A 112,203-nucleotide genomic window follows, 5' to 3' on the forward strand; every position below is an offset into this window, starting at 1 on the left:
CATGCCCCCATAGCGGCCGCCCAGCCCGGCCAGCGGGCCGGAACCCCGCATGCGCATCGCCGTCGTAGCCCCCTGCCCACGCTTGCCCAAGGCGATCGCGCGCGGGTCTATACGCGGCGGGCCGAATCGGCCAAGGCCATGCAGGAACGCCAGCGCCGCAGCGATCAGGATCGTCAGTGTCAGCGCCAGGAACGGCGGCTCGACCAGGAGCTTGGCGAGGTCATATTTCCGCGCCCCGCCGTGCAGCGTCAGGTCGAACATGACCAGACCCTTGCCAGGCCGCAGCCATTGGATCAGGTCGCGCGCCGCGGCCGCCTTGTCGGCATCTCCAAGCGCGGAATTGTTGATTAGGTCGGGGTCGGTCAGAATGAAAAAGGGTTTGTCTTGGAATTCGATGAGGACGGCCTTGCCGCTGCCTGCCGCAATGATCGGGTGATCGTCGGCAACCCATTGCATGTCTTGCGGCGCGGCGACGAGATGGCCCCGGATCTCGAGTTGCTCGACGGTGCTCCTGCCGACACCGAGCTTGGCCTTGGCGATCCGGCCGAGCCAATCGTTGACTACGGTGTCGGGCAAACGCTCGATTTTCATCTTCCATCCCTCATGCTGCTGGAGGGGCAAGGTCTGCCATTTGGGCAGCACGAAGAGAGTCTCGCGGTCATCGCGAAGCTCAAGAATGCGGTCAAGCGCCTCCGGATCGCTGTCGGGCGAGATGGTGACGATCAACAGTATATCTCTGGCAAGATCGTCTTCGGTCCGCGCCATCAAGGGCGCTTCGCCGGTGAGCCGCAGCCATTCCGCCAGGCCGGCGTAGCCGACGCCGCTTTTCGACAGCGGCGTGGCGCCGCCATTGCCGGGTTGCCGGAAATCGGGAGCATAGGTGGACAGCAGGAAGAAACCGGCTGCCGCAAGGAGGCTGGCGAAAATCCCCCAAAACAGTGTCTTTCGATTGAACGGCTCCTGTGCCTCGACCGCCGGTGCACTCACGTCCAGGCATCCCGGAAGGCGAAACGTTCATAGGCGCCGCGCGCCTGCCGCCAGCCTTCCGCGCCGACCGGCCGCCGCGCGAACAGCGCCGCCTCGACGATGCGGGCGATCTCGGTAAACGCGTGGCGCGCCCTTCCCGGCAGGGAAGGGGCATTGGCGATGTCGCGCGCGGTGAGCGACGGGCGCAGGAAGTCCGGCAGCCGGCCGGCAATATCGGCGACGCTGCGCCGAAGCAAAAGGTGAACCGCCTCGTCGTAGTCGCCGCGTGCGGCCAGCGCATCCGCTTGCGACAACAGGATCTGCGCGGTGCCGGCGTCTGGGCGCCAGGTTTCTTCGTCTTCGACTTCGGGCCGCGCGCGCTGCCATGGCAGCCGCCAGGCGATGCCTTTCACCTCGAGGAAGACCAAAAGCAGGATGATTGCGACGCCCGATATCACCGCCCCCCAGAACAGATAGATCATGTAGGGACTGAGCCACGACAAAAAATCCTGCAGCGGCTTCAGCCACTCGGGCGGCTTTGGCGGCACATAGGCCGGCAGGTCGAACTGGATCGACTCATCGGCGATCAGCTGCTTGTGCAGATTGGTCAGCCGTTCGGCTTCCGCTGTGCCTGGCTGTGCCAACGCCACCCTCTCCCCTGCAACCTGTGGTTCCCCAGCCGACACTGGCAATGCGGCAAGACAATTGCAAGTGGACTAGACGTCGACCTCCAATGTTGGCACATTTAATGCGGGGATCACCAGCCGATATGCGGTGATTAAGCGGGGGACGCATCATGGTTTCAACGACATTGGAACGGTCGGACAAGTTTCGCATCGGCAGGGTTTTCAGCAACAGTTTTGCGGTTATCGGCCGCAATCCGGGTCTGTTGGTCGGACTAGCGGCTCTTTTTTCCGCCCTTCCGGCACTGGTGCTTAACCTTTGGAATTACAGCAATTTTGCCAACATCAATATTGCTAGTCCCGAAACTCTGGCTGTTGCCGATCCCTCGGCGATTCTACGCAACTCGTTAATATCGGTGGCTTTTGGCTTGATATATCTTGTGCTGGCTTTGTTGTTTCAATCATCACTGGTGAGGGCGACGATAGAAGACTTGAACGGCAAGCGCCCGGCAATCGGTGACTGCATCCAAATAGCTTTACGCTGCATATTCCCGACGCTTGGGATCGGGCTGGTGGTCTTTTTCGTCATGGTCCTCGGGGTTGTTGCGATTGCCGTCGCAGGGCTGATTATCCCGATCTTCGGGACGATCGTCGCGTTCGTGATGCTGCTTGTTCCCGGCATCATGTGGTTGCTTGGTATATCGGTTTCCGTACCCGTGCTGATCCAGGAGCGCCTTGGCGTGTTTGGCTCGATGTCGCGGAGCCGCGCCCTGACGAAGGGCAGCCGCTGGTCACTATTCGGCCTTTTGCTGATTCTGTTCTTGGTGGCGATTGCCTTCCAAATGGCATTCGCTTTGGTGTTTGGATTGGCTTTCGCCCTTACCGGCAGCCTCTCGACCGTTGGCCTGATTGTGGGCGCGATTGGAAGCGCCGTTGTGTCAACGGTCGTGTCGACGGTAATATCGGTTGCCATCGCCGTTAGCTATGTCGAGCTGAGACAAGTCAAGGAAGGCACCAGCGTCGAAGACTTGGCGGAAATCTTCTCGTAGCGGCAAGGGATTTGCTGCCTTCATCGCGTCAGGATCGGTCTGGACTGGATAGGTAATATCGTGGCGTCAATAACGCTGGAACAGCCCGACAAATTTCGCATCGGCAGGGTTTTCAACGACAGCTTTGCCGTCATCGGACGCAATCCCGTTCTTTGCCTAGGGCTTGCCTTGATTTTCTCCGCCCTGCCGAGATTCGTATTTGCGCTCTGGTTCAGGAAGACCGTTACGAATGTCGAGCATGGCGGCCCGGAATTCTCGGTTCAACGGGTCGCGCTCACGGTGGTTGGCGCGATCGGCTATATTGTCCTCATGTCCTTGCTGGAGGTGGCTTTGACGCGCGCTGCCATCGAGGATTTGAGCGGCAAGCGGCCGTCGATGCGTGATTGCATCGGGACGGCCGTGGCACTCCTGCTGCCGGCAATCGGCATTTCGCTGATTGTCAACATTGGCTTCACAGTCGGCCTCGTGCTGCTCGTCGTTCCGGGATTTTTGTTGTTGGTTCTCTGGGTTGTAGCGATACCGGTTCTGATTCAGGAAAAACTGGGGGTATTCGCGAGTTTGGGCCGCAGCCGCGATCTTTCCAAGGGCAGCCGTTGGTCTCTGCTCAGTCTCTGGTTCCCCCTGTTCGTAGCTTTGGTCGCAACAAATTTCACGTTGGGCCGCGTCCTATCCCACTTAGGCATTCCGCTCGTGTTCTTCCTGGACGCTCTGGCGCGCGCGGTCGAGCAAGTCGTGTTTTCCACTGCCATCGCCGTCAGCTATGTCGAGCTGCGCCAGGTCAAGGAAGGCACGAGCGTCGAAGACTTGGCGGAAATCTTCTCCTGAGGACGGGTGGAGGCTTTTCATCGACGGCTCGGCTCTCGCGTTGCGCTCGAGCAGCCGAGCTTGTTCACAAACCCTGTGTCTGCACCGGCAACGCCGCCGCCAGCCGCTTCGCCCATTCCTCGATGCCGGAGCGGCTCGCCAGCAGGTCCTGCCTGATCTCGATGAGGACGGCCTGAATGCCGCGATCGTCGCCATGGACCGGTATGGCGTAGTCGCCGTCGCGGCTGATCGCATAAGGCTCGTTTGCCGCGGCGTTGAGCGCACCGTCGGCGCGCAGGCCGGCAAGCACTGCCTGGCCGAAATCGACTGCCCGGTCGTAAAGCACGCCGGCGTGCCAGGGCCGCGCAATGCCGAGGAAGACCGGCGTGAAGGAGTGGATCGTCGCGATCCGCGTCGCTCTGCCCTGCTTCGCCCGGTCGTCGAGATGGGCGGCCACGCGGTCATGAAACGGCGCGAACATGATTTCGGCACGCCGGCTTCGTTCCTCCGGATTGAGGCCGACATTGCCGGGGATGCCGGTGTCCTCCGATAGCGCCGGAATGCTGCCGCTGGAACCAAGCGGCCGGTTGAGATCGATCAACAGCCGCGAATAGGAGCTGAGGAAAGCCGGAGCATCGAGCAGTTTCGACAGAGCGCGGGTCACTTCGGCGGCGCCGATATCCCAGGCGATATGGCGCTGCAAATGGCGGCTGTCGAGACCGAGCCGCGCATACTCGGCCGGAATATGATTGGACGCGTGCTCGCATATCAGAACGATATCGGAACGCCCCGTTTCGTTGATTGCGTCGACCGCGGGTGGCCAACCTTCCGGTAGGATGGCGTTGGCAACCGGCTCAGCCATCAATACAGCGTCCGGTAGAGATCGCAGACCGCCACTGGGTCGAGACCGGCGAGGCGCTCGGTCTCATGCCGCTTGAGGCCGACAAAGGTCTCGACGAACACCGGCGCGAACCATCCGGTGACGGTCTTGTCGGCAACGAGCGCGTCGAGTGCCGCAGGCAGCGTTTCCGGCAGCCGCACGAGGCCAAGCTTCTTGCGCTCGGAACCGCTCATCAGCGTCGGGTCGCCCGAGACAAGCGGCGGCGCCGGCAGCTTGGCCTTCAGCCCCTCCAGCCCGGCGCGCACGATCGCTGCCAGCGACAAATAGGGATTGCCGGTGGCGTCGGCCGCCCGGTATTCGATGTTGTACTGCCGCGCCGGATCGCGCCCGCCGATCGTCACCGTCGGGCAGATGCGCAGGCTCGCCTCGCGGTCGCGATCGGCAAGCCAGGTGTAGGACGAGCTCCAGCTATGCGGCTTCAGCCGGTAGTAGGACGACACACTCGCCGCCGTCATGGCGGTGATCGCGGGCAGATGGCGCAGCACGCCGGCACAGAACGAAGCGGCACGGCTGGAAAGGCCGCCAGGCTGGGCCGGATCGTAGGTCGCCGGCTTGCCGGCCTCGTCGACGAAACTGAAATGGATATGGACGCCGTTGCCGACGGCATCGGGAGCGGTTTTGGGCGCGAAGCTCGCCCGCCAGCCGGCACATCGCGCGACTTCGCGCGTGATCTCGCGGATGGCGACGGCGCGATCGGCCGCGGCAAGCGCATCGGCCGGCTCGCACGTCACCTCGAACTGGTCGGTGCCGAATTCGGCGATCACCACTTCGGGCGCGACGCCGGCTTCCGCCAGCGCCGCCATCAGATTGGCGGCAAACGGGTCGGCGCGGCGCAGTGCTGCCAACGACATCGAATGAGCCGGCCCGAAGTCGGCCTCGATATGGAATTCATGCTCGAAGGCGGCGATGACGGAAAGCCCGGCCGCTGCCTTCAAGTCCGCCAGCGCATCCTTGAGCATGGTCCGCGTACAGCCGACCCACGGGCTGCCGTCGAGTTCGACGATGTTGCCGGCGACCATGTCGAAAGGCGTCGCCGATCCGGTCAGCGCCGTGCGGAACCGCGCGTTGAGATCGGGAACGAGCCGCACATCGCCGGACGAGCCCCACGGATTGGGGTCGACGATGGAGTTGAAGGGCGTCAGCGACAGATTGGCCTGGAGCCAGCCGACGCCGGTCGCAGCAATCTTCTGCAGCCTGCTTTCGACGACCGAGCGGCCGCGCGTGATCGCCGAAAGATCGGTCGTGACGACGGCAACGAGCGGTTCGACGGTCGATGTCATGCAGCTTTTCCCAAGGCTTCGAAACGGGCAGTAACAATGGCGGTATCTGCGACCCAGCAATAGCCGCCGAAGGCCTCGAGCGCGCCATCATGGCGCTCCTGCGAGGCGGCGGCGCAGGCGTCGGATACGCAGGTGACGAGGTAGCCGCGATCGGCGGCGTCGCGCACCGCCATGTCGACGCACTGGTCGGTCATGATGCCGGCGACGACCAGATAACGCACGCCGAGGTTTTTCAAGACATAATCGATGTTGGTCGAGTTGAAGACGCCCGACGACGTCTTCGGCAGCATGATCTCGTCGCCGATCGGCGCCAGCGACGGCACCGGCAGGCCCTCCGGCCGGCTCGGCGCGATATGGATCGGCGTCAGCTTGTGGTCGAGCGAGCGGTCGCGGCCGTCTTCGGTCAGGCTTTGGATGATTGTATGGATCACCTCGACGCCGTTGGCCCGCGCCGCCGCCAGCAGGCGCTCCTGGTTGGGGATCGTCTGCGACGCCGTCTGCCGGTAGAAATAGTGATCGGGACCGCGCTCCGGATGCGCTGGATCAGCACCCGGCTCCAGCCAGACGCGCTGCATGTCGACCAGCAGCAGCGCGGTTTCGCCGGCCCGGAACGGCTCGTTTCGTTTTGGCAGTGCTGGCGTCATGCTTGGGGGTCCTGTGTTGCTGACTACAATCCGGCTGATTTAGCTGATTTTGGTCCACGCGTCCTGCGTCGCGGACACACTTATTGGGAGTATTCGAAGTCTCTAATTTAAGATAAGCTTTGTTTTCGGGCGTGGAGACGGGGGTCTCTGTCATGATCGATTCAGATGTGTTCGACTTTGTCGAACGCTGCAGGAAGCACACAGCTACCGGGCCGCTGCTGAGCGACCTTCTTGAAACCGTGCGAAATCTCGGTTTCGAGCACCTTATCCTGAGCGGGGTGCCGCTTGGCGGGCAGAAGCTTGCACCGATGGTCGAACTGAATGGCTGGCCGGCCGGCTGGTTTGAGCGCTATGTCGAGGCCGAGCATGCCGCCGTCGACGGCGTTTGCGTTTACTCGGCAAAGACCTTGAAGCCGTTCCTCTGGTCCGAAGTCCCGGCAAAGTGGTCGGATACAGAGGGCTCACGACGCGTTGCCGGCGAGGCGACTGAGTTCGGCATCTGCAGCGGCTTCGCCGTACCGATGCTCAGCGTTCACCATTGGCAATCCGTGCTTTCGTTTGCGTCTTCCGCGAAGGCCTGCACCCTGTCGCCGCGCCACCAGGTGCAACTGGTGACCATGGCGGTATACGCGGGCATGTCGATCCAGGCCTTGGCCAATGACGATGACGACCATGAAGGCGTGCTGACCGACCGCGAAAAAGAAGTGCTCTTGTGGGCCGCGGCCGGCAAGACCTCGTCGGAAACCTCGCAGATCCTTGGCCTTACCGAGCGCACGGTCAAATGGCACTCGACGCGGGCCCGCGAGGCTTTTGGCGTCGCCACGACCACGCAAGCGGTCGTCGAGGCAGTGCGCCGGCGTCTGATCCATCCCTAATCGCGTCAACTGTCCCATCGGACAGGTGACGTATATTAGCGCGACTGCGAGTATCCCGGCGAGAACGATCGGGGGATCGCGCCATGATAACGGCCCACGTAGTCAATGCGCATAACAAGCATCTCTACGAAAACGAATTCGACGAGTTTCTGCGCCGCCGGCACGATTTCTTCGTGCATCAAAAACGCTGGCGCCCTCCGAGCCCGGATGGTCGCGAACTGGATCAATTCGATACAGACGCGGCGACATACCTGCTGGGCATTGAAGACGATCGCGTAGTGACTTCGGCTCGATTGATCCCAACGAGCGAGCCGCACATGGTCTCGGAGGTCTTTTCTCACATGTGCGAAAAATCGGGCGTCCCCAGGCGTCCCGATTGGGCCGAATGGACCCGCACATTCGTCGTTCCCGATAAACGCACTGCCGGACTAAGGGGCACGCTGACGCAGCTGTGCTGCGCGGTAATGGAATATGCTCTCGACGAGGGCCTCAGCGCCGTCGGCGGCATCCAGGAAACCTACTTCATGCCGCACCACGGCGCGCTCAAATGGCGGGCCGAACCGATGGGCATGGCCAGGGAAGAGAACGGCGAGTGGTACATCGTCGCGTATATCGAGGTGAACGAGGCGGCACTTGCGAGTGTGCGGAAGATACTTGAAATAAATCGTTCTTTGATAGTTAGGCGCGGAATACAATTTCCCTTTGTGTCAAATCGAACGAACAGGACTTCTGATACTACGGAGAAGAGCCACGCTTAACTGAAATCTAATATCTAAATATATATATGCAACATGGAGGAACAAAAATGAGTAACAAATACATCGTGTTATCACTGCTGTCAGCAGTACCGGAAGATATGTTCGGGTGCCACATTATCCCTGAGGGGCAATTGTATCCGATGATTTACCGAATAGCTTACGGTCCGGATATATATTGGAATTGCGCAGAATGGGTCGCGCTGCATTGTAAGCCGATCCAGAAATGGTGGCTGGACGAAAAAGCAGACGCAGAAAAGAGAATGGATACCGCAAGATCAAGAAAAGACTTTGCTGAGTTGCTATTGTCCGAGAATAGAAAAGTTGAACTTGCTCATATTGATGGCGTGCCAGAGTTTAAAGTTGAATGGGAAGGAGGATTCATCAAGTATCCTGTCCTGTATACGCGGACATCAAAAATTACCGCCTATGCAGAATTCTCGGCACCGGACTTAAATAGTATTTGGGGTGACGTTACAAACTGCGCAACCGGTGGCGCCGTGGCGGCCACCCTGGCAGCTATATTTGCCAGCCCGGCAGCGGCACTACCTGCGTTCAAGGCGGCCTTTCTGGCGTGCATCGTTCCGAGGGTTGGTGAAAGGGCCAAAGAAATCAGTGTTGCGCTTAGCACGCATCAAGAATCTGGTGACTGGCATCGAGTATAGACGCTATCGGCATTGGGATCGCACCCGCCGGGAACGACGGGTCTTTCTCGTTTGTTGTCCAAAAGTAATAACGTTTCTCACAAACTTAAGTTCGAAATTGACAGGAAGGGGGTTCTACCCCTGGCCGGAGAGTTAGTCTAGCCGGCACTTCGAAAAAGCACTTTGAAGGCGTGAACGCCTTCGCGCCGGGGTAGTCCCAGAAAATTCGTCTAATGGGAGGAAGGCTATGCAATCGCGCATTTATTCAGTTGACAAAGTGCACGTTGAGGGACTTTTGGTAATACCTGAAAATCCGCCGGCGATAGCCGTATCAGCCAGCGGTTGGGTTCCCACAAGCGGGTGGTCGTTGCCCGACCTTACGCCGTGGATTTACATAGTCCCTCCAAAAGATGGCATCCTCGACCTTGATTTTGTGGCAACGCAGCCCACCGGCCGGGTACTCCAGGTCTTCACGAAAATTAGCGTGACCAAGGCGTTTTCGGTCCCGGCCTGGGTGGTAGGGGTCCGAGTTCACACTTCAACCAACGATGTTCAGGCCACAATCGATGGCTCGAATGGGCCGACAAAAGCATCGATGAGCGCAGATGGTATGCCGTCGCCTTGGCCTTTTCCTTTCTGGGCTCCTTGGGGTCGTGACCGATAGCCTGAGTAAGAACTCAGAATCCTACCACACGCGTTCGCCTATTCCTGAGGCCGCCTGGTGTTGGTTGGGGCATGTGGGGCGCCTCGCTGTCACAGCAAGTGGGGGAGTCGGGTAAGATTGGGGAAGGTCATCTCCCTCTGTGTGGTCGGGACACGGCTCTGCCCCTTCTAAAGGCCACTTTCGAGGTGAGTAATTTCACTCGGGAGAAATCCCAATCGATCGGGAAGAGCCGGCCTCATTTGGGCCAACCTGCACAATCTTGTTGCGAAGAAGGATTTCGAAAGGCGGAACGCGAATTACGGTGACAGTGCACTATTTTCTTTTCACCGCCTGCCTCGTTTTTCGGGTTTCACCGCTTTGCCGATTTGCCCGGCGATGCTCTCGGCCCATGGGTGCATCGAAAACCGCGACATCGGCGATACGGCAATACTCGATGAGCAGTTCTTGGGATTACCGTGACAGTGCACCATTTTCTTTTCGCCGCCTGCCTCGTTTTCCGGTTTCATGGCTTTGCCGATTTGCCCGGCGATGGCCCATGGGTGCCTCGAAAACCGCGACATCGGCGACGCGGCAATACTCGATGAGCAGTTCTTGTGGATCACATAGTCTTGGGACGTGAAAACGCTTTGGCTCACCCGTACGACGCCCGCGATGCGGCAGACCGGGAACGCCGGCAAGGTGCACCATGCGGCGAGGGCGACATGGTAAAAAGTGCACTCACCGTAATTCTGATCTATACTCCGGACACCAGCCCGAACGCCTAGGCGAAGGGCGGATGAAGCGCTTGATAGAGTTCTCTTTTTAGTCATGGGGCGATATTAAGATGTTAGCCTCCGACCTGACGAAATTTATCGAGCAGGATCATCTGGCTCTGGATGCCTTCGTAAAGGGCGATCCTGAGCCCTTAAAAAACCTCTACTCGCGACAGGACGACGTCATTATTGCCAATCCCTTTGGCCCGCCGGCGAAGGGATGGAGAAAGGCCGCTGAGACCATGGAACGGGCCGCCACCAATTACCGGCACGGCAAGGCCATCGGCTTTGAGCGCATCTCGGAGTATGCGACAGCCGACTTGGGATACATCATCGAGGTCGAGCGGTTCCAATCCAAGGTCGGTGGTGGCAACAAACTGGTGCCGATTGCGCTTCGAGTCACCACCATATTCCGGCGCGAGGAAGGCGCGTGGAGGATCGTCCTTCGTCATGCCGATCCGATAACCTCGGCACGCCCGCCGACGTCCATTGTCGGGGAGTAGAAGGGTTGCCGGAGAGGTTTTAGGAACTACGGTGACAGTGCACTAATTTCTTTTCGCCGCCTGCCTCGTTTTCCGGATTTCGCAGCTTTGCCGATTTGCTCGGCGATGCTCTCGGCCCACGGGTGCATCGAAAACCGCGACGTCGGCGACGCGACAATACTGGAGAGGGCGACACGGGAAAAGTGCACTGTCACCGTAATTCGACCACCGTAATTCGACGGAAGTTATTCCTGGAGGAGCGGGTTCGGTAGCTAAGTAATTGAAATTTCTTGGCTGGGGAACCTGGATTCGAACCAGGACTAACGGAGTCAGAGTCCGTGGGTCTACCGTTAACCTATTCCCCAGCAGGCGCGGCCGTTGAAAACCACACGGGCAGGGCGACGATGTCGCCGCGCGTGCCTTGTAGCCGCCGCCGGAAAATAGTCAACCCTGCCGTAGGCATTTCAATCGGCGCGGTTGCTTCAGATTTGCCCTATCGTCACTCCCGCCGGCGTTTGCGCTGCCCCTCACCCTCTCCCCGTTCTTCACGGGGAGAAGGGTCCCGGCAGGGGGTTGAGGGGCGGCGCCTACATTGAGGATTGATCTTCTCACGGTCGTCATCAGGCCTGACGCGATTGCCGAGCTTCAACTCTCGCTGCGGGAGTATTGCGAGTGCTCGAAGAACAGCACCACGCCGAGCGCGATCAGCAGCGGGATGATCAGGTAGAACAGCCGGAACACCAGCAGCGCCGCCAGCACGCCGACCTGGTCCATGTGCGACAAGCCAGCGAGGAACACCACCTCGAAGACCCCGAGCCCGCCCGGCGCATGCGAGATCTGCGCGATCGAGAACGACACCAGGAAAACGCCGAGCACGACGAAATAGCCGGGATTGCCGGTGGCGGGCAGGGCGAAGAAGATGATCGCCGCCGCCGCCAGCAGCTCGATCGGGCCGACCAGCAATTGCCGCGCCACGATCGGCAGCGCCGGGTAATGCAGCTGGAAGCTGCCGATCCTGAGCGGTCTCAGATGCAGCCAGCTGCCGAAGACATAGGCCGCCACCACGAGCAGCATGGCGAACCCTGCTGCTTGCGACAGCCGATGATGCGGTATGCCGGAAAACCGGTCGATCACCTCAGGCTCGAGCAGCAGCACGATGCCTGAGACGAACAGCGTCGACAGCACGAAGGTGATCCAGCAGATCGCCACCAGAATGCCGACATCCTGGCCGGTCAGGCCCCTGGTGCCGTAGGCGCGGTAGCGGATCACCGCACCGGAAAACACCGAGCCGCCGATATTGTGCGACAGCGCGTAGGTGGTGAACGAGCAGAAGGTGACGAACAGCCACGATACTTTCTTGCCGATGTGCAGCAACGCGATGTGGTCGTAGCCGGCGAGCGAGGCATAGGCGATGACCGAGCTCAGCGCCGCCAGCACCCAGCCGCGCGCCGGGATGGCGATTATGCCGGCCCAGACATCGTCAAGCGAGATGCCGCGCAATTCGTGCAGCAGCAGCCACAGCGAGAACACCACCGCGGCGATGCCGATGACGGGCCAGAAATAGCGCCTCCAGTTCATGGCATGACGATCATGCGTTGCAGCCCGTACCGTTTTCCGGTTCGCAGCAGGCAAACCGCCCGCGTTGCCGAATGATTTACCCTCCATTTCAGAAATGCCTCATTGAAGCCGGCTATTCAACCGGGAAGGCGCGTTGTGGCGCTCGCGCCTTCCCTTCTCCCAAGGGGACAAGGGCTCACCGACGTCGCCGCCTTCACGCCGCCGGCAAAATTCGCCGCGAGCGCTCTTGGTGATCCGGCCGTGCGCTGATAGTCTGGCGGCAACTTGAACATGTAAAAGCGCCTGCTGCGTCCGGTCTCCGGTTCGCGCGGCGCCGGAAGGAACGACAGTGGAAGACCACGACGCCGGCGCTGGCGCGCCGGAAGTGGGCGTGTCCAGGGGTTCGCCGACGCCGTCCGGCCAGGCAAGCCCATCCACCGGACGCTACGGCCGTCAGGTGCAACCCTGGTCCGGCAATGGACAGGCTGGCGACACGTCCCACGATCACAAGGGTCAGAACGGCCCGCATCAGAACGGCAAACCCAAGAAACGGCGCAAGCGTCGGCGCGGGCGCAAGGTTTTCGCACGCGACGAGACTCGTCCGCTGGCGGCCGGCGCTTCGGTGCCCGCCGCCAACGAGGCCCCGGCCGCGCGCCCGCCCCAGCCAGCGGCTTACGCGCCTCCGCCCTCAGCTCCGCCAAGGCCGGGGCAAGGTGCCTGCACACCGCCGCCGCTGCAGGAATTGCCGGTGTTTGCCGCGCTCGATCTCGGCACCAACAATTGCCGGCTGCTGGTCGCGGTGCCGACGCGCCATGGCCAGTTCCGCGTCATCGATGCCTTCTCGCGCATCGTCAGGCTGGGCGAGGGCCTTACCGCCAATGGCCGGCTCGGCGACGCCGCAATGGACCGCGCGGTCGAGGCGCTGAAGATCTGCGGTGACAAATTGCGCAACCGCAAGGTCAGGAAAGCCAGGCTGATCGCCACCGAGGCCTGCCGAACCGCCGCCAATGGCGTCGAGTTCCTCGAGCGCGTCGAGCGCGAGGCCGGCCTGAAGCTCGAGATCATCGACCGCCAGACCGAGGCGCGGCTGGCGGTGTCGGGCTGCGGTTCGCTGGTCGAGCGCGACACGCAAGGCGTCGTGCTGTTCGACATCGGCGGCGGCTCGTCCGAAATCGCGCTGATCGACCTCACCGGTCAGCGCTCGCCAAGGCTTGCCAACCATATCGTCTCGTGGACGTCGCTGCCGGTCGGCGTCGTCTCGCTGGCCGAGCGTTTTGGCGGCCGCACGGTGACACGCGAGATCTTTGGCGCCATGGTCGAGGATGTCGCAATGCGGCTGCGCGCCTTCGACGGGCGTGATCGGCTGAGCCACCTCCTGGCCAGCCCGAAATTCCATTTGCTCGGCACATCGGGCACTGTGACGACGCTGGCCGGCGTCCATCTCGATCTCGAACGCTATGACCGCCGCCGCGTCGACGGGCTGTGGATGGATCGCGACAGCGTCGACCGCATGGTCGAAAAACTGGTCGGCTGGGATTTCCAGCAACGCGTCGCCAACCCTTGCATCGGCGCCGACCGCGCCGACCTGGTTCTGGCCGGCTGCGCCATATTGGAGGCGATCCGCGCCGTCTGGCCGTCGGAGCGGCTGCGTGTCGCCGACCGCGGCCTGCGCGAGGGCATATTGAGCGAATTGATGGCCGATGACGGCGTCTGGCGGCGAGGCAGAGCATGATCCCGAAAAGTGGCTGCCGGTTTTCGGACAAGATCATGCTCAAACAAGCAATCAAGCAATGACCAAGAAACCGGAAAGACCGAGCTCCGCCGGCATTCGCGTGCTGAAGACAAAGATCAAGAAGAAAAGCGGCTTGAAGGAATCGTCGCGCCGCTGGTTGCAGCGCCACATCAATGATCCCTATGTCCAGCGCTCGAAGGCCGACGGCTATCGCTCGCGCGCCGCCTACAAGCTGATCGAGATCGACGACAAGCACCATTTGCTCAAGCCTGGCATGAAGGTGATAGACCTTGGCGCGGCACCCGGCGGCTGGTGCCAGGTCGCCGCCGCGCGTACCAAGTCGACCGCGGAACACCCGAACGTCGTCGGCATCGATTACCTCGAGATGGACGCCGTGCCGGGCGCCCCGGTGCTGCTGATGGATTTCCTCGATCCGCAGGCACCCGAAAAGCTGGCCGAGACGCTGGGCGGCCAGCCCGACATCGTGCTCTCCGACATGGCCGCACCGACCACCGGCCACAAACGGACCGACCACATCCGCACCATGCATCTTTGCGAGGTGGCGGCCGATTTCGCGCTGTCGGTATTGAAGCCGGGCGGACATTTCCTCGCCAAGACGTTTCAGGGCGGCGCCGAGAACGAATTGCTGGCGAGACTCAAGCGGAATTTCCGCTCGGTCCACCACGTCAAGCCACCGGCCTCACGCGACGAATCGGTGGAGCTGTATTTGCTGGCGAAGGATTTCAAGGGGTAGCGCCCTTTCCTTCTCCCCTTCTTGTGGGAGAAGGTGGCCTCGCGAAGCGAGGTCGGATGAGGGGTGTTCCAGCTTGGCAACACGCTTGCAGTTATCATCGCCTCATTTCTTCCAACACCCTCAACCGTCTCGGCGCTGCGCGCCGATCCACCTTCTCCCACAAGGGGAGAAGGGAAGGGGTTCTCAACTTCCCGGCGGGCTCACCGGCTCCAGTGTCTTCGGCGGCGTCAACCGGCCATGTCCAGACACGGCATTGCCGGCGTCCGGCGCCAGCCGCATGAACGACAGCGAGGCTGCCGCCGACACCGCCGCTACGATGAAGAAGGCGGTGTGGAAGTCGCTCAGCGTCAGCGGGCCGCCATGGATCTTGGTCGACACTTCGAGGATGCCGCCGGCCAGCGCCACGCCGAGCGCGATCGCCAACTGCTGGAACACGGCCGTGATCGGCGTCGCCTTGCTGGTGTCGGCGGCCGAAATCTCGGCGTAGGCAAGCGCATTGATGCCGGTGAAGAACATCGAGCGGATGAAGCCCCCGGCGAGCAGCATGGCGAGGATCAGCCCGTAGGGCGTGTCGGGTGTGAACAGGCCGTTGATGGCGATGGACGCGGCAGCGATGAGCGAGCCTGAAATCAGCACCCGGCGGAAGCCGGCGACCCTGAAGATCAGCGCGGTGACGAATTTCATGCCTATGGCGCCGATCGCCGAGACGAAGGTGATCATGCCGGACTGGAACGGCGTCAGCCCGAAACCGATCTGGAACATCAGCGGCAACAGGAAAGGTACGGCACCAATGCCGATGCGGAACAGTCCGCCGCCGAGCACCGACGAGCGGAACACCCGATTGCGAAACAGCTCGAGCGCCAGCAGCGGGTTCTTGGCGCGGCGCGCGTGCAGCAGGTAAAGCACCGCCGATGCCAGCCCGACGGCAACGGTGATAAAGCCGGCGACTGGCGGCAGAGCCGGCAGGCTGACCACCGACAGGCCGAACACGATGCCCGATGCCGCCAGCCCGCTCAGCACGAAACCGATGAGATCGAGCGGCGGCGTCTGCGCGGCGTCGGTCTTCGGCAGGAAACGCGTGGCCAGCCAGATGCCGATCAGCCCGATCGGCACATTGATCAGAAAAATCCAGTGCCAGGAAAAATAGGTCGTGATGAAGCCGCCGACCGGCGGGCCGACCAGGGGGCCGACCAGAGCCGGGACAGTCAGCCACGACATGGCGGCGACGAGCTCGCTTTTCGGCGTCGCGCGTACCAGCACCAGGCGTCCGACCGGCGTCATCATGGCGCCGCCAATACCTTGCAGGAAACGTGACACCACGAAAGCCGGCAGCGAATTGGAAATGGCGCACGCGACCGAACCGACGATGAACACGGCGATCGCGGCGCGGAAGACATTCTTGGCGCCGAAGCGGTCGGCCTTCCAGCCGCTGATCGGAATGAAGATCGCGAGCGATACCAGATAGGCGGTCAGCGCCAGCTTGAGCGCGATCGGGCTGGTGTGGATGTCGATGGCGATCGCCGGCAACGATGTCGCAATGACGGTCGAATCCATGTTTTCCATGAATAGAGCGACCGCCAGGATAAGCGGAATGGTGCGGTTCACGATGGATCCGGCCTTGAAATGTGCGTCGCGATTGCTTGCCGGCCCTGGGGGCCAAACCGACAGGTAGGGCGGTTATCATGGTTTGGCCCGGATGTCGTATTAATTTGCTGTCACGTTTGTGCGACCGCAAGTCCCGCAGCCCCTGGGGCAAAATGCAGCTTCGCCACTACACAACCATCGGCTTTTCAACGGCCACGGGACGTGTTACGAGCCAGCGCCAATCCTGAAAGGGAAGAAGACGAGTCGGCGCTGTCCATCCAGGGCGAGCGCCTTTCCTGCATTCCGAGGGCTGGCCATGGCAAAAATCATCGAGACGTCCACCGGCGCATTGGCGCTGACCTTTGACGACGTGCTGCTGCAGCCGGGTCATTCCGAGGTCATGCCCGGCGAGACCGACATCCGCACCCGCATCGCCGGCGACATCGACCTCAACGTGCCGATCCTGTCGGCCGCCATGGACACGGTTACCGAGGCGCGGCTCGCCATCGCCATGGCCCAGGCCGGCGGCATCGGTGTCATCCACCGCAATTTCTCGCCGGCCGAACAGGCCGAGCAGGTGCGGCAGGTGAAGAAATTCGAGTCCGGCATGGTGGTCAACCCTGTCACCATCGGTCCCGAGGCGACGCTTGCCGATGCGCTGGGTCTGATGCGCACCTACAGCATTTCGGGCATTCCGGTGGTCGAGAACGGCGGCACCGGCGGCCACACGGTCGGCCGGCTCGTCGGCATCCTGACCAACCGCGACGTCCGCTTCGCGTCCGATCCGGCGCAAAAGGTCTATGAGCTGATGACCCGCGAGAACCTGATCACGGTCAAGGAGAACGTCGATCAGGACGAGGCCAAGCGGCTACTCCATCAGCACCGCATCGAGAAGCTTGTTGTGGTCGATCGGGACGGCAATTGCGTCGGGCTGATCACGGTCAAGGACATCGAGAAGTCGCAGCTCAACCCGCACGCCACCAAGGATGCGCAGGGGCGCTTGCGCGCAGCCGCCGCCACCAGCGTCGGCGATGACGGTTTCGAACGCGCCGAGCGCCTCATCGACGCCGGCGTCGACCTTCTCGTGATCGACACCGCGCACGGTCATTCGCAGCGCGTTCTGGATGCGGTGACGCGGGCCAAGAAACTGTCCAACTCGGTTCGCATCCTGGCCGGCAACGTCGCCACCGCGGAAGGCACCTTGGCGCTGATCGATGCCGGCGCCGACGCGGTCAAGGTCGGCATCGGACCAGGCTCCATCTGCACCACCCGCATCGTCGCCGGCGTCGGCGTGCCGCAGCTCTCGGCGATCATGTCGGCGGTCGAGACGGCGCAGAAATCCGGCGTTTCGGTCATTGCCGATGGCGGCATCAAATATTCGGGCGATCTCGCCAAGGCACTGGCCGCCGGCGCAAGTGCTGCGATGATCGGCTCGCTGCTGGCCGGCACGGACGAGAGCCCGGGCGAGGTCTATCTGCACCAGGGCCGCTCCTTCAAAGCCTATCGCGGCATGGGCTCGGTCGGCGCGATGGCGCGCGGCTCCGCCGATCGTTATTTCCAGGCCGAGGTGCGCGACACGCTGAAACTGGTCCCGGAAGGCATCGAAGGGCAGGTGCCGTACAAAGGACCTGTGTCTGGCGTGCTGCACCAGCTTGCAGGCGGCCTGAAAGCCGCTATGGGTTATGTCGGTGGCCGCGACCTTGCCGATTTCCGCGAGCGCGCCACTTTTGTGCGGATATCCAATGCCGGACTTCGTGAAAGCCACGCCCATGACGTCACGATTACCCGCGAAAGCCCGAATTATCCTGGCGGAGCCTGACCGTCATGCGTCTTGGCGCAATCTGGCGGCAATGATCCTGCGGCTGTCGCGCCACGCGGCCGCACTCTGTGTCGCCACCGTGGCGGTTTTCATCATCATGACGGCAATGGAGTTCCTCTATTTTCGCCAATTGAGCGGCGGTCTGCCGTCGCTCGACATGCGCTATGCCGGTTTCACCCCGGATGAGGGCATGGCCTGGCTAACAGCCCTCGGCCGGCGCGGCAGCGAAATTATTCTCGTCTGGCATTACCTGACCTTCGACCTGCTGTTCCCGGCGCTGCTGTCGCTGACGATGGTCAGCCTGATCCTGGCCACGGGCCGGCGGCTGAAGAATTTCCGTGCACTGCCTGCGCAAACCCAGTCGATATTCGCGGTTGTGCTGGTGCTGCCCTACCTGCTTACCGACTATGCCCAGAATATCGCCGTGGCTCGTCTTTTGTCCGATTTTCTGTCGGCCAATCCGGATTCGCTATCCTTCGCCTCGGCGCTGATCGTCACCAAATTCGCCCTGCTGGCGATACCAGTGACCGTCACTGCGGCTTTCACTCTGATGGCTCAGAAACGGTCTTGAAGGCTGGGTGACAAAGACAGGGGGCATCTTGAACCAGACCGCGATCTTCTGGCCGATGCTGGCGCAGGTGCTGCTGGTCTATATCGTCTACGTCGTTATGGGCCGGCGCCGCCATGGTGCGGTCAGATCGGGCGAAGCCAAGGCCGGCCAGTTCAAGACGCGCTCGACGGAGCCTGGTTCCAGCGTCACCGTCGCCGACAATCTGAGCAACCAGTTCGAACTGCCGGTGCTTTTCTACGTCTTATGCTTGACGCTGCACGTGACCAATGGCGTCAATTATCTGACCTTGGCACTGATGTGGATCTTTGTCGTCTCCCGCTATCTTCACGCATCGGTCCACTTGACCAGCAATCAGCTGATCCTGCGCAGCAGGGCATTCTACCTGGGCGCGGTGGTTCTTGCACTTGGATGGATATGGCTAGCGCTGCATCTGCTCGGCTTGGTCTGAGCAAGCTCAAGGCTACAAATCGAACACAGCGATCTTGCGCTTGTCGAACCTGATGGCGAGTTCACCGCGCACAAGCTTGAGCGCGGCCTCGCCGAAGACGGCGCGCCGCCAGCCTTGCAATGCCGGCACGTCGGCTTCCTCGCCCTCGGCAGCGATGCGGTCGATGTCGTCACTGGAGGCGAGTACCTTGGATGCGACGCCCTCCTTTTCGGCAACGATCCGCAGCAGCACCTTCAGCAACTCCGCCGCGGCGCTTGACCCCTCCGGCGGCTGGAAGCTCTTCGGCAGCTTCGGCATCTCTTCCCTGGGCAGGGCAAGGGCAGCGTTTACCGCGCCAAGCAGTGCCGTCGCCGTCGACGAGCGCTCCCAGCCCTTCGGCGTGGTACGCAGCTTGCTCAGCGCCGCAGCGTCGCGCGGCGCCTGCTGCGCCACTTCGTAGATCGCATCGTCCTTGAGCACCCGGCCGCGCGGCACGTCGCGCTCGCGCGCTTCGCGTTCGCGCCAGGCGGCCACCGCCTGCACGATCGCCAGTTCCTGCGGCTTGCGCAGCCGCATCTTGAGCCTCTTCCAGGCATCCTCGGGATGCGGATCGTAGGTCTCGCGCGAGGTCAGCACGTCCATCTCCTCGTTCAGCCAGTGGGCGCGGTTTTCCCGCACCAGCTCGGCGCTGAGATGCTTGTAGACCTCGATCAGGTGGGTGACGTCGGCGAGCGCGTAGTCGAGCTGCTTTTCGGACAGCGGACGGTGGCGCCAGTCGGTGAAGCGCGAGGACTTGTCGAGCCGCGCTCCGGTGATGCGCTGCACCAGCTGGTCGTAGGAGACGCTGTCGCCGAAGCCGCAGACCATTGCCGCGACCTGGGTGTCGAACACCGGATGCGGCACCAGATCGCCGAGATGCACGATGATTTCGATGTCCTGGCGCGCCGCATGGAAGACTTTGACGATCGCCTCGTTGGACATCAGCCTGAAGAACGGTTTCAGGTCGATGTCGGGCGACAGCGGATCGATCAGCGCGGTCACCCCGGGCGCTGCCATCTGGATCAGGCACAGGATCGGCCAGAAGGTCGTTTCGCGAATGAATTCGGTATCGACGGTGACGAATTCCGCCTTTTCGAAAGCGGCAATAGCGGTCTCGAGTTCTTTCTGGGTGGTGATGACGTGCATCAAATCGCTTTTGGCAAGGGATAGGGTCTCTTTCAATTTCAGCCGCGCGCGCTTTCGTCAAGCGCAAGCACCTCTATCCAGGCTTTGCGGGTTCATCGGGATCGGCATTCCGCTTCGCCAGCCGGGCAAAAACCGTCGAAGTGCGCAACAGCGCCGTAAAACGGCTGCGATGGGTGGCCGGCACGGCGGAGCGCGCCTGCATCCGGTAAAGGATGACGGCCACGAAGATCGCATAGACGGTGGCGCTGAACACGAACAGCGCGCTCGGCCCGAAAAATTGCATCACCGTCGAGGCTGCGAACGGCCCGCCAATGGCGCCGAAGGAATAAAACAGCATCAAGGCCGCGTTGATCAGCACGAACTCGCCCTTGTCGGCGCGGTCGTTGGAATGCGCCGCTGACAACGAATAGAGCGGCATGGCGAAGCAGCCGAAGATGAAGACGAGCAGGAAGTTGAGAAACGGGCTGCCGCCTGCCACGAATGCCAGCGCCAGTGCCGCCACCATCGCACAGCACGTCGTCATCAGCAGCACCGAGCGCCGGTCCCAGCGGTCGGAGAGATAGCCAAGCGGGTATTGTATGATGGCGCCGCCGAAAATGCCGACGCTGACGAAGGTGACGACGTCGGCGACCGACATGCCGATCTGCTCGGCATAGACCGGCGACAGGGTGCGAAAGGCGCTGTTTGTGACGCCGACGGCGATACAGCCGAAGCAGCCGAGCGGCGAGATCCGCCAGACGCGCGCCAAATCGAGCTTGACGTCTTCCGGCGGCGTCGGATTGGAGCGGTCGCCGAGCGAAACCGGCACCAGCGAAACGGTGATCATCATCGACATGATGGCGAAGATGGCAAAGCCGCCGGCGCCGAAGATCGGGATCAGGAACTGGGCGCCCGTCACCGAGCCGATGTCGACCATCCGGTAGATGGCAAGCACCCGCGCCCGGTCGGTGTTCGTGACGCCGGAATTCAGCCAGGCTTCCATGATGGTGAACAGGCCGGCAAAGCAGAACCCGCCGGCAAAGCGCACGGCGCACCACATCACCGGATCGATGACCAGCACCAGAAGCAGCGTTCCCGCCGAGGCGATCGCCGCGAGTGCCGAAAAGGCGCGCACATGGCCGACGGACTTCATGATGCGGGTCACGGCAAGGCAGCCGAGCAGGAAGCCGGCGAAATAGAACGTGCCCATCAGGCCGATCGAGGAAGCGGGAAAACCTTCCTGCGCACCACGCAGCGCAATCAACGTGCTCTGCAGGCCGTTGCCGCCGAGCAGGATGCCGGCGGCGATCAGGAGGGGGATCAGCGGGCGGATGGAGGACATGAAGGAAAGCCTGTCGTTGATCCTTCTTGAACCATCGGCTTCGCCAATGCCAGCGGCAATTCCCGGTGGCGTTGGGGCCAGCCGGGGGCCTTAATGCATGTCGCGCAAAAGTGCAGCGGTTTTGCGATAACGACATGTATAAAAACAAGGACCTAAAGCGCGTCGCATGAGGCCGATCGAACGCGACACGTTTTAGGTGCATTACCGCGGGAGAACTTGCGCTACCGCGTGGCGCCGGACCCTCCGTGTTGGGAACCAAGGCGTATCTTTGTAGTTCAGTGCTGGTGGGCGAATACGCGTCTTGTGAGCCGCCGGTGCGCGGAGACGGTGTCAGCATCGACGTCGTTTCTGCTGCCCGGCCTGAAGCTCCAAAGGGAGGTCCGCCATCATGAAATTTCATTCCGCATTTGCGGCATTTGCCCTGGCCGCAGTTCTGGCGGCCGGGCCGGCGCGGGCTGTCGACCTCGCCATGGTGTCCGGAGATACCGGCAACGGCCAGAGAATCCTTCGCGAGATCCTCGATCAATACGAGAAGAAGACCGGCAACAAGGTTAGCGTCGTTCCGCTGCCTCCCTCGGCGACGGACCAGTTTGGCCAATACCGGCTCTGGCTTGCCGCCGGAAGCAGCGACGTCGACGTCTATCAGACGGACATCATCTGGGCTCCCCAGCTTGCAAGGCAGTTCATCGACCTGACCGAAGCGACCAAGGATGTCGTTGGCGCCCATTTCCGATCGATCATCAAATCGCAGACCGTGGACGGCAAGCTCGTCGCCTTGCCGATATTCACCGACGCTCCGGCGCTCTACTACCGCAAGGATCTCCTCGACAAATACGGCGCCAGGGTCCCGGCCAGCTGGGCCGAGCTTGCCGACACCGCCAAGTTTGTCATGGATAAGGAGCGCGCGGCCGGCAACAAGGACATGTGGGGTTTCGTTTTCCAGGGCAACGCCTATGAGGGGCTGACCTGCGATGCACTCGAATGGGTGAAGTCGAACGGCGGCGGCCAGATTATCGAGCCGGACGGCACGATCTCCATCAACAATCCGCAAGCAACCGCGGCGCTGGAAATGGCGAGGAGCTGGGTGGGAACCATCTCGCCGCCCGGCGTTCTGGCCTACCAGGAAGAAGAGTCGCGCGGCGTCTGGCAGACCGGCAACGCCGTCTTCATGCGCAACTGGCCCTACGCCTACGCGCTTGGCAACAGCGAAAGCTCCCCCATCAAAGGTAAGTTCGAGGTGACGACGCTGCCGCCGGGGTCGGGTGAGGGCGCGCGCTCGGCAGCAACGCTTGGCGGCTGGAATCTCGCGGTTTCCAAATATTCGAAGAACCCGGATGCAGCGATCGAGCTGGTCAAATGGATCGCCTCGCCTCAGATGCAGAAGTACCGCGCCTTGAAGGGGGCATATCTGCCGACCATCCAGGCACTCTATGACGATGCCGACATCGCCAGCGCCCAGCCGGTGATTCCGCGCTGGAAGGAAGTCGTCCTCAACGCGGTGCCGCGTCCCTCGGCCCAAGCCAAGAGCCGGTACAATGAGGCATCGAGCGAGTTCTGGACCGCCGTCCACAACACTATTTCCGGCGAGGGCACAGCCGCCGACAACCTTGCCGATCTGGAGTTCTCCTTGACCAGGCTCAAGGGCACCGCCTGGTGACCTCGCCGCGCTCAGGCTCGCTGCTGGCGCGTCAGCGTGTGCGCTCGGCATGGCTGCTGCTTGCTCCGATGCTCATCGTGCTCGCCGCCGTTGCCGGCTGGCCGTTGATGCGCACGATCTATTTCGGCTTCACCGATGCCTCGCTCGCGGACCTCGAAGCCCGCCGCTGGGTTGGTTTCGCCAACTATTTCTCCGTCGTGCAAATGCCGAGCGGCCGCGTCGTCTATGACGGGCTGCTCGCCGATCCGGTCTGGTGGCGCGCCGTCTGGAACACGGTGCGCTTCGCAGTGATTTCGGTGACCTGCGAGACGGTGCTCGGCATGATCGTCGCGCTGGTGCTCAACGCCAGGTTTCGCGGCCGCGGCATCGTGCGCGCCGCGATCCTCATCCCTTGGGCGATCCCGACGATCGTCTCGGCGAAAATGTGGCAGTGGATGCTCAACGACCAGTTCGGCATCATCAACGACGTCCTGCTCAAGCTCGGCCTGATCAGCACCAAGATCGCTTGGACGGCCAGCGCCGACACGGCGATGGTCGCCGTCCTTGTTGTCGACATCTGGAAGGCGACCCCCTTCATGGCGCTTCTCATTCTCGCCGGCCTCCAGATGCTTCCACAAGAAATCTACGAGGTCGCCAAGCTCGACGGCGTCGGCGCGTGGAGAATTTTCTGGAAGATCACTTTGCCGCTCATCCGACCGGCGTTGATGGTGGCCATGATCTTTCGCGGTCTCGATGCCCTGCGCATCTTCGATCTGATCTACGTGCTTACGCCAAACAACATACACACCAAGTCGATGTCGGTGTTTGCCCGCGAGAGCCTGTTTGAGTTCGACAAGTTCGCTTCCGGTTCCGCCGCCTCGACGCTTCTCTTCCTTATCCTCGCTCTGCTGACCATGCTCGTTCTTTGGCTCGGCCGGATAAGACTGGACAAGGACTATTGACCATGGGGGACTATTGATCATGGGGGACTACTGACCATGTGGATCGTCAAGCGCACGGCTTTCTACCTCCTCGTCGCCGTTATCGTCGTCGTCGCGGTGTTCCCGTTCTACTACGCCATCATCACCAGCCTGAAATCGGGGACGGCGCTCTTCCAGATCGACTATTGGCCGAAGACGATTACCTTCAGCAACTACAGGACCGTGTTCACCGAGGGGACCTTCCTGCGCAACCTCGTGAACTCGCTTTTCATCTCGAGCGCCGTTGTCGTCATTTCGCTGTTCCTGGGCGTCACCGCTGCCTATGCGCTGGCGCGCATCCGCTTCCGCGGCCGCTCGGCTCTGCTCCTCACTATCCTGTCCGTTTCGATGTTCCCGCAATTGGCGGTGCTGGCCGGTCTTTTCGAGCTGATCCGCACCTTCGGCCTCTACAATTCGCCGTTCGCGCTGATCTTGTCCTACATGATCTTCACCTTGCCGTTCACCGTCTGGGTGCTCACCGCCTTCGTTCGCGACCTGCCGATCGAGTTGGAGGAAGCGGCGATCCTCGATGGCGCCACGCCCTGGATCATCATCAGCCGCGTCTTCCTGCCGCTCATGTGGCCGGCGCTGGCGACCACCGGGCTCCTCGCCTTCATCGGTGCTTGGAACGAGTTCCTGTTCGCCCTGACGTTTACCTCCAGCAACGAGCAGCGAACCGTGCCGGTGGCGATCGCGCTGCTCTCCGGCAGCTCGCAGTTCGAGATCCCGTGGGGCAACATCATGGCCGCATCGGTGATCGTCACCGTGCCGCTCGTCGTCCTCGTTCTCATCTTCCAGCGCAAGATCATTTCCGGCCTCACCGCGGGCGGGGTCAAGGGATGAGGTGGCGTAATTTCGTCTGGCGGCGACAAAGAGGCCCAACGCCGGGTGGGGGCGTGCGTTCTGGCATCAAGGGTCTCCAAATCGTTTGACGAAGAGATCGTCGCAAGAAACACTTTTTGCAGCAATGCGCCAAAGGCTTCAACCCTGAAGGCCGAACCGGAGATGCTACCCAGCCGCCGCTTGCCTTGACAAATGCACCCTCTCATGTGCTTTTCGCGCAAATTTTCAGGCTGGGCCATCATGCCTTGGCCGCAACCCAACATCCGGACTTTAAGAATGACAATGCATCGTTACCGCAGCCATACCTGTGCCCAATTGAGGAAGCTCGACGTCGGCTCGACCGTTCGCTTGTCGGGCTGGGTGCATCGCGTGCGCGACCATGGCGGCCTGCTGTTCATCGATTTGCGCGACCATTACGGCCTGACCCAGATCGTCGCCGATCCGGATTCGCCCGCCTTCAAGATTGCCGAGACCCTGCGCGGCGAATGGGTCGTCCGCGTCGACGGCGAGGTCAAGGCGCGCCTCGCCGACACCGTGAACCCTAATTTGCCAACCGGCGAGATCGAAGTCTTCGCGCGCGAGATCGAGGTACTGTCGGCCGCCAGGGAATTGCCCCTGCCGGTCTTCGGCGAGCCGGATTACCCAGAGGACATCCGCCTCAAATACCGCTTCCTCGACCTGCGCCGCGATACCCTGCACAAGAACATCGTCGCGCGCACCAAAATCATCGCCGAGATGCGCAAGCTGATGGGCGAGGTCGGCTTCACCGAATTCTCGACGCCGATCCTGACCGCCTCGTCGCCGGAAGGGGCGCGCGACTTTCTGGTGCCGTCGCGCATCCACCCCGGCACTTTCTATGCGCTGCCGCAGGCACCGCAGATATATAAGCAGCTGATCATGGTGTCCGGCTTCGACCGCTACTTCCAGATTGCGCCGTGCTTCCGCGACGAGGACCCGCGCGCCGACCGTCTGCCGGGTGAATTCTACCAGCTCGACGTTGAGATGAGCTTCGTCGAGCAGGAGGATGTGTTCACCACCATGGAGCCGGTGATGCGGGGGGTGTTCGAGACCTTTGCCGCCGGCAAGCCGGTGACGGAGAAGTTTCCGCGCATTGCCTATGATGTCGCCATGCGCAAATACGGCACCGACAAGCCGGACCTGCGCAACCCGATCGAGATGCAGGCCGTCTCGGATCATTTTCGCGGCTCTGGCTTCAAGGTATTTGCCAACATCCTTGCCAACGATCCGAAGGCCGAGGTCTGGGCCATTCCGGCCAAGACCGGCGGGTCGCGCGCCTTCTGCGACCGCATGAACTCATGGGCGCAAGGCGAGGGCCAGCCCGGCCTCGGCTACATCTTCTGGCGCAAGGAGGGCGAGAAGCTTGAAGGCGCCGGGCCGCTGGCCAAGAACATCGGCGAGGAGCGCACCGAGGCGATCCGACAACAACTCGGCCTCGCCGATGGCGATGCCGCCTTCTTCGTCGCCGGTGATCCGAAGAAGTTCGTCTCCTTCGCGGGAGCGGCGCGCACCCGCGCCGGCGAGGAGCTCAATCTTGTCGACCGCGACCGCTTCGAATTGTGCTGGATCGTCGACTTCCCGTTCTTCGAATGGAACGAGGAGGAGAAGAAGATCGACTTCGCGCACAATCCTTTCTCGATGCCACAAGGCGGCATCGATGCGCTTAACGGCGAGGATCTGCTCGGCATCAAGGCGTTCCAGTACGACATGGTCTGTAACGGTTTCGAGATCGCCTCCGGCGGCATCCGCAACCATCTGCCCGAAACCATGGTCAAGGCGTTCGAAACCGTCGGGCTGGACCGCGCGACGGTCGAAGAGCGCTTCGGCGGCCTTTATCGCGCCTTCCAGTATGGCGCGCCGCCGCATGGCGGCATGGCGGCCGGCATCGACCGCGTCGTCATGCTTCTGGTCGGCGCCAGGAACCTGCGCGAAGTGACTATGTTCCCGATGAACCAGCAGGCCTACGACCTGTTGATGAGCGCGCCGTCGGAAGCCAGCCCGCAGCAGCTTCGCGAATTGTCGCTGCGGGTGGTGGCGACGAAGAAAGAGGTTTAGAAAACGCTCCGAACCGGTGCTGTTGATTCATAAAAAAGCCCGGCATCGCTGCCGGGCTTTTTGCTTGAAGCCTGTCTCGGTCAGTCTTCGTTTGCCGTAACCGTCACGCCGAGCGTTTTCGGCAGGTCGAGCGGGTTGGACATGGCGCCCGCCATGATCAGCGCGAACGGCACCGCTGCCGGCGGCTCGGCCGAGACCTCGATGCTTTGCGGATCGTCGAGGAACTTGTTGACCGCGGCCGAAACCTGCGCGGTCAGTTCCGGATTGTTGAGCTGCGCCATGCCGAAGGGCACGATCGCCTTGGCCTGGTTGGCGATGTCCTTGCCGGACATGCCTTGCTGCTTGCCGGCATAATCGAGCACCTTTTTGGTCAACGAATCGTCGTCGAAGCGGATCGAGGCGCTGTTGAACGAAAGCTGCTGCAGCAGCCCGAGCATGGCCATGCCTTGCGCCGAATTGTCCGCGCCTTCGGGCTGCGCTGCCATCTTCTTCTGCATCTCCTGCAGTGATTTGATGACGTCCAGCGTGTAGCCGCCGAGATCGAAGGTCATGCCGAGCGTGCCGGCATTGTCGACCGATATTTCGTATTTCGACAAGTCCATCCTGCCGTCGGTAGGCTGCCAGGTGCCTTCCATCTCAAGATTGCCTGTTATGTTCTGGTAGCCGAGTGCGTTGATGACTTCCTTGGATTTCGGATCTTCGACCAGGGTCAGGTCGGCAGCGAATTTTTCCGTAGTGCCGGAAAACGCCATGGCCTTGCCGTCGGCCGGCGGCGTGATTGCGATGGCAAGCCCGTCCATCGAGAAAGCAGTTTTGTCAGCCACTTTGACTGTCATGTTGTCGAGCTCGGCCGATTTGTACATCATCAGCGAGCCCAGCGGACCGGTTGCGCCTTCGGCCGGAACCGTCATGTCATGGATGACGAAGGGGCTGAGATTGAGCGTGACGCCATCTTCGCTGTGTTCGAACGGCGACGTCGATACGGTCGCGATTTGATAGCCGCCACTGGCTTCGGTCACACCTTCGAGCTTGACGTCGCCGATCTTGAGCGCCTCCTTTTCGGCCGCCGGTTTGACCGCTACGCCTTGCAGAACCATGCTGGAGGTGTCGCCGGTTACTCCGGTCCAGGAGAGGTCGACACCCTGCGCGGCGAGGGCAGCCTTCAGCCGGTCGGCGACCGCGGTATCCTGCGCGAACGCCGCATTCAGCGGCAGCGTCAGCAAAAAGGTCGAAAAAGCCAGTCTCTTAATAAGTGTCGAGTGTCTGATCGTCATCGAGAGCTCCCCTGAGAGTGTCCTGAAATTCTTTTCAAATCGTCGCGTCGTCACCATTCGGTGACGAACTGGACCGGAAAAAGGCGGGCCTCGGCACAATGGTCGAAAATCGCGGCCAAAGGCAAACCCGATCCATCAGCCTTGCGATAGAAGCAGGATGTAACGGATTGATGTTGGCCGGCGTCGCGACGCTTCCAATTCCTGTTGCATAATGGATGTCGCGCAACGGTTTTGCGGTAACGACATGCATCAAAACAAGGGCCTAAAGCGTCGCATGGGCCGGTCGAACGCGATGCGCTTTAGGAGCACGCATACCGGTGTGCCTCTTGCCGCGAATCACCCGCTCGGCTAGTGCCAGCCCATGGGAAAAAGGCTTTTGCCGCCTGAAACTGGCGGCGGCGATAATATTGAGCCGGTCGATCTGAAGAAGGCGCTGGAAGAGCGCTATCTCGCCTACGCGCTGTCGACCATCATGCACCGGGCACTGCCGGACGTGCGCGACGGGCTGAAGCCGGTGCATCGTCGCATCATGCATGCCATGCGCTTGTTGCGGCTTAACCCCGACCAGGGCTTTGCCAAATGCGCCCGCATTGTCGGCGAGGTGATGGGCAAATTCCATCCGCATGGCGACCAGTCGATCTACGACGCGTTGGTGCGGTTGGCGCAGGATTTTTCGATGCGCTACCCGCTGGTCGACGGGCAGGGCAATTTCGGCAATATCGACGGCGATAATGCCGCCGCCATGCGCTACACCGAAGCGCGCATGACCGAAGTGTCGACGCTGCTTTTGGAAGGCATCACCGAGGACGCCGTCGATTTCCGCCCGACCTACAACGAGGAAGACGAGGAGCCGGCCGTGCTGCCCGGCGCCTTCCCGAACCTGCTCGCCAACGGCTCGTCCGGCATCGCCGTCGGCATGGCGACCTCGATCCCGCCGCACAATGCGGCCGAGCTCTGCGACGCCGCGCTTCACCTGATTGATCATCCGGATGCGCCCGTCACCAAGCTGATGGATTTCGTGCAAGGTCCGGATTTCCCGACCGGCGGCATCATCGTCGACAGCCGAGCCTCGATCCTCGAAGCCTACGAAACGGGTCGAGGCGGCTTTCGCGTCAGGGCGAAATGGAGCCAGGAGGACCAGGGCAGGGGCACCTGGAACATAGTCGTCACCGAAATCCCCTATGGCGTCCAGAAGGCCAGGCTGATCGAAAAGATCGCCGAGCTCTTGATGGCGCGTAAGCTGCCGCTGCTCGAGGACATCCGCGACGAGAGCGCCGAGGACATCCGCGTCGTGCTGGTGCCGAAGAGCCGCTCGGTCGATCCCGGCATCATGATGGAATCGCTGTTCAAGCTGACCGAGCTCGAAAGCCGCTTTCCGCTCAACATGAACGTGTTGTCGCGCGGCAAGGTGCCGAACGTGCTGTCGCTGAAAGGTGTGCTCAAGGAATGGCTGGAGCACCGCCGCGACGTCCTGATCCGCCGCTCCAAGCACCGCCTCGGCGAGATCGAAAGGCGGCTGGAGATCCTCGCCGGCTATTTGATCGCCTACCTCAACATCGACGAGGTGATCAGGATCATCCGCGAGGAGGACGAGCCCAAGCAGGTGATGATGGCGCGCTGGTCACTGACCGACACCCAGGCTGAAGCTATCCTCAACATGCGGCTGAGGGCGCTGCGCAAGCTCGAGGAATTCGAAATCCGCGAGGAATTCAATGGCCTGACCGGGGAGAAGAAGCAGATCGAGGCACTGCTTGCGTCCGACGCCAAGCAGTGGGCGACGATCAAGTGGGAAGTCGCCAACGTTCGCCAGAAATACGGGCCCGACACCGAGATCGGCAAGCGCCGCACCGAGTTCGCCGACGCACCCGAGCATGACCTGACCGATATCGCCCACGCCATGATCGAGCGCGAGCCGGTCACCGTGGTCGTTTCGGAAAAGGGCTGGCTGAGGGCCATGAAAGGTCATCTGACCGACCATTCGGCCCTGACCTTCAAGGAAGGCGACAGCCTCAAGCTCGCCTTCCACGCCCAGACGACCGACAAGGTGCTGGTCTTCACCACCGGCGGCAAGTTCTACACGATCGGCGCCGACCGGCTGCCGGGTGGGCGTGGCCACGGCGAGCCGATCCGCATCATCGTCGACATGGACAACGACCAGGATATCGTCACCGCTTTCGTCCATGATCCCAAGCGCAAGCTGCTGCTGGTGTCGCATGACGGCAACGGTTTCATCGTGCCGGAAGAAGAAGTCGTCGCCAACACCCGCAAGGGCAAGCAGGTGATGAACGTCAAGGCGCCCGACGAAGCCCAGCGCTGTGTGAGCGTCGCCGGCGACCATCTCGCCATTGTCGGCGAGAACCGCAAGATGCTGGTGTTCCCGCTGGCCGAGATCCCCGAGATGGGACGCGGCAAGGGCGTGCGCCTGCAGAAATACAAGGATGGCGGTGTCCTCGACCTCAAGACCTTCACGCTGGCAAGCGGCCTGTCCTGGCAGGATTCGGCAGACCGCACCTTCACCAAATCGCGTGACGAGCTTGCCGAATGGATCGGCGCCCGCGCCTCGGCCGGCCGCATGGTGCCGAAGGGTTTCCCGAGGACTGGCAAGTTCGGGTGAAGCGGTAATCTCCCCCCTCGAGGGGGAGATGGCCGGCAGGCCAGAGGGGGTCCCCGCGCATGAAGCGCCAGCCTGCTTTGTTCGTGGTAAGGTCGCGTCAGGACGTCCCGACCCCCTCTGTCGCCTTCGGCGACATCTCCCCCTCAAGGGGGGAGATTAGCAGCGCCACCCGAACATTTGGAATGTCGTCACGATTGCTGCACTATATCAGTGCATAAGCGATGCGATGGGCTAGGGAGAATTGGGCGCTTGAAGGAAATCAGGATCCAGAAGCCGGAGCGGCAACAGCGTCTGTTTGGCCTGTCGACGCCGCTCAGGGCCGCTGTCATTCCACCGCTGTCGGCGGCGCGCTGGCTCCTGGTGCTGATCGTCGCCGCCGGCGTATATTTTTTCCACGGCTTCCTGTTCCCGGTCCTTGCCGCCCTGGTTATCGCTTTCGCCAGTTGGCCGCTCTATCGGCGGCTGCTCGCAGGCGTCGGCGGCAACCGCACGATTGCCGCTACGCTTGCGATCCTGTTCATCCTGACCTTCCTGGTGGTGCCGATCGCGCTTGCCGGCACCTACGCCATCAACGAGGTGCGCGAATGGGTCGGCTGGGCTATCGAGACCAACCGCTACGGCGCGCCGACGCCGCACTGGATCGCCACGCTGCCTGTCGTAGGCGAATGGCTCAATGAACAGTGGACGGTCAACGTTGGCCATCCAGGCGGTATCGGCGAACTGATCCAGCTGATCAGCGGCGCCAATATCGGCAGCATCTATCGCGGCGCGCTTGCCGCCGGCGGCAGCGCCTTCGGACTTTTGCTGACGCTGCTGTTCATGATGATCGCATTGTTCTTTGCCTATCGCGACGGCGAGCATTTCGCCGGGCAGGTCGATCGCCTCGGCGAACGCATCCTGCCGGCCCGATGGGAACGGATCTCACGCGTGGTGCCGGCGACGATCTCGTCGACGGTTACCGGTATGACCGTTATCGCCATCGGCGAAGGACTGGTGCTGGGCATCGCTTACTGGTTGGCCGGCGTACCGTCGCCGGTGACGCTCGGCGCGCTGACCGGCATCATGGCGCTTATCCCCGGCGGCGCGCCGCTGTCGTTCACGCTGGTCTCGATCTATCTCGCCGCCAGCGGCTCGCCGATGGCGGGGCTGGCGCTGTTCGTCTGGGGCGCGGTCGAACTCTTCATCGTCGACAAGACATTGCGCCCGAAGCTGGTCGGCGGGCCGATAAAGCTGCCCTTCCTGCCAACCTTTTTCGGCCTGATCGGCGGCGTCAAGACAATGGGTTTTCTCGGCCTGTTCATCGGCCCGGTGCTGATGGCCCTGCTGGTCGCAATCTGGCGCGAATGGCTGCGCGAGGTGGAACTGACCGATGAACTCGCTGCCGCCGAACCGGCGGAGCAGGAAGATGCACCGCCGCAGATTGAAATTGTTGCCGAACGCGCCGCCGCGAAAAAGAATCAGGCCGGGTGACTGACGGCGAACGTGGCGCGGCGCTTGCGCCCGTCGTGCAACTGCCAGAGCGAATGGCCGATCAAGGTCATGATGAGGATCGCGCCGCCGATCAGGCTGTTGCGCGTCGGTGTTTCGGCGAAGATCATCCACACCCAGACCGGCGCCAGCACGGTTTCAAGCAGGTAGAACATCGCCACCTCCGGCCCGGAGATGTATTTCGGGCCGTTGGCGAGGCAGAAGAACGAGATCGGCATGATGACGGCACCGTTGAAGACGATCCACCATGGCGCGTTGACGTGAAAACCCACCTTGGAAACCATCAGGGTGGCGACGGCCAGCGGCAGGACCACTCCGATCAGCGCCGTGAAACCCATATCCTTGCCGCTGGCGCGCGACATGGTGATGGCCGCGGCGATCATGAAAGCCGAGCATAGCGCCATCAGGTCGCCGAAGAGATGTCCGGTTCCAACGGAATCGCCGACAATGATCGTCACGCCGACGATCATAAGTGCCAGCGCTGCAAGCGTCAGGGGCCGTGGCCTCTCCTTCAGGAACAGCCATGACAAAAGGGCCGCGAACATGGTTGTGAACGCCAGGATGAAAACGAGGTTGGCTGTCGAGGTATTGTAGACACCGGTGATGAAGGCGATCGAGCCGAGCCCGTAGAGGCCGGCAACGATGAGCCCTGACCAGCCCGGTACAAGCTGCGGTGCCTTTGCGCTCAGCGATCGCCAGGCGGCCCAGATGATAAGCGTGGCGACGAAGGTCGTGCCGGTGCGCAACAGCAGGATCGTCCACGCCTCGCCGTCGGCGAGCCGGATCAGCGGAATGTCGACGGTCAGCGTCAGCCCGCCGATGGCGGTGATCAGAAGGCCTCTCTGGTGGTCGTTGTGGGAAGACATGCGGCAATTCTCGCGTAGGCTTGGAGGCGCAAAATTGACCCGCCCGGTTTCCCAGCCGATCGGCCGGAAGCCCAGCGGCATCCTCCTCGAAACAATTTAAGAGTGAATACCGAAAGCGAAGATCAGCGCGAAACCGCTTCGTGATTGTAGCGTTCCCAGCCTTTCGGGCCGAGATGCTCCTGCGGCTGGAAGCGCATCTTATAATTCATCTTGCGCGAGCCGTTGACCCAGTAACCCAGGTAGACATGGGGCAGGCCCATCGCCCTGGCGCGGGCGATGTGATCGAGGATCATGAAGGTGCCGAGCGAACGGTCCTCGAAGTCCGGGTTGAAGTAGGAATAGACCATCGACAGGCCATCGGCCATCTTGTCGGTAAGCGCCACGGCGATCAGTTCGCCCTGGCCCTTGCCGGTAATGAAGCTGTCAGGTCCGCGGCGACGGTATTCGATGACCTTGGTGTCGACATGGGTATCCTCGACCATCATGGCGTAGTCGAGCACGGTCATGTCAGACATGCCGCCACGGCGGTGGCGGACGTCGAGATAGCTGCGGAACAGCGAATACTGTTCGGTGGAGGGTTCGGCGTCGTGCATGGCGCCGACCAGATCCGAATTATGCTGTATGACCCGTTTCATGTTGCGGCTGGCGGTGAATTCCTGCGCCAGGATGCGCACCGACACACAGGCGCGGCAGGTCTCGCAGGCCGGCCTGTAGGCGATGTTCTGCGACCGCCTGAAACCGCCCTGCGTCAACAGATCGTTCATCTCGGGGGCCTTGTCGCCGACCAAGTGTGTGAACACCTTGCGCTCGAACTGGCCCTCGAGATAGGGACATGGCGAGGGCGCGGTCAGAAAGAACTGCGGCGACTGGGTCGGGTGCTGCGTCATCGAGCCTTGGAAATACTCCTGCGAATCGCTCTACCTTTGGCGCGGACGCCGAAAAATTCAACAGGATTGTGAAAGCCTGGTTGATTGGACGTCTTCACATTTGTGCGCAAAGGCTGCGGCCGCGCTTCAAAAGTCTGCTCAGCGGCCACTGCGGCTGACAACGGTGCCGAGCAGCAGGTCGTGCAGCGTGCGCTTGCGGTCGGAAAACAGGCTCACCAGCAGGACCAGCGGCGAAAGGATGACATTACCGGCCCAAAACAGCACCGAATGCACGACGGCGGTCAGCCCGTCGATGCGGCTGCCGTCGAGTCGGTCGAGCCGGATGCCCATCATCTTCATGCCGGTGGTGGCCTGGTCTTTACTGCCGAGCGTGTTCCAGATGTAGAGGATGGCGACGGTCGGCACGAGAATGGAAAACAGCATCCAGCCGAGGCCGAGCGTCAACAGCCCGAACAGGAACACCAGGATCGCGAATGGAATGGTGAGCAGCGCGACGATGAAATAGTCGATGACGAAAGCGAGAATGCGCCGCGTGCGCACGCCCTCATAAGAGCGGACATCTTCGAGCCTGCTGGTGATGATTTCGCCGTCGAGAACGCGAGCGTTCATGTCATTTCCTCGTAATCGAACCCGAGTTAAGCACGGGGCCGCTTCTTGGTGAAATGGTGAAGGTTCGCGGCGGAATCAAGATCGAGCCTTTGGCCGCCGTGTAGATGGTGACGGAGTGCCTGGGGCCGTCTGACTTGTTGAATTCATGGCGCGGATAGCGTTAGTTTGCTGCGGCGCAACAAAGCGCGCCGAGCCGAGGGGACGGGGCGACATGGACTACGACATGCTGGTCATCGGCAGCGGCCCATCTGGGCGCCGCGCTGCGGTGCAGTCGGCCAAGCTCGGCAAGTCGGTGCTGGTGGTCGACAGAGGCCGGCGTCTCGGCGGCGTTTCGGTGCATACCGGGACCATACCGTCGAAGACGTTGCGCGAGACGGTGCTCAACCTCTCCGGCTGGCGCGAGCGCGGCTTTTATGGACGCGGCTACCGCGTCAAGCAGGACATTTCGGTCGGCGATCTGGTCGAGCGCCTGCACAAGACGCTCGACCATGAGGTCGAGGTGCTGCAGCACCAGTTCATGCGCAACACGGTCAAGAGTGCGCGCGCCGCGGTAAAATTCCTGGGCCCCAACAAGGTCAGCCTGACCACCGACACCGGCGACTACAGCGAGGTTGGCTTCGCCCATGCGCTGATCGCGGTCGGCACCCGGCCGCACCGGCCGCGCGACGTGCCGTTCGACAAGACACGGATCTTCGACAGCGACGAGATGCTGGAGCTCGATCGGCTACCGCGCACGCTGACGGTGATCGGCGCCGGCGTCATCGGCGTCGAATATGCGACAATCTTTTCGGCACTCGACGTTCCGGTGACACTGGTCGAGCCGCGCAACACGATGTTGGATTTCGTCGACCGCGAGATCGTCGACGACTTCATCCATCAGATGCGCGACCGCGGCATGACCATCCGATTGGGCAGTGCCGTCAAGGAGATCGCCTCGAAACCCGACTATGCTGAGGTGACGCTGGCCGACGGCCGCACCATACGTTCCGAGATCGTGCTTTATGCCGCGGGACGCACCGGCAATGTCGGCAATTTAGGGCTCGACGCCGTCGGCATCGAGGCTGATTCGCGAGGCCGCATCAAGGTCGATCCGCAGACCTTCCAGACCAGCGCGCCCAACATCTATGCCGCCGGCGATGTCATCGGCTTTCCGAGCCTGGCATCGACCTCGATGGAGCAGGGCAGGGTGGCCGCCTGCCATGCCTTCGGCGTGCCCTTGCCGCCCCCGCCCGAAACCTTTCCCTACGGCATCTACGCCGTGCCGGAAATCTCCACCGTCGGGCAATCCGAGGAGCAGGTGCGCGAGAGCGGTGCCGCCTACGAGGTCGGCGTGGCGCGGTTCCGCGAGACATCGCGCGGCCACATCATGGGTGTCAACACCGGTTTCCTGAAGCTTCTGTTCTCGATCGAAACACGCCGTCTGCTCGGCGCCCATATTGTCGGCGAGGGCGCGACCGAACTCATCCACATCGGCCAGGCGGTCATCAATCTCGGCGGCACAGTCGACTTCTTCGTCAACAACACCTTCAACTACCCGACGCTGGCGGAAGCCTACAAGATCGCCGGGCTGGACGCCTGGAACCGCATGGGGCGAGGGTAGCTTCGGGGCTCATCGATCCGACGCTGCAACGGCGACCGCAGGATCCGCCAGCCATTGCCTGACGATGTCGGCGTCCGGATCGCCAATTTCATGGCCGGAGGCGACGGTGTGGGCCTCGACCTTGGCGCCATGCGAGTTCAGTAGAGCGGCCAGCACCGGCGCGAATGGCACGTAGGTCAGGTCGGCGGCGCCGGCGATGATCAGCGCCCGCGCCTTCGACAGGTCGGCCGGCGGCACCTCGTCGAGCACCGGCATCGGACGCAGCAATGCGGCGCGCTCGATGAGGCCCGGATGCAGCAGCATGACGCTTGAAACCAAATTGGCGCCGTTCGAATAACCGAGAAAGGTCGCGCGACGGAGATCGAGGCTGTGGCGCTTCGCGACGCCGGCGACGAAGCCCGCGAATGCCTCCGCCTCCGTGCGGATGCTTGCCTGCTCGAATCGCGTCGGGGTGATTCGCGTGAACCAACGGAACCCGTCCTCCTGAGGAATGCGGCCACGGACCGCAACCAGCACAGCATGCGGCGCGATTTGCCGACCAAGCGGCAGCAAGGTCGTCTCGTCGACACCCGATCCATGCAACAGGAACAGCCAGTCACCGGGTAAGTTGGCGGGTCGAAGGAGCCGGTAGAAAAAGCCTGAATTTTCCTGCAGAATACCGTCTTCGAGGCTCTCCTCGGCCATAGTCACATCCTTTTGATTTCGCGTTACTTTCGTTAATTTGCCGGCTTCAAAACGAAATATTTTCAAGCTCCGCGAAAGTTGATTGAACCGGGCGCATTTCAGTCCGTTTCTTTGCCCATATAATCCCCGCGGGGGGATCGAAGCAGTGTGCGCCGGGTGGTCGCCCGAGTGATCGCATGCCGGGCATAAACAACCAGCTTTAAGGCCTTTTATCGATGACCATGCCAGTTTCGCCGGAACGCGATACGCGTATTGACGTGTTCCGGGCTCTCGCCCTCCTGACCATATTCATCGACCACGTGCCGGGCACCGTTTTCGAAACCCTGACCTACAAGAATTTCGGGTTTTCGGATGCGGCCGAGGCCTTCGTGCTGATCTCCGGCATGTCCGTCGCTCTTGCCTACGGCACCAAATTCCAGCCGGGAAACCGGCTGGTCGCAACGCTGAAGATGTGGCGCCGCGCCGGCGTGCTCTATGTCACCCACATCGTCACGACGATGGTGGTCATGGCTATCTTCTGCGCAGCGGCGGTGTTTGCGAAACGGCCGGACCTTCTGACCCTGATCAACATCGAGCCGCTCGTCAGGAACCCGCCGCAAGTCCTCGTCGGCATCGTCACGCTCGGCCATCAGCTCGGTTACAACAACATACTGCCGGTCTATGCGGCCCTGCTGTTGATGGCGCCGGCCTTCCTGCTGTTCATCAGCTACCGGCCACTGGCGGCGCTCGCCGTATCCGCAGCCCTTTGGCTGATTGCCGGTATCTACCAGATCGCGCCGCCGAACTACCCGGAGCCCGGCTTCTGGTTCCTCAATCCGCTGTCATGGCAATTGCTGTTCAATATCGGCATGGCCAGCGTGTTGCATGTGCGGCGCGGCGGCGCCATCCCGGTCAATCGCTGGCTGGTCGGCGCGGCGGCCGCCTATGTGCTGACGTCGCTCGTCTGGGTGCACAGCCCCTTATGGGGGCATGTTTCATGGCTCGACCTGCCGGTGGTGCTGACCGGTTTCGACAAGACGTTCCTGTCGCTGCCGCGGCTGCTGCACATCCTGGCGATGAGCTATCTGGTCGTCGCCTTGCCTGTCGTCTCGAACCTGTTCCGCACCGGCCGCGACAATCCGCTCGCCATATTGGGCAAACGCTCGCTGCCGGTTTTCATTGCCGGCACGGTGATTGCCATGGCGGCGCAGGTGATGAAGCTGATCAACCCGGGCGGCTTTGCCTATGACAGTCTGCTGCTCGCCGCCGGCATCGCCATGCAGTTCGCGCTCGCCTTCTATCTGGAGTGGCTGTCCGCCATCGGCTGGTCCGGCAAGGGCAAGCCGGTCCGCAACGAGGCGCCGCCTGTCCGTCCATCCTTTGGCATCGGTCCCATGGCGGCCAATAGGTAAGATTTGGAGCCGATCTGCCCCAGTCAGCCTGTACTTGGCGGCGGTCCGGAAGATGCCCTGACGACAAGTTCGACATCGAGCGTTTCTCGCCGCACCGTGCCGTCGAAGTCGAGGATTCTTCGCGCTGCCCGGCGGCCGATCTCGGCGATCGGCTGGGCGATGGTGGTGAGCGGAGGCTCGCAAGTTGCGGCTTCAGGCACGCCGTCGAAGCCGACGACGGAAACATCGCGGGGAACCGCGATGCCCCGTGCGTTGAGCCATTCCAATGCCACCATCGCGATCCGGTCCGACATCGCCAGGATGGCGGTCGGCGGTTCCGCCGAGGCGAAGATGGTTTCGAGACCAGCCCTTGTGCTCGCCTTGTCGTTTTCGGTCTCGTAGACCGGCACCTTGGCGGTGCCGATACCAAACCGGGAAAGCTCTTCGAAATAGCCGAGGAGGCGGTCACGGGTTCCGGTATAGACCGCGGTCCGGACCTGCTCGGGGGAGACAAGACCGGTGCTGTCGTCGGCGAAGGCCAGCGACAGCACGGCGAAGCGGCGATGTCCAAGTTCCGCCAGATGGCGCGCCGCGAGCCGGCCGCCGGCAACATTGTCGATACTGATCGCCGAGACCGTCTCGTCCTGCGAGCCGAGCTCGAGCGCGACGAAGGGGAGCTTTCGTTCGCGCGTCAGCTCAACGAGACGCGGACCGCCCTCGATGCAGAAAAGGATGAAGCCGTCCACGAGGGCGCTCTGGATATTCCAGGCAAGTTTTTCCTCGTTGCCAGCCGACACGAGGGCTATCCCCGCGCCGGTGGCGTCGCAGGCTTCCGAGATGCCGGCCATCATCACGCGGGCAAACGGGTCGTCGAAGAAATAGGACAGCGGCTCGGTTGTGGCGACGCCGATTGCATTGACCTTGCCGGCGCGCAGCAGGCGGCCCTTGGGATCCGGGCCGGCGTAGCCCAGCGCCTCGGCCGCCGCCTTGACCCGCTCGCGGACTTCCTCGCGCACGATTTCGGGACGGCTGAAGACATTGGAGGCAGTGCCGTGCGATACGCCCGCGGCTTTGGCAATGTCCGCCAGCCGGATGGGCCTCCTGCTGCCCTCGGTGGGTGATGTCATTTGTTCGTCTCCAGGACTCCTGTCCGACAGTAGTGCCGATTACCTAACATCTTCCTTGGATCGATTCAAATTTTTGCTTGACATTTATGCTGTGACGCATATTCTTGAATCGATCCAAGAGCGGCTTTACCCGCAGATTGGATCGATACAAGAGGAGAGTGCGATGCACCCCGTCAATTATCTGTTCGAGGACATTTACCGGAACGACTGGAGCATCCGCTCGAGCGCGGAGGCCCGCAAGGGGCGCGACAGGACCGGTCCGTGGATTCGCGACCTGCGTTTCCTCGTAGGACGCAAGCGGAGCTGATCGGCGGCCTATTTTTTGTGCCCGCTGATTGGATCGATTCAAAAAGGAGATTAAGCCATGCACCCGATCAAGCATCTGTTCGAAGACATCTATCGCAATTATTGGGGCATATCGCCGGCCACCGAACGGCCGGAGCGGCGGCGTGTGGTCAAAACGGCCAAACGCGACGGCCAAGTCCGGCCCGAACGTCGCCAAGACTGACAGAACCGGCGAACCTGGCTGCCGCGTCAAGGGCGCGGCCGCACCAGCGCCGAGGCGGCCATCATCAGCCAGCCGCCGATGAGCAACGTGCCGCCGATCGGCGCCGACATCGGGAACAGCCGCGAGCCAAGGAAGTCGCGGGCCAAAAGATCTCCAGAGAACAGCAGAAGCCCGACGAGAAGGATGAGGCTTCCGGTTCGCAGGATGCTATTGCCACCGAGCAGCCCGACGGCAAGGAAGACCGGCGCATGCAAGAGCAGGAAGGATGCGGCCGTACCGACGAAAGCGCCGCCGAGATGTGCCGCCGCCGCCGAAAGCGCCACGCCAGCCGCGCCGCATAGGCCGCCGGCAAAAACCAGAATGCGGCCGTCTGCCGCGTGTTCATCCGTGCTCATGTCCACGCCTCCGTGATTCCTGGCGACCGCCTGAGATAGTGCCGCGAACCGTGTCAGGATTTGCCGGCTTCCGCCAGCATGTCGCGTTCGCGGCGCGACTGGACCAGCCAGTTATAGGCCGCTCCGCCCGCCATCAGAATGGATGTGCCGAGAAACACCGAGCGCATACCGAAATGGCCGCCGGCAAAGCCGCCGAGCAACGGTCCGGCGACCTGCCCGACATATTGCGCCGAGATCGACAAGCCCAGCACGTTGCCGCCGACCCCGTCGGGCACATTGTGGCGGATGACGCTGGTGATGCAGGGCAAAAGACCGCCAAGCGCCAGGCCCATCAGGAAACGCAGGCCGACGAGTTGCCAGCCCTGGGTAACGAAGGCCTGCGGGATCAGCAGCAGCGCCGAGACGGCGAGTGCGGCAACGATGACGTTCCAGTGGCCGATACGGTCGGCGAGCTTGCCGAGCCGCGACGCCGACAGGATGGCGCCGAGCGCTGCCGCGGACATGACGATGCCGGAGACCAGCGTGACCTGGCTCTGATCTTCGATGAGCTGCTGGACATAGACGGTGATGATCGGCTCGATCGACATGGTGGCGAAACTCAACAGCATGCCGGTCGCGAGCATGGTGACGACGGGGCGCTTGTCGGGAATCTGCGACCAGCCGTCTTTCACTTTTTCTTCCGACGCGGCCTTGGCGGCAACCGGGCGAGGGGCCTCCTTGATCAGCAAGGTGGTTGCCAGAAAAGCCAGGAAAATGACGCCGCCGGCGAGCAGGAATGTGGCGCGGATGCCAATCAGCGGCGGCAGCGCGCCGCCAAGCAGCGGACCGACCAGGGCACCGGCCGTGATGCCGGCCGACAGCACGCCCAGCGCCCAGCCGGAGCGATCCTTCGGCGTCTGCATGGCAACCAGGATGGTCGAGCCCGAAGAATAGCCGCCGGCAAAGCCGATCAGCAGGCGCAAGAGCACCAATTGCCAGACGGTCTGCACCATGCCGGTCAGCGACATACACAGCGCCATGCCGAAACTGGCTCGCACCAGCATCAGTTTGCGGCCGTAGCGGTCGCCTAGCCGCCCCCACAGGGGCGCGACCAGCGCGGCAGCAAGGAAGGTGGCGCCGTAGGCGATACCCGACCACTGCACGATCGCCGCATGGCCCTCGGCGCCCAGCTGCTCGACGTAAAGCGGCAGGAAGGGCAACAGCAGCGTCATCGCTACAAGCGTGCTGAACGAGCCGGCAAAACACACGGCGAGATTGCGGCGCCAGTGGACGTTGTGCGTGGCGCGGTTGGCGTCTTGCGGCATGTCTGTCCTGTCCGGTCAGCTTGCATGAAACTTGCTGTGGATACCAATCTGGGATACCAACCTGGTATCTGTCATGAACGCAAGCCCCGTCGCTGTCAATGCGGGCCTCTCAAACATGATCGACAAAGGCCGGCGTGATCGGCCAACGCCGGCCAGTGACCCGATTGCCGGAACGAATGACCTGAACGGAACGCCAATGTCGCAGATGCAGAACGTCGAAAAGCAGCTTCGCGAGATGATCCTCGGGCTCGAGATTGGTCCCGGCGAGCGGCTGACGGAGCGCTGGGTCGAAAGCCGCTTCGGCGCCTCGCGCACGCCGGTCAGGGCTGCGTTGCTGCGGCTCGAGACCGAAGGCCTGATCTGCCGCGACGGCCGCGGCTGGACGGTCTCGCCAATCAATCTTGCCGAGCTGGAGCAGATCGCCGTCTATCGCGAGGCGGTCGAGGTCGCGGCAGTCAGGCTGACTTGCACCTTGCAGGACAGAAGTGCCGTCGAAATCATCGAGGCGATGCTCGATTCTTGCGACGACAAGACGCCGCGCGAGGAATGGCATCGCGTCGGCAGGGATTTTCATATCGAGCTGGCACGCCTGTCAGGCAACGAGTTCCTGTTCAGAGCGGTTCGCGATGCGATGACGCGCCTGTCGCGCGCCCGCTGGCTCGAGGTTCGCGACGAGGCAGCGCTCGGCCGCGCCTGGGCCGAACACCATGCCATTCTGTCGGCGGTGCGGGCCGGCGATGCCGATACCGCCGCCCGCCTGCTTTCGGCCCATATCATCGGCAGCCGCGACCGGCTGGTGACCTCGCTGCGCAACGACCGGCGCGGCCTGCGCGCCCGTGGATTTGCCGTCGTCGCTTGAGTGAGGATCGGCTGCCATTGATCACGAAAAGAGCAGATGAGCGAAGAATGCTACTTTCGGTCTCGCTTCGCAAATGCCGATGGCGTAAGAGCGGCGATGGAAAACAACCGATTTGACACACCCGTGACCGTCAAGGGCGCGGCGGGAAGCAATCAGCTCTTGCGTACGGCCCGCGAGGCTTCCGACTACCTCCTCAACAATTGGCCCGGCAAGCGCAGCCCCAAGCACCGCGAAGCGTTGCAAGCCTGTCATGATGCGCTGGCCGGCGACAAGCCGGCCATGAACGCAAGACGGGCCTTCATTGCCGCCGCTCGTGAAGTGAACGTCTTCGTCAGCGACAAGGCGCCTGCCTGAGGCATAGCGGGATTTGACCGAGGCCCGGCCCGCCTGGCAGCCCGGATATCATCACTCTGCCGTTTCGGTTTTGGTTTGGGACTCGCTCTCGCCCTCGGGCTTCGATCGCTCCTTGGCTGCGACCTTGGCAGCCTGCTTTTCCGCCTTCTTGGCAGCCTTCTGCCGGTCGCGTTCCTTGCGTTCCTGACCGTAGTTCGGTGCTCGTGCCATATCGTTTCCTTTCGTTGTGCTTGGCCTTTGCCTAGGAGCATTGGACCGCAAACACAACACCGCAAGGCACGATCGGGCTCCATATCTCGGCGCAGTCCGGAGAGCCCGGCTTTTCAGGCGCCGTCGCGGTCGAGAACGAGATCGGCCGGCCCGAACCGGTCCTTTGCCGTGAATTGCTGGTGCCAGTAGGGATAGAGCACGGGCGGCCTGCTGACCACATCGAGCCGTGTGCGCTCCTCATCGGCAAGCACAAGGCTTGCAGCGGCGATATTGTCTTTGAAATGGGCTTCGGTTCGTCCGCCGATCACCAGCGAACTGACAGCGGGCCGGCCGAGCAGCCAGGCAAGCGCCACCTGCGCCGCCGACACGCCGTGATTATTGCCGATATCGATCAGCGTGTCGACGATCCGCCACAGCCGGTCCTCGTCGCGGATCGGCGGTTCCGACCAGCCGCTGAGCTGGCGGGCGGTCGGCTGGTCACGGTGGTATTTGCCGGACAGCAACCCGCCGGCAAGCGGGCTCCAGACCAGCACGCCGAGCCCCTGGTCGACCGAGATCGGCAACAATTCATACTCGGCCTCGCGCGCTTCCAACGTGTAATGGATCTGCTGGGTGACGAAGCGCGGCTGGTGATGACGGTCGCTGATCCCCAGCCCCTTCATCACTTGCCAGCCGGAATAATTGGAGCAGCCGACATAACGGACCTTGCCCTGCGCGACCAGCGTGTCGAGCGCGGCGATGGTTTCCTCAAGCGGTGTCAGGCCATCCCACTCGTGCAGGAAATAGATGTCGATGACATCCGTCCTGAGCCGCTTCAGGCTCCTCTCGCATTCGCGGATCAGATGGTAGCGCGACAGGCCTTCATCATTGGGGCCTTTGCCGATCCGCATGCGCGCCTTGGAGGCGATCAGCACGTCGCCCTTGCGCTTGCCGCCGAGCGCCTCGCCGATGATCTCTTCCGACACGCCGTTCGAATAGACGTTGGCGGTGTCGATGACATTGACGCCGGCATCGATGCAAAGGTCGATCATCCGGCGCGCCTCGTCGAGGTCGGTCTTGCCGACCGCCGAAAACGCGCCGCCGCCGCCGAACGTCATGGTGCCCATGGTCAGCGTTGAAACCTTCAGCCCGGAACGGCCGAGAGTGCGGTATTCCATGTCGTATCCTCACAATTTATCGGGAAAGGGCGTTGCAGACGACAGCCCTCAATGAACCAGCTATTTGTAGGATAATTCGTTCCGCTTGTCGCCCGTTCCGCAGGGCAAGCTCGATCACATCTTGCGGATTGAAACGCACAGCCAGCTCAGTAGTGGCTGCAATAAAACCGTCATTGCCGGCCTATGCTAACATCGGTCCAGCGCTTCGATTTCCGGCCGCCGGGCCGGGCGGCAGAGCGCCTGACAGCGGCCGGCAAGGCCTGTAAGCGGAGCAGCGTAAATGACCGAGATAAAACAGAATTCCCCGGCCAGGGACTGGCTGGAAGCGGAACTCGCCGACACGCTGGATGAAGACTATGAGCTGGAAATCTCGGAGCCGGCGCTGTCGATGGAGATCGCCAAGATCTACAAGAATGCACATCCGCCATCGATCGACCGCCTGCAGTATTTTCGCGATCTCATCACGCTGCAATCCGAGTTGATCAAGCTGCAGTCCTGGGTCGCCTATCACAAGAAGAAGCTCGTCGTGGTTTTCGAGGGCCGCGACTGGGCGGGCAAGGGTGGTGTTATCAAGCGCATCACCCAGAGGCTTAATCCGCGCATCTGCCGCGTCGCAGCACTTCCGGCGCCGACCGAGCGCGAGAAGTCGCAATTGTATTTCCAGCGCTACGTTCCGCATCTGCCGGCCGGCGGCGAGATCGTGCTGTTCGACCGCTCCTGGTACAACCGCTCCGGCGTCGAGCGGGTAATGGGCTTTGCCCAGCCGGATCAGGTCGAGGAGTTCTTCCGCGACGTTCCGGATTTCGAACGCATGCTGGTCCGCTCAGGCATTACGCTTGTCAAATACTGGTTTTCGATCACCGACGAGGAGCAGCAGATGCGCTTTTTGATGCGCATCCATGACCCGATGAAGCAATGGAAACTGTCGCCGATGGACCTCCAGTCGCGCGTGCGCTGGGAGCAGTACACCAAGGCCAAGGAAGAAACGTTCGCCCGCACCAATATCCCGGAAGCCCCGTGGTTCATCGTCGAGGGCAACGACAAGAAACGGGCACGGCTGAACTGCATCGACCATCTCCTCAAGCAGATGCCCTATGAGGAGGTGCCGCACGAGGAGATCACACTGCCGGAGCGCGTCTTCAATCCCGAATACGAGCGCCAGGTACTGCCGCGCGAACTGTATGTGCCGGAGAAGTACTGACTAAAGCGGCGAGGAGGGCGCCGCTCCATGGCGGCACCCTGCAACAAGCTAGGTGCGCTCGATGATGACATGCGTGGCCTTCGGCGTCGCGACCTGCTCGCTGCAGCGATAGCCGAGCTTGGGCATGTCGATGCCGGCAAAAAGGCTCTCGCCGGCGCCTAGCAGGACCGGTGAGATCGCCAGATGCATTTCGTCGATGATCTTTTCCTTGAGATATTGCCGGATCGTAGAAACGCCGCCGCCCAGCCGTACATCCTTACCGTCAGCCACTGCCTTCGCCTTCTCCAGCGCTGAGTGGATGCCGTCGGTCACGAAATAGAAGGTCGTGCCGCCCTCCATGACAATAGGATCACGCGCATGGTGCGTGAGCACGAACACCGGCACGTGGTAGGGTGGGTTGTCACCCCACCAGCCTTTCCAGCTGTCATCCGGCCATTCGCCGCGGATCGGCCCAAACATGTTGCGGCCGAGGATCCATGCGCCGACATTTTCGAAGCTGCGTGCCGCGAACGCCTCGTCGGTGTCCGTGGTTCCGCCATCCTTGCCGAGGACCATCTTGCGGAAGGTGCGGGTGCCGAACATCCATTCGTGCAGGGCTTCTCCGCCAACACCCAGCGGGTTCTTCAGGTCTTGGTCGGGACCGGCGCCGAAGCCGTCGATCGACAGGGTGAAGGCGCTGACGCGAAGCTTGGACATGGGAGCCTCCTCGATAACCAATTGTGACATGCAAGCAGTTATCGGGGTAGCTTAACTGATTGCATTTTGCAAGCGGTATTTTGAATCGCCGGCGGGGCAATCGCTTCCAAATCATGTTGGAATAACCAATCTCAATGTCGGCGCCGCCCGTCATCCGCCTGCCGGCAGCTTCTCCCTGTATAGTGACGGGGAGAAGGGGCTGGCCGCAACGTCGATGTTTTTGCAACGCTGGAGATTGGTGAAATCTTTTACGAACGCGTCTTTCTCCCTGCCACTTTACAGGGAGAAATGCCCGGCAGGGCAACGAGGGGCAGCGTAAACTTGAAGCGATGTCCTGCGGCGTTCCATGTCGCGCTTTGGACGAACGAACACTACTCGATGTAGACGCTACAAAGGCGCATCACCCCTTGAGCATCGCCGCCACTTCCGGCGCGAAGTAGGTCAGGATGCCGTCGCAGCCGGCGCGCTTGAAGGCGAGCAGCGATTCCAGCATCGCCTTTTCGCCGTCGATCCAGCCATTGGCGGCGGCGGCCTTGATCATCGAATATTCGCCCGAGACCTGATAGGCAAAGGTCGGCATCTGCAACTCGACTTTCAGCCGGCGGATGATGTCGAGATAGGGCAGGCCGGGCTTGACCATCAGCATGTCGGCGCCCTCGGCCAGATCCTGCTCGGCCTCGCGCACCGCTTCGTCGGAATTGGCGTGATCGATATAATAGGTCTTCTTGTCGCCCTTGAGCAGGCCGGCGGTGCCGACCGCCTCACGGTAGGGGCCGTAAAAAGCGGATGCGAACTTGGTCGCATAGGACATGATCGCCACATCCTGAAATCCATTGGCGTCGAGCGCATCGCGGATGGCACCGATCCGGCCGTCCATCATGTCCGAGGGGGCAATGATGTCGGCCCCCGCCGCCGCCTGGATGACGGCCGCCGCCGTCACTTGCTCCACCGTTTCATCATTGACGATAATGCCCTCGCGCAAGATGCCGTCATGGCCATGCGAGGTGAACGGGTCAAGCGCCGCGTCGGTGATGATGCCGATCTCCGGCACCGCCCGCTTGATGGCGCGGGTGGCGCGGTTGATGATGTTTTCCGGATCGAGGATGTGCGAACCGGTCTGATCGCGCAGGCCGAGCTCCACATTGGGGAAAGTGGCGATCGCCGGAATGCCAAGCTTGGCCGCGCGCTCAGCCTCCTTGACGGCGAGGTCGAGCGACAGGCGGAACACGCCGGGCATGGCGGCGATCGGTTCGCGCACTTGTCTGCCGTCGACGACGAAGATCGGCCAAATCAGATCGTCGACCGAGAGCCGGTTCTCCTGGACAAGGCGGCGCGACCAATCGGCCTTGCGCATGCGCCGCAGACGCCGGCTGCCGGTGATCTCGTCGACGCTGCGCGCGCCGGCAGGCTTTGCAGGGGTGAATTTGTTCATCGCAAAAACTCCGGATCGGGCGGCTTTTACCACGAGCCTCCGCTGCTGACCAATGCGACACGATTGTGCCAGGGTCCTGTCGGGCGCTATTCTGGTTGGCCATTGCCCGACAGGATCTGCGCAGCACCCCGCATGGCGACGCGGAATGCCTCGTCGAAGCTGACGCCGCGCACTTGCCAATTGTAGCTCTTGCCATTCAAGGCAAGCCGCCAGTCGGCTATCCAGCCCAGTTCCTTGTCGCTCCAGACGATACTGCCGGCGAGCGCCTGGTCGGCTCCGGCCTTCCTGGCAAGCTGGTCCAGCGTCGTGATATCGGCATGGCGCAGGGCCTGGTCGTCAAGCTTCGAGGCCGACAGCAGTGACGCTTCGGGAAACACAATCGGCATGACCAGCGGACCGGTGGCATTGACGAAGGATTCGCGCATCGCCGCCCCGCGCTCATCGTCGGCGGTCAGCACGAACTGCCTTGTGCCTTGCTCCGCCGCCAGGAAAATTGCCAGGCGTGGCCGCTCGCCAAGCCATGGTTTGCTGCCAAGCGCGGCAAGCACCGGATCGATAACGTCAGGCCTGTACAGACAAGTGAGATCATGCGGCCGGTCATGGGTGCCTTGTTCGTCATGGATTGGAATGCCTTCGAGACGGTCGCGATAGCGGAATTCGGCAACGAAGCTGCCGGCCTTGTCGCGCAGCGCCGCCATCTCAGTTCTCTTCGGCAGCCGCTGATCGCCGGACACACGAACCAGCACCGCATCGAGGCAGGCCTTGAAGCCGATCTGCCTGTTGACCTCGCCCTGGCCGGTGACGATGGTCTGCGATTGATAGAGCTCGTCGACGGTTTCGGCCGATACGGGAGGAGTGTTCGCAGCGATCAGGCCGACCACCATAACAGCAAGGCGCGGCAACCAAGGCATGGTTCAACCTTCCGGTTCAAAGCGCCAGCATTAGCACTGGGTGACGCCGACGACCATGCAGCGGATTGGCCGCCGCCATTGACGCGGCCATGCGCCACGCTTTAGCACTTCACTCCCGGCGGGCGCGGGGAGGGATTCTCTGGCGATGGATTTTGGCGGAGGCGACGAGATTCGCTTCGAAAGATTGGGCAGGGCTGGCGTCGTCACGCTGACGCGGCCGCAGGCGCTCAATGCCGTAACCCACCGCATGGTCAAGGCGCTGGACAAGGCGCTGCGCAGTTGGGAGCGCGACGACGGCGTCGACGTTGTCGTCGTCAAGGCCGAGGGCAGGGCATTTTCGGCGGGCGGCGACATCCTCCACATCTACGAAGCCGGCCGCGCAGGAAGGCCTCCGGTCGATTTCTTCGCCGATGAATACCGGCTGAACGCCCGCATCGCCCGCTTCAAGAAACCCTATGTCGCGGTGATCGACGGCATCGTCATGGGCGGCGGCGTAGGTATCTCCTTCCATGGTTCGCAGCGAGTGCTGACCGAGAACGCCCAGTTTGCCATGCCCGAGGTCGGCATCGGCTTTTTCCCGGATGTCGGCGCCAGCCATCTGTTGCCGGATCTCGGCGGCAGCTTCGGCATGTATCTGGCGCTGACCGGCAACCGCATCCGCTATGGCGATGCTTTGTGCTCGGGCCTCGCCACCCATACGATCAAGGCGGAGGACCAGGCCGGCTTCCTCGACCGTCTGGCGGAAAGCGGCGACCCGGAATCGGTGCTGCGCGGCTGCTTCGTCCCGGCCAGGCGCGAGACCGACAGGCCGACGCTGGAAGCCATCGCCCGGCATTTCGCGCAGCCGTCGCTGGCCGATATCGTCGCCAGTCTGGAGCGGGCAGCCGCTGCCGACGAGTTCGCGGCAAAGACGCTGGCCACCATCCGCACACGTTCACCGACCAGCCTGCATGTTGCATGGCGCCAGATTAGCGCCGGGCAGACGTTGTCGATGGACGAGTGCATGAAAATGGAGTTCCGTATCCTCAACCGCATGCTTGCCGGGCACGACTTCTATGAAGGTATCCGCGCCGCCATCATCGATAAAGGCTCGACGCCGCAATGGCGGCCGGCAGGTATCGATGACGTCAGCGCCGCCAACGTCGACGCCTATTTCGCATCGCTCGGCGAACGGGAACTGAAGCTGTGAGCGAGGTCGCCTCGAGACGCGTGGTGCTGCAGCCCTCGACGATCGAGGTCATCTTCGCCTGGTTCCAGCGCGTCATCGCCGGCTACTGTCTGCTGTTCGGCATCTTGTACTGGATCCGGCTGATCGGCTTTTACCCCGGCCCGTTGTGGCGCTTCGACCTGATGCCGGTACACTGGCAGGTGGCGGCGGTGGTGCTGGCGGTGTTTTTTCCGTTCGCTGCCGCCGGCCTGTGGATGCTGGCGTCCTGGGGGCCGGTGATCTGGTTCATCTGCGCGGTGACCGAGTGCGTCATGTATGCTGGCTTCCCCGAGTTGTTCGGCCACCGGCCGCTGATCGTCGCCTCGCACCTTGCGGTGGCGCTGCTCTACATAGTGTTCCGCGTGGTGATCTGGATCCAGAAGCGGCAACCCCGGCGATAGCAATTCCGGCCAGGATCGTTGGCTAAATCTTTAGGTTAATTATCCTTGCTCGGGTGACCGTCCGTTAAGCCTCTTTCGAAACCCCTTACCGGTAAGCTCTTGTTAGCCTTGGCGTTTAAGTCGAATTTTATGAGTATTCGATAGTGTCGCGGTCAAGGTGAAGAACAAAAAATCACCGGGCGACAAACGAGAGGCAAAGACAATGATCAATTCGCGTCCGGCGGCGAAGACCGCCAACGTATCCGATGACCGCCGCGAGGCGATCCGTTCGCTGTACATGGAATCGCTGCAGCTGGTCGAGCGGCTGCATCGCCGTCTGCTTGATGTGATCAAGGACGAATTCGACCGCAACGGTCGCTCCGACATCAACGCCATCCAGGCGCTGCTCCTGTTCAACATCGGCAATTCGGAGCTGACCGCCGGCGAACTGCGCTCGCGTGGCTACTATCTCGGCTCGAACGTCTCCTACAATCTGAAGAAGCTGGTCGATCTCGGCTTCATCAACCACCAGCGCTCGCGCATCGACCGCCGTTCGGTGCGGGTTTCGCTGACGCCGAAGGGCAATGAGGTGGCGGAAGTCGTCGCCGGCCTCTACGAGCGCCATGTCGGTTCGATCGAGCAGGTTGGCGGCATCAACACGGAGGAGTTCAAGCAGATGAACCGCGCCCTGCAGCGCCTGGATCGGTTCTGGAACGATACCATCGCCTACCGGATGTAATCGCATCCGCCGCATCTAGATTTGAAGCTGGACTACGGAAGTGCTGCCGCGGAGTGGACCAAAGGCCGGTGCCGAAAAGCACCGGTCTTGCCGTTTCGTCAGGCCGGCCGATCCAAATTCGAGCAACAGCCACGTTGCCGCCATATTCCAATGGAACCGAAGATGCGGGTGATGCTGGGGCCAAAGCCGTGCATTTGTCCTGTGCTCAAGTCACTTCCCATGTGGTTTTACACCGAAGTGATGCGGGCCATGGTTGGCTAATTGTTAAGAAGCCAACTCTAGAGTGCGGGCGAGACCGCCCGGTGGGTTGAATTGTAGCAAGAATGTCTGGAACGTCCATGAGAACCAGCCGCCGTTTCTTCCTTTCAGGAGCCTCTGCGCTCGCAGCCGCAATGGTCGCCGGCCGCGCCAGTGCGCAGGATGTGATCGGGGATATCCTGAAATCCTCGGCGCGCGGCAATTGGGACGACCAATTCGATGCGCGTGCCAGCGAAGGCGGCAAGGTTGCCTCGACGCTGCCGATCTTCAGCCTGCAGACGGTGTCCTTCACCGAGCAGGCGATCATGCAGTATCAGAATATCGTCGCGCAAGGCGGCTGGGAACAGGTTCCAGACACCAAGAAGCTGCAGCTTGGCGTCGAGGATCCCGATGTGGTGCCGCTGCGCAGGCGCTTGATGATATCGGGCGATCTGGCGCAGAGCGCCGGGCTCTCGGAAGCGTTCGATTCTTACGTCGACTCGGCGCTCAAGCGCTTCCAGTTGCGTCACGGCTTGCCGGCCGACGGAACCACGGGCAAATATACTTTCGCGGCAATGAACGTGTCGGCGCCGGTTCGGCTTGGTCAGCTCCAGACCAATCTGCAACGGCTGCGTGAGCGGGCCGGCACGCTTGGCAACCGCTATGTTCTGGTCGACATCCCGGCGGCGCAGATCGAGGCTGTCGAGAACGACCGCGTTGTGCTGCGCCACACCGCAATCGTCGGCAAGATCGATCGCCAGACGCCGATCGTCAATTCCAAGATCAACGAAATCATCGTCAATCCGTACTGGAACGCGCCGGTCTCGATCGTGCGCAAGGATATCATTCCGTTGATGCGGAAGGACCCCAACTATCTCAAGGATAGCCATATCCGCCTGTTTGCGCCGGACGGCAGCGAGGTCGACCCAATGACGGTCGACTGGTCGACCGATGATGCCGCCAAATACCGCTTCCGCCAGGATCCCGGTTCCGGCAACGCGATGGCCTCAGTCAAGATCAATTTTCCCAGCCCGGACGGCGTCTACATGCACGACACGCCGCAGCAGAGCCTGTTCGGCAAGCTGATGCGCTTCGATTCCTCTGGCTGCGTGCGGGTTCAGAACGTGCGCGACCTCGTCACCTGGATTCTGCGCGACACACCGGGCTGGGATCGCCAGCATTTCGAGGCGGCGATCAAGACCGGGGAGAACACGCCGGTGCAGGTCACCAATCCGGTGCCGGTTTATTTTCTCTACGTCTCGGCCTGGTCGACAGGGCCGGGCGTGGTCCAGTTCCGTGACGACATTTACGGCCTCGACGGGGCCAACGAGCTGCAGATCACATCCGCGCTCTAAGCAGCTGAGTTCATTTGCAAAAAGGCCGCCGGAAGGGCGGCCTTTTTCGTTGCCGGGGTCTTTCGCGGCAAGCTTTGCTGGACTGATTGCCGGCAAAGAACGCGTGGCGCTGTAGTCGGAAATCGCATCATGCATGTCGCAATGTTCATTCTGGTCGTGCTCATCTTCGTCGCCGTTTCGGGCGCGCTGGTCCGGCTGGTGCGGGTGCCGCTGCCGGTACTGCAGATCGCCATCGGCGCGGCACTGGCTTGGCCGGTGCGCGGAATGCATGTCGAGATCGATCCCGAGCTGTTCCTGCTGGTGTTCATCCCGCCGCTGCTGTTCAGCGACGCCTATGGTGCGCCCAAGCGCGAACTGATCGCGCTGCGCGGGCCGATCCTCGACCTCGCCATCGGGCTGGTCTTCTTCACCATTGTCGGCTTCGGCTACGCTTTGCACTGGCTTGTCCCGAGCATCCCGCTCGTCGTCGCTTTCGCACTTGCTGCGGTGCTGTCGCCCACCGATGCGGTGGCCGTCTCCTCGATCGTCGACAAGAGCCTGGTCCCGGCCCGGCTGATGCACATCCTGGAGGGCGAGGCGCTGCTCAACGATGCGTCGGGCCTCGTGATGTTCCGCTTTGCGGTGGCAGCTGCCTTGACCGGCAGCTTCTCCTTCGTCGCGGCATCCGTGACTTTCCTCTATGCCGTCGCTGCCGGCATCCTGGCCGGCGTGGCTGCCTTGTTCGTCGCCGCCAAGGTGCTGCAATTGCTGAACCGTATCGGCGGCGTGCCGTCCGAGGCGCAGGTGCTGGTCATGGTCCTGCTGCCGTTCATCGCCTATCTCGGCGCCGAGAATGTCGGCGCCTCGGGCATTCTGGGGGCGGTCACGGCCGGAGTGCTCACCGGCGGCTCCGGGATTTTCCGCTTTCTCGGCGTCTCGGCGCGCATACAGACCGTATCGCTGTGGACGACGCTATCCTTCGTCTTCAACGGCGCGCTGTTCATCCTGCTCGGGTTGCAGCTTCCCGAAATCATCGGCAACGTGCCGCCTGAGCTCGGCAGCCGCTATCCGGTCATCCAGCCAATCGCCACGGTGGTCGCGCTGACACTATGCCTGATCGGGCTGCGCTTCCTGTGGATCTGGGTCGGCGACATCGCGACGCGCGTCTCGGCGCGATTACGCGAGCAGAAGGCCGAGCCGTTCGGGCTGCGCGTCCGGATCGCCGGCTCTGTTGCCGGCGTGCGCGGCGCCATCACGCTGGCCGGCATCCTGTCGCTGCCGCTCACCATGCCGAATGGTTCGCCCTTTCCGGCGCGCGAGGTGGTGATCTTCCTCGCCGCAGGCGTCATCATCTGCTCATTGCTCATAGCCAGCCTTGCCTTGCCCAAGGTGGCACGGGGGCTGGTCGAGCCGGGCGAGGATCCTGGCGCTGCCGAGGAGCGTCTTGCGCGCGTGGGCGCGGCCAACGCCGCCATCGCCCGCATCGAGAGCATGGCCGGCGCGACCGACGGCGATGAAGGGGAAATACCCGGCGCCCGGCTTGCCGCCGCCGACAGCATCGTCGCCGGCTACCGTCGCCGCATCGCTGCCTCCGACGAGGCCGACGAGGCGCGCGCCGAGGCCCGCGAGGCCGGACGGCTGGAGCTCGAATTGAGGCTGGCGGGCATTGAGGCCGAACGCGCAGCGGTTCGCGCAATGTTTCGCAGCGGCCAGATTAACGACCATACGATGCAGGCGCTGTTCACCGAGATCACGCTCACCGAGGCCCTGCTGAAGGGCCGGCAGGCAAGGAAATAGAGGCTGCCAGTCTCTCTGGCGCAATCCGGCCAGCAAATTTCGCGCTGCAAACGTGGCGGGCCGAAAGCAACTGTGTTAATGGCGCGACAGACCCCGAACCTTGAGGATTTCAGCCCATGGCAACAGCAGCGGCAGTGTCGAACAAATTCGAATCCTTTTTCGAAACCACGCTTGCCGATGCCGACCCCGAGATTTTCGGCGCAATCCGCAACGAACTCGGCCGCCAGCGCCACGAGATCGAGCTGATTGCCTCGGAAAATATCGTCTCGCGTGCCGTGCTCGAGGCACAGGGGTCGATCATGACCAACAAATATGCCGAGGGCTATCCGGGCAAGCGCTACTATGGCGGCTGCCAATTCGTCGATGTCGCCGAGGAACTGGCCATCGAACGCGCGAAAAAGCTGTTCGGCTGCAACTTCGCCAACGTCCAGCCGAATTCCGGTAGCCAGATGAACCAGGCGGTGTTCCTGGCGTTGCTGCAGCCCGGCGACACCTTCATGGGCCTCGACCTCAATTCCGGCGGACACCTGACACATGGCTCGCCGGTCAATATGAGCGGCAAATGGTTCAAGGTCGTCTCCTATGGCGTACGCCGGGACGATCATCTGCTCGACATGGATGCGATCGAGAAGACCGCCCATGAGACCAGGCCGAAATTGATCCTGGCCGGCGGCACAGCCTATTCACGTGTCTGGGACTGGAAGCGTTTTCGCGAGATCGCCGATTCGATCGGTGCCTATCTGATGGTCGACATGGCCCACATCGCCGGCCTGGTCGCCGGCGGCATGCATCCGTCGCCGCTGCCGCATGCCCATGTGGTCACCACCACAACGCACAAATCGCTGCGCGGGCCGCGCGGCGGCATGATCCTTTGCAACGACGAGGATATTGCCAAGAAGATGAATTCGGCCGTCTTCCCCGGCCTGCAGGGTGGACCGCTGATGCATGTGATCGCCGCCAAGGCGGTGGCTCTGGGCGAGGCGCTGAAGCCGAGCTTCAAGATCTATGCGGAGAGCGTCGTCGCCAATGCCAAGGCGCTGGCCTCCAGTCTGCAGGAAACCGGTCTCGACATCGTCTCCGGCGGCACCGACAACCATCTGATGTTGGTCGACCTGCGTCCCAAGAACGCAACCGGCAAGCGCGCCGAGGCTGCCCTTGGCCGCGCCAACATCACCTGCAACAAGAACGGCATCCCCTTCGATCCGGAAAAGCCTTTCGTGACATCGGGCGTTCGGCTCGGCACGCCGGCCGGCACCACGCGCGGCTTCGGTCAGGCCGAGTTCCGCGAGATCGGCAAGCTGATCGCCGAAGTGCTGGATGGACTGAAGGTCGCCAATTCCGACGAAGGCAACGCGGCCGTCGAGGCAACCGTGAAGGCCAAGGTGGCGGCATTGACGGATCGTTTTCCGCTTTACCCGTATCTTGGTTGACGCAGGGCGTCAGCCCCCCAACTGTGACGGCGCCGATCAACTGGCCACGGCTGCATCTCGGAGACGTTTGATGATGATGCGAATTTTCCGTTTCACCAGTGTTGGCGCTGCCTTGCTCACCTTAGCGACCTCTCAGCTACTCGGCGCGGCCTTGGCGCAGACCGAGCCGACGCCGGCAGCACCCAAGACAGAGACTTTTGGCAGGTGGTCCACCACGGTGGACGAGGTCAACACCGGTGAGGACGTGCGCAAGACCTGCGCCGCCTCGACGGTCTTTTTCGACGCTAACGGCACCAGTGGCACCCTCACGCTGGCCATCTCGAATGGCGACGTACTGCCACCCGAGGGCTATCCGAGCCTCATCATCGCCGTGAGAAACAGTGACTTGCCCAAGGGGGACAACATCCCGGCGGTGTTCCGCGACGTCAACGACAAGATCAAGGCTGGCTTTCATATTATCGCCGACGGACAGTGGATGATGGACAACAAACCCGAGACCACGGTTGCCATACTGCGTGCCATGCGCCGTACCAGCGCCCTCGATGTCAGCTTCGCCGACAAGCCGGTCGCGACGATATCGATGGACGGCTTCACCAAGGCCTATCGCTATCTCGGCACGTCCTGCGGCTTCCCGACCGGCGACGTCGCTCCCTGATTGGCGTATTGCCGTCCAACTAATTGCCGCTCTCGCAATTTTCCTCGTGCCTCGCTATCTCTGAGACGCGATCGGTCATCGGCCATACTTTGCCATCGTGGCAAAAACCTCTAAGCCGTTCGCACTACGAGAATCGCGAACCGAAGGCTCTCCATGCGCTGTCCCTACTGTCAGTCCGAAGATACGCAGGTGAAGGATTCGCGCCCTGCCGAAGACGGTGCAGCGATCCGCAGGCGGCGCGTCTGCCCGGATTGCGGCGGCCGCTTCACCACTTTCGAGCGCGTCCAATTGCGCGATCTCGTCGTGGTGAAGAAGTCTGGACGCAAGGTGCCGTTCGACCGCGACAAGTTGCTGCGCTCTGTCGAGATCGCGGTACGCAAGCGCAATGTCGACCCGGAACGTATCGATCGGGCGGTGACCGGCATCGTGCGCCAGCTCGAAAGCTCGGGCGAGACCGAGGTGGCCTCGGGGGAAGTCGGCCGGCTGGTCATGGAGGCGCTTAAGTCGCTCGATGATGTCGCCTATGTGCGCTTTGCCTCCGTCTACCGCAATTTCCGCGAGGCCAAGGATTTCCACGACGTGTTGGGCGAACTCAAAGGCGACGAGCTCAAAGCCGACGAGCTCAGGGGCGAAGAGCTGAAGAGCGAAGAGGACGCCAGCTGAGCATGGCAGGGTCCGGACGCCGCACGGCTGAACAAGAGGTCCTCGATCGCCGCTATATGGCGGCAGCCCTCAGGCTGTCGCGCAAGAATGCCGGGCGGACCTCGACCAACCCTTCCGTCGGCACGCTGATCGTGCGCGATGACGGCGACGGGCCGATGATCGTCGGCAGCGGCGTCACCGCCGTCGGCGGCCGGCCGCCTGCCGAGACCGAGGCTTTGGCAGAGGCCGGCGAACTGGCGCGCGGCGCCACCGCCTATGTAACGCTGGAGCCCTGCGCCCATCACGGCCGCACGCCGCCTTGCGCCAATGCGCTGGTCAGTGCCGGCGTGGCGCGTGTGGTCGGCGCTGCCAGCGATCCTGACCCGCGTGTTTCCGGCAAGGGCTATGCAATCTTGCGTGCCGCCGGCGTCGAAGTGGTGGAAAAAGTGTTGGCGGCCGAGGCTGCGGAGCAGATGGCCGGCTATTTAATTCGATCTCTGAAAAAACGCCCGGAAGTGATCCTGAAACTTGCGCTTTCGAGCGACAACAAGATCGGCGTGAAAGGCGAGGGACAGCTCTCCATCACCGGCGATATCGCCCGACGCGAAGTCTATCTGATGCGCGCCGAAGCCGATGGCATATTGATCGGCATCGGCACGGCACTGGAGGACGATCCGGCGCTGACGGTTCGGCTTCCGGGACTGGAGAGCCGTTCGCCGGCGCGCATCGTACTCGACCGTCAGATCAGGCTACCCGAGACTTCGAAACTGGTCGCCGGCGTCGACCGTGTGCCGCTCTATGTCGCTGCCTGCGCCGAGGCCGATCCGCACCGGCGCGCCGCGCTCGAACGTGCCGGCGTTCGCTTCATCGGTACTGAGACCTATGAAGGCGATATCGCGCTGCCGGAACTGTTCGAGGATCTGGCGGCGCTCGGCATGGCAAGCGTCCTGGTCGAGGGCGGCGCGAGGGTGGCCAAGGCGTTCCTCGACGAACAACTGGTCGATCGTATCGTGCTGTTTCAGGGGCCGGACGCGATCGGCGAGGGCGGCATTGTATCGCCGATCGATGCCAACAATATCCCGCCGGGATTTCGCAAATTGCGCAACATGCGTTTCGGCGAAGATACATATGCGGAATGGATAAGAGACATCTAGGACCGACCTGATGTTCACGGGGCCAAACTAATGTTCACTGGAATCGTCACCGATGTCGGCACCGTCGCTGCCGTGAAGCCGCTCAGGGAAGGCGTCGGTTTGCGTATCGACACCGCTTACGATCCGCAGACCATTGCCATCGGTGCCTCGATTTCCTGCGGCGGCGTCTGCCTGACGGTGACGGGATTGCCGGAAGACGGCGCCAACGCACGCTGGTTCGAGGTCGAGGCCTGGGAAGAAGCACTCAGGCTGACGACCGCGATGGGCTGGAAATCCGGCACGCGCATCAACCTGGAGCGGGCGCTGAAGATCGGCGACGAGCTTGGCGGCCATATCGTTTCAGGCCATGTAGACGGCATGGCCGAGATCGTAGGGCGCAAGGAGGAAGGCGACGCCGTTCGCTTCACCCTGGATGCACCGCGAGAGCTGGCCAAATTCATCGCGCCCAAGGGCTCCGTCGCACTCGACGGCACTTCGCTGACCGTCAACAAGGTCGAAGGCAGCCGCTTCGACGTGCTGTTGATCCACCACTCACTGACGGTCACCACCTGGGGCGAACGCCAGGTCGGCGATCGCGTCAATCTCGAGATCGACACCATGGCCCGCTATGCGGCGCGACTGGTGGAGGCGGCTAAAGAGGGGCTTTGAGGCGCTCGTCCATAAAGCCCATTCCCTGGTGCGACCGCCGCCGAGTTGGCCTTGAAAGTTCCTTCCGCAATCTTCCGCTTGCGATCAAACCGGCTTCGGCCTAAGTCACCGGCGATCCCCGGAGACATCTATGGCAGGCACATCCCAACACGGCAAAGCGTTCATCCGTCCGAAGAAGAAGGCCCACGTTCTTGTCATCGAGGCGCGCTTTCACGACGACCTTGCCGACGCGTTGCTCGAAGGCGCGACAAAGGCCCTCGAGGAAGCGGGCGCGACATACGATGTCGTCACCGTTCCGGGCTCGCTCGAAATCCCGGCGGTGATTTCCTTCGCGCTCGACGGTGCCTCCGAAGGCGGGACGAACTATGACGGCTTCGTCGCCCTCGGCACGGTGGTCCGCGGCGACACCTATCATTTCGATATCGTCGCCAATGAATCCAGCCGTGCCCTGATGGACCTGTCCGTGCAGGATGCGGTCTGCATCGGCAACGGCATCCTGACCACCGAAAACGACGAACAGGCCTGGACACGGGCCAGGCGTTCGGAAGGCGACAAGGGCGGCTTTGCGGCGCGTGCGGCGCTGACCATGATCGCTCTAAAGGAACAGCTGGGAGCGCCCTCGTGAGCGAACCCGCTTCGCCCGGCCAGCCCACGGTGCGCCACGCCAACAAGCGCGGTGCTGCCCGTCTGGCCGCCGTGCAGGCGCTCTACCAGATGGATGTCGCCGGCAGCGGCGTCTTCGAGATCACCGCCGAGTACGAGGCGTTCAGGCTCGGCAAGGAAGTCGACGGCGCGCTCTATCGCGAGGCCGACGCGCAATGGTTTCGCGCCATTCTTGCCGGCGTTGTCGAGCACCAGAAGACCATCGATCCAGTCATCCGACAGGCGCTGACCGAGGACTGGCCTCTGTCGAGGCTCGATTCTACATTGCGCGCCATATTGCGCGCCGGCGTCTACGAGCTGATGCAGCGCGAGGACGTGCCGGTGGCGGTTATCGTCTCCGAATATGTCGACATCGCCAAGGCATTTTACGAGGAAGACGAGCCGAAACTGGTCAATGCGGTGCTTGATCGCGTGTCGCGCCGGGTGCGTGGCGAGGGCCGCGGCAAGGACGCCTCATGACTGCTATCGTCGCCGTTGGGGCGGGCAAGGAAGCGCGTCGCACCGCCTTCATCCTCGCAGCCTCGCAGGCGATCATCGGCTCGGCCGCACCCATCGCCATTTCCATGGGCGGATTGGCGGGGCAGTACCTGCTCGATGCTGACAAGTCGCTGGCAACCGCGCCGATCACCGGTTTCAATGTCGGCGTGGCGCTCGGTTCCTTGCCGGCCGCGGCGATCATCCGCCGGCTCGGCCAGCGCGACGGCTTCATGACCGGCACAGCGGTCACGGCGCTTGGCGGGCTGGTCGCCACGCTGGCGCTGTTTCATGCCAGCTTCTGGCTATTCGCTTTCGGCTTGGCCGTGATCGGCATCGGAGGCGCCTTCGTCCAGCAGTTCCGCTTTGCCGCCGCCGACAATGCGCCGCCTGAATTCAAGGCGCGCGCCATCTCCTTCGTGCTGGCCGGCGGCATCGTCACCGCCATCCTTGGACCGCAGATCGTCATCTTCACCGGCGACCTGTTCTCGCCGGTGAAGTTTGCCGGCTCGTTTGCGTCCATCCTGGTGCTGGCGGCGGTCGGCGCCGCCATTCTCTCTTTGTTGCGCATCCCGGCCAAGGCAACCGACAAGGTGGAAATCGCCGACAGCGACGCCCGGCCGCTCTCGGAAATCGTCACCAGGCCGCGCTTCGTCGCAGCGCTGTTTTGCGCCGTCGGCAGCTACGCGCTGATGAGCTTCGTCATGACGGGCGCGCCGCTGGCCATGGTCGGCTGCGGCCTTTCGACCGACGACGCCACGCTCGGCATTTCCTGGCATGTGATGGCGATGTTCGCGCCGAGCTTCTTCACGGGGTCGCTGATCTATCGCTTCGGCGCTGAGCGGATCGTGGCGATCGGCCTGGTGCTGCTGATTGGCTGCGCCACAGTGGCGCTGTCAGGGTTGGCACTGTGGCAGTTCTGGACGGCGCTGATCGTGCTCGGCCTTGGCTGGAACTTCAGCTTCATCGGTGCCACCGCCATGGTGGCCGACAGCTACCAGTCATCCGAAAAAGGCAAGGTCCAGGGGTTTCACGATTTCGTCCTGTTCGGCTCCGTCGCCTTCGCCTCGCTGATGTCGGGGGCGGTCTACAATGCCTGGGGCTGGGAGATGTTGAACTGGATGATTTTCCCGGTCGTCGTGCTGTGCTTCGTGGCACTGGGCGTGTTGAAGATGACGGGCTTGCGCGCGGCCAGCTGACGTCACGCTGTCGGGACGAGGCAACGGCGGAGTCACTCGCATCCGAACAAAATTATTGCGCCCATCCCCTTTCTTATGAAACCGTGTACCCCGACGGGGCATCGAAGCCATGCTCATATGCGGCAGCCGTATTCCGGTTCACAGCAAGGGATTTGTGAGATGTTTTCAATCAAGGTTCTGGCCGGCGCTGTACTGGCGCTCGGAGTTGCGTTGGCCTCGGCGAGTGCCCAGGTGGTGGTGTCGTCGAAGATCGACACCGAGGGCGGCGTGCTCGGCAATATCATCCAACTGGTGCTGAACGCCAACGATATCCAGACCACCGACCGCATCCAACTCGGCGGCACACCTGTGGTGCGCAAGGCGATTACAGCCGGCGAGATAGACATCTATCCGGAATACACCGGCAACGCCGCCTTCTTCTTCGAGAAGGCCGATGATCCGGTGTGGAAAGACGCCGCCAAGGCCTACGAGACTGCCAAGAAGCTCGACTACGACGCCAACAAGATCGTCTGGCTGTCACCGTCACCGGCGAACAATACCTGGGCGATCGCCCTGCGCAAGGAGGTCGCCGATACCAATAAGCTCGTCACCCTTTCCGACTTCGGCAAATATGTCTCGGGCGGCGGCAAGGTGGTGCTGGCGGCCTCCGCCGAGTTCGTCAATTCGGCGGCCGCGCTGCCCGCTTTCCAGAAGACCTATGGCTTCACGCTGAAGCCGGACCAGTTGATCACGCTGTCGGGCGGCGACACGGCGGCGACAATTGCCGCCGCAGCCAACCAGACCAACGGCGCCAACGCCGCCATGGTCTATGGCACCGACGGCGGCATCGCGCCCTCCGGCCTCGTCGTGCTTGAGGACGACAAGGGTGTGCAGCCGGTCTACCAGCCGGCGCCGATCATCCGCGAGGCGGTGCTGAAGGAGCATCCGGAGATCGAGACGCTGCTGAAGCCGGTGTTCGCCAAGCTCGATCTCGTCACGTTGCAGGAGTTGAATGGTCGCGTGCAGGTTGGCGGCGAGCCGGTCAAGGGCGTCGCCGAGGACTTTTTGAAAAAGAACGGCTTCCTGAAGTAAGGCGATTCCGGCGCTCCGCTTTCGAGGTGCGCCGGATCGGCCGATGGGGGAGGGCGTGCGCATCCGGTTCGACAAGCTCGGCGTGGTCATCGCGGCGATATCGGCCTATGCGGCTTTTGCGGCGCCATTCGCCACCTTCCGCGCCAATCGCATCGTACCCGGCGAGGCGCGCTCGATCCTCGAATCTTTGCCTGCGACGGTCGGTCCGCTGTTGATGGCGATTGTCGTCGCAGCGGCGCTCATTGCGCTGCTGAAAACGCCGCTTGCTCTGCGCCTCGCCGCCAGTGTGGTTGCGCTTGCAGCGCTGGCGCTGCTGATCGGCGTCGCCGGCAGTTTCCTGACACCCGCCGGCAACACCTTCGCCCGTATCTCGCCGGCTTCGGGCTTTTGGCTGCTTATCTTCGCCTTCACGCTTCTGCTCGCCGACGTGCTTACGCGGCTGAACCTGTCGCCGCAGGCACGCATCGGCGTGCTTGTTGTCGCCGCCGCGGCGATCGGGCTGCTGCTCGTCTCGGGAAGCTGGAACAGCCTGTCGATCCTCAAGGAATATTTCAATCGCGCCGATAGTTTTTGGGCGGAAGGCTCCAAGCACGTGACGCTGGCGCTGGGTTCGCTGGCGGCTGCGGTGATTATCGGCCTGCCGCTCGGCATCCTCTGCCATCGCGTCGAGAAATTGCGGGCCGGCGTGCTCAACGTGCTGAACATCATCCAGACCATTCCTTCGATCGCGCTGTTCGGCCTCTTGATCGCACCACTCGGCTGGGTCGCTTCGCATGTTCCGGGTGCTGCCGCGCTCGGCATTCGCGGCATCGGTACAGCGCCGGCTTTCGTCGCTTTGTTCCTCTATTCACTGCTGCCGGTAGTGGCCAACACCGTGGTCGGCCTTGCCGGTGTGCCGCGTGCCGCCAACGACGCAGCGCGCGGCATGGGCATGACCGACCGCCAGCGGCTGTTCGGCGTCGAGTTTCCGCTGGCCTTCCCGGTGATCCTCACCGGCATCCGCATCGTGCTGGTGCAGAATATCGGCCTCGCCACGATTGCCGCGTTGATCGGCGGCGGCGGCTTTGGCGTGTTCGTATTCCAAGGGGTCGGCCAGACGGCGATGGACCTGGTGCTGCTCGGTGCTGTTCCGACGGTGGTGCTGGCCTTCGCCGCTGCCATCATCCTCGATGCAGTGATCGAAATGAGCGCAAGCAAGCGCAGGGTTGAGACGGCATGATCGAGATCGAAGGCATCACCAAGCGCTACGGCGAGACGACAGTCGTCGACGACGTGTCGATAGTAATCGAGCCGCGCAGCATCGCCGTCATCGTCGGCACCTCCGGCTCCGGCAAGACGACGCTGCTTCGCATGATAAACCGGCTGGTCGAGCCGACATCGGGCGTGATCAAGCTCGACGGCGTCGACAACCGCTCGGTCCCGGATTATGAGCTGCGCCGCAGCATCGGCTATGCCATCCAGGGCCACGGGCTGTTTCCGCATCGCACGGTGGCGCAGAACATCGCCACTGTGCCGGTATTGCTCGGCTGGGACGCCAACCGCATCAAGGCCCGCGTCGACGAGCTGATGACGCTATACCAGCTCGACCCGCAAGCCTACGGGCCACGCTATCCGCATGAGCTTTCCGGCGGTCAGCAGCAGCGCGTCGGCGTCGCCCGGGCGCTTGCCGCGGAACCCAACGTGCTGTTGATGGATGAGCCGTTCGGCGCGCTCGATCCGATCATCCGCAACAAGGCGCAGGAGGATCTGCTGGCGATCCAGAAACGCTTCGGCACCACCATCATCCTCGTCACCCATGACATGGAAGAGGCCGTTCACATGGGCGACAAGATCGCGGTGATGGATGGCGGCAAAGTAGTGCAATATGCCGCGCCGGCCGAGATACTGGCGAAACCGGCCAGCGCGTTTGTCGAGACCCTGGTTGGCGCCAGTGAAAAACCGTTCCGGCTGTTGTCGCTTGGCCGGGTGCGCGACGCGGTGGAAAAAGGCACGGCCGAAGGCGAGGCGATCCCCGGTGACGCCAGCCAACGCGACGCGCTCGCCGAACTCCTGTGGTCGGGCCGCCCGGCACTTCCGGTGAAAGATACCGACGGCAAGCCGCTTGGCCGCGTCACTGTGGACGGGCTGGTTAAGCGCGCGGCGAGGCCGGCATGAAAGCCTGGCTTCCGTCGCTGCTCAGGCTTGCCTTGGTGGTGGTGCTTATTGCCTTCGTCGCCAATCCCGGCTGGTTCGAACCGCTGCTGAGGCCGCTGACAGAGAACAACGCGCCGGTAATCTACAATCAGGGCAGCCTTTTGACGTTGACGCTGCTGCATCTGCGGACCGTATTGATCGCGACGGTTGCTGCGACGATCGTTGCGGTCGCGCTCGCCATTCTGGTCACCAGGCCAGCCGGCGCCGAATTCCTGCCGCTGTCGCGCAGCCTGGTCAATATCGGCCAGACCTTTCCGCCGGTGGCGGTGCTGGCGCTTGCCGTGCCGGCCGTCGGCTTCGGCGAAAAGCCGACGCTGATTGCGCTGTTTCTCTACGGACTGCTGCCGATCTTTGAGAATGCGCTGACCGGCCTGACGACGCTGCCGGCCAACGTAGTCGAGGCGGCGCGTGGCGCCGGCATGACCGGCTGGCAAAGACTGGTCAAGGTCGAGCTGCCGCTCAGCGCGCCGATCATTCTCGGTGGTATCCGGCTGTCGGTGGTGATCAGCCTCGCCACCGCGACCATCGGCTCGACGGTAGCGGCGAGGACACTGGGCGAGGTGATCATCGCAGGCCTGCTGTCGAACAACCTCGCCTTCATCCTGCAGGGTGGCCTGATCGTCGCCGCCCTTGCCGTGCTGATCTATGACGGGCTGTCGGCGGTCGAGCGCTACACCGCCCGGCGCATGGGACGCGAGCCCGAGTAGCGTCTCGGGGCGAAGTTCGCTCTTTTTTCAGTGGCCGGTCGACCGCGTCGGATGATCGAGCGTCAGTTCCAGCGTTGTGCCCGTCTCGCCGGTGATCCAGCGGCGGCGGATGATGGCGAAATCGTGCTGTGTGTCGGCTCTAACCACAGAGACCAAGTCGCCCACCGCGCAATCACTGTCGAGATCGAGGGCTTCGACAGTCTCGGCAATGTCTTGCTTGCCGGCATAATGTCTCGCGATGGCTGTGAGCACGATGATCACTGGCCCACCCGTTGCGCGATCTTCGGGACTCGGCGATTGATGAGTGCGATGCCCCGATCTTTCAGCAGGAGTTCTTGCCATGACCGCGCGTTTCTCCAAGATCGTCATGTGTTTGTGTCTGGCGGCTTTCGCCTTCCTCGTCGCCTTCGGCAACATCACCGATTACGGCTCAAACTTCGCCTTTGTCCAGCATGTGCTGAGCATGGATACGACCTTTCCCGGCAATGCACTGATGTACCGCTCGATCACCAACCCGTCGCTGTGGACGGCTGGCTACTGGCTGATCATCATTGGCGAGGCGCTGACCTGCCTGCTTTACCTAATCGCCGCCTGGCAACTCTGGCAGGCGCGCAACGCCAGCGGACAGGCTTTCAACGATGCCAAGAAGTTCGCCATCATTGCCGCCACAATGGGCTTCCTCGTTTGGTATTTCGGCTTCATGGTCGTTGGCGGCGAGTGGTTCGCCATGTGGCAGTCTTCGACTTGGAATGGTCAGGAGGCGGCGTTCAAATTCTACATCACCATGCTGCTGGTGCTGGTCTTCGTCGTCCAGCCGGACGGCGACCCGCGTAAAGCCTGACCACTGTTCGCCGATTTCAACCGATCTAACCGGATGGCAGTGTCGACAGGCGCTGCCGTCCAGCCTTTTGGGCGAAACCCGGGATCTTTTGGGCGAAAGCCGGACAGGAACGGAACAATATCTTGACGTTCCGAGCCCTGTTTCGCATAAGCCGCTGCGAAGGGACGGATTCCGGTTGCGGAAAATTCGTCCCCTGTCTCAACGGCCCGGGGAGGGGTTCTTTTGGGCCACCAATCGAGGAAAATTCGGCAATGACCATAATTTCAGCTGTCATCGCCTGCGGTCTGCTTTCAGTCCTTTACGCCATCTGGGCGACACGTTCGGTCCTCGCGGCCGATCAGGGCAATGCACGCATGCAGGAAATTTCCGCGGCCATCCGCGAAGGCGCTCAGGCTTATCTGGCGCGCCAGTACACCACCATCGCCATCGTCGGCGTCGTGGTCCTGCTGCTTGCCTGGTGGCTGCTTTCGATCACCGCCGCCATCGGCTTCCTGATCGGCGCCGTTCTATCGGGTGCCGCTGGCTTCATCGGCATGCACGTCTCGGTGCGCGCTAATGTGCGTACCGCGCAGGCGGCTTCCAACAGCCTCGCTGCCGGCCTCGAGATCGCCTTCAAGTCGGGCGCCATCACTGGCATGCTGGTTGCTGGCCTGGCCCTGCTCGGCGTCTCGATCTACTACCTGATCCTGACCCAGTTCATGGGTCTGCAGCCAAACGATCGCGTCGTCATCGACTCGCTTGTTTCGCTCGGCTTCGGCGCCTCGCTGATCTCGATCTTCGCCCGTCTCGGCGGCGGCATCTTCACAAAAGGCGCCGACGTCGGCGGCGATCTTGTCGGCAAGGTTGAAGCCGGCATTCCCGAGGACGATCCACGCAATCCGGCCACCATTGCCGACAACGTCGGCGACAATGTCGGCGATTGCGCCGGCATGGCCGCCGACCTGTTCGAGACCTATGCGGTGACCGTGGTCGCCACCATGGTCCTCGCCGCCATCTTCTTCGGTGGCACCGACGTTCTCGGCGCGGCCATGCTCTATCCGCTGGCCATCTGCGGCGCCTGCATTCTCACCTCGATCGTCGGCACTTTCTTCGTCAAGCTCGGTTCCAGCGGCTCGATCATGGGCGCGCTCTACAAGGGCCTGATCGTCACCGGCCTGCTGTCAATTGTCGGCCTTGCCGTGGCCACCTCGGCATGCATCGGCTGGGGTGAGATCGGCACCGTCGCCGGCATGACCATCACCGGCACGAACCTGTTCATCTGCGGCCTTGTCGGCCTTGCGGTGACCGGACTCATCGTGGTGATCACCGAATATTATACCGGCACCAACAAGCGTCCGGTGAACTCCATCGCCCAGGCCTCGGTCACCGGTCACGGCACCAATGTCATCCAGGGCCTCGCGGTCTCGCTGGAAGCGACGGCGTTACCGGCGATCGTCATCGTCGGCGGCATCATCTCGACATACCAGCTCGCCGGCCTCTACGGCACGGCGATCGCGGTGACGACGATGCTTGGCCTCGCCGGCATGATCGTCGCGCTCGATGCCTTCGGCCCGGTCACCGACAATGCCGGCGGCATTGCCGAAATGGCCGGCCTACCCAAGGAAGTGCGCCAGTCAACCGACGCGCTCGACGCTGTCGGCAACACCACCAAGGCGGTAACCAAGGGCTACGCCATCGGTTCGGCCGGCCTCGGCGCGCTGGTGCTGTTCGCGGCCTACTCTAACGACCTGAAGTTCTTTGCCGCCAATGGCGACAAATACCCCTACTTCCAGGGTATGGGCGACGTCTCCTTCGACCTCTCCAATCCTTACGTCGTCGCCGGCCTGATCTTCGGTGGCCTGATCCCGTATCTGTTCGGCGGCATCGCCATGACCGCCGTCGGCCGCGCCGCGGGTGCTATCGTCCAGGAGGTGCGCAAGCAGTTCCGGGAGGATCCGGGCATCATGGCAGGCACCTCGAAGCCGAACTATGCGCGCGCCGTCGACCTTCTGACCAAGGCAGCGATCCGGGAGATGATCGTTCCGTCATTGCTGCCGGTGCTGGCGCCGCTGGTGGTCTATTTCGGCGTCCTCCTGATCTCCGGTTCGAAGGCATCCGCCTTTGCCGCGCTTGGCGCCTCGCTGCTCGGCGTCATCGTCAACGGCCTGTTCGTCGCCATCTCGATGACCTCCGGCGGCGGCGCCTGGGACAACGCCAAGAAGTCGTTCGAAGATGGTTTCGTCGACAAGGACGGCCTCAAGCACATCAAGGGCTCCGAAGCGCACAAGGCTTCGGTGACCGGCGACACGGTCGGCGATCCCTACAAGGATACTGCCGGCCCAGCGGTCAACCCGGCGATCAAGATCACCAACATCGTCGCGCTGCTGTTGCTGGCCGTTCTCGCGCACGGCTAAGCTCGGTCGCTATGGCCTTAAAACAAAACCCGCGGGATCGCTCCCGCGGGTTCTTCATTGCCTGAGATATGCCGCTTACAGGGAAGCGAAAGGAACGGAAGGAAGCCGACACCCTCGGGTGGATCAGCTGCCGCCGAGCGTGCTGCCGCCGCTGGCGCCGGGAATACCAGGCGCCAGCTTGCTGGCGCCACTGATGATCTGGCTGAGGAAGTTCTGGTCCTTGCCGCCGGTCGGCGTGGTGCGCGAGATGAAGTCGAACACCTTGCCGTCTTTCAAGCCGTAATTGGCGATCTGGGTGACGCGCCCGTCATCGCCAAAATAGACCGCCAGCACATGCTGGTCGACCAGCCGCGGCTTGTCGAAGGCGACATAGCGCTTGCGCGTCTGCGAAATGTAATAAAAGGCCTCGTTATCGAAGGTCGCCTTCGTCGAGGGAGTGCCGAGCGCCAGCAGCACCTGTTCGCGGCTTGAGCCGACCGGCACCAGGTCGATCGCCTGCTGGTCTATGACGTAGCCTTGCGTCAGCGTCTCGCTCGGATTGAGATCGCCGATCATCTTGGACGAATTGCAGGCGGAAAGTGCCGCAGCGATCACCAGCAGCGAAACCGCACCGCCGGGCTTGGGCAGGAAAGTCGACTTGAATTTCAGCGCGCGCAACTACAACTCCATAAGCTGGCCGCAACTTGCGCTGGGCCGCAAAACCGGTAAACCAGCTTGCTTGCCGATGCAACAAGGCCACTTCAACAAACGGTCCCGGGAGACCACCCTCAAATGTTCCAGCGCCTCTTTGGCCGCGAACGACATGCCAACCGCGCCATCACCGAGGCGCTTTACGCACAAATCGTGGCGGCGGCGCGGCAAACGGTGTTTTATTCCGCCTGGAACGTACCGGACACGCCGCTCGGCCGCTTCGAGATGCTGTCGTTGCACATGTTCGTGTTTCAGCACCGGTTGCGCGGCGAGGGCGGTGCTGCGGCAGAGGTTGCGCAGGTGCTGATCGACGAGTTCTTCATGGATGTCGAACATTCGTTGCGTGAATTGGGCATTGGCGACGTCGGCGTGCCGAAGCGAATGCGGAAACTGGCGAAAATGTTCTATGGCCGTACCGCCGCCTATGATGATGCGCTGCAAAGAAATGACCATGATGCACTCGCCGTCGCCCTTGCCCGCAATGTCAGGCCGGATGCCGGCGCCTGGCCGCAAGCGTCGCAACTGGCACTCTATGCCGCCGATGCATCAAGGCAACTCGCGGAACAGCCGACCGAATCGATCGTTTCCGGAACGGTGTCATTTCCCGTGGCCAACGCTTGAGCGACGGCAGGCCTATGAAGGTGGCGAAGTGGAGGCGAAGATGAAACACCCTGATACCCACAGCCCAGTGTCATTCCTGGCAAATGTCGCCCGGCTGCCGCAAAAGGGGCTGCCGGTGGTGATCGATGCCGACGCTGGGCAGCGCGCCCTGCTGGCCGTCGAGCACGAGCTGCTTTCGGTCGAGAATTATCGCGCCGAACTCCTGGTCGAGCCCTGGAAACGCAACGGGGTGAAAGTCAGCGGCCATGTCGAGGCCGATATAACGCAGGCCTGCATCGTCACCCTCGACCCGGTCGAGGCGCATATCGACGAGCCGGTCGAAGCGCTGTTCCTGCCGGAGCAATCCAAGCTCGGGCGGCAAGGTTTCGACGGCGGCGGTGAGATCCTGCTCGACGCCGAAGGCCCGGACAGCCCGGAAACCTTTTCCGGCGATGCGATCGACGTCGGGGCGCTTGCCGAGCAGTTCTTTGGCTTGGCGATCGATCCATATCCGCGCAAGCCGGGTGTATCGCTGGAGGCCGCCGGCGATACCGAGCCTGTGGAGAATGAATTCCAGCAAAAGCTCAGATCACTGTTGGGAAAATCCTGATGGCTGACCCAATTTGAGAAAAGTTGGTTGTGCGGCAGCCCAAAACCGTTATTTTCGCCGAACCTTCGCGAGCCCCGCACCTTGGCAAGCCCGCTGGCCAATCAACCGTGAGATGAACACCGCGTGATCAGGATTTCCATCGATGCCATGGGCGGCGATCACGGGCCAAGCGTGGTGATCCCGGCGCTCATGACTGTCGCCACCCGCCGTCCGGATATACGCTTCGTCATTTATGGGCGCGAAGAAGTGGTACGGCCCGAACTCGCCAAATTCCCTAAGCTGGCGGAAGTGAGTGAGTTCGTGCACTGCGAGATCGCAGTGCGGATGGACGACAAGCCGAGCCAGGCGCTGCGCCATGGCCGCTGGAAGTCATCGATGTGGAAGGCCGTCGAGGCGGTCAAGGCAGGCACTGCCGACGCCTGCATCTCGGCCGGCAATACCGGCGCGCTGATGGCAATGTCCAGATTCTGCCTTCGCACCATGGCGACCATCGATCGCCCGGCAATCGCGGCGCTCTGGCCGACATTGCGCGGCGAGAGCGTGGTGCTGGACGTCGGCGCCACCATTGGCGCGGATGCGCATCAACTGGTTGACTTTGCCATTCTGGGCACCGGCATGGCGCGCTCGGTTTTCGGCATCGAACGGCCGAGCGTCGGGCTGCTCAATGTCGGCGTCGAGGAGATCAAGGGTCAGGAAGAGGTCAAGGAGGCGGGTCGTATGTTGCGCGAGGCCAACATGGCCTCGATGAACTACCATGGCTTTGTCGAGGGTGACGACATCGGCAAGGGCAGTGTCGACGTCGTCGTTACCGAGGGATTTGCCGGCAACATCGCGCTGAAGACGGCGGAAGGCACCGTTAGGCAGATCGCCGGCTATCTGCGCGCGGCGATGAACCGGACGCTGATGGCCAGGATCGGCTATATCTTCGCCAAGACCGCCTTCGATCGCCTGCGCGAGAAGATGGATGTCGGCCGCTCCAATGGCGGCGTCTTCCTCGGATTGAACGGCATCGTGGTGAAGAGCCATGGCGGGGCTGATTCGGATGGCTTCGCGGCGGCGATCGAGCTTGGCTACGACATGGTGCGCAACAATCTGCTTGACCGCATCGAAGCCGATCTCGACCTGTTCCATGCCCGCAATCCGAATGCCCAGACAATCCGGAAATCCGACGTCGTCATCGACGCAAAGGAATAGGAAAGAGCATTGATCAGATCCGTCGTGCGCGGCACGGGCGCCGCGCTGCCCCGCCGCATTATGAAGAATGCCGATTTCGAAGGCATGGTCGAGACGTCGGACGAGTGGATCGTCCAGCGCACCGGCATTCGCCAGCGCCACATTGCGGCCGACGACGAGACGACGGCCTCGCTGGGCGAGGCGGCAGCGCGCGCGGCCCTCGACAGCGCCGGCCTGACGGCTGACGATATCGACCTGATCGTGCTGGCGACCTCGACGCCCAACAACACCTTTCCCGCGACCGCGGTCGAGATCCAGAACCGGCTCGGCATGCACCACGGTTTTGCCTTCGACCTGCAGGCGGTCTGCTCCGGCTTCGTCTATGCAGTGACGACCGCCGACCTCTATATCCGCGGCGGCTTGGCCAGACGGGTACTGGTGATCGGCTCGGAAACATTTTCGCGTATTCTCGACTGGAACGACCGCTCGACCTGCGTTTTGTTCGGCGACGGCGCCGGCGCGATGGTGCTGGAAGCAGGCACGGGGGCAGGCGGCATCGCCGACCGAGGCGTTCTGGCGGCCAGCCTGCGCTCCGACGGCATCCACAAGGACAAGCTTTTTGTCGACGGTGGGCCGTCGACCACCGGAACGGTCGGGCACCTCAGGATGGAAGGCCGCGAAGTGTTCAAGCATGCGGTCGGCATGATCACCGACGTCATCGAGGCGACGTTCGCACAGGCCGGCATCGGCGCCGCCGATCTCGACTGGTTCGTGCCGCATCAAGCCAATAAACGAATTATTGACGCTTCGGCCAAAAAGCTCGGGATAGAGGAGCGGAACGTGGTGGTGACCGTCGATTTGCACGGTAATACCTCGGCGGCTTCCGTGCCGCTGGCACTGTCCGCAGCCGTCGCCGACGGTCGCATCAAAAAGGGTGACCTGGTACTGCTCGAGGCGATGGGCGGCGGCTTCACCTGGGGTGCCGTCCTGCTCCGCTGGTAAGTGCCGAACTATCGGGTTCGGGTCCTTGACCTTGACGGATCAATTACTTAGGTTCTGCCGTTGCTTGTATCGATTTATGTTTTTGAGCTGATGGGACGGTTCGTATGGGGGGAAAGACACTTACGCGCGCCGACCTCGCCGAAGCCGTTTACCGCAAGGTTGGGCTGTCACGTACTGAATCGGCCGAGCTTGTCGAGGCGGTGCTGAATGAGATCTGCGAGGCGATCGTTCGCGGCGAGACGGTGAAGCTGTCGTCCTTCGCGACCTTCCACGTCCGCTCCAAGAACGAGCGCATCGGGCGCAATCCCAAGACCGGTGAGGAAGTGCCGATCCTGCCGCGCCGGGTGATGACCTTCAAGTCGTCGAACGTACTGAAGAACCGTATCCTGCGCTCCCATCAAAACAGCAAAGCCAAGGGCAGCAAGTAGCCGCCCAATCCCCCTTTGCCAAGAATCATGCTCCAGGCTTCGGTTGAAAAATGAACCCTGCTTTTGCGCCGGGCTTGAATATTGTTTCATAAACCGCTGAAATAAGATGCGATTCGGTAGGCCGGATCGGTATTGGGTGTGATCCGTTCCGCCGGGACGGAAAGCTGCTCTCTTTGTTAAGCGTGATGTCGCCCGAACCCGGTTCCCGCCTTTCGCGATCATGCTCTAGCGTGAGGATTCGTCCATGGACAAGAGCCCTGATGCTTTCCGCACCATCAGCGAGGTCGCGGAGGATCTGGATTTGCCGCAGCACGTGCTGCGTTTCTGGGAGACGCGTTTCAACCAGATCAAGCCGATGAAGCGCGGCGGCGGCCGCCGCTACTACCGTCCGCAGGACGTCGAACTGATCAAGGGTATTCGTCATATGCTCTACGACCAGGGCTATACGATCAAGGGCGTGCAGAAGCTGTTGCGCGAGAACGGCAACCAGTTTCTGATCGCCGTCGGCAGTGGCGACATGGCGGCGGTCGAGGCGATCTCGCAGCGCCGACAGGCCGACACGGTACCGCTGACGCAAGCGGCGCAGCCGCGCGGCCCGGACGACGAAATGCTGGTTGGCCAGCCGAGGGTGAAACCCAGCCGTCGTTTTTTCGGTATAGGCAAGACCGACGAGGAAGGTCCGGTTCCGCCGGACACGTCAAAACTTTCCCGTGACAATCGCGCGTTGCTGCAGGAGGCGCTGTTCGACCTCCTGGAATGCAAGCGCCTGCTAGATCAGGTTCGCTAGAGCCCGCCGGGTTGACCGGAACGGTCTTCAGGGTCATGCGTTAGGCTTCCTTCTGCAGATGAAGGAAGCACGTCATGGCATCGCTTTCGAGCATCTCCGACACCGATCTCAACAAGCAGGTCGCGGCCTTGGCCAGGGAACTGGCCACCTTGAAGAAAGCCGTGTTGAAGCAGGGCGGCGCCTTTTACGAAGACGGGCGCGATACCGCGTCGGATTACTATTCGGATATCACTGAGCGGCTCGGCAACGCCTTGCCGGCAATCAGAAGGCAAGGCCGGGCGATCGAGAAGACCGCCCGAGATCACCCGGCGACGGTGGCCGCTGTCGGGCTGGTTCTGGTCGGGCTCGTCGCCAGTCTGTTCCTCGGCGGCCGACAGCAAAACGCGCCGCGAGCGCGTTCAAGGTCCGCACGTTAAGAAAAGCAAATGGCGGTGGTCAGCGGACCGCCGCCATTTTTCGCCGACACGGCAAACCCGGCAAGCGCGCCGCCCTTGATCCAGGACCAGAACGCCTGATTGCGGGTTGTTCGCCCGAGGGTGTTTTCAGTACTTCTTCGCGACAACCTTCTTGTGATGGTGGCGGTAGTGGTGGACGCGGTGATGGTAGTGATGGCGGTGATGCTTCTTGACGGTGGTGTGCATCGTCGTCGCATTCGCGCTGCTTGCGCCGATGATCGGCATCGAGAGTGCAAGTGCGATTGCAAGTCCAAGAGCGGAGAGAAGAGGCTTCTTCATGACATCATTTCCTTTTTGCGCAGGCGGAATTTGAGCGTCACTGATTCAGGTCGGTGACTCGAGCGCTGCGGTTGGGACTATCGCCTTGGAGTTTTTCGGCAGTTTTTCCGGCCTGTAGAATTTCGTTTCCGAACTGTGTCTGCTGAGGATCCGGCCAGATGTCAGCTCGCCGGCATCCGCCATCCATTCCGGCGTCGGTTCACGATGCCGTGACGCTATCTTTGATGCTTGGCAAATCACCGGCGAGCGGGCATTCTCCCGATCGTCTCAGGCAACAACATGATTTGATCTAACTCTTTCATCCCACGGAGTTGCCAATGCCCCAAATAGCAAAACGCGAACCTTACTCCGAACTGGCGGCGAGCGCGGTTACGCCTGAACGCAGTGCCGTCCGAACCGCCCGGGAAGCCCGTGGATACAGCATCGAAGAGCTGTCCCTGGCGTGCGGGCTGGCAGCCTATGAGATTGCCGATGTTGAAAGCGGCAAGGATGCCGATCCCTCGAAACGTCGGCGTATTGCCTCCGCGCTTCAACTTCCGGAAAGCGCTCTGTTTGACGAAGCCGTGTTGCCTGCCAAAAGGCGATCCGTGTCGTAGCGACGTGTCATGCTTTTATTCCACGAGCTCGCCATGGGTCGCCCTGGCGGGCTTCGTTTTTTCGGCCACGTAGTGGACTTGCCGGCCGCCACGGCGACGCCAGACGGAAATTGCCGGAGATGAGCCTCGAATCCGTTCGCGCCTTTTTCGCCGCACACGCGCCCGACATTGACGTCATCGTCACGGAGGCAAGCTCGGCGACGGTGGCTCTGGCCGCCGAAGCGCATGGCGTAGCGCCGGCGCAGATTGCCAAGACGATCTGCTTGCGCGCCGGCGACCAGACGATGCTGATCGTGGCCAGCGGGATCTCCAGGCTGGACAATCGCAAATTCAAGGACCAGTTTGGTGGCAAGGCGCGAATGCTGGACGCCGACCAGGTGCTCGCCGCGACCGATCATCCCGTCGGTGGGGTGTGCCCGTTCGGCCTACCGGCGCCGCTCCCGGTCTACTGCGACATCTCGCTGCGCGCCTTTGACGAGGTCGTCCCGGCGGCAGGCGCGACGAATGCCGCCGTGCGGCTCAGCCCGCAACGCCTGGCCGAACTCGTCGACGCCGAGTGGGTGGATGTGTGCCAGTAGCGATTTATCCGGGTCGTGGGATCCGCTGAGCATTACCGCTACTCGGTCTTCTGTGGCTCTTCTTTTTTGATCGTCTGAGCGTCCGTGACAGTCGACATATCGGCCTTCTCGACGCTTGCTGTCTTCGTCTGCGTGTCGACCGATGCCTGGACCTTGGAATGCGCGGGGCAATCCGCAGAGGCAGCTGATATGGACATGGTCAGTGCCGCGGCTATTGCGAGGAATGTCTTCATGATCATTCTCCTCTTTCGTTCGATGGGTAAAGTTAGCCCGTCTGGCACCGACCGCAAAATCACATTTGTTCACAACGCGCTCCTGCGCACACGGAAGCCGACGCTGGGCCAGTGATTCAGACGTTGGGCCAGTAATTCAAATGGCTGCGCGGATAGCCGCTTGCCGTATCAAGGCCCACTGTCTCCCGCCGGAGGATTTTTGGCGTTAAAGATCTCGCCGCTCAGAGCCAGTCTCAAATCTTCGGCGCTGAGCTGACCACTTTCAAATAAATCCATCACTCTGCGGCCGAGCACTTCTCTGCCTGGATCTCCATCAGCGAGGCCTAGTTCACGGCATCGGGCATCAAGTGCCTTGGTCAACATGGTCAGCTCGGCAGGACAGGCAACTCCTTGAAGCGACATTGCATCTCTCCCGAAAAGGGCGAAAGCGCGTGGCATCTTCGTAGCGTCCGCTCGCCCTTACAACTGCGGACGACGGCAATTCAACTAGAGCCAACCTTTTTCGAACTCAACATTCAAACGTACCAAAACGCCGCGCGCTCCAATGGGAGGATCCTGCTACAATACGGTATGGCCGTCCGAATAGCGGTTGTCCTCGCGCTTCTTTTCGCCTTCGCCTACGGTTTCGCAAAACTCGCGGAACATTATCGCAGCGTTGGCGACAGGCCCTCTCCGTGTGAAGAATTGCCCTATCCTGATTGTCCTGACCAAAAAGCTCCTCCCCGGGAAGAAACTGAGCCTTGAGCGCGCGCCTGTTCAGGCCAGGCCAGCCGTCGGGATTGAATTAGTTCTTTCCAACCGACGGTTGGTGGACGCATTGCAGCTGATGCGCCTAGGGTTCAGTACGATCCGCGCGCACCGGGCATGCCCAACCCCCGAGTCACCCCTGCCTGATGCAAGGCGCCTGATCGAGTCCCGCCGTTCTGGCATGTGCGGCGGGACCTTTTCTCACGATAAAGGTTGGCGTACGCAGCAAAGCTTACCTAGCCATTACCGCGCGGTTTCTCGGTGGGCTTCTGGCTAGACGCCAGCCTCCGTGCCTCGCGCACGAGTGATGCGTGATCGATTCCTCGATGAGATCACGCGCCTGCGTATGTTGCGCCGGCTGCAGTGCGGCTATTGTCTGTACAGCCAGTTTGGGGGAAAACTGGCTAAGCCTTTGGATTTTAATGGTCGGAGTGGCCGGATTCGAACCGACGACCCCTTGACCCCCAGGAAATTGGGCATAACGGGAATTAGTGTTTAGCTTCATGCCATTACGCCGTTTTTGGCTTTCGGGTTCGGGACTTTGTTCGGGACTTCAATGCAGCATTTTGCAGCGACTCCATCGCGGCCGCCACCTCTTCGTCAAGCACATGAGCATACCTAGTCGTGGTCTTGATATCGGCGTGGGACAGCGCTTTCTGGACCGTTTTCAAATTGCCTGTGGCCCGTAATAGCTTGGTGGCCAAGTCGTGGCGGAAATCATGAAATCGAAAGTCCTTGACCCCCGCCGTCTTGCGGATCCTTTTCCACTGGGAGGTCAATCCGCTGTATGTGATCGGATAACGCTGGCCTTTTACTCGCTCCTCGCCATCGCCCTTGTAGGATGCGTCGGGCTTGCGTGTTCTCTTGGCTTGGTAGGTGAATACCCATTCCTTGTGGTGGCCGCGCAACGGTAAAAGGATTGCCCGAACAGCAGAGGTGAGGGCGGTCTTGACCATGCGGCTGCCCTTACCTGTCGTGACGATCCAACCAGTTTCCCAATCGACTTCGCTCCACCGCAGAAGACACTCGTCCAGGCGGAGACCGCTGGCGCGTTCGAACTCAAAGACCGGAGTATAGTCTGACCGGGTTGCCAGCCGAAGCGCGGCGCTTTCCCCGGTGTGGAGTTCACGAACACGCTCTCGCGGCTCAGCAAGGAAATGATCTCGCCAGACTGGCTCGGCAGGGAATGTGTGACGCCACGTGCGCTTGGCGCGGGTGAACATCTTTTTGAGCACCAACGTGGTTGAACGATTCACCGTGGCCGGAGACACTAATCGCATTGGCTTGCCGTCCTTCGTCTCTGCTTTGCCCCAAGCAGTTTGCGCCCGACGCCACTGCACCAACTTCGCAACATCATCGTCGGTGATTTCCACCAGCAGTTTGCCCGGGCCGAAGTAGTCGACAAGCCGGCCGAGATCAGTCCAGGTCGTCTTGGCATTGGCATGCCGTTCGCCGATCTCGCGCCAATAACGAGCCGCTGCATCGTCAATGGTTAGGGGACCGCCTTTGGCGGCTTTGGCGGCTTGGATTGCTGCCTTCGCCTTCGCACGATGGTCTCGTTCTATTCCGCGTGCGTCGCGTTCATTTTTGCTGCCCGTAGAGCCATGAAACCGCTGGCCGGCAAGTTGGAAGTCATATTGGTAGAACGGGCTGCTTTTGGGTTTGTAGACGGACAATTACGTGTCCTCCTCAATTCAATGAAACTAATCACGTCATTTGGAATGAAGCTCATGCGCGGCCGAACAACACCGCGCCCCGCCGGGACGTATGCAAGCTCTCCCGCCGTCACGTGCGCAAGCAGCGTCTTAGTTGTAATGCCTAATGCCGCGGCAGTCTGTTTTGACGTCCACAACAGTGTGGCAGGCGTATTATCATTTGCAGCGGTGCGGCTCATGCGGTTCTCCTCGGCGGACGTGTGGGCGGTAGAAAGAACCCCGCACTAGGCGGGGCTTTGTCGAAGGCCGCGCAAGGCGGTCAATGCGCGCGGTAACTCCAAGTCCCCGCAACGTAGTCGGGACCCATGGCGTTAGCGGCTTCGGTCGCCGTCTCAATGTCGGCCGCCTTTCCGATCCATTCAACTGGGATGCCACGCTCATTCACCCTCGACACGCTGTACACGTGTCTCATTCTGCTGCTGTCGTTAACTGTCTGCCCGCGCATCTGATTCTCCTCGTTGCTTTACGGCTATCAACCGAATATGTTGATACGCCTGACGCAAACCCGCGTCAACAGAAAATGTTGATGAGCATGACGCCCTTGCAATGCCGTGCCGCCCGCGCCCTTCTTGACTGGACGCAACCGAAGTTAGCCGATGCGGCTAAGCTTGGTCTGTCCACAATTGTCGATTTCGAGAAGCAGCGCAGGGGGACGATATCCGATGACGCCAAGGCCGCCATCCGCACGGCGCTGGAGGCGGCCGGCGTCGAGTTCATAAACGGCACTGGCCTGAAGCTGCGGACATAGAAAAGCGCGCCCCAGTTACCACGCTAGAACGCGCCCTGATTGTCGAAGCGTCGACAATCGGTTCGACAAAACCGGCCCGCCCGAACCGGCACGCCACGTGCAAGATAGATCGTTAAGTGACTTGCGACAAGGCAAGTGCCGATTCGAACTGGTCATGTCGTTCCGTCGACTGGAACTCAGGCTGCTTTTCGAATCGAGGCTACTAGGCGAATTCGAGATCTGAGCCGCAGAGCGCCTTCAACCATTAGCCTCGTTTCGCCAGCGCATTCGCCGCCATCCAGAGATACCTGGTAGATATCTGGACCTCGCTTTCCGCGGTGTCGGACGTTGGTGTGCGTCCTGCCTTCGATGACGCCGGGGAAGGACCCATTTGCACTTTCGACTAGTTCCCCGATTTCGTAACGGAAGTTGTCGTTGTGGGAGAGCATTTTCCTCCGTCTAAAGCGAATAATCATTTTCTGCATCCTCAATTTTAAACAACTGAAGTGAGCGCCACGCTCAATCTCCGAGATGATGATGCAGGAACCGGCGCGCAGACCACAACGGAGCTTCGTTCGATTCTTGTGAATAGGCGAAAACGCCTTTTTTGCAGAAAGATAAAAGGCGAAAACGCCTCCTTTTCGAGCGTCGTTGCTTTGTGATTGCATCCGTGCAAACTGGCCGAGGGCATTGGGGGGCAGCATGAAAATCAAGGTATATGCGCTTACAGTCGTATGCGTTTTGTCGGGCTGCGCTACTCGCTCGCTCGACATCAAGTCGGCGCCGGTCACATCCAGCGCGTACGCGGGGAAATCCTGCAGCCAGTTGGAAGGCGAACTCTACAAAATGAATTCCGACCTGGCGCCGATAATGGCAGAGCAAGACAGAACCGCCCGCCACGACGTTGACGGCGTGTTCTGGGTTGGCCTGCCGGTTGGCAGCATGATGGATAAGACAGACATCAAAGCGCGCGAAGCTAAGATCGCAGAGATGAAGGGGAATATGGATGCGATTAACGCGGCGCGCCGGAAGGGCGGCTGCGTGTCCGGCACTCTGTAGGCCATTCCACAGGACTAGCATTCGGCATATTAGCTGCATCTTGACTAAGATCCTGCACGCCCCAGACTCATGGAATGGCGCGGGCATGGGTATTGGTGACGTGGTGGCGATCACAGCCACAGTCCGCAGACGGGTCACTGAGGACCGCGTCAGCGTTTCCATCCCGAGCTATAGCTTTCCGCATTCCATCATCGATCATACAAAGGTGAAGAAGGGGCAGGAGATCGAGCTTGCCGGCGAGATCACCCGCATAGACGAGGAAGGCGGCAGGGTGACCGTCGATCTGGGACCGCTGGTGACGATCGACATCGACAAGATCAGGCTGGTCGAGAAATACCGGCCGCCGAAGCGCAAGAAGCCGCTGCGCGACATGGTGGACTAACTCGCCGGCCGCATCTAACCACCCGACATCGGTGCCGCGTGCGGACGCTCCCAATCGGCCGGCCTATTGTTAAGCAGATTGAGCGCACGCTTTATGTCCCGATGCAGATGGTCGAGAGCATCCCAATGCTCACCAAATGGCTTGAGCGACAACTGCGCACCGCGGAGTTCCACCGTCAAAAGCCATGCCTGCCGTTCGATTTTGGCAAGATGGAATTCTGAAATGGTTTCGTGTCGGCGACGGTGCGGCATTTCCTATGATAGGAATATATTCCAAGCCAGGTCAATCTCAGAACAAAAAAAGAACCTGACTCTTTGACGCAGAATCGATTCGAGCTATGATTTGCGACGGGTTGTCGCAAGGATTCGACTTACAAATTATTTAGTAACGCTGTTGACGGTTGGGGATAACGGGTGTATTTTTGGTGAAACGCCGAGACGCTCCGTTATTATAGTAGACAGCGCGTAAAATTTGGCGCAAAAAAGGGCAGCCTCCGAGATTCGGGTGCTGCCCTTGTTTAGTTTGCGGTCACGGTTGATGGCGCCGGAGGCAAGCAAAAACCGCGATTGCTCAGTCTAGCAGCCGAGTAGATAGCGCCCGAGGGTCCTCATAGCAAGCCATCAAGGAGAAGCCCCAATGGGCAGCAGGAAGACGTTTGATATCGGCAGAGACTCTGGAACCGGCCAATTCATCCCGGTGAAGGAGGCTGAGGCCAACCCTCGTGAGACGACCGTAGAGCGGGTGCCGAAGCCCGGTTACGGCGACACCAAAAACGACAAAAAGTGAGAAAACGGCCCGTCGCTTAATCGTGGCGGGCCTCTTTTCTTGCGAGTGGACTCATTATGAAAAAAGCTGAATGCGAAGATCCGATTCGCTCCTTGGCCACAACCTGGGCTAGGGAAACGGGTGTGGGAGCCGACGATCATCCGAGCTTTTCTAGCTTCAAGACTTGGCTAGGGGTTAAAGGGTATTCAGGGTATCTCAAATTCCGATCGACCGCGGGAGCGGATTACGACGCCGAAGCATGGTTTGATGACGAGCTTGGTCAAAACTGGCGACGTTAAGGCGCGGTTCATGGCAACCCGACCAAGTCTGGCCAACCGCCCACCGAGCGTGAAAAAGCGGCCCTCATAATCTGCAGGCCTGCCGTTGAGAAGGCTGAGCGCCTGCCGCATATCGGTGTGAAGCCGTAAGCCTAAATAATCGCGAGGTATTGGCTGTTGCTGGTTATGCTGAAGTTCATGCCGGGCGTAGCGGTCAGCGTGTAACTTTCCGTCCAGTCACCAACGCGCCCCGTTTGCGTAACGAACCGCAACTGGAACTCGTACTCTCCGGTGTCACTAATGATGAAACCGGTTGCCGCAGTTGCACCAGGCTCAACGGCAATCGTCGTCCAAGCCACGTCGCTCACAAGCCTACCGTGTGCCTCGATAATGAGTGCTGCTGTTGGGGAAGCATCGAACGTCAGCGAAGCATAGTTACCCGTCACGCCGCCAACCGTCTGCGGCGTGGCTACGACAACCAGCCCAGTAGGCAGCGGAATGGTGTCGTCAACGACAGTGTCTTCCGAAATAGGCTCTTCGCCCTCTTCGGTCGCCGCGTCCCAATCGTAGGCCTCGGAAGGCATAGACTGAACCTGCAGCGTGACGGTCGTTAGAATGCCGCCTTCGCCCAAGTCGAACCGGAAGTCCGTAACCTCAAACACTTCGTCAATGGCGAACAGAGGATAGGTTATGCGGATAAAACGCTCACCAAACGCCGCAAGGCCGCGGAGATTGCATTGGAATGAGCCAACCCAATTCGGCTTAGCCCGATAGGCGGCAAGCTTCATGTGCCTGCGTGCCTGGCCGTGCGAGGGTGCCATATTGAACGTCAGGTCAGAGACAATTTCGCCGCGGAGCGCGACGTCCTCGTCATCAATCCAGCGATCGGCATCCGTCGCTTGGTAGTCATGCGTTGGCGAAAGATATGTGGCCGTAATGACATTCGCGGTGGTCAGGATATCAAGACCGCGCGACAGTTCCGAAAAGCCAACGATGGCATCTTCGTCAATCGTTACCGTAGGTTCAACCCACGTGCCGACATCTAGCGTCACGCCGCCGTCTGGCGTTGGCACGATGCGCGAGTCTGAGCACGCAAGCATGCGGCCCAACACGTCGGCGGGCCGCTCACTGAAGTTGTAACTGCCCCACAGGCGCCAGCGGCTTTCCGTGCCGCCCGCCTTGCGTGGAATAAGGTCTGCGCAGCGATTGTATGCGGCAAGCCAGCCTGCTGTGGCCTGCGTTGTCGTCATCAGCGAAACCGGAAGGCGCATGCCGTCCGAATGTGTCATGTAATCTCGAATGATCGTCGCGGCGTTGTCGGACCAGGCTGTTAGCCCTGTCGACGGCAGAAAAACCTTTGAGGCACGCGCAACAATGCGATAAAGCGTTTGCGCAGCATTGGGGAATACTTTTGAGAGGTACTCAGCTGCGACGCCGCTCTGCCGCGCGTAGAGGCTCGAAATTCCGTTTCCAGTGTGCGCCGAAGTCCACTCTGGGAAGACCGCAGTCAGCTCAGCATATGAAGTCTGTGCATCAGAGCCAATCCTCGTCAGAATGCGGAGGTCGTGCTTATACGGTTCGTCATTAACGACGCCATCGACGTCTGGCGTAACGACATTGTCATCGACCCAAATTTCCTCAATAGCATCTAGTTCGCCCGTGCCTATCGCGATTACTTTATGAAGGTTACCGCGGCTACTCTCGCCGAAAACCCAAGGGCCGCTCGCCTTAACGCGGCCATAATGGCGCGTGCGTGCCGCAGTAGGGTTCTTAATTGAAGCTTGGACATCTTCCGGCTTCGGCTGCTTCGGCGCGAAAATGACGGACGAAAGATAGGATAGGCCGACAGAAATACCGATGCCAACCGCGCCTGCTATGGCGCTAATAACGGCTGCGGATCCGGCCAAGCCGAACGTAACAGCGTTTGACGCGAGCGCCAGAAATACGAGACCTTCAAGCCCCGTGCGTCCCTGCTTTAATGTGCGCGGACTGTTTCCTTCCCACGGAATAAGGTCGGACATCTTCCATTTCATAAGGTCCACGCCTTCCAAAAGTTAGAGTTTAGAGGGACCGCGATTGCGCATTTGCTATCATTCCGGGGAGATTCTTCTTTGTGGTTTTTTGGCCTTCTTGGACCGAAGCCCGCACAATGCCAGGTGCGGCACGTCGAACGCTGTCTTGTGACACCGACTGCACGAATGGCAGCAGGTTGCCGTTGTTGTCCGCGGAGACGCCGACGACCACCTGCATAACGTCCTGTGAATGGCCGTGGCTTCTGGACAGCGATGGCGCACTAGCGAGGCTGCGCATTAGCGACATAAGGGACGCGCCGCCCTGTAGGCTGTCCTGCGTGCCGCCGCTACCAATACCGGCTAGCAAGCCACCCTTACCTTTGCGCATGGCCTCGACGGCCTTGACGCCGCCGTGTCGCCTTACGTCGTCCTGCGAATAGACAACCTCGCCTTTGTGGACAATGCCCGCCGGCTGGTTCTTGCCGCCAGGCCCGGTGTAGCCGCCGCTGTCGAAACCAAAGAAACTGAGTGCGCCCTGTACCCAACTGCCAAAGCCTCCGCCGCCGGCTGCGCTGTTCGCCTGCAGGATGGCGTCGATTAGGTCATTCTCGATCTTATCGACAATCTTGCTGAGAGCGTTCATGGCGATGTTGGCGAAGTCCTGCCAGTCTAGCTTTCCGTCGTCCAGCGCGGAACGCATGTCGCTGAAAATCCCCTTCAGCACATCGCGCTGCAGATCCTGTGCTTCTTGCGCCTTTCGCAACTGGTCTGCCTGCTCAGCGTAAGCCTGAGAGACCGCATCGATTTGGGCAATTTGATCGGGCGAGAGCTGCGCGTTTTGCCAGTCGGCATCGCCCTTCTTGCGGGCTTCTTCTCGTACCTGCTTCAAGGCCTCTTGCTCGAGGTCGAGCGCGGTCTTGCGTTCCGTCTCCTCAACAAACGATAGGCCAAGTGCCGCCATCTCTTCACGCAGGGCAGCGGTGCGATCTTTGGTGGCCTGAATGCTTTCGCTGATCCGGTCATCTGCAGTCAGCGATGGCGCATGCGCTGCCGCCTTGGTGCCTCCACCGCCCGAGGGAATCGAAACAACGGTCCTGCGTGGCGGCGCACCGAGTCTGTCGCCTTTCGGCGCGGCAGGGCCAAAGTCCATATCTTGTACGCTAAAGCCATCCTTCCACGGTTGAGTGCCGTTGACGGCCGCAGCATTCATCGCGCGACGTAACTTATCCGCCGCCACGTCTTCGGGAGAGATGCTGGCCAGATTATTCCAAAAGCCCTCGAATGAGTTCCACGCTCCCTCGATGGCGCCCGGAAGCGCTTCGAATCTCTCGATTAAGCTTTGTACGGTCTGGATGCCTTCAACCACTTGGGTTTTGAAGACCGAATCCATTCGCATGGCCAAGTCATCGAAGGTGTCGTCAACAGCTGCGGCGGCGCGCACGAGATCATCGCCAAGGACGACGCCGGCTGCCTTGGCCGCTGCCGTGACCGCGTCCAAGCCCTCCGAACCGGCGCGCAGAAAGTTGACCATGTCGCCGCCACCGCGACCGAATGCAGTTGTCGCCAGAAACATCTGTTCGGTTTCGGAACCGGCGTTTTTGATGAGGTCCGCGTAGGCAGCAAGTAAGTCTGCGACGGGGCGAATGCTACCGTCGGCGTTCTTGAGCGCGACACCGTTCTGCTCCAGAATCTTGCTAAAGTCGTTGCCCTTCGCACTGGCTTCGCCGATCGTCTTAGTGAACTTAGCCAGCGCATCGTCCAGGCTGGCCGCGTCTACGCCGGCAAGCTGCGCACCGTAGCGGAATGCCTCGAGCTGCTCCACCGGCAGGCCGATCTTATCAGCCGCATCGGCCAAGTCGCCAAGGCCGCGGACAACCTCACGGACAGCGCCGGGCAGCGTTGAAAGGCCGCCAAGGAGCGCGCCGAATCCGAACGCTGTAACCAAGGTCTTTCCGATGCCACCAAGCTTCGCCGCGGAGGCAGCCATCGTGGACTCGAGCTTTGCGGTCATCTGGGTGCCGCGCTTTTCGATATCTCCTAACTGGCGATCGGCTGTGGCGGTCGCCTTCTTCAGTTGTTTCTCAAACGCGGTGACTCGTGCCTCTAGGTCGACCGACAGTTTTGGCGTGTCATTTGCCATAGGCCTCTTTAATTCCCTTGGTGATTGCACGCTTAATGCGCGCTCTAATGCGTTTCTTTGTCAGTCGAAAAGCCGGCCAGAAGAACGGGTTGGCGGGCATGTTTTGCGTGCCGAATTCTTGGCCGAGCGCGTAGTCGTAGTCTCCGTCTCCGGCACGCGCCGCCACGGTAGTCGTGTCGCCGCCCGCGGTAATGGAGCGCGTAAGCTCCGCTGTCTGCCGCCACTGGATGGATGCCTGCAGCGTGCCGTCCTCCCGGGGCGCCAGGCTTCGCTGTGCGGCAACAAGCTCGTTGGCGCTGGTGTCTAGTGCGACCTTTGCAGCGCGCTTTGCTGCGGCGGGCAGCGCCTTCAGGCGCCGTTCGAAGTCCCTGAGACCGTTATTCGCCATCCGCCGTGCCATCGCTGAAAATTGCGTCCGCAGCAGTGATGCCGAAGAGCGCACCGGCAAGAATGGCCTGCGCGAGTAGTGCATACTGCGCGACAGGATTAGTGCTCAATGTGCGCTTAATGAGCGGCGCGCAGCCTTTGAAATAGCTGTCCAGCAGCCCGGAATCGGTTGGGGTCATGTGGCGCAACGTGCGCGAGAATTGCCTAAGCTCTTTCAGCCTATCCGCCGGCACCGAGGCGAACCTTAAGACCGTCTTAAGGTTGTCGACCGTCCATTTGCCGCCCGTGATCCGCATGAACATTTCAATTGCAGGCAGCCCGGCGTAGGCCTCGAATAGCGGCAAGTCTTGCCGGTCAATTTTAAACGTTAGGTCGCGGCCGCCAAAACGGGCGGTTACAGAGTTCAGGGTCATATTGGGGGTTCCTAAAATGAAAAGGCCGCCTCGAAGGGCGGCCTTAGATGATGTGTGCTTCGGGCGCACAGCGGATTTGAAATGATTCTGCCTTACGGCATCGGCGACCCTATGAGCTCAAAGACCTTGTCCATCGGTTCCACGATAGTGTAGCCTGAATTTTCGATTGACACGTTAACTGTTCCAAAGTGCCTACTCACCGTTTCTTCTATGAATGGCACGAATTGACTGACAACGCCTAGTCCGAGGTACTTGACCAAAATTGGGTTTATCCGCCGAGCTTCAAGAACCAGCCCGCCAGAATTCCCTTGATAAGCTGGCGCATCTACAATGATAGTTCGATTCACGCTGTTGAATCCAGCAATGCAGCCGCGTCGCAACAAGGGCTTAAATGGTTCAAGTTGACCCTTTTCACCGATTGATTCCGGATATCCAAATAGAAATATATCATTTGAAAGACCAGCATGGCCGATTGAGGTGATATTCATCAGGTTAATTCCAGTAATTATCACATCAGGCTTACAATCAAAATCGAAATACACAGTAAAATTACCATCTACTATCTCCCCAAGCTTCAATGCCGCGACATCAGCTGTGGCGTGCGATAACAAGTATCCCTTTGCCTGAAGTTTGACCAAGTTGGCTTTAATAGTGAACTGATGTGATAGCTTGGAGGTGTAAAAAGTCAATACTATGGAAGGATGAGAGAGCGTTCCGTCTTGCTCAAACAGAACATGTTTTGCCGTCACCAGCCAACTAGCATCTGGACCGTTTAGGAAAAATCCGCTGCCAGACCCGTTCGCTCCCGATATATGGACAGGATAATTGAGATTGTTTTCAGGCAATGTTGTCTGCATACCCACCTCCCTCTTGCACCCTATCAAAAGTAACGGGTTTTTCAATCATAAGTAAACACGGTTCCCCTGGCCTACCGGGCTAGACCCGCTCCCCTTTCAACAGTAGCCCATGCCGCGTCAGGTATCCTGCCTGTGTCTCGTCTTCCAAGAATGGTGACTCCAGTTGCGCACCATGACGCCGCTCGCCAGCGTAAGGCAGCGCATACCGCCACCAGTTCAAGGGGCGGGTCCCGGCCGGATTCGTCTTCAGCCACTCTCTGACTGCGCGTTCGCCGTCCTGTTGCCAACACTGTCTAAGCTCATTGTCTAAAAGAAAATACTCGAACTCGAGCCAGCCATCATGGCTAGGATCTTGCTCAGGCGGGAGTTCTCCATCGCACGACCATATAATCCATGCATCCGAAACCGTCTGTTTTCGCTTAGATTTTCTCATCTTTCTGGGCATTAGTAACCTCGATTGTCGGCCAGAGCGGGCGGTCGTGGTGCTTCGTTGCCGTCAACGTCGCCCAAGCAAAGCTCTCGTAGCAACCGCGCGTAGGCCAGCCTTGAGTCCCTTTCGATGGCAACGCAGGGATGGGCGCGCGGGCAACCGAAGCGGTCGGTAAATACGACACCCTCCACGGCAAGCCTTTGCCGTGCTTGCTCTCCGCGGTCCAACGCCTCGCACGCCAGCACGAGTAGGTTCATGTCGTGGTCTTCTAGATCGAAGTCATTGACTACTGATCGGAACCACTTCCGAGCCGCTGCGGACAGGTGCGCAGGCGGCTTTTTTGCCTTTTCGGCCATTGTTTTCACCTCTATGGAATCTTGATTGAACCGGGGAGTCGCTTGCGCGCACAGTGGACCGGGCGCGGTACGCAAAAAAGCCAATCGGCGCGATATGAAGACCCCCTTGGGGGGCCTCGCGCGCTTGCGCGCACGCGAGGGAATTCCTGTAATAGCGATAGTTGATGACTACGCAGCCGGTACGTGACTGGTGGTCTGCCGATCGCGACTAACCCCCATCATTTACGCCGCCTGCTTAATCCGGCTGAGGATACCGATTGTAGTCTGGTGCGCGCCGCGGTCACAGATTGAGACCTCGAGGAGGCGAGCCGCCGTCACGATGCGGAGTGGTCGATGGCCTGTTCGGTCCCATCGTTCATCACTCGCCTTGAACGAGATAGACCAGGCCCTCAGCGGGCCATGCCTGGCGGCAAGCAGCAGGTCGTCGCCGTCCGGTATCATGTCCGTGTCGACTTCAACCCACAGGCCTGTGCTGGTGGCGCGGAGGCGAAACGCGTTGCCAAGCCTAACTAGAGGCTCTGTACGCATATGGTTCCGGCAGAGCGGCAGGTCCTCAGGCCACGTTAGCGACCCTTGATGAAACACCTCGTCGAAGCCCGGTCGCACGGCAGACGGCACGCCCCACTGAAGCGCATAGCCGCATACAGTGCGACTGCCTGGTAGGGGTGGCTTGCCGCTTTCAGTGAACCACACACCCTACTTACCCGTGCGCTTGGCCAACTCCGCAGCCAGCCTTGCGCGCATCTTGGCTGCAGGTGATTTATTGCGTCTCTCTTTGAGTATCTTAGCCACGGCAACCGGATCTGCGGGCAGCATTTCCGTCCGCCCGTTCACCTTTGTCGCACGAAGTTCTTTGTCGCTCGTGGTCTCACGGCCACGGACGGCTTTCTCGATGGTTAGTTTTGTCATTGGGTAAGCCCTTCCGGAATGGATTTCTTATCGATCAGACCGTCTGCAGCGGCGTCCTTGAGCCAGATGGCAACCCTGTTTGAGCGGTCGTACGCGGCGCCCAGCATCCGATTAGCTGGTGCGGGCGGCAGCAGACCCGTCCAGACGACGTCAGCAGCATCAAGGGCGGTAGTGATTTCGAACAAGGACACATTGGCCTGGTGGGCAGCAATGAGTGCGTCAGCCAAGGTGCGGACGCGTGCTAGGTATTCGTCCCTTGCGCCTGCGCATATTACTTTAGACGCCGCATGCCGTGCTCGCTGAAGGCGTTCAGTGGCGATTGCCAGCGCCGACCGAGTATCTTGCCGAAGCGCGTTAACCTCACGGAGGCGGGCCTGAATTCCGTCAACAAGCGGGTCAGTGTCGTCAACAGTCTCGCCAAGCATTTCGGCGACACGGCTATTCATGCTGTCTGAAGGCTTAGGGGTCCGACGGGTTAGTTTCCCTAGCAGGTCCGACTCTTCAGCATCCAGCCGGCTAATCGATGCACGAAGATTTGCGCATTTTTCTGCCAGCGCGTCATATGCCGGTTCGGCTTGTCGCAGGTCGAAGCGAAGCGGTGCAGGGGTTTTAGTGGTGGTCTTTTTGAACATTAGGTTTCCTTTAGTATCGAACAGCGCGCTCGATGCGCTGGTACCGGTCGACCGTGCGGCGCCGGCCTAATTTGGGCGGCTCCGCGGCTGCAATTTCCAGTGCAAGCTCGGTAAGCGTCGATGCGCTTAGGAGTGAGACGCGATCGAAGGCTGGCTTGGAGTGGTGACCGGTGGCCACGAACGTTAAGACCTGCATGCCGTGATCTTCGCCGCGGTAGCTAAGCATTGCGGCCGGCGCGAACGCATCAACGCGCAACTCGAAAAAGTCGTGCGGCTTATCAAGAAAGCCGGCAAGCGTTTCGGCTAATGCCTTGCCGCCGGCCACGGGGCGAAGCGCGGCGTAATCGGCAACAAGCGCGGCGCTCGAGTGGGGCGGCAGGCCCGAGAGAATTGACAACAAGATGACGGCGACGTGCTTGCTATCAATAGGCGCGGGCACCCCTTGCGTTCGCGGCAACATGCCCGCTTGGCGGAGCCAATGAGCATGTTCTCGTGTTGAGCCATCGGCAATTCGTAAAGTTCTATCGATGAGTTGGCAGCCCTGCCGTGCGCTTACTGGCATGGCGACTCCTTTCAGAATTTTCGGGATGAATAGGTAAAACGAAACGGGAGCCCGCCGACGCGCTGCGTCAGGCGGGGTCGATCAACGCACTGCCGGCAGCGGCCGTGCGGATTTGGGAAAGGTGCCGGCGCGCTGGCGACGCAGACCGGCGAGCGTCAGGGACTTCGCAGAACCGACGCTATTCCAATGATGTGGAAGAGGTCTTCCTGCTCTATACCGCAGGAATCGATTTGGGGTTCACCTCAGGCTGCCAGACCTAGATAGCTGGCTTTCTCCTGCACTATTTCGTGCCCTCTTGCTAAAGCGCGTGCTTCGCACCGCTCCATCTTCCAAGCTTCTCGTTTTTCGATTTTGCGCCAGACTTCTTTGAGGTGATCTATGGCCATGTAGACGGCAACTTTGCCCTCTCGAGGTGCGGCCTTGTGATGGAAACGCATTGTGGCGCCAATCCACGTCAAGGTCTTGGCGCCAAGTACCGCATCTTCTAGCGAAGCCGTATCCCACCAACCCAGCTGTTCGTTGATTTCCGCTAGGATGACACGGCCATCGATCTGTGCGAGCCGATCGCCCTCTGCCATGTGCAGACAAAGCGATGTAAGGCGCCGGTCTTCTCCCGTTTCGTCTGACACAGCACTCGCGCGCTGCCCAACGCTGAGACGCTGCTTCACGGTGCGCCTTGTTTCGCGGTAGGAAATATCCCCGCCGGCAAGTTTGGTCCCTTCCCATCCTTTCCGTGCGGCAGATGCGAACGGCTTGTCGAAATTCTCTCCGCTCAGCCGAAGACTGCGAGCCTCGACGCTCACCCCTTCCTCGTCACCGCCTCCAACATTGACATGAAACGGGCAGGCGCTGACGACTTCGCAAAGCAGGCGATAGCGGCGCACCCACGGAATGTCATCATCGCGCCCGTCACGCCGTAGCGCCTCCAACAGAGGCCAGTCCTGCGGCTCATTATCGTTCGCGGCGGGCTTGCGCGGCTTCCATGGGTTCGGGACACGCGAGTCAGGCGGCGGCGAGCGCCACCCCCTTTCAATCGGAAGGTTAGCGTTTGCGCACGCCATGGTGATCGACACACCACCGCCGACGCCAAGGCCGGCAAGTAGACGGCGTGCCGCCTCTTTTTCTGACGGGATCGCAGTAGGTACTTCAAAGTCTGTTCGAATGGCATTGTCGTTCGCCACGTCAAAGACAGGCCGTTCCTTATTTTCCATTTGTGCGAAGTCCTCTATTTCCCTTCGCCAGAAGGGCGTGAACCGGCCAAGCCGGGCGGTGCCGAACCGCGGCGTGCGGCCGGGTGGATAGCCAAAAGTAGCCAGTCATGGAATATTTAAGTGCTATGCGTGGGCAACTTTCAGGAGTATTTTAGTGGCAGCTATTTTTCTGTGGAGGCCAGTAACGGCTAGTACGAATCTTCATACATCTTCGATGTAACAACACCAGCGCGAAGCAGCGCAAATGGGGAGGTAAGTCGATGTCAAAAAGAATTTTGTGTTTTGGTCTCATTGCCGTGTTTGGGCTGCTCATCACTCCTAGTCTGGCTGGTTCGGAAACGTCTCTGACTCATGCGGTCTTCAAATCGCCTATTGGAGCAGATTACCGGGGTCCTTCCCTGAGCAGGATTCCTATGACGAAGATCGTCGACGAAGATTTCGCAAATTGCAGGGGCGGGCATTCTTCATGTGGCCAATTCAACCAAACAACCGGCCGTGAATGTGAATCCTACGAGCGTGTCTGTTTCAATCTCAACGGAGAAGGGCGTGACGTCTGCATGGTTGACTCGGACTGTCTGTAGTTAAATCGAGCTCGACAGGCCGTTATCATTTGCCGCAGATCTGGTCGGAGTTTCCAGAACTCGCTTCAACTGATGCTGCGAATTGAACGGTGCCGTCGCCAATGGTGATGGTGCGGGATGTAGTCATATATGGGGGTCTTCGGGAATGGCGCTCGAGGCGCTGTTTCAGCTAGTCGTTGCTAGCGCGTCGCCACATTGGGTCGACGTATGAGAGCCGTGCGTTGCGCAAGACTCGAATAATTTCAACTTATAGGCGTTTTCGCCTTGCGTGTCAATATTGTGGGGCCAAAACGGTCTAAGGCCCTATATCTGGTACGCGCACGCAGAGCTAATTCTACGAGCGCTCCAACGAAAAGGGCACCCCGTTTCCGGGATGCCCTTCCTTCATCAGAACAGTCTAGCGAAAACTGCGAACCACGAAACCAAGGGCAATGTAATGCCCATAGCCAGGCGGCGAGTAGTCCCGTTCGACTGGCTGGTTTCGATAGCGAGGAAGACCGTCATGTGGCGGCTTCTCCTTCTACCTTGCGCGGGCCTCTTGATGAGCCGAACGCCGCGCACAAGACCAGCAGTGGGATCGTTTCAGACCTTAAATCAGCGGTGCGGTGATCCCTTGCCTTCGGCTGACCCGAGTTGAAGCAGGAGATGGTTGTCCCGATGCACCGCTGCAAGGGGGCAGATCAGAAAATTAGCGAAGCGTGTGGAAAACCGGAAGGGGTTCCAGCCCCTTCCAAGGGTGTTCCACCCTGTCGGGGGTATAAGGGGGGTGGAAGAACAGGGGGGTGGAACGGGGTGGTAGGGGGGTGGAACGTGGGGTGGAACATCAATCTTCCACCTCTGTTTCTGGCCCAAAATCCTCTGCCGATACAATCAGCCGTTGCCGCGGTTTCGACGGCGGGCCTTCCCAAACGACCTTGACTATGCCGTCCGCAAGCAAGCGCTGCATGGCCGCCTCGAACTGCTTCTTGGTGAAGCCATCTGCATCAGGTCGCGACGCCAGGACGGTAGGTGCGTAGTTCACTCCCTTGGTCGACGCGACGCGCTGGCCGGTTCGATTGATCGCCGAAAGCAGGCTTCTGAACCTTTCGTCAGTACGCCTGTTCAAAAGCCCTGAGGCTGCGGTTGGCTTGCCGTCGTCCAGAACGAATACCCCTTCTTGCCATCGCATCCGGAGTTCATTGCCGACCTTCCCATAGTTTATTTTCTTAGTGGTAAGCACGCGAGCGTCAGGGTCGCTGTCGTCCTTGCCTTCCGGACGGGTCAGGTAGAGCCGCGACCGAACCGAGTTATTCCAAGCCGTTGAGCCTGACGAGCCGCTTCCGGATTGCATGCCTGCAACAGACGGGTGAGCCAGAAGCATGATTGCGCACTCAGACTCCATGGCCACTTTCCGCAGCATCGAGATGAACTGGCGAACCTGTGAACGTTTGATTTCATCCCCACCAAACAGGTCGGCCGCAGTGTCCAGAACGACAAGGCCTGGCTTGAGATCCTGAATCGTCGCGACGATGCGTTTCCAAAGTGTGGTCGGCTCCATGACGCCAGCGCGGTTCGGAACGCACAGCAGCGCATCGCGATCGGCCAAGGGAAGCAGACGAAAACGAAAAAGATCGTCAAAGCCAACGCCGTGATGGGCGACGATGTCAGCGAGCCGCCGATGGAACTCGTCAGCGCCGTCCTCCGCACCCAGATAGAGCACAGGCTTGGCCAGCGGCTCGAGACCTAAGGTGTCGACCGACATGGCACTTGCCGCGGCAATTTGCAGCGCGAGCAAAGATTTACCAACGCCGCCGTCACCGTTCAAAATTGTGACCTGGCGCATAGGGACCATGTCTTCAATGAACCATTCACGACGAGGGACGGGCAGGCCGCACCAATCCGCCGGATTGATCAGAAGAATTTGCTGGTTGTCATTGGCTGCCTTCGGAGGTTCTTTGGTCTTCGGCGTCTGGCGCAGACTTAGCGGCTCGTCGTCAATGAGCGCGTCTTCAATAATGCGGCGGGCAGCATTTCCGGCCAGGGTCACGTCGCCGATCTGGCGAACTTCAGGCGTGCCGTCCCGCCAAAGTGTGACGATCGACACGTCGTTGGTATCGTCGGCCAAAAAACGCGCGAAGCCGTCCGTCAGGATTCCGAGGCGCTGTACGTCTTCCGGCTCAAGTTCCGTCCAATGGCCGGCAAACTTTTCGATGGTGTCGCGTGTCGTGTTGTCCCAATCGGGGAGTCCATCTTTGAAAGGAACAAGAATGATGTCGCCGTAAAGAACGTCAGCCCAATCAATCACAGTTTCGAGCGCGTGGTCGCGCGGGTCTATGTCGACAAAATCCACGGCTGGCTTGGCTGGATCATCTTCGCCAAAACCGGCCGGTAGAGCGAAAGGCGTCATTTCAAACGAGTTAGGATGCGTCATCGGCTGCACGGCCTCCGTTGAAAGCCGCAGTCGCTGCGGCCGTGATAGCCTCGGCAAAGCCGGGAGAGAAGGTGGCGCACCTCTTCCCACCGGAAGACGGTGAGTAGGATAGGTATTTCCCGGTGGGTGATTTTAAGAGGCGCAGCCCATACATTCGGATGTCGGCTGTTATCTCAGCGTCGAACTTGGCAACGCACGGAAAGCGCCCATCGCCAGGATCATCTGAGGGCACAATGGAAAGGATACGCATTTCGGGTTCCTTTGGAGGGGGATTGGTAGGCAAATTCCGGGATCTCCGCGTGCACGAATGAAGAACATTCGCCGGTTCCAGTTCGGGACTTTTTCGGGACTCCGGGTTCCGAAACGGGCGATTTGAGCGCCTTTCGTTCCGAAAACGAGAAAAGGCGCCAGAGGGCGCCTTCAATAAAAACTAGGGATTTCAAGGAACTAATGGTCGGAGTGGCCGGATTCGAACCGACGACCCCTTGACCCCCAGTCAAGTGCGCTACCGGGCTGCGCTACACTCCGGACCGGTCGCGATGTATCGTGATAGACCGGGTCCGGTCAACCGAATTCGGTTGCTGTCCTGCCTGAAGCAACCGCGACGGGGATTGCCGGTCGCTGCGCCGCCCGCAGCTGCCACTGGTGGCGGTATTCGAGCGCGATGGCACCCCAGATCAAGCCAAGCAGCAGGTAGACATGGCGCCAGTGATCGATGTCGATGAAGGTGCCGAGCCCGATATTGCCGATGAAGGCGACGTAGGCGCATAGAAGATAAGGCTGCCACGGCCGGTCGCGCAGCAGAATGCGGAAGCCGGCGGCGATCGTCCAGCACGTCAGCGTCAGGAACGACACGAAGCCGAGCCAGCCGTAATCCATCAGCATCTTCAGCCAGATGTCGTGCGTGTCCTCGCCGAAGATCTTGCCGAAGACGAGCGGGCCGATGCCGAACGGATGCTCCAGTGCCATCTGAAAGCCGATCGTATAGCGGGCGAAGCGGCCGAGCCGGGCGGTGTCGTAGCTTTGTTCGAGCTGTGCGCGGTTCGAGAACATTTCGGCGACTCCTGGCAGTTGCAGGATGACGATCATTGCGATGACCAGCAGTCCGACGGCGGCGATGGTCATGACGACGACGCGCAGCCTGAACTTGCCGCTGGCGCTCTGCAGGAACAAGGCACCGGTCAAAAGGATCGCCGAAACGGCGAACATGCCCCAGGCGCCGCGCGAAAAGGAAAAGAAGATGCCGGCGGTGATGATCAGCAACGGCACCGCCAATAGCGGCATGCGTGCGACCGAGCCGGTAAGCAGCAGGTAGAGCAGGTAGATGCCGGGCAGCACCAGGAACGGACCGAACACGTTCGGATCCTGGAAGGCGCCGGCGGCACGGTCGTATTTGGTGAAGATCTCGGCTCCTGGAAAGGCATGGAAATAGCCGGCTATGCCGACCAGCGAAGTCAGCACCGCCGACACCACATAGGCGACGAAGATCACCCGGTAGAGACTGGGCCGGACCGCCGTTACCGAAGCGAAAAAAACCGCGGTTAAGGCCAGGAACAGCGAGACGGCGAGATAGAGCGGCGTGCCGGCGAGGTCCGACATCTGCGTCATCGAGATCATGCCGCCGATGTTCATGATCACCAGCAGCACCAGCAGCGGCACCGCCGCGCGTTGTATGCGCAGGCCGAACAAGGGCCACACCACGATCAGCCCGACCATATAGAGGTCGTATGGCGCCGGTTCATCGATGACGAAGCCCGACAGGAAAACACCGAGGAAAACCGCCCCCGAAGCAACCAATGCAATCAGCTTGGCGTTGACCGCCGTCGCCGGCAATTCATAGGCCGTCGCGCTCAATACGCGTTTTCCGTATTGAGCAGTCGGATCGGCGTCAGGAACAGGATTTTGAGGTCGAACAAGAGCGACCAGTTCTCGATATAATAGAGGTCGTATTCCGTCCGCATGCGAATCTTCTCGTTGGTGTCCATCTCGCCGCGCCAGCCATTGATCTGCGCCCAGCCGGTCACACCGGGTTTGACCTTGTGGCGAGCGAAATAGCCGTCGACCACTTCATTGTAGAGGAGGTTGTGCGACTGCGCGGCAATGGCGTGCGGGCGCGGCCCGACCAGCGACAGCGAACCGAACAGCGAATTGAAGAACTGCGGCAGTTCGTCGACCGAGGTCTTGCGGATGAAGCGGCCGACGCGGGTGACGCGCGGATCGTTCTTGGTCACGGTCTGTTTGGCCGTCGGGTCCGCCTTGTCGGTATACATCGAACGGAACTTGTAGACGTCGATGATCTCGTTGTTGAAGCCGTGCCGCTTCTGATGGAACAGCACCGGCCCCTTGCTGTCGAGTTTGATCGCGATTGCGGTCGCCAGCATCACCGGCGAGAACACGATGATGCCGATGATCGAAAAGACAATGTCGAAGGCGCGCTTGGCGACCGAATCCCAGTCGTTGATCGGCTTGTCGAAGATATCGAGCATCGGCACCGAGCCGATGTAGGAATAGGCGCGCGGCCTGAACTGCAGCGCGTTCGAATGCGCCGATAGCCGGATGTCGACCGGCAGCACCCACAGCTTCTTCAATAACTGCAGCACGCGCGATTCGGCGGTCAGCGGCAGCGATACGATCAGCATGTCGATGCGCGCGATGCGGGCAAATTCGATGAGTTCGGAAATTGTACCGAGCTTGGGATAACCGGCGACAACCGGCGGCGACCGCTTGTCGCCGCGGTCGTCGAAAATGCCGCAGATGCGGATGTCATTGTAGGGCTGCCTTTCGACCGAGCGGATCAATACCTCCGCCGCCTTGCCGCCGCCGACGATGACGGCGCGGCGCTCCATCCGCCCGTCGCGCGCCCAGCGCCGGATCAGCTTCGACATCACCAGTCGGAGACCCAGGATCAGCACGAAACCGACGACGAACCATGTGCCGAAGAGCAGGCGCGAATAATCTTCCGACATTTTCATGGTGAAGGCGGTGAGCGCCATCAAGGCGAATGTTCCGGCCCAGACCAGCAGGAGACGGCCGAAATTGGCGATCGGCCGCATCAGCGCGACGATCTGGTAGCGGTCGGTGACGTCGAACAGAACGACCGCGAGGAACGAGGTGGCGGCGATCGTCAGTGAGTATTGCCAGGCAAGATAGTTGAAAAAGCCGACATAATAGAAATAGACGGCAAGACCTGAGACCAACAGCAGCGCGAATTCCACCATGCGCAGGACGCCGCTCACCATGATCGGCGACATCGTATCGCGCCGGTATTGCGAGGCGACCTGGCGGGCAACATCGTTCATGCCGCCGGCCGTATTGTTCTCGGCAGGGGCGTCGAATTTGCGCACCGCATCTAGCGAAAAACGGCGCGCTGGGTCGATTTCGTTCATGGGGCGTCCGCAGGTTTCCCTCAGGTGAATAGCAAAAGAGAGCTAAGAAACCCTTGAAACAACAGATGGCTTTGGAGACGCTTTCACCCAGGAGCAGCCCGGTGGAAACCCGTTGCTCTATTTTTTGAGCGCGGCGAAATAGGCCTTTTCGATTTCGGCGGCCATTACATCGGCGCCGAAGCGTGCCTTGAGGTCGGCGAGGCCGGGCATCAGGCCTTTGTAGGTGTCGAGATCGGCCAATGCGGCGCTTATCTTGTCGCCAAGTTCGCGCGGGTCGGGCCGGATCAGGACAGGTGAGCCGGTGTCGAAGATTTCCGGTATGCCGCCGACCGCCGTCGCGATGATCGGCTTGCCGGCGGCGAGCGCTTCCAGAACTATATAGGGCATGGCTTCCGCACGCGAGGGAACGACGACCAGTTCGGCCAGCCTGAAGGCGAGCCTGGCCGGCATCGGCGCCAGGAAGCTGACCTCGAGGCCGAGCTGATTCACCTGGGCGCGATAGCGCGCCAGGTCGTCGCCGTCGCCGACCATCAGCGCTTTCAATGGGCGGCCGAGCCGTGTCGCGGCTAGCCCCAGCGCATCGATGAAGATGTCCGGGCCCTTGAGATCGCGCATCATGCCGATATAGAGGAGGTCAACCGCATTGTGCTCGGTCCGCACCGGCTCGAACTCGGCGGCGCGCAGGCCGTTGTGGACGAGAGCGTTCGGAATGGGCGGCTCGCCGACCTTCCTGCGATAAGTCCGCCGCTCATAATCGGAAACAAACAGCAGGCAATCGGTGAAGCGAGCCATGAAGCGCTCGAGCGCGAAGAACAGCTTCCCCATGGCGGTGGTCTCGTCATAGTGAAGCGAGCCGCCATGCGGCGAATAAAGGCGGGCTACGCGAGACCTGGATACCCGTAACAATGAGCCGAACAGACGGGCATAGGCGCCACCTTTGGCGCCATGCCCGTGCAGCACGTCCGGCCGCAATTCTTTTATGATCCTATAGGTGCGCCGGGCCGAGGCGAGATCGCCTGGCCCGACATGCCGCTGCATCGGGGTGCGGTGAATGCCGAGCGCCAGGCTGCCTTTCATCTGTTCGAACAGCCGTTCCTCGAAATCGCCGCCCGTCGTTGAATCGCAGACGATGCCGACGGCATGGCCGGCGGCGACCTGAGCCTCGGTCAGGTCGCGCACATGCCGGAAGATGCCTCCGACCGGTGAGCGAAAGCAGTGGACGATCCTGAGTGTGTCCGCCACTTTGTCAGCACATCAAAACAGGCGTTCGCGAACATAGACTGTATCGCCGGGCAGTAGCGGGTCGGAGGTCACCACGCGTCCGGTTATCACCTTGCCGTTGATGTCGCGGGTAATGTCGACGCTTTCCTGGTTGGCGCGTGGCGTGAACCCGCCGGCGATGGCGACGGCTTTCTGCACGGTCAGGCCTGGCACGTAGGAATACTGGCCCGCCGCACCCACTTCACCCATGACGAAGATCGGCCGGTAGCGATCGATTTCGACCGAAACATCGGGATCCCGCAAATAACCCTGGCGCAGTTTCTCGGCGATCTCGCTTTCAAGCTGTTGGGCGGTGTGGCCGCGCGCCGGCACGTTGCCGACGAGCGGCAGCGAGAGATAGCCGGACTGGTCGACGCTGTAGGTATTGGTCAGTCCTTCCTGCTCGAACACGGTTACGCGGACGCGGTCGCCGGCGCCGAGGCGATAGGGCTGGTCGAGAACTTCATGGAATGCGGCCGGCGTCGGCCGGTAGCTGGAGCAGCCCGAAAGCATCGATACGGCAAGCAGCGCGCGGAAAAGGGGAGCAGTGCTTTTCATGAGCGGACACGTACCTTTGAATAGCCGGCGACTCTGCGGCAAACCTTACGATCGAGCTCGGTTATCATCCTGTTAGGGTTAATGGCCGGTAAAGGCGCGCGGCCGATGCGGGCCGGATCGACAAATGCAGATGGTTTTCAGCCTCTTGTTTGCGGCTTGTTAGTAGAGCCTGACAGGTTCTTACCGCGATATTAACGGCTGAGTTACCATAGTTGTTTACGGTGCATGCTGACTCAGTACCGGAGCAGGGATGCATGTCCGTTCAATCCGCGGCCGCAGATGTCGACGTCGATCTCAGGCAGCTTTTCGCCGGCCTGGCGCGAAACTGGTTGCGCATCCTTGTCGTCGCACTGGTTGTAACCGGCCTGGCCTTTGCGCTCGCCTGGCTTGCAACGCCCGAATACAAGGCGGCAGCCAAGCTGGAGATCGGGCCTCGAGAATCGGAGTTCACGCGGCCAGCCGGGGCCAACGGCAACGAGCGGTCGATTCCCGACGAAGAGGCTGTGGCCACCGAGGTCCAGATCATCTCGTCCCCCGACATCCTCAAGCAGGTGGCGGCGAAGCTCAACCTGGCGAAATTGCCCGAATTCGACGAGGCGCTGAAGATGTCGGCGCTGAGCCGCGCCCTTGTCCTTGTTGGCTTGAAAAGCGATCCGTTCGAGATTCCGCTGGAAGAGCGCGTGCTGGACGCAATGCATGAGAAGCTCAACGTCTATGGCGTTGAAAAAACCCGCGCGATCGCAATCGAGTTCTCGTCAGAGGATCCAAAGCTTGCCGCCGCGATCCCGAACGCCATTGCAAACGCCTATATCGCCTCCAAGGGCAATGCCAAGCTCGAATCGAATTCCGCCGCCACCGACTTTCTGGCGCCGGAAATCGCGGATCTGCAGAACCGGGTGAAGGAGGCGGAAGCCAAGGTTGCCGCATTCCGTGCGCAGTCCGATCTTTTGATGGGCGGCAACAATTCGGTGCTTGCCACCCAGCAGCTGTCCGAATTGTCGAGCGAACTGTCACGCGTGCGCGCCAATCGCGCTTCGGCGGAAGCGACCGCCGACAGCGTGCGCAGGGCGTTGCGCAATGGCGGCTCGCTGGATGCCGTTCCGGAGGTGTTGTCTTCCGAACTGATCCAGCGCCTACGCGAGCGGCAAGTCGAACTCAAGAACAACATCGCCGACCTTTCCACCACCTTGCTCGACAACCATCCGCGCATCCGCGCGCTGAAGTCGCAGCTCGCGGATCTCGACCGCCAGATCCGCAACGAAGCGGAAAAGATCATGAAAGGTCTGATGGCGCAGGCCGAGACGGCGAAGGCGCGAGAGGCTCAACTCGTGGCAGACGTCAACACGCTGAAGGCGGCGTCCGCCCGCGCCGGCGAAGAGCAGGTGGAACTCGATGCGCTGCAGCGTGATGCCGCGACCAAGCGTCAGCAGCTCGATCTCTATTCATCCAGCTATCTCCAGGCGGCCGCACGCAAGGATCGCAACTATCTGCCCGTCGACGCTCGCGTATTTTCGGAGGCCCAGGTGCCGGCCGAACCTTATTTCCCCAAGATTGGTCCGATTGTCAGTGCGGCCTTTGTCGGCTCGTTGCTCATCATGGCGATCGTCACGCTGCTGCAGGAACTGTTTTCCGGCCGCGCCATGCGTCCGGCCGCCGGTGCCCATTTCGAGCGCATCGAGCAGGTTGCGATGCCGGCTGTCCAGGCCGAACGCGTGATGGCCGAGCCCGACCCGTCGGTTGGCCGGTCCGAACCGGCAGTCGTTGAGATCGATGAGGCCGACGACGACAATATCATTGAAAGCAAAGTGGAGCCGGAACCCGTCGCGGTGGCGGAAGCGGCTGCCGAGAAAATCGAACCGGAGTACTCTGAAATGGCAGCTGGAGACATTGAACCGGCACGTTCTATCCTCGGCGAGGTCGACATCGACAAGGCCGCGGAAAAACTGATCGCCACCGGTGCCGCCCGCGCGATATTCGTCTCGCCGGAAGGCGACGAGGCGGCTGCCTCGGCAGTGCTGGTGGCGCGCGCAGTCTCCGACGCCGGGCTTCGCGTGCTGCTGCTTGATCTCACCGCTTCGGGTGCCGCCTCGCGGCCGATGCTGGACAGCGGGCTGTTTCCGGGCATCACCGATCTGCTCGCCTCACAAGCGCAGTTCAGCGATGTGATCCACCCCGATCTCTATTCGGACTGCCACGTTATTCCCGTCGGCACAGCCGATCCGGTCCGCGCCATGCGCGCCGCCGACCGGCTGCCGATCATCATGCAGTCGCTGACCACCGCCTATGATTTGGTCGTGGTCGAATGCGGACCGGCCGACGCGCAAGGCATCAGCCGCCTGGTGGGCGAGGGGACCGAGGTCTTGCTCTCCATGCTTGAGCCGGACGACGAGGTGACGCAGGCCGCGGTCGCGCTCATCGAGAGTGGCTATCCCGACCTGACGCTGGTCACGCCCATCGGCCATGTGGCGCCGGGCCCAATGCCGGGACGGCGCTCGGCCGCCTGAGGCAGTTTTCTCTCAAATCGAAATCAGCTGTCGTCTTCGCCTGCGGCCGGTGCTGTCCGCCCCACGGCTTTACGGCGCAGCAGCTTGGTCAGCTTCCAGACCATTGGGCTGTGCTTGATGAATGCCTTCAGGCTTGCGCCGTGCCTGAGCGCAAGCGCCAGCGCACGACCTTTCGGCGTCAGCGGAACCAGCACCTCGAAATGCTGCGTTTCGACATCGCACCACAATCGCTTGTAGGGTTCGTCGCCGACCGAGAAATCATAGATTTCGAAACCCGCCTCGCAGGCTTCCTGGATGTTCTCGAAGAACAGGAAGTCGCCCGGGCTGGTATGTGCGAGGTCGTCCTCGGCAATCGCCCCGAATTCGCAGATCAGCCGCTTGCCCGAGCGGCTCGACCCGGTGACTGCACGAAGTTTGCCGGCGACTTCCAGCCCATGCAGGACGAAGGACGGATCTTCCTCTTGAAGCGCGTCGGCAAACAGCGAGCGGAAAAAAGCGCGCACCTCCGCCTCACCGAAAACATTGGCGATGCCCATCTTGCGGAAGCGGAATTCCTTCATCTCGAAAAAGGCATCGAGCAGCGTGTGCACCTCGTCCGAAGTTCTCGCCTCGATGCGACGATAGCTGCCAACGGCCTCGAACTTGCGCGCCTGCGAGCGATGCTTCTTGCGCCTGCGCTTGCCGCTCACGCGGGTGAGCAGTGCGTCAAATCCTCCCACAAGACCGGCGGCCAGCGACAGATTGGGGCTCGAAAAATGCGGCAAGGCGGAGAGCGGGTTGGCAACGCCGTCGAGATCGGGCAGCAGCCGCTCCAGCGCAACAAGATCGATGTCGCGCCGCGCCTTGGCAATCGCAGCCAGCATAGAACGGATCGCCGCGCTATCGGCATTCGCCAGCCATTGCGAGTCGGCGGCGGCAAAATTGCCGTTTGCATGGCGGCCGCCCATGAAACGGGCGACGCGGAACGCTCCACTGCGAGTGACCTCCAGCGCCAGTGAGAAAACCGGCCTGTCCTCGGCGCGCAGCGTCGCAACGACAACGTCGGCGCCGGTATGTGCGGCCCAGTTCAGGATCCAGCCGGCGCTTTGCGCAGGGGCAAAAAGCGCCGAATGGCAGAATTCTGCGTACGCCGCCAACGCCGCACTATCGGCGACCGAGGTTGACAGGCCGGCTTTGCCGGCCGGCAAGGCATACGGCGACGCCTCGCTGCTTGCCAGCCGATTGCCGTCAAATGACGCGGTGGCGTCAACCATACCTCAATCCTTGGGGCGTATTCGTCGCGATTGGGGGTCCGCGCAGGCGCATTCCATGCTTGATGAGCTTAGGCGCAAAAGGTGAATGAATGATCGACGGGGGCGAGGCAATCCGCAAACTGGCGCTCAATCTCGCCCGCTATTCCGGTCTCGCGCCGCTGGCCAAGCCGTTTATCGGCGGCCTTGGCGCCATCCTGATGCTGCATCGGGTAACCGCGACACCGGAAAAGCCGAACGGCGTCAACCGCCACTTGAACATCGCGCCTGGGTTTCTCGACACCGTGATCGCCGACATGAAGGCGAACGGCTACAGTTTCGTCACGCTTGACGAGGCGATCGAGCGCATCAAGGCCGGCGACAAGGACGGCCAGTTTGCGACGATCACCGCCGACGACGCCTATCGAGACAACATGACCGAGGCGCTGCCGGTGCTGGAGAAACACGGCGCGCCGATCACCATCTACGTCGCGCCGGGACTGATCGACGGCGCTGCCGATTTGTGGTGGGACGTGGTCGAGGACATCGTCAATGCGCGCGATCGCCTGACGCTGACGACGCCCGCTGGGCCGGTGACAATCGACTGCTCGAGTCCGGGAAAAAAGGTCCAGGCCAATGCGCGCCTGCACGCTCATCTGACGCTGAAGGTGCGCGAGCAGGACCAGCGTGCGGTGTTGCGGGATCTGGCGCGCTCGAACGGCATCGAATTGGGTGGTCCGCGCCCGAGCACGCTGATGAACTGGGACGAGATCCGCACCATGGCCGGGCACCCGCTGGTGACGATCGGCGCACATAGCGTCAATCACTGCAATCTGAAGCGGCTTCCCGAGAGCGATGCGCGACATGAGATCGGCGACGTCAAGCGCATATTGCAGGCCAAACTCGGCGAGGAACCGCGCCATTTCGCCTATCCCTACGGTTATGCCAGTGCCGTCGGCCGCCGCGAAGTAGGCCTAGCCCGCGATGCCGGCTACGCCTCGGCGGTGACGACCCGCCACGGCATACTCCGCGCCGAGCATGCCGGCTTCCTGCACGCCCTGCCGCGCATTTCGGTCAATGGCCGCTATCAGAGCGTCGCCCACATCCGAACAATGTTGTCGGGCGTGACGACGCCGCTGGCCAATGCCGGCAAGACGGTGGTGACGATCTAACTGTTGCCTCGCCCCTTCGGCCGCGGCTCCAGGATCAGCCATTTGATGATGCCCATCGCCGGCAGCACCCACAAAAGCCCGCTGAGCAGGAAGAAGATGAAGTGCGCCAGCGGCCCGGACTGCGACAATTGGGCGACCGCCACGATCGAGGCGACCAGCGCATAGACAATGACCAGCACTACCAGCAGGAAGCTTCCGATCAGCTTTTTCAGGCGAATGGGCATGGCGCGATCTCGTTGATCGCTATCGCTTAGGCCGAACAGCCAATACGCGCAACCCGCCAGAAACGGCGCGACGGCGTGCCGCGCTGTCCGGTCTTGCAAGCCGGGTTGCGATGGTTCACCAATCCGCGACTTCAACTGCCGGGACAAATCCATGGCTGCTGCCATATCCGATGCCGCGCCTTTCGCCGCCCGCGATCGCGACCTTCGCAACCGCGCGCTGGTACGCGGTTGGCTCTATGTCGTGCTCCTGGTGCTGTTTGCGCTGGTACTGGTCGGCGGCGCTACAAGGCTCACCAATTCCGGCCTGTCGATCACCGAATGGCAGCCGATACACGGCGTCATCCCGCCGCTCAATGATGCCGAGTGGCAGGAGGAGTTCCTGCGCTACCAGCAGACCCCGCAATATGCCGAACTCAACAACGGCATGAGCATCGAGGCGTTCAAATCGATCTTCTGGTGGGAATGGGTGCACCGCATCCTGGCGCGTAGTGTCGGCATGGTCTTCGCCCTGCCGCTACTGTTCTTCTGGGCGACGCGCCGCATCGAGCGGGGCCTCGGCACGAAGTTGTCGGGCATCCTCCTTCTCGGCGCTCTGCAGGGCGCGATAGGCTGGTGGATGGTGGCGTCCGGGTTGGTTGAACGGGTTTCGGTCAGCCAATATCGGCTGGCGACGCATCTGACGCTGGCGGCGCTGATCTTCACGGCGACCATGGTGGTCGCGCGTGGGCTGGCGCCGCACTCGGAACCTGCCGCCGACCGCTCGACGCAACGTCTGGCCGGCTTCCTGGTGCTGCTGGCGCTGGTCCAGATCTATCTCGGCGGGCTGGTCGCAGGGCTAGACGCCGGCTTGAGCTACAACACCTGGCCGCTGATGGACGGCAAGCTGGTCCCCGGCGACCTGCTGCTGCTTGAGCCGGCATGGCGCAATTTCTTCGAAAACCCGAAGACGGTGCAATTCGTCCACCGGGTCGGCGCCTACACGATCTTCGCGGTCGCGCTCTGGCACATGATTGCGACACGCCGGCGCCTGCCGGGCACGACGCATGCCCGACGCGCGACGCTGCTGTTCCTGGTTGTCGTGGTTCAGGCGTCGATCGGCATCGGCACGCTATTGATGCAGGTGCCTCTGCACATGGCCCTGACGCATCAGGCATTCGCGCTGGTTCTGCTGGGCTTCGCCGCCGCGCATTGGCGCGGTACCAAGGGCGCTTACCCGCTGCCCCACGAGATCGCTCTCAGAGGCTGAGCCGCACCCGCCGGATTGCCGCGGCAATCGCCAGCTCGCGGTTTTCGTCGACCGCATTGCGATCTTCATGGTGCCATGCAGCCGACAGGCAGCCATAGGCGATGGCGTGGTCCAGTATCGCGGGCGGCGACTGGCCGAGCGTTGCGGCAAAGACATGCGCCATATGCGCGATCCGCCGCGGATCGGTGCAAAGATCGTCTCGGTCGAGTGGGTTGTAGAACACATTGGCGGCATCGAAGCCGGGGTCGCCGAGAACGCCCTTCGGATCGATCGCCAGCCAGCCGCGCGGACCGTGCATGAGGTTGTCGTGATGCAGGTCGCCATGCAGCGGCCGTACGTCGTGCGGATTGGACAACAGCCGTTCCGCGATTTCGGCAGCTTCGACATACAGGCTCTTTTCGCCGGCGGCGCGATCGGCCTTCGCCTTTTTGAACATGCTGGAAAACCGGATCCGCAACGGCTGAAGGTCCGGCGGGGCAGGGTGCTTCGACGGCGAGAACAGCTTGGCCATTACCTCCGCCGCGATCGCGGTGGCGGCATTGTCGCCCTGATCCGCAATCATCTGTGACAGCGAGGTTTCGCCGGCATACTCGAGCAGCATCCGGTGGCCATCGCGGCCCAGCAGCCGCACCGCGCCTTCGCCGCGTCGCCAGGCGAGGAAATGCTCGCCGCGCAACTCGTCCTCGACATCGTCGAAAGGCTTTAGATCCTTGACGATTGCCGGTGAGTCGTTTTCGCGAACAACCTTCCAGATGCGGCTGCTGAACGTTTCGGCGATGAGTTCGGGCGCGCCGACCTTCCAGCGCTTCGGAAATGCTGGCGCATCCATTCAGAGGCCGAGCATCAGATCCATGTTCTGCACGGCAGCGCCCGAGGCGCCCTTGCCGAGATTGTCGTAGACGGCAAGCAGCAGCGCCTGCGCCCTGTTATCATTGGCAAAGACATAGAGCTTCATCCGGTTGGTGCCGTTGTAGATCTCCGGATCGATGTCGGGCATGCGTTCCTGATGCAGATACGGCGCCACCTCGACCACGCCGCCATCGATGGAAGCGAAATGATCGGCGATCGCCGCGTGAAGCTCGGCGCCGGTCGGCACATGGTCGAGGCCGCCGAGTTGCAGCGGCACCACCGTGATCATGCCTTGCGCGAAATTGCCGACTGCCGGCTGCATGATCGGATCGTGCGAAAGCCTGGCATAGGTCCTGAGTTCCGGCACGTGCTTGTGCTGCAGCGTCAGTCCGTAGGGCAGGAATTCCGGCGCATCCTCGCCCTTGGCGACATAATCCTCGATCATAGGCCGGCCGCCGCCGGAATAGCCGGAAATGCCGTTGACGGTGACCGGAAAATCGGCCGGCAGCAGCCCCGCCGCAACCAGCGGCCGCAGCGTCGCGATTGGTCCTTGCGGCCAGCAGCCAGGATTGGCGACGCGCTTCGCCGAAGCGATCTTCTTCGCCTGGTCCTTGTCCATTTCGGCGAAACCATATTCCCACCCATCGGCGACACGATGCGCCGTCGAGGCGTCGATCACTTTGGTGGTGTCATTGGCGATCAGCGAAACGCTTTCCTTGGCGGCCGCGTCCGGTAGGCAGAGAATCGCGACATCGGCGGCATTGAGGAACTCGGCGCGCGCTGCCGTTTCCTTGCGGCGCTCGGTCGGGATGGAGATGATTTCCAGGTCGCCGCGCTCGGCAAGCAGCGCCCTTATCTGCAGACCGGTGGTGCCGTGCTCGCCGTCGATGAAGATTTTCGGTTTCATTGCGTGCCAAAATTCCTGTTATCTCAAAGCTATATGCCGCTCGCCTGATTCAATCCGGCAACGCTGTGATTGCCTTGGTTCATTTCCTCGAGCCGGGCCTTTCGTTCCGCCAGCAGCCCGAGATAGTGCATGGCCACCATCGAGCCGGCAATCGCCGTTATATCGGCGTGATCATAGGCTGGCGCAACCTCGACGACGTCGGCGCCGACGATATCGAGCTGGTTGATCTGGCGCAGCACCGACAGGATCTTTGCCGAAGACGGGCCTCCCGCGACCGGCGTTCCGGTGCCGGGCGCAAAAGCCGGGTCCAGGCAATCGATGTCGAAAGTGACATAGGTCTTCTTGCCGCCCGTACGGTCGACGATGGCATACGCGATGTCGGACGCACGCATTTCCTCCACTTCATGGCCGTACAGGATCTTGATACCGAACGTGTCGGGCGCATGGGTGCGGATGCCGATCTGGATCGACCGGTCGGGGTCGATGATGCCCTCCTTGACTGCACGGCCGACGAAGGAGCCGTGATCGATGCGCTTGCCGTCGTCGGGCCAGGTGTCCTGGTGTGCGTCGAACTGCACCAGAGCCAGCGGGCCATGGATGGCGGCATGCGCCTTGAGCAGCGGCCAGGTGACGAAGTGATCGCCACCGAGTGACAGCAGAAAGGCGCCGGATTTCAGGATCTTGGCCGCTTCGCGTTCGATCGTGGCAGGCGTCTTCTGGTGATTGCCGCTGTCGAGCAGGCAGTCGCCATAATCGACCACGGCAAGCTGTTCGAACAGATCGCGCGAAAACGGATATTGCGGGTCGTTGTCGAGGATGGCCGAGGCGCGGCGGATTGCCTGCGGTCCGAAACGGGCGCCCGGCCGATTGGTGACCGCAGCGTCGAAGGGAATGCCCCACACCACCGCATCGGCGTCCTTCACGTCCTTCGAATATTTGCGCCGCATGAACGACAGGGCGCCGGCATAGGTCGGCTCGAACGACGCACCCGTCCTGGAGCGGGTGGTGAAGGCATGATCGATGGTCCTTGGCGGCATGAAGCGATCTCCTGTGCGTCGACGCGCAACCTTATTGGACATAATTCTCAGAATTGCGACCCCTGCGGAGGATCATGGCCATTCGATCCGGTCACAAATCCTTGCTCGCCAGGCGAACCCGGCAGGCTCGCCAGGAGATTGCCTGGCAAGCAACCGAAAGTAGCCGCCGAAGACTGCTTCGGCCGGCGCTGACCTGATTTTCCGGCATTTTGCAAGCCGGCTTCGTTCACCTGCCTGTCACGGGCATCGCTTAACCGGGGTGCGATCCCGGTACGGAGCGATTCTCGTGCGAACGACCTGTCTCATGCGAACGATTTGGCTGAGCCTTCTACTTTCCGCGGCGCTGGCGCTCTCCCTTGGCCAGGCATCGGCAGGCGAAACGCGCGCCAGGCAGATTCTCGACCGCTTCGAGCACGCCAACCAATGGCGCGACCATGTGATAGTGGCCGCGCACCGCGCCGGCGGCATGCAATCCGGCAAGACGCTCTATCCCGAAAATTCGATCGCCGCCGCCGAGGCGTCGATCGCAATGGGCGCCGAAATCGTCGAGGTCGATATAAGGCGCTCGAAGGACGGACAGTTCGTCGTCATGCATGACAGTTGGCTCGACCGCACGACGAATTGCAAGGGTGAGGTGGTCAACCGCACGATGGCCGAACTCAAGACGTGCCGTTTGGTGATCGAAGGCACCGGCGCCGTTACGGGCGAGACGGTCTCGACGTTGCGCGAGATGTTGATGACGACCAGGGACAGGATCCTCATCAATCTCGACAACAAGCTCGACACCGAAAGCCTCGTCGGCATGGTCGCGGTTGCGCGCGACCTCGGCATGGCCGAACAGGTGATCGTCAAGGAGAACCTGTGGAATGCGGAGCGGATTGCCAGTGTCAAGGCCGCCATGGACGCGATCGGCAGCGGCTTCCAGTTCATGCCGATTATCGCCGATGACGCGGTTCGCGACGCCATGTTTGCCGAGAAAGTGGGCCGGGCCTTCCCGATGCGCGCGGTCGAGATGATCAACTGGCGCATGGGATCAGAGACACTGACCGAGACCGGCGGCCCGCTGTTCAGCCCGCGCATGCGCGCGCTGGCGGTGAGGGGCGACTGGCACATCTGGGCCGACACCTATGCCATCGTCAACAAGCCGGGAGGCTTCCTCGCCGGCGGTCGCGGCGACGAGCTGGCGGTTGCGGCCAGCCTGCCGCGCGAGACTTATGGCTTCTGGGTCGAGCGCGGCGCCACCATCATCCAGACCGACGAACCGAAGGCCGCCATCAGTTGGCTGGCGGCGAACGGTTTTCGCGTGCCCTATGCCGGTGAGAAGCGCCCGGCCGAGCCGGCCAACACGGCCAGCATCAACTAGACCGGCGCGGCGAGAATTGGATCTCCCTCTTGTGGGGACGATGCCCGGCAGGGCAGAAGGGCGCTGTCCCGCCGACCCCAGGCCGGCAGCGCCAAACTATCGGAGGAACCCAGAAACAGAAAACCCGCCTCTGTGGGCGGGTCGCTGGAGCCAATTAGCACCATACCCAGACTAGTAGCATAGCTGCCGGCACAAAGCAAGAACAAAATGTGGCGTAGTGGCAGAAAAATGCGACGATCCTTCAGCGCCTCGGCGGTTCCGCCTGCAAGGTCGCGCCTTCGCTGTCCTGCCGGCAATCTCCCCCGCAAAGGGAACCCACTTGGGGGAGATTGGCTCATCACTGCCTTCGGCAATCTATCCGCAGGCCGCCATTGCCACACCATCCAGCTCCTTGATGACATCGTCCGACAGTTCGAGGTCGGCAGCGGCGAGGTTCTCTCTGAGATGCGCGACGGAAGACGTGCCGGGAATCAGAAGAATGTTGGGCGCGCGGCGAAGCAGCCAGGCGAGCGCGACCTGCATGGGCGTGGCGCCGAGGCGTGCGGCGACCTTGGACAAGGTCAACGACTGCAACGGGTTGAAGCCGCCAAGTGGGAAGAACGGCACATAGGCGGTGCCGTCGCGGGCGAGATCGTCGATCGAGGCATCATCGCCCCGATGCGCCAGATTGTACTGGTTCTGCACGCAGTCGATCCTGCACATCCTGCGGCCTTCGGCGATCTGTGCGGCGGTGACGTTGCTCAGCCCGATGTGGCGCACGAGGCCCTGTCGCTGGAGCTCGGCAAGCGTCGCAAGCGGCGCCTCGATCGACCCTTCGGCGGGGCCATGCGCGTCGAACATGACCCGAAGGTTGACCACCTCCAGCACGTCGAGTCCGAGATTGTGCAGATTGTCTTGCACCGCCTGTGTCAGCTCTTCTGCCGAGAAGGCCGGCAGCCATGAGCCATCCGTGCCACGTCGGGCACCGATCTTGGTGACAATAACGAGGTCGTCTGGATAGGGTGCGAGCGCTTCGCGGATCAACAGGTTGGTCACGTGCGGGCCATAGAAGTCGCTGGTGTCGATGTGGTTGACGCCTTGTGCAACGGCTTCGCGCAGTACGGCCAATGCCGTGTCGTGGTCCTTTGGTGGGCCGAAGACGCCTGGCCCTGCGAGCTGCATGGCGCCGTAGCCGAGCCGTCTCACTGGGCGGTCGCCGAGGATGAATGTGCCGGACTGGTCGACGCTGGACATGGTCTTTCTCCTTCAGGAACGGTGCACAGATAGACGCTGTCCGATCTCATGATAATTGGGTACAATTCGCACGGGCTGTGCGGAATGACGAACAATGCAGATTGATCTCGGGGACCTGAACGCCTTCGTGGCCGTAGCGCGCGCCAAAGGTTTTCGGGATGCGGCACGCGCCAGCGGCGGCAGTGCGTCCGGCTTGAGCGAGGCGGTGCGGCGCCTGGAGACGCAGCTCGGTGTCAGGCTGCTCAACCGGACGACCCGCAGCGTTGTCCTGACGGAAGCCGGCGAAGGCCTGCTGGCGCGGCTCGGTCCTGCCTTGACCGAGGTGGAGTCGGCCCTCGACGTAGTGAACGGCTTTCGCGACAGGCCGGCAGGTACGTTGCGCCTCAATGTGCCGGTCAGCGCGGCGCGGCTGGTACTGCCCAGCATCGTTCCGCCTTTTCTCGCCGCCTATCCGGGCATCCGGTTGGAGGTGATCTCGGAGGAGAGCTCCGTCGATGTGCTGGCGGCGGGGTGCGACGCCGGCATTCGCTACGAGGAGCGGCTGGAGCAGGACATGATCGCTGTGCCGATCGGACCGCGTGTGCAGCGCTTCGCCACCGCCGCCAGCCCGGCCTACCTGGATCGTCATGGCCGGCCGCAACATCCGCGCGACCTGCTCGGCCACGCCTGCCTGCGCGGCCGCTTTGCCAGCCGTGCGATGCCGCCGTGGGAATTCGAGCGCGACGGCGAGGTGGTGCGGGTCGACCCGACGGGGCCGCTTCTCGTGACCCTGGGCGGGGCGACTGACCTCAAAGTCGATGCAGCCATCGCCGGCACCGGCATCATCAGCCTGTTCGAGGATTGGCTACGTCCTTACTTCGAGAGCGGAGCGCTCGAACCGCTGCTTGAACCCTGGTGGCAGAGCTTCTCCGGGCCGTTCCTTTACTATCCCGGCCGGCGCCTCGTGCCGGCGCCGTTGCGGGCGTTCATTGACTTCATCAAGGCGTCCGCCGGCCAGCCC

113 protein-coding genes and 2 tRNA genes (1 of these 115 only partly in view) are annotated in these 112,203 nt (G+C 61.5%); 61 read left to right on the top strand and 54 right to left on the bottom strand.

The annotated features are described in order from the left end of the window. Both NKH04_RS15720 and NKH04_RS15725 read right to left on the bottom strand, forming a co-directional pair. A partial coding sequence (locus NKH04_RS15720; protein WP_353044515.1) for a DUF4350 domain-containing protein occupies positions 1–987 on the bottom strand: 987 nt, incomplete at its 3' end. Next, positions 984–1,616: a DUF4129 domain-containing protein gene (locus NKH04_RS15725; RefSeq protein WP_353044516.1), complete on the bottom strand. Its 633-nt coding sequence runs from the start codon at positions 1,614–1,616 to the stop codon at positions 984–986. The genes NKH04_RS15725 and NKH04_RS15720, both read right to left, overlap by 4 nt. A gap of 146 nt (positions 1,617–1,762) precedes the next feature. Between NKH04_RS15725 and NKH04_RS15730 the strand changes: the two genes are divergently transcribed. Together NKH04_RS15730 and NKH04_RS15735 are read left to right on the top strand one after the other, a co-directional pair. After that, a complete protein-coding gene (locus NKH04_RS15730) occupies positions 1,763–2,638 on the top strand; it encodes a DUF7847 domain-containing protein (protein ID WP_352918891.1) in 876 nt (291 codons plus the stop codon). A 60-nt stretch (positions 2,639–2,698) separates the two neighbouring features. Then, positions 2,699–3,463, top strand: a complete 765-nt coding sequence (locus tag NKH04_RS15735) for a hypothetical protein (RefSeq protein WP_353044517.1) — start codon at positions 2,699–2,701, stop codon at positions 3,461–3,463. 64 nt (positions 3,464–3,527) lie between these two features. On the opposite strand, the gene NKH04_RS15740 is transcribed toward NKH04_RS15735, so the two are convergent. From NKH04_RS15740 to NKH04_RS15750, 3 genes are read right to left on the bottom strand one after another with little or no spacing between them, the layout of a single operon-like run. Continuing rightward, the gene (locus NKH04_RS15740) at positions 3,528–4,304 is read right to left on the bottom strand and encodes an N-formylglutamate amidohydrolase (RefSeq protein ID WP_353044518.1); all 777 of its coding nucleotides are present in this window, start codon (positions 4,302–4,304) and stop codon (positions 3,528–3,530) included. Further along, entirely contained in the window at positions 4,304–5,623 is a 1,320-nt protein-coding gene (locus NKH04_RS15745; protein ID WP_353044519.1) for a type I glutamate--ammonia ligase, read from the bottom strand. The genes NKH04_RS15740 and NKH04_RS15745 overlap by 1 nt, the downstream gene beginning before the upstream one ends. After that, positions 5,620–6,267, bottom strand: a complete 648-nt coding sequence (locus NKH04_RS15750; RefSeq protein WP_353044520.1) for a cysteine hydrolase family protein — start codon at positions 6,265–6,267, stop codon at positions 5,620–5,622. The genes NKH04_RS15745 and NKH04_RS15750 overlap by 4 nt, the downstream gene beginning before the upstream one ends. A gap of 152 nt (positions 6,268–6,419) precedes the next feature. Between NKH04_RS15750 and NKH04_RS15755 the strand changes: the two genes are divergently transcribed. From NKH04_RS15755 to NKH04_RS15765, 3 genes are all read left to right on the top strand, one after another. Beyond that, complete coding sequence (locus NKH04_RS15755; RefSeq protein WP_352474983.1) at positions 6,420–7,142, top strand: LuxR family transcriptional regulator; 723 nt, start codon at positions 6,420–6,422, stop codon at positions 7,140–7,142. A gap of 83 nt (positions 7,143–7,225) precedes the next feature. Then, the gene (locus NKH04_RS15760; RefSeq protein WP_352932741.1) at positions 7,226–7,900 is read left to right on the top strand and encodes an acyl-homoserine-lactone synthase; all 675 of its coding nucleotides are present in this window, start codon (positions 7,226–7,228) and stop codon (positions 7,898–7,900) included. Between the two features lie 47 nt (positions 7,901–7,947). Further along, entirely contained in the window at positions 7,948–8,562 is a 615-nt protein-coding gene (locus NKH04_RS15765; RefSeq protein ID WP_352932742.1) for a hypothetical protein, read from the top strand. A 966-nt stretch (positions 8,563–9,528) separates the two neighbouring features. On the opposite strand, the gene NKH04_RS15770 is transcribed toward NKH04_RS15765, so the two are convergent. Further along, the gene (locus NKH04_RS15770) at positions 9,529–9,711 is read right to left on the bottom strand and encodes a hypothetical protein (RefSeq protein WP_353044521.1); all 183 of its coding nucleotides are present in this window, start codon (positions 9,709–9,711) and stop codon (positions 9,529–9,531) included. A 317-nt stretch (positions 9,712–10,028) separates the two neighbouring features. On the opposite strand from NKH04_RS15770, the gene NKH04_RS15775 reads away from it, so the two are divergent. Further along, a complete protein-coding gene (locus NKH04_RS15775) occupies positions 10,029–10,460 on the top strand; it encodes a YybH family protein (RefSeq protein WP_023674442.1) in 432 nt (143 codons plus the stop codon). Positions 10,461–10,730: 270 nt separating this feature from the next. Here the strand turns inward: NKH04_RS15775 and NKH04_RS15780 are convergent. Beyond that, positions 10,731–10,804: transfer RNA gene (locus NKH04_RS15780), tRNA-Gln, on the bottom strand. A 280-nt stretch (positions 10,805–11,084) separates the two neighbouring features. Further along, positions 11,085–12,017, bottom strand: a complete 933-nt coding sequence (locus NKH04_RS15785; RefSeq protein ID WP_353044522.1) for a lysylphosphatidylglycerol synthase domain-containing protein — start codon at positions 12,015–12,017, stop codon at positions 11,085–11,087. A gap of 328 nt (positions 12,018–12,345) precedes the next feature. Between NKH04_RS15785 and NKH04_RS15790 the strand changes: the two genes are divergently transcribed. Both NKH04_RS15790 and NKH04_RS15795 read left to right on the top strand, forming a co-directional pair. Next, on the top strand, positions 12,346–13,728 hold the full coding sequence (locus NKH04_RS15790; RefSeq protein WP_353044523.1) for a Ppx/GppA phosphatase family protein: 1,383 nt from the start codon (positions 12,346–12,348) through the stop codon (positions 13,726–13,728). A gap of 58 nt (positions 13,729–13,786) precedes the next feature. Then, positions 13,787–14,482, top strand: a complete 696-nt coding sequence (locus NKH04_RS15795; RefSeq protein ID WP_023674449.1) for an RlmE family RNA methyltransferase — start codon at positions 13,787–13,789, stop codon at positions 14,480–14,482. A 183-nt stretch (positions 14,483–14,665) separates the two neighbouring features. On the opposite strand, the gene NKH04_RS15800 is transcribed toward NKH04_RS15795, so the two are convergent. After that, the gene (locus tag NKH04_RS15800; protein WP_353044524.1) at positions 14,666–16,087 is read right to left on the bottom strand and encodes an MFS transporter; all 1,422 of its coding nucleotides are present in this window, start codon (positions 16,085–16,087) and stop codon (positions 14,666–14,668) included. Positions 16,088–16,382: 295 nt separating this feature from the next. Here NKH04_RS15800 and guaB point away from each other — a divergent pair, with 295 nt between their 5' ends. The 3 genes from guaB to NKH04_RS15815 are packed head-to-tail and all read left to right on the top strand — an operon-like array spanning position 16,383 to position 18,904. After that, complete coding sequence (gene guaB / locus NKH04_RS15805; protein WP_352458563.1) at positions 16,383–17,885, top strand: IMP dehydrogenase; 1,503 nt, start codon at positions 16,383–16,385, stop codon at positions 17,883–17,885. A gap of 31 nt (positions 17,886–17,916) precedes the next feature. After that, complete coding sequence (locus NKH04_RS15810; RefSeq protein WP_352542392.1) at positions 17,917–18,456, top strand: hypothetical protein; 540 nt, start codon at positions 17,917–17,919, stop codon at positions 18,454–18,456. A gap of 28 nt (positions 18,457–18,484) precedes the next feature. After that, on the top strand, positions 18,485–18,904 hold the full coding sequence (locus tag NKH04_RS15815) for an MAPEG family protein (RefSeq protein ID WP_352472046.1): 420 nt from the start codon (positions 18,485–18,487) through the stop codon (positions 18,902–18,904). A 12-nt stretch (positions 18,905–18,916) separates the two neighbouring features. On the opposite strand, the gene rnd is transcribed toward NKH04_RS15815, so the two are convergent. Together rnd and NKH04_RS15825 are read right to left on the bottom strand one after the other, a co-directional pair. After that, positions 18,917–20,068, bottom strand: coding sequence for a ribonuclease D (gene rnd / locus NKH04_RS15820; protein ID WP_353044525.1), 1,152 nt, complete (start codon positions 20,066–20,068; stop codon positions 18,917–18,919). Positions 20,069–20,141: 73 nt separating this feature from the next. After that, positions 20,142–21,389 (bottom strand): MFS transporter, encoded by a 1,248-nt coding sequence (locus NKH04_RS15825; protein WP_023674455.1) that lies wholly within the window; start codon positions 21,387–21,389, stop codon positions 20,142–20,144. A gap of 388 nt (positions 21,390–21,777) precedes the next feature. On the opposite strand from NKH04_RS15825, the gene NKH04_RS15830 reads away from it, so the two are divergent. The 4 genes from NKH04_RS15830 to aspS all read left to right on the top strand — a co-directional run bounded on the left by NKH04_RS15830 (position 21,778) and on the right by aspS (position 26,921). Then, positions 21,778–23,046 (top strand): ABC transporter substrate-binding protein, encoded by a 1,269-nt coding sequence (locus NKH04_RS15830; protein WP_353044526.1) that lies wholly within the window; start codon positions 21,778–21,780, stop codon positions 23,044–23,046. A gap of 68 nt (positions 23,047–23,114) precedes the next feature. Then, on the top strand, positions 23,115–23,987 hold the full coding sequence (locus NKH04_RS15835) for a carbohydrate ABC transporter permease (RefSeq protein WP_352472057.1): 873 nt from the start codon (positions 23,115–23,117) through the stop codon (positions 23,985–23,987). 36 nt (positions 23,988–24,023) lie between these two features. Further along, the gene (locus NKH04_RS15840; protein ID WP_352996491.1) at positions 24,024–24,848 is read left to right on the top strand and encodes a carbohydrate ABC transporter permease; all 825 of its coding nucleotides are present in this window, start codon (positions 24,024–24,026) and stop codon (positions 24,846–24,848) included. Between the two features lie 282 nt (positions 24,849–25,130). Next, a complete protein-coding gene (gene aspS, locus NKH04_RS15845) occupies positions 25,131–26,921 on the top strand; it encodes an aspartate--tRNA ligase (protein ID WP_353044583.1) in 1,791 nt (596 codons plus the stop codon). A gap of 80 nt (positions 26,922–27,001) precedes the next feature. On the opposite strand, the gene NKH04_RS15850 is transcribed toward aspS, so the two are convergent. After that, on the bottom strand, positions 27,002–28,195 hold the full coding sequence (locus tag NKH04_RS15850) for an aq_1923 C-terminal domain (RefSeq protein ID WP_352542389.1): 1,194 nt from the start codon (positions 28,193–28,195) through the stop codon (positions 27,002–27,004). A 361-nt stretch (positions 28,196–28,556) separates the two neighbouring features. On the opposite strand from NKH04_RS15850, the gene parC reads away from it, so the two are divergent. After that, positions 28,557–30,809, top strand: a complete 2,253-nt coding sequence (gene parC / locus NKH04_RS15855) for a DNA topoisomerase IV subunit A (RefSeq protein ID WP_352449279.1) — start codon at positions 28,557–28,559, stop codon at positions 30,807–30,809. Between the two features lie 249 nt (positions 30,810–31,058). After that, positions 31,059–32,279, top strand: a complete 1,221-nt coding sequence (locus tag NKH04_RS15860) for an AI-2E family transporter (protein ID WP_352542394.1) — start codon at positions 31,059–31,061, stop codon at positions 32,277–32,279. Here the strand turns inward: NKH04_RS15860 and NKH04_RS15865 are convergent. From NKH04_RS15865 to NKH04_RS15875, 3 genes are all read right to left on the bottom strand, one after another. Further along, positions 32,267–33,163, bottom strand: coding sequence for a DMT family transporter (locus tag NKH04_RS15865; protein WP_353044527.1), 897 nt, complete (start codon positions 33,161–33,163; stop codon positions 32,267–32,269). The genes NKH04_RS15860 and NKH04_RS15865 overlap by 13 nt on opposite strands. Before the next feature lie 122 nt (positions 33,164–33,285). Next, positions 33,286–34,050 (bottom strand): arginyltransferase, encoded by a 765-nt coding sequence (locus NKH04_RS15870; protein ID WP_352472035.1) that lies wholly within the window; start codon positions 34,048–34,050, stop codon positions 33,286–33,288. Positions 34,051–34,188: 138 nt separating this feature from the next. Further along, on the bottom strand, positions 34,189–34,659 hold the full coding sequence (locus tag NKH04_RS15875; RefSeq protein WP_352472034.1) for an RDD family protein: 471 nt from the start codon (positions 34,657–34,659) through the stop codon (positions 34,189–34,191). Between the two features lie 211 nt (positions 34,660–34,870). On the opposite strand from NKH04_RS15875, the gene sthA reads away from it, so the two are divergent. After that, positions 34,871–36,259, top strand: coding sequence for a Si-specific NAD(P)(+) transhydrogenase (gene sthA, locus NKH04_RS15880; protein WP_352472033.1), 1,389 nt, complete (start codon positions 34,871–34,873; stop codon positions 36,257–36,259). Positions 36,260–36,268: 9 nt separating this feature from the next. Here sthA and NKH04_RS15885 read toward each other — a convergent pair whose 3' ends face one another. Further along, positions 36,269–36,943, bottom strand: coding sequence for an alpha/beta hydrolase (locus NKH04_RS15885; RefSeq protein WP_352918869.1), 675 nt, complete (start codon positions 36,941–36,943; stop codon positions 36,269–36,271). A 215-nt stretch (positions 36,944–37,158) separates the two neighbouring features. Between NKH04_RS15885 and NKH04_RS15890 the strand changes: the two genes are divergently transcribed. Then, positions 37,159–38,334: an OpgC family protein gene (locus NKH04_RS15890; RefSeq protein WP_353044528.1), complete on the top strand. Its 1,176-nt coding sequence runs from the start codon at positions 37,159–37,161 to the stop codon at positions 38,332–38,334. Between the two features lie 23 nt (positions 38,335–38,357). Here NKH04_RS15890 and NKH04_RS15895 read toward each other — a convergent pair whose 3' ends face one another. Beyond that, positions 38,358–39,440: a LacI family DNA-binding transcriptional regulator gene (locus NKH04_RS15895; RefSeq protein ID WP_352918865.1), complete on the bottom strand. Its 1,083-nt coding sequence runs from the start codon at positions 39,438–39,440 to the stop codon at positions 38,358–38,360. A 163-nt stretch (positions 39,441–39,603) separates the two neighbouring features. Between NKH04_RS15895 and NKH04_RS15900 the strand changes: the two genes are divergently transcribed. Both NKH04_RS15900 and NKH04_RS15905 read left to right on the top strand, forming a co-directional pair. Then, on the top strand, positions 39,604–39,747 hold the full coding sequence (locus tag NKH04_RS15900; RefSeq protein ID WP_352472030.1) for a hypothetical protein: 144 nt from the start codon (positions 39,604–39,606) through the stop codon (positions 39,745–39,747). 57 nt (positions 39,748–39,804) lie between these two features. Beyond that, on the top strand, positions 39,805–39,948 hold the full coding sequence (locus NKH04_RS15905) for a hypothetical protein (RefSeq protein WP_352472029.1): 144 nt from the start codon (positions 39,805–39,807) through the stop codon (positions 39,946–39,948). A gap of 26 nt (positions 39,949–39,974) precedes the next feature. On the opposite strand, the gene NKH04_RS15910 is transcribed toward NKH04_RS15905, so the two are convergent. Then, positions 39,975–40,343, bottom strand: coding sequence for a DUF423 domain-containing protein (locus tag NKH04_RS15910; RefSeq protein ID WP_353044529.1), 369 nt, complete (start codon positions 40,341–40,343; stop codon positions 39,975–39,977). Positions 40,344–40,396: 53 nt separating this feature from the next. Continuing rightward, a complete protein-coding gene (locus NKH04_RS15915) occupies positions 40,397–41,647 on the bottom strand; it encodes a multidrug efflux MFS transporter (protein WP_353044530.1) in 1,251 nt (416 codons plus the stop codon). Between the two features lie 196 nt (positions 41,648–41,843). Between NKH04_RS15915 and NKH04_RS15920 the strand changes: the two genes are divergently transcribed. Continuing rightward, the gene (locus NKH04_RS15920) at positions 41,844–42,506 is read left to right on the top strand and encodes a GntR family transcriptional regulator (protein ID WP_352472024.1); all 663 of its coding nucleotides are present in this window, start codon (positions 41,844–41,846) and stop codon (positions 42,504–42,506) included. A gap of 96 nt (positions 42,507–42,602) precedes the next feature. Next, entirely contained in the window at positions 42,603–42,860 is a 258-nt protein-coding gene (locus tag NKH04_RS15925; protein ID WP_023674477.1) for a DUF982 domain-containing protein, read from the top strand. 51 nt (positions 42,861–42,911) lie between these two features. On the opposite strand, the gene NKH04_RS15930 is transcribed toward NKH04_RS15925, so the two are convergent. Both NKH04_RS15930 and NKH04_RS15935 read right to left on the bottom strand, forming a co-directional pair. Then, complete coding sequence (locus NKH04_RS15930) at positions 42,912–43,070, bottom strand: hypothetical protein (RefSeq protein WP_254817539.1); 159 nt, start codon at positions 43,068–43,070, stop codon at positions 42,912–42,914. A gap of 113 nt (positions 43,071–43,183) precedes the next feature. After that, the gene (locus NKH04_RS15935; protein WP_352472022.1) at positions 43,184–44,227 is read right to left on the bottom strand and encodes an aldo/keto reductase; all 1,044 of its coding nucleotides are present in this window, start codon (positions 44,225–44,227) and stop codon (positions 43,184–43,186) included. 280 nt (positions 44,228–44,507) lie between these two features. On the opposite strand from NKH04_RS15935, the gene ppk2 reads away from it, so the two are divergent. After that, positions 44,508–45,428, top strand: a complete 921-nt coding sequence (gene ppk2, locus NKH04_RS15940) for a polyphosphate kinase 2 (RefSeq protein WP_353044531.1) — start codon at positions 44,508–44,510, stop codon at positions 45,426–45,428. 48 nt (positions 45,429–45,476) lie between these two features. Here ppk2 and NKH04_RS15945 read toward each other — a convergent pair whose 3' ends face one another. The 3 genes from NKH04_RS15945 to NKH04_RS15955 form a co-directional block, all read right to left on the bottom strand. Beyond that, complete coding sequence (locus NKH04_RS15945; protein WP_353044532.1) at positions 45,477–46,124, bottom strand: dihydrofolate reductase family protein; 648 nt, start codon at positions 46,122–46,124, stop codon at positions 45,477–45,479. Positions 46,125–46,524: 400 nt separating this feature from the next. Then, entirely contained in the window at positions 46,525–47,556 is a 1,032-nt protein-coding gene (gene hemB / locus NKH04_RS15950; RefSeq protein WP_352542426.1) for a porphobilinogen synthase, read from the bottom strand. 86 nt (positions 47,557–47,642) lie between these two features. Beyond that, the gene (locus NKH04_RS15955) at positions 47,643–48,467 is read right to left on the bottom strand and encodes a DUF8605 domain-containing protein (protein WP_352472018.1); all 825 of its coding nucleotides are present in this window, start codon (positions 48,465–48,467) and stop codon (positions 47,643–47,645) included. 145 nt (positions 48,468–48,612) lie between these two features. Here NKH04_RS15955 and NKH04_RS15960 point away from each other — a divergent pair, with 145 nt between their 5' ends. The 17 genes from NKH04_RS15960 (at position 48,613) to NKH04_RS16040 (ending at position 64,997) form a co-directional block, all read left to right on the top strand. Beyond that, positions 48,613–49,656: an enoyl-CoA hydratase/isomerase family protein gene (locus NKH04_RS15960; protein ID WP_352542403.1), complete on the top strand. Its 1,044-nt coding sequence runs from the start codon at positions 48,613–48,615 to the stop codon at positions 49,654–49,656. Then, complete coding sequence (locus tag NKH04_RS15965) at positions 49,653–50,075, top strand: DUF6163 family protein (RefSeq protein ID WP_023674485.1); 423 nt, start codon at positions 49,653–49,655, stop codon at positions 50,073–50,075. Before NKH04_RS15960 ends, NKH04_RS15965 begins: the two co-directional genes overlap by 4 nt. A gap of 202 nt (positions 50,076–50,277) precedes the next feature. Next, the gene (gene ldtR, locus NKH04_RS15970; RefSeq protein ID WP_023674486.1) at positions 50,278–50,793 is read left to right on the top strand and encodes a transcriptional regulator LdtR; all 516 of its coding nucleotides are present in this window, start codon (positions 50,278–50,280) and stop codon (positions 50,791–50,793) included. 338 nt (positions 50,794–51,131) lie between these two features. After that, complete coding sequence (locus tag NKH04_RS15975) at positions 51,132–52,385, top strand: L,D-transpeptidase family protein (protein WP_023674488.1); 1,254 nt, start codon at positions 51,132–51,134, stop codon at positions 52,383–52,385. A gap of 129 nt (positions 52,386–52,514) precedes the next feature. Then, entirely contained in the window at positions 52,515–54,161 is a 1,647-nt protein-coding gene (locus NKH04_RS15980) for a Na+/H+ antiporter (protein ID WP_353044533.1), read from the top strand. A 116-nt stretch (positions 54,162–54,277) separates the two neighbouring features. Further along, positions 54,278–55,591, top strand: coding sequence for a serine hydroxymethyltransferase (gene glyA / locus NKH04_RS15985; protein WP_352449301.1), 1,314 nt, complete (start codon positions 54,278–54,280; stop codon positions 55,589–55,591). 70 nt (positions 55,592–55,661) lie between these two features. Next, positions 55,662–56,246 carry an invasion associated locus B family protein gene (locus NKH04_RS15990; RefSeq protein WP_352472055.1) on the top strand — a complete coding sequence of 195 codons (585 nt, stop codon included), beginning with the start codon at positions 55,662–55,664 and terminating at the stop codon, positions 56,244–56,246. Positions 56,247–56,399: 153 nt separating this feature from the next. Next, complete coding sequence (gene nrdR, locus NKH04_RS15995; RefSeq protein WP_352501513.1) at positions 56,400–56,909, top strand: transcriptional regulator NrdR; 510 nt, start codon at positions 56,400–56,402, stop codon at positions 56,907–56,909. Between the two features lie 2 nt (positions 56,910–56,911). Beyond that, positions 56,912–58,042 carry a bifunctional diaminohydroxyphosphoribosylaminopyrimidine deaminase/5-amino-6-(5-phosphoribosylamino)uracil reductase RibD gene (gene ribD, locus NKH04_RS16000; protein ID WP_353044534.1) on the top strand — a complete coding sequence of 377 codons (1,131 nt, stop codon included), beginning with the start codon at positions 56,912–56,914 and terminating at the stop codon, positions 58,040–58,042. Positions 58,043–58,072: 30 nt separating this feature from the next. After that, complete coding sequence (locus NKH04_RS16005; protein WP_352501515.1) at positions 58,073–58,690, top strand: riboflavin synthase; 618 nt, start codon at positions 58,073–58,075, stop codon at positions 58,688–58,690. A 130-nt stretch (positions 58,691–58,820) separates the two neighbouring features. Further along, on the top strand, positions 58,821–59,315 hold the full coding sequence (ribH, locus tag NKH04_RS16010) for a 6,7-dimethyl-8-ribityllumazine synthase (RefSeq protein ID WP_352501516.1): 495 nt from the start codon (positions 58,821–58,823) through the stop codon (positions 59,313–59,315). Further along, positions 59,312–59,812 carry a transcription antitermination factor NusB gene (gene nusB, locus NKH04_RS16015; protein WP_023674496.1) on the top strand — a complete coding sequence of 167 codons (501 nt, stop codon included), beginning with the start codon at positions 59,312–59,314 and terminating at the stop codon, positions 59,810–59,812. Before ribH ends, nusB begins: the two co-directional genes overlap by 4 nt. Continuing rightward, positions 59,809–61,026: an MFS transporter gene (locus NKH04_RS16020; protein ID WP_353044535.1), complete on the top strand. Its 1,218-nt coding sequence runs from the start codon at positions 59,809–59,811 to the stop codon at positions 61,024–61,026. The genes nusB and NKH04_RS16020 overlap by 4 nt, the downstream gene beginning before the upstream one ends. A gap of 159 nt (positions 61,027–61,185) precedes the next feature. Further along, positions 61,186–62,097 carry a glycine betaine ABC transporter substrate-binding protein OsmF gene (osmF, locus tag NKH04_RS16025; RefSeq protein ID WP_352682048.1) on the top strand — a complete coding sequence of 304 codons (912 nt, stop codon included), beginning with the start codon at positions 61,186–61,188 and terminating at the stop codon, positions 62,095–62,097. A gap of 43 nt (positions 62,098–62,140) precedes the next feature. Continuing rightward, entirely contained in the window at positions 62,141–63,316 is a 1,176-nt protein-coding gene (locus tag NKH04_RS16030) for an ABC transporter permease (protein WP_352501519.1), read from the top strand. After that, positions 63,313–64,251, top strand: coding sequence for an ABC transporter ATP-binding protein (locus NKH04_RS16035; protein WP_352932789.1), 939 nt, complete (start codon positions 63,313–63,315; stop codon positions 64,249–64,251). Before NKH04_RS16030 ends, NKH04_RS16035 begins: the two co-directional genes overlap by 4 nt. Continuing rightward, positions 64,248–64,997: an ABC transporter permease gene (locus NKH04_RS16040; protein ID WP_352456588.1), complete on the top strand. Its 750-nt coding sequence runs from the start codon at positions 64,248–64,250 to the stop codon at positions 64,995–64,997. The genes NKH04_RS16035 and NKH04_RS16040 overlap by 4 nt, the downstream gene beginning before the upstream one ends. Before the next feature lie 27 nt (positions 64,998–65,024). Here NKH04_RS16040 and NKH04_RS16045 read toward each other — a convergent pair whose 3' ends face one another. Beyond that, the gene (locus NKH04_RS16045) at positions 65,025–65,249 is read right to left on the bottom strand and encodes a hypothetical protein (protein WP_353044536.1); all 225 of its coding nucleotides are present in this window, start codon (positions 65,247–65,249) and stop codon (positions 65,025–65,027) included. Positions 65,250–65,337: 88 nt separating this feature from the next. On the opposite strand from NKH04_RS16045, the gene NKH04_RS16050 reads away from it, so the two are divergent. Next, on the top strand, positions 65,338–65,838 hold the full coding sequence (locus tag NKH04_RS16050; protein WP_352472005.1) for a DUF2165 family protein: 501 nt from the start codon (positions 65,338–65,340) through the stop codon (positions 65,836–65,838). Positions 65,839–66,089: 251 nt separating this feature from the next. Further along, complete coding sequence (locus NKH04_RS16055) at positions 66,090–68,231, top strand: sodium-translocating pyrophosphatase (protein ID WP_352501522.1); 2,142 nt, start codon at positions 66,090–66,092, stop codon at positions 68,229–68,231. A 123-nt stretch (positions 68,232–68,354) separates the two neighbouring features. Here the strand turns inward: NKH04_RS16055 and NKH04_RS16060 are convergent, their stop codons facing one another. Further along, positions 68,355–68,888 carry an outer membrane protein assembly factor BamE gene (locus tag NKH04_RS16060; RefSeq protein ID WP_352472003.1) on the bottom strand — a complete coding sequence of 178 codons (534 nt, stop codon included), beginning with the start codon at positions 68,886–68,888 and terminating at the stop codon, positions 68,355–68,357. 114 nt (positions 68,889–69,002) lie between these two features. On the opposite strand from NKH04_RS16060, the gene NKH04_RS16065 reads away from it, so the two are divergent. From NKH04_RS16065 to NKH04_RS16095, 7 genes are all read left to right on the top strand, one after another. Next, complete coding sequence (locus tag NKH04_RS16065) at positions 69,003–69,542, top strand: ubiquinol-cytochrome C chaperone family protein (RefSeq protein WP_353044537.1); 540 nt, start codon at positions 69,003–69,005, stop codon at positions 69,540–69,542. Positions 69,543–69,582: 40 nt separating this feature from the next. Next, positions 69,583–70,131 carry a YceD family protein gene (locus tag NKH04_RS16070; RefSeq protein ID WP_353044538.1) on the top strand — a complete coding sequence of 183 codons (549 nt, stop codon included), beginning with the start codon at positions 69,583–69,585 and terminating at the stop codon, positions 70,129–70,131. A 123-nt stretch (positions 70,132–70,254) separates the two neighbouring features. Next, positions 70,255–71,325, top strand: a complete 1,071-nt coding sequence (gene plsX, locus NKH04_RS16075; protein WP_352472001.1) for a phosphate acyltransferase PlsX — start codon at positions 70,255–70,257, stop codon at positions 71,323–71,325. A gap of 9 nt (positions 71,326–71,334) precedes the next feature. Further along, positions 71,335–72,306 carry a beta-ketoacyl-ACP synthase III gene (locus NKH04_RS16080; protein ID WP_353044539.1) on the top strand — a complete coding sequence of 324 codons (972 nt, stop codon included), beginning with the start codon at positions 71,335–71,337 and terminating at the stop codon, positions 72,304–72,306. A 104-nt stretch (positions 72,307–72,410) separates the two neighbouring features. After that, positions 72,411–72,734 (top strand): integration host factor subunit alpha, encoded by a 324-nt coding sequence (locus NKH04_RS16085; RefSeq protein WP_023717292.1) that lies wholly within the window; start codon positions 72,411–72,413, stop codon positions 72,732–72,734. Between the two features lie 244 nt (positions 72,735–72,978). Beyond that, the gene (locus tag NKH04_RS16090; RefSeq protein ID WP_023674511.1) at positions 72,979–73,521 is read left to right on the top strand and encodes a MerR family transcriptional regulator; all 543 of its coding nucleotides are present in this window, start codon (positions 72,979–72,981) and stop codon (positions 73,519–73,521) included. Between the two features lie 74 nt (positions 73,522–73,595). Continuing rightward, on the top strand, positions 73,596–73,937 hold the full coding sequence (locus NKH04_RS16095) for a hypothetical protein (protein WP_352472000.1): 342 nt from the start codon (positions 73,596–73,598) through the stop codon (positions 73,935–73,937). Positions 73,938–74,063: 126 nt separating this feature from the next. Here NKH04_RS16095 and NKH04_RS16100 read toward each other — a convergent pair whose 3' ends face one another. Next, a complete protein-coding gene (locus NKH04_RS16100) occupies positions 74,064–74,255 on the bottom strand; it encodes a hypothetical protein (RefSeq protein ID WP_023674514.1) in 192 nt (63 codons plus the stop codon). 317 nt (positions 74,256–74,572) lie between these two features. On the opposite strand from NKH04_RS16100, the gene NKH04_RS16105 reads away from it, so the two are divergent. Together NKH04_RS16105 and NKH04_RS16110 are read left to right on the top strand one after the other, a co-directional pair. Beyond that, positions 74,573–74,851 carry a helix-turn-helix domain-containing protein gene (locus tag NKH04_RS16105; RefSeq protein ID WP_352471998.1) on the top strand — a complete coding sequence of 93 codons (279 nt, stop codon included), beginning with the start codon at positions 74,573–74,575 and terminating at the stop codon, positions 74,849–74,851. A gap of 119 nt (positions 74,852–74,970) precedes the next feature. Further along, on the top strand, positions 74,971–75,429 hold the full coding sequence (locus NKH04_RS16110; protein WP_352542413.1) for a YbaK/EbsC family protein: 459 nt from the start codon (positions 74,971–74,973) through the stop codon (positions 75,427–75,429). Between the two features lie 38 nt (positions 75,430–75,467). Here NKH04_RS16110 and NKH04_RS16115 read toward each other — a convergent pair whose 3' ends face one another. From NKH04_RS16115 to NKH04_RS16125, 3 genes are all read right to left on the bottom strand, one after another. Then, positions 75,468–75,662 (bottom strand): hypothetical protein, encoded by a 195-nt coding sequence (locus tag NKH04_RS16115; protein ID WP_023674517.1) that lies wholly within the window; start codon positions 75,660–75,662, stop codon positions 75,468–75,470. Between the two features lie 168 nt (positions 75,663–75,830). Further along, positions 75,831–76,064, bottom strand: coding sequence for a hypothetical protein (locus NKH04_RS16120; protein WP_352542414.1), 234 nt, complete (start codon positions 76,062–76,064; stop codon positions 75,831–75,833). Between the two features lie 854 nt (positions 76,065–76,918). Then, positions 76,919–78,085: a tyrosine-type recombinase/integrase gene (locus NKH04_RS16125; protein ID WP_353044540.1), complete on the bottom strand. Its 1,167-nt coding sequence runs from the start codon at positions 78,083–78,085 to the stop codon at positions 76,919–76,921. A gap of 565 nt (positions 78,086–78,650) precedes the next feature. On the opposite strand from NKH04_RS16125, the gene NKH04_RS16130 reads away from it, so the two are divergent. After that, a complete protein-coding gene (locus tag NKH04_RS16130; RefSeq protein WP_353044541.1) occupies positions 78,651–78,872 on the top strand; it encodes a helix-turn-helix domain-containing protein in 222 nt (73 codons plus the stop codon). A 176-nt stretch (positions 78,873–79,048) separates the two neighbouring features. Here NKH04_RS16130 and NKH04_RS16135 read toward each other — a convergent pair whose 3' ends face one another. Further along, positions 79,049–79,564, bottom strand: a complete 516-nt coding sequence (locus NKH04_RS16135; RefSeq protein ID WP_353044542.1) for a hypothetical protein — start codon at positions 79,562–79,564, stop codon at positions 79,049–79,051. On the opposite strand from NKH04_RS16135, the gene NKH04_RS16140 reads away from it, so the two are divergent. The 3 genes from NKH04_RS16140 to NKH04_RS16150 all read left to right on the top strand — a co-directional run bounded on the left by NKH04_RS16140 (position 79,554) and on the right by NKH04_RS16150 (position 81,078). Continuing rightward, a complete protein-coding gene (locus NKH04_RS16140) occupies positions 79,554–79,910 on the top strand; it encodes a hypothetical protein (RefSeq protein ID WP_353044543.1) in 357 nt (118 codons plus the stop codon). The two genes, NKH04_RS16135 and NKH04_RS16140, sit on opposite strands and share 11 nt — an antisense overlap. 85 nt (positions 79,911–79,995) lie before the next feature. Next, complete coding sequence (locus tag NKH04_RS16145) at positions 79,996–80,292, top strand: hypothetical protein (RefSeq protein ID WP_353044544.1); 297 nt, start codon at positions 79,996–79,998, stop codon at positions 80,290–80,292. Between the two features lie 636 nt (positions 80,293–80,928). Further along, positions 80,929–81,078, top strand: a complete 150-nt coding sequence (locus NKH04_RS16150; RefSeq protein WP_353044545.1) for a hypothetical protein — start codon at positions 80,929–80,931, stop codon at positions 81,076–81,078. 409 nt (positions 81,079–81,487) lie between these two features. On the opposite strand, the gene NKH04_RS16155 is transcribed toward NKH04_RS16150, so the two are convergent. The 17 genes from NKH04_RS16155 to NKH04_RS16235 form a co-directional block, all read right to left on the bottom strand. Further along, positions 81,488–83,368, bottom strand: coding sequence for a phage tail protein (locus NKH04_RS16155; RefSeq protein WP_353044546.1), 1,881 nt, complete (start codon positions 83,366–83,368; stop codon positions 81,488–81,490). Between the two features lie 28 nt (positions 83,369–83,396). Further along, positions 83,397–85,487, bottom strand: coding sequence for a hypothetical protein (locus NKH04_RS16160; RefSeq protein WP_353044547.1), 2,091 nt, complete (start codon positions 85,485–85,487; stop codon positions 83,397–83,399). Then, the gene (locus tag NKH04_RS16165; RefSeq protein WP_353044548.1) at positions 85,477–85,875 is read right to left on the bottom strand and encodes an HK97-gp10 family putative phage morphogenesis protein; all 399 of its coding nucleotides are present in this window, start codon (positions 85,873–85,875) and stop codon (positions 85,477–85,479) included. Before NKH04_RS16165 ends, NKH04_RS16160 begins: the two co-directional genes overlap by 11 nt. After that, positions 85,865–86,287: a hypothetical protein gene (locus NKH04_RS16170; protein WP_353044549.1), complete on the bottom strand. Its 423-nt coding sequence runs from the start codon at positions 86,285–86,287 to the stop codon at positions 85,865–85,867. Before NKH04_RS16170 ends, NKH04_RS16165 begins: the two co-directional genes overlap by 11 nt. A 92-nt stretch (positions 86,288–86,379) precedes the next feature. Further along, positions 86,380–87,144 (bottom strand): trypsin-like serine peptidase, encoded by a 765-nt coding sequence (locus tag NKH04_RS16175; protein WP_353044550.1) that lies wholly within the window; start codon positions 87,142–87,144, stop codon positions 86,380–86,382. A gap of 444 nt (positions 87,145–87,588) precedes the next feature. Continuing rightward, the gene (locus tag NKH04_RS16180; protein ID WP_353044551.1) at positions 87,589–87,930 is read right to left on the bottom strand and encodes a P27 family phage terminase small subunit; all 342 of its coding nucleotides are present in this window, start codon (positions 87,928–87,930) and stop codon (positions 87,589–87,591) included. A 222-nt stretch (positions 87,931–88,152) separates the two neighbouring features. Continuing rightward, entirely contained in the window at positions 88,153–88,623 is a 471-nt protein-coding gene (locus tag NKH04_RS16185; protein ID WP_353044552.1) for an HK97 family phage prohead protease, read from the bottom strand. Between the two features lie 3 nt (positions 88,624–88,626). Continuing rightward, the gene (locus tag NKH04_RS16190; RefSeq protein ID WP_353044553.1) at positions 88,627–88,839 is read right to left on the bottom strand and encodes a hypothetical protein; all 213 of its coding nucleotides are present in this window, start codon (positions 88,837–88,839) and stop codon (positions 88,627–88,629) included. Then, positions 88,836–89,471: an ATP synthase subunit B family protein gene (locus tag NKH04_RS16195; RefSeq protein ID WP_353044554.1), complete on the bottom strand. Its 636-nt coding sequence runs from the start codon at positions 89,469–89,471 to the stop codon at positions 88,836–88,838. The genes NKH04_RS16190 and NKH04_RS16195 overlap by 4 nt, the downstream gene beginning before the upstream one ends. 10 nt (positions 89,472–89,481) lie before the next feature. Continuing rightward, positions 89,482–89,931 carry a hypothetical protein gene (locus NKH04_RS16200; protein ID WP_353044555.1) on the bottom strand — a complete coding sequence of 150 codons (450 nt, stop codon included), beginning with the start codon at positions 89,929–89,931 and terminating at the stop codon, positions 89,482–89,484. Between the two features lie 344 nt (positions 89,932–90,275). After that, positions 90,276–91,244 (bottom strand): hypothetical protein, encoded by a 969-nt coding sequence (locus tag NKH04_RS16205; RefSeq protein WP_353044556.1) that lies wholly within the window; start codon positions 91,242–91,244, stop codon positions 90,276–90,278. 1,404 nt (positions 91,245–92,648) lie between these two features. Continuing rightward, entirely contained in the window at positions 92,649–94,235 is a 1,587-nt protein-coding gene (locus NKH04_RS16210; protein ID WP_353044557.1) for an AAA family ATPase, read from the bottom strand. 451 nt (positions 94,236–94,686) lie between these two features. After that, positions 94,687–94,763: transfer RNA gene (locus tag NKH04_RS16215), tRNA-Pro, on the bottom strand. Positions 94,764–94,799: 36 nt separating this feature from the next. Then, entirely contained in the window at positions 94,800–96,089 is a 1,290-nt protein-coding gene (locus NKH04_RS16220) for an O-antigen ligase family protein (RefSeq protein ID WP_353044558.1), read from the bottom strand. Continuing rightward, positions 96,086–97,621, bottom strand: coding sequence for an undecaprenyl-phosphate glucose phosphotransferase (locus NKH04_RS16225; protein WP_352542416.1), 1,536 nt, complete (start codon positions 97,619–97,621; stop codon positions 96,086–96,088). The genes NKH04_RS16220 and NKH04_RS16225 overlap by 4 nt, the downstream gene beginning before the upstream one ends. Positions 97,622–97,738: 117 nt before the next feature. Continuing rightward, on the bottom strand, positions 97,739–98,863 hold the full coding sequence (locus tag NKH04_RS16230; protein WP_352471992.1) for a glycosyltransferase family 4 protein: 1,125 nt from the start codon (positions 98,861–98,863) through the stop codon (positions 97,739–97,741). A 12-nt stretch (positions 98,864–98,875) separates the two neighbouring features. Continuing rightward, positions 98,876–99,439: a polysaccharide biosynthesis/export family protein gene (locus NKH04_RS16235; RefSeq protein ID WP_023674625.1), complete on the bottom strand. Its 564-nt coding sequence runs from the start codon at positions 99,437–99,439 to the stop codon at positions 98,876–98,878. Positions 99,440–99,693: 254 nt separating this feature from the next. Between NKH04_RS16235 and NKH04_RS16240 the strand changes: the two genes are divergently transcribed. Next, entirely contained in the window at positions 99,694–101,943 is a 2,250-nt protein-coding gene (locus NKH04_RS16240; protein WP_352977930.1) for a GumC family protein, read from the top strand. A 23-nt stretch (positions 101,944–101,966) separates the two neighbouring features. Here NKH04_RS16240 and NKH04_RS16245 read toward each other — a convergent pair whose 3' ends face one another. Beyond that, positions 101,967–103,196: a GNAT family N-acetyltransferase gene (locus NKH04_RS16245; protein ID WP_353044559.1), complete on the bottom strand. Its 1,230-nt coding sequence runs from the start codon at positions 103,194–103,196 to the stop codon at positions 101,967–101,969. Positions 103,197–103,285: 89 nt separating this feature from the next. Here NKH04_RS16245 and NKH04_RS16250 point away from each other — a divergent pair, with 89 nt between their 5' ends. Next, the gene (locus tag NKH04_RS16250; RefSeq protein ID WP_353021203.1) at positions 103,286–104,344 is read left to right on the top strand and encodes a polysaccharide deacetylase family protein; all 1,059 of its coding nucleotides are present in this window, start codon (positions 103,286–103,288) and stop codon (positions 104,342–104,344) included. Here the strand turns inward: NKH04_RS16250 and NKH04_RS16255 are convergent. Continuing rightward, a complete protein-coding gene (locus tag NKH04_RS16255; protein WP_023674629.1) occupies positions 104,341–104,568 on the bottom strand; it encodes a DUF2842 domain-containing protein in 228 nt (75 codons plus the stop codon). The two genes, NKH04_RS16250 and NKH04_RS16255, sit on opposite strands and share 4 nt — an antisense overlap. 151 nt (positions 104,569–104,719) lie before the next feature. On the opposite strand from NKH04_RS16255, the gene NKH04_RS16260 reads away from it, so the two are divergent. Further along, positions 104,720–105,814, top strand: coding sequence for a COX15/CtaA family protein (locus NKH04_RS16260; protein ID WP_353044560.1), 1,095 nt, complete (start codon positions 104,720–104,722; stop codon positions 105,812–105,814). On the opposite strand, the gene NKH04_RS16265 is transcribed toward NKH04_RS16260, so the two are convergent. The 3 genes from NKH04_RS16265 to speB are packed head-to-tail and all read right to left on the bottom strand — an operon-like array spanning position 105,804 to position 108,607. Next, positions 105,804–106,643, bottom strand: a complete 840-nt coding sequence (locus NKH04_RS16265; protein ID WP_353044561.1) for an aminoglycoside phosphotransferase family protein — start codon at positions 106,641–106,643, stop codon at positions 105,804–105,806. The genes NKH04_RS16260 and NKH04_RS16265 overlap by 11 nt on opposite strands. Beyond that, a complete protein-coding gene (argC, locus tag NKH04_RS16270; RefSeq protein WP_352501535.1) occupies positions 106,644–107,570 on the bottom strand; it encodes an N-acetyl-gamma-glutamyl-phosphate reductase in 927 nt (308 codons plus the stop codon). Positions 107,571–107,599: 29 nt separating this feature from the next. Next, on the bottom strand, positions 107,600–108,607 hold the full coding sequence (gene speB, locus NKH04_RS16275; protein WP_352471982.1) for an agmatinase: 1,008 nt from the start codon (positions 108,605–108,607) through the stop codon (positions 107,600–107,602). Between the two features lie 304 nt (positions 108,608–108,911). On the opposite strand from speB, the gene NKH04_RS16280 reads away from it, so the two are divergent. Further along, on the top strand, positions 108,912–109,970 hold the full coding sequence (locus NKH04_RS16280) for a glycerophosphodiester phosphodiesterase family protein (protein WP_352745892.1): 1,059 nt from the start codon (positions 108,912–108,914) through the stop codon (positions 109,968–109,970). 354 nt (positions 109,971–110,324) lie between these two features. On the opposite strand, the gene NKH04_RS16285 is transcribed toward NKH04_RS16280, so the two are convergent. Beyond that, positions 110,325–111,203, bottom strand: a complete 879-nt coding sequence (locus NKH04_RS16285) for an aldo/keto reductase family oxidoreductase (RefSeq protein WP_353044562.1) — start codon at positions 111,201–111,203, stop codon at positions 110,325–110,327. A gap of 94 nt (positions 111,204–111,297) precedes the next feature. Between NKH04_RS16285 and NKH04_RS16290 the strand changes: the two genes are divergently transcribed. Next, a protein-coding gene (locus tag NKH04_RS16290; protein ID WP_353044563.1) for a LysR family transcriptional regulator crosses the window boundary here: on the top strand, positions 111,298–112,203 show its 5' portion. The gene runs 3 nt beyond the window's last position; only the first 906 of its 909 coding nucleotides appear in the window; its start codon is at positions 111,298–111,300; the stop codon falls past the right edge of the window.

It is taken from the genome of Mesorhizobium sp. M1365 (assembly GCF_040317865.1).
Lineage (GTDB): Bacteria > Pseudomonadota > Alphaproteobacteria > Rhizobiales > Rhizobiaceae > Mesorhizobium.

Coding starts and splice junctions, on each gene's coding strand:
- NKH04_RS16175 (WP_353044550.1), bottom strand. CDS start 87,144: ATGCAGACAACATTGCCTGAAAACAATCTCAATTATCCTGTCCATATA.
- NKH04_RS15755 (WP_352474983.1), top strand. CDS start 6,420: ATGATCGATTCAGATGTGTTCGACTTTGTCGAACGCTGCAGGAAGCAC.
- NKH04_RS16055 (WP_352501522.1), top strand. CDS start 66,090: ATGACCATAATTTCAGCTGTCATCGCCTGCGGTCTGCTTTCAGTCCTT.
- NKH04_RS16035 (WP_352932789.1), top strand. CDS start 63,313: ATGATCGAGATCGAAGGCATCACCAAGCGCTACGGCGAGACGACAGTC.
- NKH04_RS15750 (WP_353044520.1), bottom strand. CDS start 6,267: ATGACGCCAGCACTGCCAAAACGAAACGAGCCGTTCCGGGCCGGCGAA.
- NKH04_RS16090 (WP_023674511.1), top strand. CDS start 72,979: ATGGACAAGAGCCCTGATGCTTTCCGCACCATCAGCGAGGTCGCGGAG.
- NKH04_RS15840 (WP_352996491.1), top strand. CDS start 24,024: ATGTGGATCGTCAAGCGCACGGCTTTCTACCTCCTCGTCGCCGTTATC.
- NKH04_RS16245 (WP_353044559.1), bottom strand. CDS start 103,196: ATGGTTGACGCCACCGCGTCATTTGACGGCAATCGGCTGGCAAGCAGC.
- NKH04_RS16190 (WP_353044553.1), bottom strand. CDS start 88,839: ATGACAAAACTAACCATCGAGAAAGCCGTCCGTGGCCGTGAGACCACG.
- nrdR (WP_352501513.1), top strand. CDS start 56,400: ATGCGCTGTCCCTACTGTCAGTCCGAAGATACGCAGGTGAAGGATTCG.
- NKH04_RS15785 (WP_353044522.1), bottom strand. CDS start 12,017: ATGAACTGGAGGCGCTATTTCTGGCCCGTCATCGGCATCGCCGCGGTG.
- NKH04_RS16005 (WP_352501515.1), top strand. CDS start 58,073: ATGTTCACTGGAATCGTCACCGATGTCGGCACCGTCGCTGCCGTGAAG.
- NKH04_RS16250 (WP_353021203.1), top strand. CDS start 103,286: ATGATCGACGGGGGCGAGGCAATCCGCAAACTGGCGCTCAATCTCGCC.
- NKH04_RS15740 (WP_353044518.1), bottom strand. CDS start 4,304: ATGGCTGAGCCGGTTGCCAACGCCATCCTACCGGAAGGTTGGCCACCC.
- NKH04_RS15895 (WP_352918865.1), bottom strand. CDS start 39,440: ATGACATCACCCACCGAGGGCAGCAGGAGGCCCATCCGGCTGGCGGAC.
- NKH04_RS16265 (WP_353044561.1), bottom strand. CDS start 106,643: ATGGATGCGCCAGCATTTCCGAAGCGCTGGAAGGTCGGCGCGCCCGAA.
- NKH04_RS16165 (WP_353044548.1), bottom strand. CDS start 85,875: ATGGCGAATAACGGTCTCAGGGACTTCGAACGGCGCCTGAAGGCGCTG.
- NKH04_RS15975 (WP_023674488.1), top strand. CDS start 51,132: ATGAGAACCAGCCGCCGTTTCTTCCTTTCAGGAGCCTCTGCGCTCGCA.
- NKH04_RS15990 (WP_352472055.1), top strand. CDS start 55,662: ATGATGATGCGAATTTTCCGTTTCACCAGTGTTGGCGCTGCCTTGCTC.
- NKH04_RS15765 (WP_352932742.1), top strand. CDS start 7,948: ATGAGTAACAAATACATCGTGTTATCACTGCTGTCAGCAGTACCGGAA.
- glyA (WP_352449301.1), top strand. CDS start 54,278: ATGGCAACAGCAGCGGCAGTGTCGAACAAATTCGAATCCTTTTTCGAA.
- NKH04_RS16205 (WP_353044556.1), bottom strand. CDS start 91,244: ATGGAAAATAAGGAACGGCCTGTCTTTGACGTGGCGAACGACAATGCC.
- NKH04_RS16195 (WP_353044554.1), bottom strand. CDS start 89,471: ATGTTCAAAAAGACCACCACTAAAACCCCTGCACCGCTTCGCTTCGAC.
- NKH04_RS15915 (WP_353044530.1), bottom strand. CDS start 41,647: ATGCCGCAAGACGCCAACCGCGCCACGCACAACGTCCACTGGCGCCGC.
- NKH04_RS15730 (WP_352918891.1), top strand. CDS start 1,763: ATGGTTTCAACGACATTGGAACGGTCGGACAAGTTTCGCATCGGCAGG.
- NKH04_RS16050 (WP_352472005.1), top strand. CDS start 65,338: ATGACCGCGCGTTTCTCCAAGATCGTCATGTGTTTGTGTCTGGCGGCT.
- osmF (WP_352682048.1), top strand. CDS start 61,186: ATGTTTTCAATCAAGGTTCTGGCCGGCGCTGTACTGGCGCTCGGAGTT.
- ldtR (WP_023674486.1), top strand. CDS start 50,278: ATGATCAATTCGCGTCCGGCGGCGAAGACCGCCAACGTATCCGATGAC.
- NKH04_RS16285 (WP_353044562.1), bottom strand. CDS start 111,203: ATGTCCAGCGTCGACCAGTCCGGCACATTCATCCTCGGCGACCGCCCA.
- NKH04_RS16070 (WP_353044538.1), top strand. CDS start 69,583: ATGAAACACCCTGATACCCACAGCCCAGTGTCATTCCTGGCAAATGTC.
- NKH04_RS15795 (WP_023674449.1), top strand. CDS start 13,787: ATGACCAAGAAACCGGAAAGACCGAGCTCCGCCGGCATTCGCGTGCTG.
- NKH04_RS15810 (WP_352542392.1), top strand. CDS start 17,917: ATGATCCTGCGGCTGTCGCGCCACGCGGCCGCACTCTGTGTCGCCACC.
- NKH04_RS16020 (WP_353044535.1), top strand. CDS start 59,809: ATGACTGCTATCGTCGCCGTTGGGGCGGGCAAGGAAGCGCGTCGCACC.
- ppk2 (WP_353044531.1), top strand. CDS start 44,508: ATGACCGAGATAAAACAGAATTCCCCGGCCAGGGACTGGCTGGAAGCG.
- ribD (WP_353044534.1), top strand. CDS start 56,912: ATGGCAGGGTCCGGACGCCGCACGGCTGAACAAGAGGTCCTCGATCGC.
- sthA (WP_352472033.1), top strand. CDS start 34,871: ATGGACTACGACATGCTGGTCATCGGCAGCGGCCCATCTGGGCGCCGC.
- NKH04_RS16240 (WP_352977930.1), top strand. CDS start 99,694: ATGTCCGTTCAATCCGCGGCCGCAGATGTCGACGTCGATCTCAGGCAG.
- guaB (WP_352458563.1), top strand. CDS start 16,383: ATGGCAAAAATCATCGAGACGTCCACCGGCGCATTGGCGCTGACCTTT.
- NKH04_RS15890 (WP_353044528.1), top strand. CDS start 37,159: ATGACCATGCCAGTTTCGCCGGAACGCGATACGCGTATTGACGTGTTC.
- NKH04_RS16180 (WP_353044551.1), bottom strand. CDS start 87,930: ATGGCCGAAAAGGCAAAAAAGCCGCCTGCGCACCTGTCCGCAGCGGCT.
- NKH04_RS15935 (WP_352472022.1), bottom strand. CDS start 44,227: ATGGAATACCGCACTCTCGGCCGTTCCGGGCTGAAGGTTTCAACGCTG.
- NKH04_RS15825 (WP_023674455.1), bottom strand. CDS start 21,389: ATGTCCTCCATCCGCCCGCTGATCCCCCTCCTGATCGCCGCCGGCATC.
- NKH04_RS15945 (WP_353044532.1), bottom strand. CDS start 46,124: ATGTCCAAGCTTCGCGTCAGCGCCTTCACCCTGTCGATCGACGGCTTC.
- NKH04_RS16105 (WP_352471998.1), top strand. CDS start 74,573: ATGCCCCAAATAGCAAAACGCGAACCTTACTCCGAACTGGCGGCGAGC.
- NKH04_RS15835 (WP_352472057.1), top strand. CDS start 23,115: ATGCTCATCGTGCTCGCCGCCGTTGCCGGCTGGCCGTTGATGCGCACG.
- NKH04_RS15925 (WP_023674477.1), top strand. CDS start 42,603: ATGGAAAACAACCGATTTGACACACCCGTGACCGTCAAGGGCGCGGCG.
- NKH04_RS15905 (WP_352472029.1), top strand. CDS start 39,805: ATGCACCCGATCAAGCATCTGTTCGAAGACATCTATCGCAATTATTGG.
- NKH04_RS16040 (WP_352456588.1), top strand. CDS start 64,248: ATGAAAGCCTGGCTTCCGTCGCTGCTCAGGCTTGCCTTGGTGGTGGTG.
- speB (WP_352471982.1), bottom strand. CDS start 108,607: ATGCCGCCAAGGACCATCGATCATGCCTTCACCACCCGCTCCAGGACG.
- NKH04_RS16280 (WP_352745892.1), top strand. CDS start 108,912: ATGCGAACGATTTGGCTGAGCCTTCTACTTTCCGCGGCGCTGGCGCTC.
- rnd (WP_353044525.1), bottom strand. CDS start 20,068: ATGCACGTCATCACCACCCAGAAAGAACTCGAGACCGCTATTGCCGCT.
- NKH04_RS15830 (WP_353044526.1), top strand. CDS start 21,778: ATGAAATTTCATTCCGCATTTGCGGCATTTGCCCTGGCCGCAGTTCTG.
- NKH04_RS16065 (WP_353044537.1), top strand. CDS start 69,003: ATGTTCCAGCGCCTCTTTGGCCGCGAACGACATGCCAACCGCGCCATC.
- NKH04_RS16155 (WP_353044546.1), bottom strand. CDS start 83,368: ATGAAATGGAAGATGTCCGACCTTATTCCGTGGGAAGGAAACAGTCCG.
- NKH04_RS16210 (WP_353044557.1), bottom strand. CDS start 94,235: ATGACGCATCCTAACTCGTTTGAAATGACGCCTTTCGCTCTACCGGCC.
- NKH04_RS15920 (WP_352472024.1), top strand. CDS start 41,844: ATGTCGCAGATGCAGAACGTCGAAAAGCAGCTTCGCGAGATGATCCTC.
- NKH04_RS15955 (WP_352472018.1), bottom strand. CDS start 48,467: ATGCCTTGGTTGCCGCGCCTTGCTGTTATGGTGGTCGGCCTGATCGCT.
- parC (WP_352449279.1), top strand. CDS start 28,557: ATGGGAAAAAGGCTTTTGCCGCCTGAAACTGGCGGCGGCGATAATATT.
- NKH04_RS16260 (WP_353044560.1), top strand. CDS start 104,720: ATGGCTGCTGCCATATCCGATGCCGCGCCTTTCGCCGCCCGCGATCGC.
- NKH04_RS15770 (WP_353044521.1), bottom strand. CDS start 9,711: ATGAAACCGGAAAACGAGGCAGGCGGCGAAAAGAAAATGGTGCACTGT.
- NKH04_RS16170 (WP_353044549.1), bottom strand. CDS start 86,287: ATGACCCTGAACTCTGTAACCGCCCGTTTTGGCGGCCGCGACCTAACG.
- NKH04_RS16110 (WP_352542413.1), top strand. CDS start 74,971: ATGAGCCTCGAATCCGTTCGCGCCTTTTTCGCCGCACACGCGCCCGAC.
- NKH04_RS16140 (WP_353044543.1), top strand. CDS start 79,554: ATGAAAATCAAGGTATATGCGCTTACAGTCGTATGCGTTTTGTCGGGC.
- NKH04_RS16150 (WP_353044545.1), top strand. CDS start 80,929: ATGGGCAGCAGGAAGACGTTTGATATCGGCAGAGACTCTGGAACCGGC.
- NKH04_RS15930 (WP_254817539.1), bottom strand. CDS start 43,070: ATGGCACGAGCACCGAACTACGGTCAGGAACGCAAGGAACGCGACCGG.
- NKH04_RS16130 (WP_353044541.1), top strand. CDS start 78,651: ATGAGCATGACGCCCTTGCAATGCCGTGCCGCCCGCGCCCTTCTTGAC.
- aspS (WP_353044583.1), top strand. CDS start 25,131: ATGCATCGTTACCGCAGCCATACCTGTGCCCAATTGAGGAAGCTCGAC.
- NKH04_RS15900 (WP_352472030.1), top strand. CDS start 39,604: ATGCACCCCGTCAATTATCTGTTCGAGGACATTTACCGGAACGACTGG.
- hemB (WP_352542426.1), bottom strand. CDS start 47,556: ATGAACAAATTCACCCCTGCAAAGCCTGCCGGCGCGCGCAGCGTCGAC.
- NKH04_RS16095 (WP_352472000.1), top strand. CDS start 73,596: ATGGCATCGCTTTCGAGCATCTCCGACACCGATCTCAACAAGCAGGTC.
- NKH04_RS15870 (WP_352472035.1), bottom strand. CDS start 34,050: ATGACGCAGCACCCGACCCAGTCGCCGCAGTTCTTTCTGACCGCGCCC.
- NKH04_RS15885 (WP_352918869.1), bottom strand. CDS start 36,943: ATGGCCGAGGAGAGCCTCGAAGACGGTATTCTGCAGGAAAATTCAGGC.
- NKH04_RS16235 (WP_023674625.1), bottom strand. CDS start 99,439: ATGAAAAGCACTGCTCCCCTTTTCCGCGCGCTGCTTGCCGTATCGATG.
- NKH04_RS16030 (WP_352501519.1), top strand. CDS start 62,141: ATGGGGGAGGGCGTGCGCATCCGGTTCGACAAGCTCGGCGTGGTCATC.
- NKH04_RS16145 (WP_353044544.1), top strand. CDS start 79,996: ATGGGTATTGGTGACGTGGTGGCGATCACAGCCACAGTCCGCAGACGG.
- NKH04_RS15745 (WP_353044519.1), bottom strand. CDS start 5,623: ATGACATCGACCGTCGAACCGCTCGTTGCCGTCGTCACGACCGATCTT.
- NKH04_RS16100 (WP_023674514.1), bottom strand. CDS start 74,255: ATGAAGAAGCCTCTTCTCTCCGCTCTTGGACTTGCAATCGCACTTGCA.
- NKH04_RS16255 (WP_023674629.1), bottom strand. CDS start 104,568: ATGCCCATTCGCCTGAAAAAGCTGATCGGAAGCTTCCTGCTGGTAGTG.
- NKH04_RS16120 (WP_352542414.1), bottom strand. CDS start 76,064: ATGTCGCTTCAAGGAGTTGCCTGTCCTGCCGAGCTGACCATGTTGACC.
- NKH04_RS16160 (WP_353044547.1), bottom strand. CDS start 85,487: ATGGCAAATGACACGCCAAAACTGTCGGTCGACCTAGAGGCACGAGTC.
- NKH04_RS16200 (WP_353044555.1), bottom strand. CDS start 89,931: ATGTTGCCGCGAACGCAAGGGGTGCCCGCGCCTATTGATAGCAAGCAC.
- NKH04_RS15775 (WP_023674442.1), top strand. CDS start 10,029: ATGTTAGCCTCCGACCTGACGAAATTTATCGAGCAGGATCATCTGGCT.
- NKH04_RS15875 (WP_352472034.1), bottom strand. CDS start 34,659: ATGAACGCTCGCGTTCTCGACGGCGAAATCATCACCAGCAGGCTCGAA.
- NKH04_RS15980 (WP_353044533.1), top strand. CDS start 52,515: ATGCATGTCGCAATGTTCATTCTGGTCGTGCTCATCTTCGTCGCCGTT.
- argC (WP_352501535.1), bottom strand. CDS start 107,570: ATGAAACCGAAAATCTTCATCGACGGCGAGCACGGCACCACCGGTCTG.
- NKH04_RS16225 (WP_352542416.1), bottom strand. CDS start 97,621: ATGAACGAAATCGACCCAGCGCGCCGTTTTTCGCTAGATGCGGTGCGC.
- NKH04_RS15910 (WP_353044529.1), bottom strand. CDS start 40,343: ATGAGCACGGATGAACACGCGGCAGACGGCCGCATTCTGGTTTTTGCC.
- NKH04_RS15760 (WP_352932741.1), top strand. CDS start 7,226: ATGATAACGGCCCACGTAGTCAATGCGCATAACAAGCATCTCTACGAA.
- NKH04_RS15865 (WP_353044527.1), bottom strand. CDS start 33,163: ATGTCTTCCCACAACGACCACCAGAGAGGCCTTCTGATCACCGCCATC.
- ribH (WP_352501516.1), top strand. CDS start 58,821: ATGGCAGGCACATCCCAACACGGCAAAGCGTTCATCCGTCCGAAGAAG.
- NKH04_RS15850 (WP_352542389.1), bottom strand. CDS start 28,195: ATGACGATCAGACACTCGACACTTATTAAGAGACTGGCTTTTTCGACC.
- NKH04_RS15960 (WP_352542403.1), top strand. CDS start 48,613: ATGGATTTTGGCGGAGGCGACGAGATTCGCTTCGAAAGATTGGGCAGG.
- NKH04_RS16085 (WP_023717292.1), top strand. CDS start 72,411: ATGGGGGGAAAGACACTTACGCGCGCCGACCTCGCCGAAGCCGTTTAC.
- NKH04_RS16115 (WP_023674517.1), bottom strand. CDS start 75,662: ATGAAGACATTCCTCGCAATAGCCGCGGCACTGACCATGTCCATATCA.